Source organism: Pseudomonas citrullilanati (assembly GCF_030580855.1).
GTDB lineage: Bacteria > Pseudomonadota > Gammaproteobacteria > Pseudomonadales > Pseudomonadaceae > Aquipseudomonas > Aquipseudomonas citrulli.
The window spans coordinates 55,945-141,609 of record NZ_JAUQOP010000009.1; the positions used below are offsets into that span (position 1 = coordinate 55,945).

General features: G+C 62.8%; 84 protein-coding genes and 9 tRNA genes (1 of these 93 only partly in view). 44 read left to right on the forward strand and 49 right to left on the reverse strand.

The features are described from left to right. Nucleotides 1-874 carry the 5' portion of a sulfatase-like hydrolase/transferase gene (locus Q6A48_RS09035; RefSeq protein ID WP_304553805.1) on the reverse strand. Its footprint begins 824 nt before the window's first position, so only the first 874 of its 1,698 coding nucleotides appear in the window; it begins with the start codon at nucleotides 872-874; its stop codon lies beyond the left edge, outside the window. 427 nt (nucleotides 875-1,301) lie between these two features. On the opposite strand from Q6A48_RS09035, the gene Q6A48_RS09040 reads away from it, so the two are divergent. The 16 genes from Q6A48_RS09040 (at nucleotide 1,302) to Q6A48_RS09115 (ending at nucleotide 19,349) form a co-directional block, all read left to right on the forward strand. Further along, a complete protein-coding gene (locus Q6A48_RS09040; RefSeq protein ID WP_304553687.1) occupies nucleotides 1,302-2,666 on the forward strand; it encodes a UDP-glucose dehydrogenase family protein in 1,365 nt (454 codons plus the stop codon). Continuing rightward, nucleotides 2,663-3,733, forward strand: a complete 1,071-nt coding sequence (locus Q6A48_RS09045) for an NAD-dependent epimerase (protein ID WP_304553688.1) — start codon at nucleotides 2,663-2,665, stop codon at nucleotides 3,731-3,733. Before Q6A48_RS09040 ends, Q6A48_RS09045 begins: the two co-directional genes overlap by 4 nt. Beyond that, nucleotides 3,730-4,476: a sugar transferase gene (locus Q6A48_RS09050; RefSeq protein ID WP_304553689.1), complete on the forward strand. Its 747-nt coding sequence runs from the start codon at nucleotides 3,730-3,732 to the stop codon at nucleotides 4,474-4,476. The genes Q6A48_RS09045 and Q6A48_RS09050 overlap by 4 nt, the downstream gene beginning before the upstream one ends. Next, complete coding sequence (locus tag Q6A48_RS09055; protein WP_304553690.1) at nucleotides 4,477-5,121, forward strand: CpsD/CapB family tyrosine-protein kinase; 645 nt, start codon at nucleotides 4,477-4,479, stop codon at nucleotides 5,119-5,121. A 20-nt stretch (nucleotides 5,122-5,141) separates the two neighbouring features. Next, nucleotides 5,142-6,194 carry a polysaccharide biosynthesis/export family protein gene (locus Q6A48_RS09060; protein ID WP_304553691.1) on the forward strand — a complete coding sequence of 351 codons (1,053 nt, stop codon included), beginning with the start codon at nucleotides 5,142-5,144 and terminating at the stop codon, nucleotides 6,192-6,194. Between the two features lie 2 nt (nucleotides 6,195-6,196). Beyond that, complete coding sequence (locus Q6A48_RS09065) at nucleotides 6,197-7,789, forward strand: GumC family protein (protein WP_304553692.1); 1,593 nt, start codon at nucleotides 6,197-6,199, stop codon at nucleotides 7,787-7,789. After that, a complete protein-coding gene (locus Q6A48_RS09070) occupies nucleotides 7,786-8,889 on the forward strand; it encodes a glycosyltransferase family 4 protein (RefSeq protein WP_304553693.1) in 1,104 nt (367 codons plus the stop codon). The genes Q6A48_RS09065 and Q6A48_RS09070 overlap by 4 nt, the downstream gene beginning before the upstream one ends. After that, nucleotides 8,886-10,256 (forward strand): O-antigen ligase family protein, encoded by a 1,371-nt coding sequence (locus Q6A48_RS09075; RefSeq protein WP_304553694.1) that lies wholly within the window; start codon nucleotides 8,886-8,888, stop codon nucleotides 10,254-10,256. The genes Q6A48_RS09070 and Q6A48_RS09075 overlap by 4 nt, the downstream gene beginning before the upstream one ends. Continuing rightward, a complete protein-coding gene (locus Q6A48_RS09080) occupies nucleotides 10,253-11,212 on the forward strand; it encodes a glycosyltransferase (protein ID WP_304553695.1) in 960 nt (319 codons plus the stop codon). Before Q6A48_RS09075 ends, Q6A48_RS09080 begins: the two co-directional genes overlap by 4 nt. Continuing rightward, nucleotides 11,205-12,341 carry a glycosyltransferase family 2 protein gene (locus Q6A48_RS09085; RefSeq protein WP_304553696.1) on the forward strand — a complete coding sequence of 379 codons (1,137 nt, stop codon included), beginning with the start codon at nucleotides 11,205-11,207 and terminating at the stop codon, nucleotides 12,339-12,341. Before Q6A48_RS09080 ends, Q6A48_RS09085 begins: the two co-directional genes overlap by 8 nt. 15 nt (nucleotides 12,342-12,356) lie before the next feature. Then, nucleotides 12,357-13,361 carry a polysaccharide deacetylase family protein gene (locus Q6A48_RS09090; RefSeq protein WP_304553697.1) on the forward strand — a complete coding sequence of 335 codons (1,005 nt, stop codon included), beginning with the start codon at nucleotides 12,357-12,359 and terminating at the stop codon, nucleotides 13,359-13,361. Further along, a complete protein-coding gene (locus Q6A48_RS09095; protein ID WP_304553698.1) occupies nucleotides 13,358-14,662 on the forward strand; it encodes a lipopolysaccharide biosynthesis protein in 1,305 nt (434 codons plus the stop codon). Before Q6A48_RS09090 ends, Q6A48_RS09095 begins: the two co-directional genes overlap by 4 nt. A gap of 161 nt (nucleotides 14,663-14,823) precedes the next feature. Next, nucleotides 14,824-16,719 (forward strand): hypothetical protein, encoded by a 1,896-nt coding sequence (locus tag Q6A48_RS09100; protein WP_304553807.1) that lies wholly within the window; start codon nucleotides 14,824-14,826, stop codon nucleotides 16,717-16,719. Then, the gene (locus Q6A48_RS09105) at nucleotides 16,716-17,405 is read left to right on the forward strand and encodes a GNAT family N-acetyltransferase (protein ID WP_304553700.1); all 690 of its coding nucleotides are present in this window, start codon (nucleotides 16,716-16,718) and stop codon (nucleotides 17,403-17,405) included. Before Q6A48_RS09100 ends, Q6A48_RS09105 begins: the two co-directional genes overlap by 4 nt. Next, the gene (locus Q6A48_RS09110; RefSeq protein WP_304553702.1) at nucleotides 17,405-18,583 is read left to right on the forward strand and encodes a GNAT family N-acetyltransferase; all 1,179 of its coding nucleotides are present in this window, start codon (nucleotides 17,405-17,407) and stop codon (nucleotides 18,581-18,583) included. The genes Q6A48_RS09105 and Q6A48_RS09110 overlap by 1 nt, the downstream gene beginning before the upstream one ends. Beyond that, entirely contained in the window at nucleotides 18,555-19,349 is a 795-nt protein-coding gene (locus Q6A48_RS09115; protein WP_304553705.1) for a ChbG/HpnK family deacetylase, read from the forward strand. Before Q6A48_RS09110 ends, Q6A48_RS09115 begins: the two co-directional genes overlap by 29 nt. A 17-nt stretch (nucleotides 19,350-19,366) precedes the next feature. Here the strand turns inward: Q6A48_RS09115 and Q6A48_RS09120 are convergent, their stop codons facing one another. Beyond that, nucleotides 19,367-19,603: a hypothetical protein gene (locus tag Q6A48_RS09120; protein WP_304553706.1), complete on the reverse strand. Its 237-nt coding sequence runs from the start codon at nucleotides 19,601-19,603 to the stop codon at nucleotides 19,367-19,369. A 147-nt stretch (nucleotides 19,604-19,750) separates the two neighbouring features. On the opposite strand from Q6A48_RS09120, the gene Q6A48_RS09125 reads away from it, so the two are divergent. From Q6A48_RS09125 to Q6A48_RS09135, 3 genes are all read left to right on the forward strand, one after another. Continuing rightward, nucleotides 19,751-20,050 carry a type II toxin-antitoxin system RelE/ParE family toxin gene (locus tag Q6A48_RS09125; protein WP_304553708.1) on the forward strand — a complete coding sequence of 100 codons (300 nt, stop codon included), beginning with the start codon at nucleotides 19,751-19,753 and terminating at the stop codon, nucleotides 20,048-20,050. Next, nucleotides 20,047-20,355: an addiction module antidote protein gene (locus tag Q6A48_RS09130; protein ID WP_304553710.1), complete on the forward strand. Its 309-nt coding sequence runs from the start codon at nucleotides 20,047-20,049 to the stop codon at nucleotides 20,353-20,355. The genes Q6A48_RS09125 and Q6A48_RS09130 overlap by 4 nt, the downstream gene beginning before the upstream one ends. Before the next feature lie 89 nt (nucleotides 20,356-20,444). Beyond that, entirely contained in the window at nucleotides 20,445-21,386 is a 942-nt protein-coding gene (locus Q6A48_RS09135; RefSeq protein WP_304553712.1) for an alpha/beta hydrolase, read from the forward strand. A gap of 612 nt (nucleotides 21,387-21,998) precedes the next feature. On the opposite strand, the gene Q6A48_RS09140 is transcribed toward Q6A48_RS09135, so the two are convergent. Genes Q6A48_RS09140 through Q6A48_RS09165 form a run of 6 tightly spaced genes read right to left on the reverse strand, consistent with a single transcriptional unit; the run spans nucleotide 21,999 to nucleotide 27,943 of the window. Beyond that, nucleotides 21,999-23,741: an ABC transporter substrate-binding protein gene (locus Q6A48_RS09140; protein WP_304553714.1), complete on the reverse strand. Its 1,743-nt coding sequence runs from the start codon at nucleotides 23,739-23,741 to the stop codon at nucleotides 21,999-22,001. Nucleotides 23,742-23,782: 41 nt separating this feature from the next. After that, nucleotides 23,783-24,055 (reverse strand): DUF2160 domain-containing protein, encoded by a 273-nt coding sequence (locus Q6A48_RS09145; RefSeq protein WP_304553716.1) that lies wholly within the window; start codon nucleotides 24,053-24,055, stop codon nucleotides 23,783-23,785. Between the two features lie 10 nt (nucleotides 24,056-24,065). After that, nucleotides 24,066-24,866, reverse strand: a complete 801-nt coding sequence (locus Q6A48_RS09150) for a carbohydrate ABC transporter permease (RefSeq protein WP_304553717.1) — start codon at nucleotides 24,864-24,866, stop codon at nucleotides 24,066-24,068. Nucleotides 24,867-24,876: 10 nt separating this feature from the next. Beyond that, complete coding sequence (locus Q6A48_RS09155) at nucleotides 24,877-25,743, reverse strand: carbohydrate ABC transporter permease (protein WP_042728292.1); 867 nt, start codon at nucleotides 25,741-25,743, stop codon at nucleotides 24,877-24,879. Further along, the gene (locus Q6A48_RS09160) at nucleotides 25,740-26,849 is read right to left on the reverse strand and encodes an ABC transporter ATP-binding protein (RefSeq protein ID WP_304553719.1); all 1,110 of its coding nucleotides are present in this window, start codon (nucleotides 26,847-26,849) and stop codon (nucleotides 25,740-25,742) included. Before Q6A48_RS09160 ends, Q6A48_RS09155 begins: the two co-directional genes overlap by 4 nt. Beyond that, complete coding sequence (locus Q6A48_RS09165; protein ID WP_304553720.1) at nucleotides 26,849-27,943, reverse strand: ABC transporter ATP-binding protein; 1,095 nt, start codon at nucleotides 27,941-27,943, stop codon at nucleotides 26,849-26,851. The genes Q6A48_RS09160 and Q6A48_RS09165 overlap by 1 nt, the downstream gene beginning before the upstream one ends. 423 nt (nucleotides 27,944-28,366) lie before the next feature. Between Q6A48_RS09165 and Q6A48_RS09170 the strand changes: the two genes are divergently transcribed. Next, nucleotides 28,367-30,217 (forward strand): sigma-54-dependent Fis family transcriptional regulator, encoded by a 1,851-nt coding sequence (locus Q6A48_RS09170; protein WP_304553722.1) that lies wholly within the window; start codon nucleotides 28,367-28,369, stop codon nucleotides 30,215-30,217. A 145-nt stretch (nucleotides 30,218-30,362) separates the two neighbouring features. On the opposite strand, the gene Q6A48_RS09175 is transcribed toward Q6A48_RS09170, so the two are convergent. Then, entirely contained in the window at nucleotides 30,363-30,869 is a 507-nt protein-coding gene (locus Q6A48_RS09175; protein WP_304553724.1) for an anti-virulence regulator CigR family protein, read from the reverse strand. A gap of 392 nt (nucleotides 30,870-31,261) precedes the next feature. Here Q6A48_RS09175 and Q6A48_RS09180 point away from each other — a divergent pair, with 392 nt between their 5' ends. Beyond that, complete coding sequence (locus Q6A48_RS09180; RefSeq protein WP_304553726.1) at nucleotides 31,262-31,468, forward strand: hypothetical protein; 207 nt, start codon at nucleotides 31,262-31,264, stop codon at nucleotides 31,466-31,468. A 208-nt stretch (nucleotides 31,469-31,676) separates the two neighbouring features. Next, nucleotides 31,677-32,105 (forward strand): DUF2628 domain-containing protein, encoded by a 429-nt coding sequence (locus tag Q6A48_RS09185; protein ID WP_304553727.1) that lies wholly within the window; start codon nucleotides 31,677-31,679, stop codon nucleotides 32,103-32,105. A gap of 59 nt (nucleotides 32,106-32,164) precedes the next feature. On the opposite strand, the gene Q6A48_RS09190 is transcribed toward Q6A48_RS09185, so the two are convergent. Together Q6A48_RS09190 and Q6A48_RS09195 are read right to left on the reverse strand one after the other, a co-directional pair. Continuing rightward, nucleotides 32,165-32,818, reverse strand: a complete 654-nt coding sequence (locus Q6A48_RS09190; RefSeq protein WP_304553729.1) for a hypothetical protein — start codon at nucleotides 32,816-32,818, stop codon at nucleotides 32,165-32,167. Nucleotides 32,819-33,086: 268 nt separating this feature from the next. Further along, nucleotides 33,087-33,287, reverse strand: a complete 201-nt coding sequence (locus Q6A48_RS09195) for a hypothetical protein (protein WP_304553731.1) — start codon at nucleotides 33,285-33,287, stop codon at nucleotides 33,087-33,089. Between the two features lie 180 nt (nucleotides 33,288-33,467). Here Q6A48_RS09195 and Q6A48_RS09200 point away from each other — a divergent pair, with 180 nt between their 5' ends. After that, a complete protein-coding gene (locus Q6A48_RS09200) occupies nucleotides 33,468-33,647 on the forward strand; it encodes a DUF3606 domain-containing protein (RefSeq protein ID WP_369811676.1) in 180 nt (59 codons plus the stop codon). Between the two features lie 55 nt (nucleotides 33,648-33,702). Here the strand turns inward: Q6A48_RS09200 and Q6A48_RS09205 are convergent, their stop codons facing one another. After that, nucleotides 33,703-33,966, reverse strand: a complete 264-nt coding sequence (locus Q6A48_RS09205; protein WP_304553732.1) for a hypothetical protein — start codon at nucleotides 33,964-33,966, stop codon at nucleotides 33,703-33,705. A gap of 116 nt (nucleotides 33,967-34,082) precedes the next feature. On the opposite strand from Q6A48_RS09205, the gene Q6A48_RS09210 reads away from it, so the two are divergent. Then, a complete protein-coding gene (locus tag Q6A48_RS09210) occupies nucleotides 34,083-34,886 on the forward strand; it encodes an APH(3')-II family aminoglycoside O-phosphotransferase (RefSeq protein ID WP_304553734.1) in 804 nt (267 codons plus the stop codon). Nucleotides 34,887-35,092: 206 nt separating this feature from the next. On the opposite strand, the gene Q6A48_RS09215 is transcribed toward Q6A48_RS09210, so the two are convergent. Beyond that, nucleotides 35,093-35,536 (reverse strand): PACE efflux transporter, encoded by a 444-nt coding sequence (locus tag Q6A48_RS09215; RefSeq protein ID WP_304553735.1) that lies wholly within the window; start codon nucleotides 35,534-35,536, stop codon nucleotides 35,093-35,095. 105 nt (nucleotides 35,537-35,641) lie between these two features. On the opposite strand from Q6A48_RS09215, the gene Q6A48_RS09220 reads away from it, so the two are divergent. After that, the gene (locus Q6A48_RS09220) at nucleotides 35,642-36,553 is read left to right on the forward strand and encodes a LysR substrate-binding domain-containing protein (RefSeq protein WP_304553737.1); all 912 of its coding nucleotides are present in this window, start codon (nucleotides 35,642-35,644) and stop codon (nucleotides 36,551-36,553) included. A gap of 117 nt (nucleotides 36,554-36,670) precedes the next feature. Here Q6A48_RS09220 and Q6A48_RS09225 read toward each other — a convergent pair whose 3' ends face one another. Continuing rightward, nucleotides 36,671-36,871, reverse strand: coding sequence for a hypothetical protein (locus tag Q6A48_RS09225; RefSeq protein WP_304553738.1), 201 nt, complete (start codon nucleotides 36,869-36,871; stop codon nucleotides 36,671-36,673). 161 nt (nucleotides 36,872-37,032) lie between these two features. Between Q6A48_RS09225 and Q6A48_RS09230 the strand changes: the two genes are divergently transcribed. The 5 genes from Q6A48_RS09230 (at nucleotide 37,033) to Q6A48_RS09250 (ending at nucleotide 39,723) form a co-directional block, all read left to right on the forward strand. Beyond that, the gene (locus tag Q6A48_RS09230) at nucleotides 37,033-37,461 is read left to right on the forward strand and encodes a GTP pyrophosphokinase (protein WP_304553740.1); all 429 of its coding nucleotides are present in this window, start codon (nucleotides 37,033-37,035) and stop codon (nucleotides 37,459-37,461) included. 90 nt (nucleotides 37,462-37,551) lie between these two features. Next, nucleotides 37,552-37,890 (forward strand): YceK/YidQ family lipoprotein, encoded by a 339-nt coding sequence (locus Q6A48_RS09235; protein ID WP_304553741.1) that lies wholly within the window; start codon nucleotides 37,552-37,554, stop codon nucleotides 37,888-37,890. Nucleotides 37,891-38,251: 361 nt separating this feature from the next. Further along, nucleotides 38,252-39,043, forward strand: a complete 792-nt coding sequence (locus tag Q6A48_RS09240) for a hypothetical protein (RefSeq protein WP_304553742.1) — start codon at nucleotides 38,252-38,254, stop codon at nucleotides 39,041-39,043. 115 nt (nucleotides 39,044-39,158) lie between these two features. Further along, a complete protein-coding gene (locus tag Q6A48_RS09245) occupies nucleotides 39,159-39,446 on the forward strand; it encodes a type II toxin-antitoxin system Phd/YefM family antitoxin (RefSeq protein ID WP_304553743.1) in 288 nt (95 codons plus the stop codon). Further along, the gene (locus tag Q6A48_RS09250; RefSeq protein WP_304553745.1) at nucleotides 39,436-39,723 is read left to right on the forward strand and encodes a type II toxin-antitoxin system RelE family toxin; all 288 of its coding nucleotides are present in this window, start codon (nucleotides 39,436-39,438) and stop codon (nucleotides 39,721-39,723) included. The genes Q6A48_RS09245 and Q6A48_RS09250 overlap by 11 nt, the downstream gene beginning before the upstream one ends. Nucleotides 39,724-40,052: 329 nt before the next feature. On the opposite strand, the gene Q6A48_RS26015 is transcribed toward Q6A48_RS09250, so the two are convergent. Next, nucleotides 40,053-40,349 (reverse strand): DUF6388 family protein, encoded by a 297-nt coding sequence (locus Q6A48_RS26015; RefSeq protein ID WP_369811677.1) that lies wholly within the window; start codon nucleotides 40,347-40,349, stop codon nucleotides 40,053-40,055. Between the two features lie 292 nt (nucleotides 40,350-40,641). On the opposite strand from Q6A48_RS26015, the gene Q6A48_RS09255 reads away from it, so the two are divergent. The 6 genes from Q6A48_RS09255 (at nucleotide 40,642) to Q6A48_RS09280 (ending at nucleotide 43,153) form a co-directional block, all read left to right on the forward strand. Beyond that, nucleotides 40,642-40,857 (forward strand): hypothetical protein, encoded by a 216-nt coding sequence (locus tag Q6A48_RS09255; RefSeq protein WP_304553747.1) that lies wholly within the window; start codon nucleotides 40,642-40,644, stop codon nucleotides 40,855-40,857. Between the two features lie 123 nt (nucleotides 40,858-40,980). Then, nucleotides 40,981-41,202: a hypothetical protein gene (locus Q6A48_RS09260; RefSeq protein WP_304553748.1), complete on the forward strand. Its 222-nt coding sequence runs from the start codon at nucleotides 40,981-40,983 to the stop codon at nucleotides 41,200-41,202. Nucleotides 41,203-41,371: 169 nt separating this feature from the next. After that, entirely contained in the window at nucleotides 41,372-41,701 is a 330-nt protein-coding gene (locus tag Q6A48_RS09265; protein ID WP_304553750.1) for a hypothetical protein, read from the forward strand. An 80-nt stretch (nucleotides 41,702-41,781) separates the two neighbouring features. Further along, nucleotides 41,782-41,928 (forward strand): hypothetical protein, encoded by a 147-nt coding sequence (locus Q6A48_RS09270; protein WP_304553751.1) that lies wholly within the window; start codon nucleotides 41,782-41,784, stop codon nucleotides 41,926-41,928. Nucleotides 41,929-42,013: 85 nt separating this feature from the next. Further along, nucleotides 42,014-42,502 carry a phage integrase Arm DNA-binding domain-containing protein gene (locus tag Q6A48_RS09275; protein WP_304553753.1) on the forward strand — a complete coding sequence of 163 codons (489 nt, stop codon included), beginning with the start codon at nucleotides 42,014-42,016 and terminating at the stop codon, nucleotides 42,500-42,502. Between the two features lie 258 nt (nucleotides 42,503-42,760). Further along, nucleotides 42,761-43,153, forward strand: coding sequence for a tyrosine-type recombinase/integrase (locus tag Q6A48_RS09280; protein ID WP_304553755.1), 393 nt, complete (start codon nucleotides 42,761-42,763; stop codon nucleotides 43,151-43,153). A 114-nt stretch (nucleotides 43,154-43,267) separates the two neighbouring features. Here the strand turns inward: Q6A48_RS09280 and Q6A48_RS09285 are convergent. After that, nucleotides 43,268-43,344, reverse strand: a tRNA-Val gene (locus Q6A48_RS09285). A 184-nt stretch (nucleotides 43,345-43,528) separates the two neighbouring features. Here Q6A48_RS09285 and Q6A48_RS09290 point away from each other — a divergent pair. Then, nucleotides 43,529-44,812 (forward strand): NAD(P)/FAD-dependent oxidoreductase, encoded by a 1,284-nt coding sequence (locus Q6A48_RS09290; RefSeq protein ID WP_304553756.1) that lies wholly within the window; start codon nucleotides 43,529-43,531, stop codon nucleotides 44,810-44,812. 177 nt (nucleotides 44,813-44,989) lie between these two features. On the opposite strand, the gene Q6A48_RS09295 is transcribed toward Q6A48_RS09290, so the two are convergent. From Q6A48_RS09295 to leuC, 19 genes are all read right to left on the reverse strand, one after another. Further along, nucleotides 44,990-45,066, reverse strand: a tRNA-Asp gene (locus Q6A48_RS09295). An 89-nt stretch (nucleotides 45,067-45,155) separates the two neighbouring features. Continuing rightward, nucleotides 45,156-45,232, reverse strand: a tRNA-Asp gene (locus tag Q6A48_RS09300). 58 nt (nucleotides 45,233-45,290) lie between these two features. After that, a tRNA-Val gene (locus tag Q6A48_RS09305) sits at nucleotides 45,291-45,366 on the reverse strand. 160 nt (nucleotides 45,367-45,526) lie between these two features. Beyond that, nucleotides 45,527-46,300, reverse strand: coding sequence for an SDR family oxidoreductase (locus Q6A48_RS09310; protein WP_063320321.1), 774 nt, complete (start codon nucleotides 46,298-46,300; stop codon nucleotides 45,527-45,529). Continuing rightward, on the reverse strand, nucleotides 46,297-47,508 hold the full coding sequence (locus Q6A48_RS09315; RefSeq protein WP_304553759.1) for an O-succinylhomoserine sulfhydrylase: 1,212 nt from the start codon (nucleotides 47,506-47,508) through the stop codon (nucleotides 46,297-46,299). Before Q6A48_RS09315 ends, Q6A48_RS09310 begins: the two co-directional genes overlap by 4 nt. A 49-nt stretch (nucleotides 47,509-47,557) precedes the next feature. Then, nucleotides 47,558-49,063, reverse strand: coding sequence for an amidophosphoribosyltransferase (gene purF, locus Q6A48_RS09320; RefSeq protein ID WP_304553760.1), 1,506 nt, complete (start codon nucleotides 49,061-49,063; stop codon nucleotides 47,558-47,560). A 41-nt stretch (nucleotides 49,064-49,104) separates the two neighbouring features. Then, entirely contained in the window at nucleotides 49,105-49,665 is a 561-nt protein-coding gene (locus Q6A48_RS09325) for a CvpA family protein (protein WP_304553762.1), read from the reverse strand. A 90-nt stretch (nucleotides 49,666-49,755) separates the two neighbouring features. Beyond that, the gene (locus Q6A48_RS09330; RefSeq protein ID WP_304553765.1) at nucleotides 49,756-50,418 is read right to left on the reverse strand and encodes an SPOR domain-containing protein; all 663 of its coding nucleotides are present in this window, start codon (nucleotides 50,416-50,418) and stop codon (nucleotides 49,756-49,758) included. Next, nucleotides 50,402-51,709, reverse strand: a complete 1,308-nt coding sequence (folC, locus tag Q6A48_RS09335; protein ID WP_304553767.1) for a bifunctional tetrahydrofolate synthase/dihydrofolate synthase — start codon at nucleotides 51,707-51,709, stop codon at nucleotides 50,402-50,404. Before folC ends, Q6A48_RS09330 begins: the two co-directional genes overlap by 17 nt. Next, on the reverse strand, nucleotides 51,706-52,626 hold the full coding sequence (gene accD, locus Q6A48_RS09340) for an acetyl-CoA carboxylase, carboxyltransferase subunit beta (RefSeq protein ID WP_304553768.1): 921 nt from the start codon (nucleotides 52,624-52,626) through the stop codon (nucleotides 51,706-51,708). The genes folC and accD overlap by 4 nt, the downstream gene beginning before the upstream one ends. 257 nt (nucleotides 52,627-52,883) lie before the next feature. Further along, the gene (locus tag Q6A48_RS09345; RefSeq protein ID WP_304553769.1) at nucleotides 52,884-53,516 is read right to left on the reverse strand and encodes a phosphoribosylanthranilate isomerase; all 633 of its coding nucleotides are present in this window, start codon (nucleotides 53,514-53,516) and stop codon (nucleotides 52,884-52,886) included. A 63-nt stretch (nucleotides 53,517-53,579) separates the two neighbouring features. Beyond that, nucleotides 53,580-54,404 (reverse strand): tRNA pseudouridine(38-40) synthase TruA, encoded by an 825-nt coding sequence (gene truA / locus Q6A48_RS09350; RefSeq protein ID WP_304553810.1) that lies wholly within the window; start codon nucleotides 54,402-54,404, stop codon nucleotides 53,580-53,582. Nucleotides 54,405-54,719: 315 nt separating this feature from the next. Beyond that, nucleotides 54,720-57,335 carry a FimV/HubP family polar landmark protein gene (locus Q6A48_RS09355; protein WP_304553770.1) on the reverse strand — a complete coding sequence of 872 codons (2,616 nt, stop codon included), beginning with the start codon at nucleotides 57,333-57,335 and terminating at the stop codon, nucleotides 54,720-54,722. 208 nt (nucleotides 57,336-57,543) lie between these two features. Continuing rightward, nucleotides 57,544-58,554: an aspartate-semialdehyde dehydrogenase gene (locus Q6A48_RS09360; protein ID WP_304553771.1), complete on the reverse strand. Its 1,011-nt coding sequence runs from the start codon at nucleotides 58,552-58,554 to the stop codon at nucleotides 57,544-57,546. 242 nt (nucleotides 58,555-58,796) lie between these two features. Further along, the gene (gene asd / locus Q6A48_RS09365; protein ID WP_042728366.1) at nucleotides 58,797-59,909 is read right to left on the reverse strand and encodes an aspartate-semialdehyde dehydrogenase; all 1,113 of its coding nucleotides are present in this window, start codon (nucleotides 59,907-59,909) and stop codon (nucleotides 58,797-58,799) included. Nucleotides 59,910-59,963: 54 nt separating this feature from the next. Then, nucleotides 59,964-61,046: a 3-isopropylmalate dehydrogenase gene (leuB, locus tag Q6A48_RS09370; RefSeq protein WP_304553774.1), complete on the reverse strand. Its 1,083-nt coding sequence runs from the start codon at nucleotides 61,044-61,046 to the stop codon at nucleotides 59,964-59,966. Between the two features lie 62 nt (nucleotides 61,047-61,108). Further along, nucleotides 61,109-61,873 (reverse strand): class I SAM-dependent methyltransferase, encoded by a 765-nt coding sequence (locus tag Q6A48_RS09375; protein ID WP_304553775.1) that lies wholly within the window; start codon nucleotides 61,871-61,873, stop codon nucleotides 61,109-61,111. Nucleotides 61,874-62,011: 138 nt separating this feature from the next. Then, nucleotides 62,012-62,656, reverse strand: coding sequence for a 3-isopropylmalate dehydratase small subunit (leuD, locus tag Q6A48_RS09380; protein WP_304553778.1), 645 nt, complete (start codon nucleotides 62,654-62,656; stop codon nucleotides 62,012-62,014). A gap of 11 nt (nucleotides 62,657-62,667) precedes the next feature. After that, nucleotides 62,668-64,086, reverse strand: coding sequence for a 3-isopropylmalate dehydratase large subunit (gene leuC, locus Q6A48_RS09385; protein WP_304553779.1), 1,419 nt, complete (start codon nucleotides 64,084-64,086; stop codon nucleotides 62,668-62,670). A gap of 156 nt (nucleotides 64,087-64,242) precedes the next feature. Here leuC and Q6A48_RS09390 point away from each other — a divergent pair, with 156 nt between their 5' ends. Next, complete coding sequence (locus Q6A48_RS09390; protein ID WP_304553781.1) at nucleotides 64,243-65,127, forward strand: LysR family transcriptional regulator; 885 nt, start codon at nucleotides 64,243-64,245, stop codon at nucleotides 65,125-65,127. A 76-nt stretch (nucleotides 65,128-65,203) separates the two neighbouring features. Continuing rightward, a complete protein-coding gene (locus Q6A48_RS09395; protein WP_304553782.1) occupies nucleotides 65,204-68,482 on the forward strand; it encodes a PAS domain S-box protein in 3,279 nt (1,092 codons plus the stop codon). A 226-nt stretch (nucleotides 68,483-68,708) separates the two neighbouring features. On the opposite strand, the gene Q6A48_RS09400 is transcribed toward Q6A48_RS09395, so the two are convergent. From Q6A48_RS09400 to uvrB, 11 genes are all read right to left on the reverse strand, one after another. Then, a complete protein-coding gene (locus Q6A48_RS09400) occupies nucleotides 68,709-69,161 on the reverse strand; it encodes an Hsp20 family protein (protein ID WP_304553784.1) in 453 nt (150 codons plus the stop codon). Between the two features lie 119 nt (nucleotides 69,162-69,280). Continuing rightward, nucleotides 69,281-70,240: a tRNA dihydrouridine synthase gene (locus Q6A48_RS09405; RefSeq protein ID WP_304553786.1), complete on the reverse strand. Its 960-nt coding sequence runs from the start codon at nucleotides 70,238-70,240 to the stop codon at nucleotides 69,281-69,283. Between the two features lie 231 nt (nucleotides 70,241-70,471). Next, nucleotides 70,472-70,921: an acyl-CoA thioesterase gene (locus Q6A48_RS09410; protein ID WP_304553787.1), complete on the reverse strand. Its 450-nt coding sequence runs from the start codon at nucleotides 70,919-70,921 to the stop codon at nucleotides 70,472-70,474. Nucleotides 70,922-70,966: 45 nt separating this feature from the next. Beyond that, nucleotides 70,967-71,800, reverse strand: coding sequence for an alpha/beta fold hydrolase (locus Q6A48_RS09415; protein ID WP_304553788.1), 834 nt, complete (start codon nucleotides 71,798-71,800; stop codon nucleotides 70,967-70,969). A gap of 29 nt (nucleotides 71,801-71,829) precedes the next feature. Continuing rightward, nucleotides 71,830-72,369 (reverse strand): TetR/AcrR family transcriptional regulator, encoded by a 540-nt coding sequence (locus tag Q6A48_RS09420; protein ID WP_304553789.1) that lies wholly within the window; start codon nucleotides 72,367-72,369, stop codon nucleotides 71,830-71,832. Nucleotides 72,370-72,551: 182 nt separating this feature from the next. Beyond that, nucleotides 72,552-72,627, reverse strand: a tRNA-Glu gene (locus tag Q6A48_RS09425). Nucleotides 72,628-72,703: 76 nt separating this feature from the next. Further along, nucleotides 72,704-72,779, reverse strand: a tRNA-Ala gene (locus Q6A48_RS09430). A gap of 53 nt (nucleotides 72,780-72,832) precedes the next feature. Next, nucleotides 72,833-72,908, reverse strand: a tRNA-Glu gene (locus Q6A48_RS09435). A 79-nt stretch (nucleotides 72,909-72,987) separates the two neighbouring features. Then, a tRNA-Ala gene (locus Q6A48_RS09440) sits at nucleotides 72,988-73,063 on the reverse strand. Between the two features lie 146 nt (nucleotides 73,064-73,209). Then, nucleotides 73,210-74,691: a glutamate--tRNA ligase gene (gltX, locus tag Q6A48_RS09445; protein ID WP_304553791.1), complete on the reverse strand. Its 1,482-nt coding sequence runs from the start codon at nucleotides 74,689-74,691 to the stop codon at nucleotides 73,210-73,212. A gap of 228 nt (nucleotides 74,692-74,919) precedes the next feature. Next, on the reverse strand, nucleotides 74,920-76,935 hold the full coding sequence (uvrB, locus tag Q6A48_RS09450; protein ID WP_304553793.1) for an excinuclease ABC subunit UvrB: 2,016 nt from the start codon (nucleotides 76,933-76,935) through the stop codon (nucleotides 74,920-74,922). A gap of 331 nt (nucleotides 76,936-77,266) precedes the next feature. Here uvrB and Q6A48_RS09455 point away from each other — a divergent pair, with 331 nt between their 5' ends. The 4 genes from Q6A48_RS09455 to Q6A48_RS09470 all read left to right on the forward strand — a co-directional run bounded on the left by Q6A48_RS09455 (nucleotide 77,267) and on the right by Q6A48_RS09470 (nucleotide 79,345). Continuing rightward, entirely contained in the window at nucleotides 77,267-78,463 is a 1,197-nt protein-coding gene (locus Q6A48_RS09455) for an amino acid aminotransferase (protein WP_304553795.1), read from the forward strand. Nucleotides 78,464-78,553: 90 nt separating this feature from the next. Beyond that, nucleotides 78,554-78,629 (forward strand) — tRNA-Asn (locus Q6A48_RS09460). 249 nt (nucleotides 78,630-78,878) lie between these two features. Continuing rightward, nucleotides 78,879-79,073, forward strand: coding sequence for a hypothetical protein (locus Q6A48_RS09465; protein WP_304553796.1), 195 nt, complete (start codon nucleotides 78,879-78,881; stop codon nucleotides 79,071-79,073). An 89-nt stretch (nucleotides 79,074-79,162) separates the two neighbouring features. Beyond that, complete coding sequence (locus tag Q6A48_RS09470; protein ID WP_304553798.1) at nucleotides 79,163-79,345, forward strand: hypothetical protein; 183 nt, start codon at nucleotides 79,163-79,165, stop codon at nucleotides 79,343-79,345. Nucleotides 79,346-79,360: 15 nt separating this feature from the next. Here the strand turns inward: Q6A48_RS09470 and Q6A48_RS09475 are convergent, their stop codons facing one another. After that, nucleotides 79,361-80,422 carry an AI-2E family transporter gene (locus Q6A48_RS09475; protein ID WP_304553800.1) on the reverse strand — a complete coding sequence of 354 codons (1,062 nt, stop codon included), beginning with the start codon at nucleotides 80,420-80,422 and terminating at the stop codon, nucleotides 79,361-79,363. A 148-nt stretch (nucleotides 80,423-80,570) separates the two neighbouring features. On the opposite strand from Q6A48_RS09475, the gene trhP reads away from it, so the two are divergent. Beyond that, complete coding sequence (trhP, locus tag Q6A48_RS09480; protein WP_304553802.1) at nucleotides 80,571-81,902, forward strand: prephenate-dependent tRNA uridine(34) hydroxylase TrhP; 1,332 nt, start codon at nucleotides 80,571-80,573, stop codon at nucleotides 81,900-81,902. A gap of 281 nt (nucleotides 81,903-82,183) precedes the next feature. Here trhP and ctpM read toward each other — a convergent pair whose 3' ends face one another. Then, nucleotides 82,184-83,863 (reverse strand): methyl-accepting chemotaxis protein CtpM, encoded by a 1,680-nt coding sequence (ctpM, locus tag Q6A48_RS26230; protein WP_304553803.1) that lies wholly within the window; start codon nucleotides 83,861-83,863, stop codon nucleotides 82,184-82,186. A gap of 199 nt (nucleotides 83,864-84,062) precedes the next feature. Continuing rightward, on the reverse strand, nucleotides 84,063-85,379 hold the full coding sequence (locus Q6A48_RS09490) for a Na+/H+ antiporter family protein (RefSeq protein WP_304553812.1): 1,317 nt from the start codon (nucleotides 85,377-85,379) through the stop codon (nucleotides 84,063-84,065). Nucleotides 85,380-85,665: the final 286 nt, after the last annotated feature.

Below are 85,665 nucleotides of genomic sequence, written 5' to 3' on the forward strand. Positions count from 1 at the left end.
CCGTGCGCAGGCCGGCCTTCCTGGCGTACTGCCAGATCGATGGGAGGGTGCTGTTGATGCGGATGTAGTCGGCGCGGGTGCCACCGTAGCGCAGGGTGACGTTGGTGTCGGCGCTGCAATTGGCGATGGAGGCGGCATAGCCGAAGTTGAAGATGTCCACGCCGTCCGGCGCCGCCTGCAAGCCGCTGTGCACGCCGGAAGGGGTGTTGATGTCGAGGTAATTGCCGGCAATGCTTTCATCGATGATCAGCACGATATCGTGGTTGATTGCCGCGGTTGACCGCGCGATGCGCACCGGTTCCCGAGGGCCGACCGTGTTGTGCCAGGCCTCGTAGAGAAACAGGTTCAGGTAGGCCAGCGGCGTGTACATCACTGGCAGCCCACGGGCGCCCTCCCCGGCCCGCGCGAACAGCACGCCACTGAGCAACAGCACGCCCAGCACCGGCGCCGCGACCGGCAGATAACCGGGGATGGCCAGCCGCCGACGCGGCTTGAGCCCGATCCCCAGCAACAGCAGCAGCCCCGCGGCCATCGCACTGATGATCACCGCGCGGTACTGATAGGCCGCCTCCTGGATGAACCCGCCCGAATACACCAGCGACACGAACTGGCTGTAGGTCAGGTAGCTGTCGGTGACCCGGGTGTAGACCTCGAAGAACACCGCCGAGACGAACATCAGCAGCGCGAAAAGATGCCGCACCAGGGCCTGGCGAATGTGTGCGGCCAGCCACAGCGCGACCACCAGCACCGCGAACATCGCGCCGAACAGCAACGTGGCGAACCCCAGGCCCAGCGCGCCCAGGCGGTCGAGGTAGTACTCGTGCCCCCGGACCAGGTACAGCACCAGCAACAGTTCCTTGAGGTATCGACCCATGACGTTCTCGGCGATGTCGCGACGTTGAGAAGCTGCGTTCCAGCACAGGGAAAACACTGTTTTTCCTGCACCCGCGCGCGCTTGGTTTCTGCACATTAGCAGCGACCTTTCAAAGTGCAAGAAATGCCCCGACCAACGAGCGCGTCAAAAAAAAGTTAGCCCAAAAATGACACGATTCTGCCTTATAAAATCGGAAAATCTATGGACTATGACCGTTCATCGCTTTCTTAAAACCCAGTAAAACCCTTTAAAACCTAGACTTTTCCATGACAGTCAATAACTTGATATCAAAAGGCCCTGTTCTTTCGAGTTTTGCCAACACTGACAACTGTCATTTTGCTGACACGCTTTTCTGAAGCTGCGCTATACCCCCTCTTAACAGTTTCATCCGAGTTACATAAACGGGTTTTTGCGAGGCGCGCCGAAGATGGACGTGAGCGTATTTGGAACGGGGTATGTGGGGCTGATCCAGGCCGCCGCGCTGGCCGATGTCGGCCACCGCGTGCTGTGCATCGACATCGACCCGAACAAGATCCGGCAACTGCAACAAGCGGTCCCGCCCATCAGCGAACCGGGCTTGTCCGGCCTGCTCGAAGAGAACATCAAGGCCGGACGCCTGGCGTTCAGTTCCCAGGCCAGCGATGCGGTCAATCACGGCGAGTTGATCTTCATCGCCGTCGGCACGCCCGCCGACGAAGACGGCTCGGCCGACCTGAGCCATGTGCTGGGCGTCACCCGCCAGATCGCCGACTTCATGGACAGCGACCGCACCCTGATCATCAAGTCCACGGTGCCGGTGGGCACGGCCGACAAGGTCACCGAATGCGCCCGCCAGGCGTTGGCGCGCCGGGGCCTGAAACAGTTGAACGTGCGCGTGGTGTCCAACCCCGAATTCCTCAAGGAAGGCAGCGCCCTCGCCGATTGCATGCGCCCGGACCGGATCATCGTCGGCACTGCCGACCCGCTGGCCCGCGACCAGATGAGCGAGCTCTACGCGCCCTTCTGCCGCAACCACGAAAAACTGATGTTCATGGACAATCGCAGCGCCGAGCTGACCAAGTACGCGGCCAATGCGATGCTTGCCACGCGCATCAGCTTCATGAACGAACTGGCCAACCTCACCGAACGCCTGGGTGCCGACATCGAGGCGGTGCGCAAGGGGATCGGCTCGGACCCGCGCATCGGCTACCACTTCATCTACCCCGGTTGCGGCTTCGGCGGCTCGTGCTTCCCCAAGGACCTGCGGGCCCTGCTGCACACCGCCGAACAAAGCGGCATGCCCCTGCGCCTGCTGCGCAGCGTCACCGACGTCAATGACAGCCAGCGGCACATCCTCTTCGAGAAACTCGCCAAGCAGTTCCCCGACGGCCTGGCCGGCAAGTCGATTGCCATCTGGGGCCTGGCGTTCAAGCCCAACACCGATGACATGCGCGAAGCCCCCAGCCGCTACCTGATGGAAGCGCTGTGGCGCGAAGGCGCCCGGGTCCAGGCCTACGACCCGGAAGCGATGTCCGAATGCCGTCGTCTCTATGGCTATCGCAAGGACCTGAACCTGTGCGCCACCCGCGATGACACCCTGGAGGACGCCGACGCCCTGGTGATCTGCACCGAGTGGAAGAACTTCCGCGTGGTGGACTTCGACCTGCTGGCCAGCAAGCTGCGCGCCCGGGTGATCATCGATGGGCGCAACCTGTACAACCCCGAACACCTGGCCGCCGCGGGGTTGCTGTACCGCGGCATCGGCCTGCGGCATACCTTGCCAGACACCCTTGCACCGGGGGCGCCAGCGTGAAGGTCCTGGTGACCGGCGCGGCCGGTTTCATCGGTGCCCATTGCGTACTGCGCCTGCTGCGCGACGGCCATCGGGTATGCGGGCTGGACAACTTCAACGACTACTACGACCCGCAACTCAAGCACGACCGCGTGGCCTGGGTGAACGAGCAGGTCGGCGAGTTCCCGCTGGCGCGGATCGACCTGAATGACGCGCCGGCCATCGACGCGCTGTTCCAGCACCAGCGCCCGGACGTGGTGATCCACCTCGCCGCCCAGGCCGGCGTGCGCTATTCCCTGGAAAACCCGCGGGCCTATGTCGACAGCAACCTCGGCGGTTTCCTGAACATCCTGGAAAGCTGCCGCCGCCATCCGGTCAGGCACCTGATCTACGCCTCCTCCAGCTCGGTGTACGGCGCCAACGCGCGCACCCCGTATTCGGAGCAAGACAACGTCGACCATCCGCTGTCGTTGTACGCAGCCAGCAAGAAAGCCAACGAACTGATGGCCCACAGCTACAGCCACCTGTTCGGCCTGCCCTGCACCGGCCTGCGCTTTTTTACCGTCTACGGTCCCTGGGGCCGGCCCGACATGTCGCCGATCCAGTTCGCCCGCGCCATCACCGAAGGTCGGGTGCTGTCGCTGTTCAACCATGGCGAGCACCAACGGGATTTCACCTACATCGACGACATCATCGAAAGCATCGCCCGGCTGATCGACCTTCCTCCCCAGGCCACGCCACAAGACGCTTGCGCACAACCGGGCCCGGCCACCAGCCGGGCGCCCTGGCGGATCTTCAACATCGGCGGGCAGCACCCGGTGGCGCTGCGCACCTACGTGGCCTTGCTGGAAAAACACCTGGGCCGCCGCGCCCGCATCGAACTGCTGCCCCTGCAAGCCGGGGACGTACTCAACACCTGCGCCGACGCCAGTGGCCTGGCGCGGGCCACCGGGTTCCAGCCGCGTATCGAACTGGACGAAGGCCTGGGCCGCTTCATCGCCTGGTTCCTGGATTACTACGCATTGCCTGGTGCCCACCCGCCGCTCGCGGCTGAACTTGCGGATGAACCTCAGCGGAGGCGTCTATGACCCGACATGAGCATGACCTACCGACCCACACCCTCGGACGCGACAAGCGTGTCGACCCCGAGCACCGCAGGCGCCTCGACGCCGCCATCCACCGGCAAGGCCGGGGCTGGCTGACCGGTCGCGACGGCGGCCGGCCCTGGACAGTCTCGCGCACCAACCGGGTGGTGGCCTGCCTCGGCGCCCTGACGATCCTGGTGATGCTCTGCCCGCTGCTGCTGGGCCTGGCGCTGCTGGTCAAGTTCTCGAGCCCCGGCCCGGTGCTGTTCGTGCAGAAGCGCACCGGCTATCGCGGCCGGGTCTTTGGCATGTACAAGTTTCGCACCATGGTCGCCGACGCGGAGGCCCTCAAGGAGTCCCTGCGCCACCTCAACAAACACGGCGTCGACGCCATCGACTTCAAGATCGACAACGACCCGCGCATTACCCCCATCGGCCGGTTCCTGCGACGCAGCAGCCTCGACGAACTGCCGAACCTGATCAACGTAGTGACCGGCGACATGCGCCTGGTGGGCCCGCGGCCCACCTCGTTCAACGCCTATCGCTACAAGGACAACCACCTTGTGCGCCTGAGCATCTACCCCGGCATGACCGGCCTTTGGCAGATCTCCGGGCGCAGCAATATCGACTTCGACCAGCGCGTGGAATTGGACCTCAGCTACATCGCCGAGCAAAGCCTGATGCTGGATTTGAAGATCCTGATGATGACCCCCTTCAAAGTGTTCAGCGGCCACGGAGCGAGTTAAATGGACGGTTCGACGAATATTCTCACCATAGCAAGCCCGAGCGAGACCAACCTGACCTCGACCGTGCTCGACCCTTCCTTGCGGATACTGCTGCTCACGGCCGCCAATACCGGCACCGGAACCAGCACCAGCGCCATGGCGCTGGCCGCCCAACTGGCGCAGATGAGCAGTGGCCGCGTGTTGCTGGTGGATGCCAGCCACTCGCCGCGCAACCTCAGCCAGCAACTGTCGCTGTACAAGGAGCGCGGCTTCAGCGACCTGCTGTTCAACAGCCTCGCCCCGCCCTTGCTGCAGGACTGCGTGGTACAGGTCTCCAGCCTGCCTTTCGACTTCCTGCCGATCGGTCGCCTGGGGCGCAATGCCGAACGCCTGAACCCCGAGCAACTGCGCCCGCTGTTCCGGCAACTGGCGGCGCAGTACCGCTTCGTGGTGATCGACGCCGACGCGGTGTATTCGGCCAGCGACACCCTGGTGCTCAGTACCCAGGTGGACGGCGTGGTGCTGGTGGTGCGCGGTGAAGACACCCGCTGGGAAGTGGCCCAGGCCGCCCGTCAGCGCCTGTCCCAGGCCGGCGCGAAAGTGGTGGGCAGCGTGTTCAACCGGCGCAAGTACTACATGCCCAAATGGCTCTACAACAACCTGTAAGCGTGCAGAAGGATGACGAGATGAACGCCAGAATGCTTGTCCTGCTGTTGCTGCCGCTCGCCGGTTGCTCCAGCACCACCGATACCCGCTCGATGCCGGTGCAGATACTCACCGCCGCGCCGGCCAACGCCCAGGCCACCGACATGCCCAAGGTCGAACAGACCCTGCGGCCCCAGGACGTGCTCGACGTGATCTTTCACATCAGCACCACCGGTCCCCAGTCCTACCGTGTGCAATCGGGCGACCAGGTGGCGCTGAACTTCACCGCCGCCAGCCAGCTCAATGGCACGCAGCAGGTCATGCCCGATGGCAGCATCGAACTGCCGGGCGCCAACACCTCGGTCAAGGTCGCCGGCTTGACCACCGACGAAGCCCGCCTCGCGGTGCAACGGGCCTACGACCAGAAAATGCTCTTCCAGCCCAATCGCAACCAGTTGACCGTGCAGGTGACCAGCCCGCTGGCCGGCGAGAACAACCTGCGCAACACCCTGAGCCACCCCGGCACCGGCATGAGCCGGGAAATCATCGTCGGCCGGGACGGCTACGCGAGCTTTCCGGAAATCGGTTCCGTGCCGCTGCAAGGCATGACGGTCACCCAGCTGGAAGCCTTCCTCAATGAGCGCTACGCCCAACTGCCCGGGCACATGACCGTCGATGTGCTGCTCAAGTCCACCGCCGGCAACGAGATCTACGTCCTCGGCGAAGTGGCCCAGCCCGGTTCCTATCCGATCCGCCGGCCGATCTCGGTGCTCGAGGCGCTGACCCTGGCCCGCGGCACCAACATCAAGGCCCGGCTCGATTCGGTGGTGATCATGCGCCGCAACGGCAACCAGGTCGAAGCCCGTCACTACGACGTGGAAAAAGCCCTGAGCGGCGACGCCTCGCAAATCGCCTACCTGCAACCCGAAGACATGCTCTTCGTGCCCAAGACCAAGCTGGCCAGCGCCGGCGAGCTGGCCCGGCAACTGGCCGACGTGGTGCTGTTCCAGGGCATGGGCGTCAGCTTCGGCTACCGCCTCGACAGCAAAGGCGACAACAGCAACAGATCCAACACTCCTGCAACAGGTAACTGATCATGAATCCCAAGGAAAATTATCTGCATGAGTTCTTCCGGATCTTCTTCGCCAACAAGCAGTGGGTGAAGCGTGTCTTCCTGGTTTTCGCCGTGATTGCCCTGGTGCTGCCGCTGATGCTCAAGCAGAGCTTCGATATCACCGCCCAGGTGATCGTGCAGTCGAAGAAAATCTCCCAGGGCGACGCGACCACGTCGCTGAACCAGGAAAACGCCACGTTCATTCCACCGTCCCTGGCGGACATGGAAACCGAAAGCAATATCCTGCGTTCGCCGGCCTTGATCCGGCAGACCATCAGCACCTTGCGCGACCAGGGCGAATACACCCCCAGCCCCGGCATCTTCAACAAATGGGTGAGCGATCCGTTCAAGCGCTACGTCACCACGCCACTGCGCGCGTACGTGATCAATCCGCTGCGTGACGCGCTGGGGCTGGAGGTGGATCCGGTGCGCGACACCGTGCTCGATACCCTCACCGACGAGGCCGTCGCCAACCTCAAGATCGAGACCCTGCCGGGCTCCAACGTCATCTCCATCATCTACAGCTTCGGCGATCCGGCCCAGGGCACGCGATTCGTCGCACAGCTGCTGCAGAACTACCTCTCGAGCCGCCAGGACCTGCAATCGATCGAGCTGCCGCAAACCTTCTACGAGCAAAAGAAAAGCCAGTACCAGCATCGCCTCGATGGGCTGGAAGGCACGCGCCTGGCCTTGCTCGAAGGGGTTGGCTCGGCGGATCCGAAGGAGGAAATCACTTTCCGCCTGAACGCCATCAACACCGAGGAACAAGCCCTGAACCTGTTCCAGGATCGCCTGCTGCAAAGCCAACGCTGGCTCGACTACCTCAAGACCAGCCTGGCATCGGCGAACAGCTCGCGGTTCAACGACTACACCTTCCCGTTCACCTTCACCACCACCGTGGACAACATCGCCTTCGAAGACCGGGAAATCAAACAGCTGGGCGAGCAACTGACCGGGCAAGTCAGCCGCTACATGAACGACCTGGCGATCTTCCAACCTGGCAGCGAACCGATGCTGCTGGCCCGGGACCAGATCGTGCGCACCCGCCAGCAATTCCTGAAGGTGGTGAACAACCGGATCCAGGAACGCACCACCGACCTGGCCGTGGTCACCTCGGTGATCAACCAGAAGCTCGAGCGCATCGCCGCGTTCAAGGAGCGGATCCACCAATTGCAGGAAACCCAGAGCAAACTGCGGCAGATGGACACCGAGATCGACGCGCTGCATGCGGCGTTCTCCACCTATGCCCAACGCTTCGCCGAAGCCAGCACTGCCCGCTCGCTGGACAGCGACCTGTCCAACGCCCGGGTCCTGAGCCCGCCCTTCGAACCGACCGCCCCGGCGTTCCCCAAGCCGATGCTGATCGTTGCGTTCGGCCTGTTCAGCGGCCTGTTGCTGGCGATTGCCCTGGTCTACGTGCGTGAGTTCTTCGACCATCGCTTCAAGCATCCGGCACAGATCAGCCAGCAACTGGACGTACCGGTGCTGCTGGTGATCAACGAGCAGTCCCCCGACCAGGTCAACCCGCACCGCAACTGGAGCCTGCCCAGCCTGGTCCATTGGGTGCGCAATTGAACGCGCCGTTTGGCCCGGCCCGCCACGAAAGCCCCCTGTCGATCATTCACCTGCTCGACAGCGGCGGCTTCTACGGCGCCGAGCGGATGTTGCTCGATCATTGCCTGGCCACGCCCGGACAGCACCAGGTGCTGTTCCTGGCGGCGCCGCCAACCTTGATCACGCGCTTTCGCCAGGCCGGCGTCGACTGCCGTCACTGCGCCACTTGGGCCGAGCTGGTGCAGCACCTGCGCCAGCGCCGCGACGAACGTCCGCTGATCAACACCCACAACTTCAAGGGCCTGTTGTTCGGTTGGTCCGCCGCCACGTTGCTGCGCCTGCCACTGGTGATCACCCAGCACGGCTTCACCCCGCGCAGCCCCAAGCAGCGTTTCTATACCTGGTTGAGCTTGCAGCTGTGCCGCACCGGCTCGGTCAAGCGGGTGGTCTGCGTGGCCGAGAGCATCGCCGCCCTGCACCGCCAGGCCAGCGTGCGTGCGGAAAAACTCGACGTGATCCCCAACGGCCTGCCGGCGGTTGCCGCGCCGCCAGCCCATCGGGCCGATGAGCAGCGCTGGCGGGTTGGCTACGTCGGTCGCTTGAGCAGCGAGAAAGGCCCGGACCTGTTCCTCGACGCGATGATCCCCCTATGCCAGCGACACACGTCGCTGCATGCGGTGATGCTCGGCGACGGCCCGGAACGCCAGGCCCTGCTCAAGCGCATCAACGACGCAGGGCTACAGACGCGCATCGAGCTGCCGGGCTACCAGACCGACATGAACGCCTGGTGGAGTCGCCTCGACGCCCTGGTGATCAGCTCGCGCACCGAGGGCACGCCGATGATCCTGCTCGAAGCCATGCAGGCCGGTGTACCAGTGGTGGCGTTCGGCGTCGGCGGCATCCCCGATGTCCTGCAAGACCGGCACAACGGCCTGCTTGCGACACCGGCCGACAGCCAGGCACTGGCCCAGCAGATCGAAACCCTGTTCAGCGAACCGCCCCTGGCGCGGATCCTCGCCGACAACGCCCGGCGCACCCAACAGGACCGCTACGACCTGCGCACGCTGGCCGAGCGCTGGTCACAGCTGTACATCCGCACGGCACAGGAGGCCCGCCCATGATCGTCCCGCTCTCGATCATCAGCCTGCTGGGCCTGGTCTGCCTGGCATTGCTGGCCAGCACTTATCCGTTCCTGGCCCCCGGCGCGGTGCTGGGCCTGGTCGGTGTCGCCGTGCTGTACCGCAAGCCCGGGTGGGGGCTGCTGGGCATCGCCGCCCTGGTGCCGTTCGAAGGCCTATTCAAGGACAACGCGTTCTCCGGCACCAAGTTCTTCGGCCTGGCCCTGGCACTGATCCTGATGTTGCAACTGGCCGTGCACCAACTGCCCGCCACGCGCCTGCGCAGCAACATCTGGCGGCCGCTGCTCGGCTTCCTGGCGTTGTATGGGCTGAGCATGCTGCTGTCGGAAAACATGGACCTGTCCATGACCCATTTTCGCGAACTGAGCGTCGGCTTGATCCTGTTCGGCATCACGCTGCTGATCGGCCGCGAACTGGACCTGGAGATGTTCAGCCGCCTGGTGACGTTGAGCGTGACCACCACCTGCGTGCTCGCGATGTTCTCGGCCAAATACCAGGACCAGGGACGCGCGTCCGGCCTGTTGGAAGACCCGAACGCCTTCGCCCTGCTGATCGCCTTCACCATGCCGCTGACCTTGTTGCTGATCGTACGGGGCCCGTACCTGTTGTACCGGTTGTTCTGGGCTGGCTGTTTCGTCCTGCTGCTGGGCGGCATGACCAAGACCGAGTCACGCTCGGGGCTGGTGGTGCTGCTGCTCAGCCTGATCATCGGCCTGTACCACTACCGTGCGCAGCTGCCGCGGATCCGTCCGCGACACCTGGGGTTCGCGATGCTCGGCCTGGCGCTGATGATCCCGCTGGCGATCGCGGTGATGCCGGCCGGCTATGTGGAACGCATCCAGTCGTTGAGCATCCTCAGCGCCGGCGCCAGTGCCCACAAGGACGAGTCCCTCGGGCGACGCGCTTCGTACATCGTGGTCGGCAGCCAGATGATCCGCGAGAACCCGGTGCTGGGCTCGGGCCCGGGGACCTTCCCCCTGCACTACGCGCCCACCGGTTATGCCAAGGCGTTCTCGGCCAATCGCAAGTTGGGGGACCTGTATCGCCGGGCCCACAACACCTACCTGGAAATCTTCAGCGAGATCGGCATCCCGGGCGGCCTGATGTTCGTCGGCATGCTCGGCCTTGGCCTGTACAACCTGCTGCGCGCCCGTCAACTCTGGCTGCAGCGGCGGGACTGGGCCCAGGCCGACCTGCTGACGCACCTGGGCATGAGCTTCCTGTCACTGACGCTGTTCCTGATGTTCCTCAGCGCACCGAACCACAAGCTGCTGTGGATCATGCTCGCCCTCACCAGCGTGTTGCGCCACGAAGCCGAACAGGCCGGGCCACGGGAGGCTCACCCATGAACCGGATCAGCATTGTCATCCCGATGTACAACGAGGCCCGGCACATTGGTCGCACCCTGCTGGCGGCCCGGGAAGCCGCGCGCCAAGCGCAACTGGAATGCGAGCTGATCGTGGTGGACAACGGCTCCGACGACCACGGCCCGCGCATCGCCAGCGAGCTGGGCGCACGGGTGCTGATCGTGCCCGGCGTGCACATCGGCGCGCTGCGCAATCGCGGCGCGGCGGTGGCCCACGGCAACTGGCTGGCCTTCATCGACGCCGACATCGAGATGCCGGCCAACTGGCTCAAGCTGCTGCTGGAACTCGAAGGCCACCAGGGCGATGTGCTTGGCCTGGATCTGGACACACCGCGCCACGCCCCCTGGTTCGCCGAGGCCTGGCAGCGCCGCAGCCAGCGGCCGGGGACCCATCGCCTGCACCGGGTGCAGTGGCTACCCAGCGCCAACCTGTTGATGCGGCGCAACTGGTTCGCCCAGGTCGGTGGCTTCGACGAAACCCTGCGCACCGGCGAAGACAAGGATTTTTCCTTGCGCCTGCGCCAGGCCGGCGCCCAGTTGTTGCTGGTCAACGAAAGCGTGGCCCTGCACTGGGGCTACGAGGGCAGTTGGCGCGAATGGATGAGCAAGGAGTTGTGGCGCCAGGGCAGCCACCTGCAACTGCTGCGCAGCCACGGCCCGAGCCTGCGGTTATTGCGCTTTCCGGCGTTGTCCGTGGGCGCCTGGGCGCTGGATGCCCTGGCCCTGCTCGCCGCGCTCCAGGGCCAATGGCGCCTGGCCTTGCTGCTGTTGCTGGTCACCGCACTGCCACCGCTGCTGCTCAGCCTGCGCCAGAGCCGGCGTGACCCGCGCCTGACCCTGCAACTGTGGGCCTTGCATGGGGTGCGCCTGCGCCTGACCGGTGCCGCGCTGTTGCTCAACCTTTGTCATTGGAACGTCAGGAGACCCGCCCGTGGCTGAATTCATCTACTGGTTGTGCCTGTTACTGCCGGTGTACGCTTACCTCGGCTACCCCGTGATATTGAGCCTGCTGGCGCCGCTGTTTCCGGTCCGCTACTACGGCAAGGCGTTGCCGATGGACGTCAGCATCGTGATCGCCGCGCACAACGAGGCGCGGCATATCGAAGAAAAGTTGCGCACCCTGCTGGCCCAGGACTACCGGGCCCATTCGCTGCAGATCATCCTGGCCAGCGACGGCTCCACCGACGACACCGTGGCCTGCGCCCGCCAGGTGGCGGACCCGCGCATCACCGTGCTCGACCTGCCCCGCCAGGGCAAGGCCGCCGCCCTCAATACCGGGGTCGCCCATAGCCGCGGTGCGATCCTGGTGTTCACCGATGCCGACAACCAATGGGCCACCGACACCCTCGGCCACTTGCTGGCGCCACTGGGCGATCCGGAAGTCGGCGCTTGTGCCGGGCACATGGAAATCCCCGTGCCCGGCAAGGGCCTGAGCCTGGGCGACAGCCTGTATCGCCACTACGAAGGCTGGCTGCGCCGGGTGGAAAGTCGCACCGGCTGCATGGTCTCGGCCGACGGTGCGCTGTTGGCCCTGCGGCGCGAACTGTTCGAACCGATACCGGCGCAGGTCAACGATGACTTCTTCCTCAGTACCTGCGCACCGGCCGCCGGCAAGAGCATCGTCTACGCGCCGCGGGCCCGGGTGCTCGACCAGGGCGTGGACGAGGCCGACAAGCAATTGCGTCGCCGCCAGCGGGTCACTGTCGGCGGCCTGCAGAGCCTGGCCCAGCGGCGGGCACTGCTCAACCCGCTGCGCCATGGGCTCTACGCCATCGGCTTGATCAGCCACAAGCTGATCCGCCGCCTGGCGCCGGTGTTGCTGCTGCCGTTGTTGCTGAGCAACGCCTGGCTGTGGGACGCACACCCGTTCTATCGCCTGACCCTGCTGGCGCAGGTGCTGGGCTACGGCATGGCGCTGCTCGGGCTGGTGGACTCCCAGCACCGCCTGCCCCGGCCCTTTCGCCTGGCCGCGTTCGTGCTGGTGACGCTGGTGGGCATGAGCATCGGGCTGTGGAAGTTTCTGCGGGGCCAGCGCTACAGCCAATGGAACCCCGAGCAGAACCGCTGAAAAGGAGAATGGCCGATGTCGATCAAACACATTCTCAAGCGCACCGGCGGCTGGCTGTACCTGAACACCGCCCTGGGTCGCGGTCCGTTGCGCGGCGCCGGGGTGATCCTGATGCTGCACCGGGTCCTGAGCAACGACCGCGCCGCCGAACTGCCCCACCGCAACGAACTGTGTGTCGGCCCGGAAGCCTTCGAGCACTTGCTGGTCTGGTTGCAAGAGCATTTCGAATGCGTGCCCTTGATGACCCTGCTGCTGGCCGACCCGGAACACGTGCCCAACCGTCCACGGGTGGCCCTGACCTTCGACGACGGCTGGCGCGACAACGCCATGAACGCCTTTCCCCTGCTGCGCCAATACCAGGTGCCGGCGAGCATTTTCCTGTCCACCGACTTCATCGGCAGCCGTCAACACTTCTGGTGGGAAACCCTCGGCGAAACCCTCTGGGGCAGCCACGGCCAAGTGGCCCGGCACACGTTGATCGAACACTTGCACCAGGCCGGCCGGCCGCTGCCGGTGATGCTCGATGACGTGGACGACGACCGCCGCAGCCTGGCGCTCGCGCACTTTCTGCAAAGCCTCAAGAGCCTCGACCCGCACGTGCTGAGCGACCTCACCGAAGCCTGCCCCCAGGGTACCCAGCCCCAGGCCCTGGACTGGTCCCAGGTGCGCATGCTGGAAGACTCCGGGCTGATCCGTTTCGGCCCCCATGGCGCCAGCCACGCGATCCTCACCGGGCTGGACGACCAGCGCCTGCATGAAGAGCTGTCCCGCAGCCGCATCGCCCTGGAAAACGGCTGCGCCCAACCGCTGCCGGTGTATTGCTACCCCAACGGCAACCACGACGCGCGCGTGCGCCAGCAGGTGGCCGCCCACGGTTATCCGTTTGCCCTGGGCACCGAGACCGGCCTGTACCGCCCCGACGGCGATCCCTTGAACCTGCCGCGCTTCGGCGTCAGCCAGCGCAACGCCCGTCACCCCGAACTGCTCGCCTGGCGAATTCGCCGAGGGACACGCTCATGAGCCGTGGTCATTACATCAAGCATCTGTTTCTGAGCATGGGCACGCGCCTGGCGATGATTGGCCTGCGTTTGCTGCGCAACGTGCTGCTGGCACGGATTCTCGGCCCCAGCGAGCGGGGCCTGTTCGCCTTGCTCAGCACCCTGCCGGACCTCATCAGCGCCGCCACCAGTGGCGGCTTGAACACCGCTGTCGGCTACCAGGCGGCGCAGCAACGGTCGATGGGGCTGTTGCTCAGCCAGGTGTTGGTGTTCGGCTGCCTGCTGGCCGGCTTGTTGACCTTGCTGGTGGTGGCGCTGGTGCGCGAATTCGGCGCCGACCTCGACGTCACCACCCAGTTGGGCCTGCTGGCCTGGCTGCTGTTGCTCGCCGTGCCATTGACCGTGCTCAAGAGTGGCCTGCTGACCCTGCACAACGCGTCCGGTGGCGTCGGCGCCTTCAATGCCTTGCGCCTGATGGAATCCCTGGTGCCGCTGGTGTTGTTCGTGGCGTTGTTCTGGCTGTGGAAAGAGGCGGCCCTGGAAGCGGCGCTCATCAGTTGGCTGGCCGGCCTGAGCCTGGTGGTGCTGGCCGGCTGGGTCTGGCTGCGCCGGGACCAGGACGTCACCCTGCAATGGGATCGCAACGGCCAGAACGAGCTGCTGCGCTACGGTGCCCGCAGTCACCCGGACCTGCTGTTCCAGCAAGTGATATTGCGTTCCGACTACCTGTTCATCGGCGCCCTGCTGGGCAGCACCGCCCTGGGACACTACGCCATGGCCAGCGCCGCCGCCGAACTGCTGCTGATCGTGCCGGAAGCGGTCACTACCCCGCTGATGAAACGCCTGTTGCAACAGGACCGCGACATGCAGCGCCTGACGCCCCTGGCCTTGCGCCTGACCGCCACGGTGATGCTGGGGGCCTGCCTGAGCATGGCCCTGATCGGCGAATGGCTGATCGTCACCTTGTTCGGCGCCGCCTACCGGCCGGCGTATCCGGCCCTGCTGGCGCTGCTGCCGGGGCTGTTCGGGCTGTGCTACGCGAGCATCCTGCGCCTGGACCTGCTGGGAAAGGACCGGCCCGGCGCCGTCTCGCTGTGGATGGGCCTGGGTGCCCTGTTGAACCTGGCGCTGAATGTGCTGCTGATCCCAGGCTACGGCATCGTCGGTGCCGCGGCCGCCTCATCCATCGCCTACCTGGGCGTGACCCTGGCGCTGCTGGCGATGTATTGCCGCCTCAGCGGCGTGGGGTTGTGGCAGACGCTGATCATCCTGCCCAGCGACTTGCTGCCGATGCGCCAGATGCTGACAGGGAAATCGGCATGAGGTTTTCAATGGCCTGGCCGTTCGCTTTCGCGAGCAGGCTCGCTCCCACGAGGACATCATTGCCCCCTGTGGGAGCGAGCCTGCTCGGGAAGGGACCAACCCGGTGCCGGGCATTGGCCGCCTGCCTATGGGCCCTGGCCTTCTCAGCCCAGGGCGGCTCCATGGCCTGGACCGGCATCCGCGATGGCAGCCTGTACTTACAGACCGATCGGCCGGACACGGTGACCGTGCGCTGGGTGCCGGCCTGGCAGGCCAACGCCAACGCCGAGCACATCTACCTGCTGGACGGCCAGGGTCGCCTGGCGGGGCAGCGCCTGATCAAGCCCGACCAGGAACGCGGCGAGCAGCCATGGCCGTTGCTGCCCGGCCCGGCCAGCTACCGGCTGGAAATCCCCGGCTACAGTTTCCGGCGCTACACCCTTGAACACGATGCGCGCACCCAGGCGCTGTTCGCCCCGGCCAAGGTGCATTTCAGCCTGGAGGCCCATGACGGCGACGAGCTGTATTTCAAGGTCGCCGCTGGCGAGCGTGCGGTGCTGGCGGGCAAGTTCCACGGCGGCGTGCACGGCCTGCAAGCCCGGCGCGTGGCCGACGGCAAGCAACTGCAACTGAACCTCAAGCCGTACCGCGCCTATTGGCAGTTCGACCAAGTGGCCCTGCCCGTCGCCGACGTCGAGCAGACCTGGCGCCTGCACCTGCTGGGCAACGGCAAGGCGGCATTCTGGCTGGACGGCACCGCCAACCTGTTCGCCCAGGCGCCGGCGCAACTGCAACCGCTTCGCCAAGACCCGGGGCACGTGCAGCTGACGGTGCATGCCGAAGCGCTGGGCAACACGCCGAGGCTGGGAGTATCCCTGCCCTACGTCATGCCGCCGCCCTCCGCCTACGCGGTCATCGACGCGCTCAAGCCCCAGGCGGCCAGCTACTACAGCATCGTCGACATCACCGCCGCCAACCCCGCCTATGAAGATCGGTTCCGGCGCCTGTACCAGGACCGCTTCGGCATCGACCTGGACATCACCCTGCTCGCCGGCAGCGGACGCAAGGCCGACCTGCAGGCCGACCGGACCAGCAACAACGGCTTGCAGGCGTGGCTCGACGCGACCCGCGCCCTGGGCGGCAAAGGCGTGCACTACCTCGGCTTCGCCGATGAGCCCAACCTCAACTACCCCGACTTCGCCAGCTACCAGGCCTTGTTCGAGAGCATGGCCAGGGAGGCTCGCGCCCTGCCCGCCAACGTCCGTGCCGGCGTGCGCCTCGCGATCCCCGCCAGCTCCCGCTTCACCAACGGTCCGCTGGCCGAGAACGCCGCCGAGAAACGCGGCATCGACTGGGCACGGCGCCTGCTGGCCCGGTACGGCGACCAGGTCGATGCCCTGGCCTGGCACGAATGGATGATCCGCGACCTGCTGGCCACAAGGGTGTACCGCCACAGCGTGCGGCAGGCCGCCGAGCTGGTGGGGCTGGACAACGCCGGCCGGCCACGCAAGGCGCTGCTGCTGGACCAGACCAACATGTCCAGCGGTTCGAGCCTGAGCCCCTACGACCAGGAAACCCACTACGCGGCCCTGTGGTGGACATCCGTGGTGATCAACGCTTCCGCCGATGGCCTGCTCGACATGCTCAACTGGTTCCAGGCCGCCGACGAACCGGAGTACCCCAAGGGCATGGTGCGGGTGCTGGGCGACGGTCGCTTCGAACTCAAGCCGGTGGGCCTGGCCCAGCAATTCATCCAGCAGCACTGGCTCGGCCAGGTGCTGCGCCTGGACAACGACGCCTTTGAGGTGGACGCCCTGGCGATGGCCACCGGCAGACAGCGCAGCCTGCTGGGCGTGAACAAGACCACACGCATGCAGCAGGTCGGCATCGCGGGCGTGCCCTGCCCTGAGGCACAGGCGGCCCTGGTGTACTTCGGCCCGGACAACCGCAGCCGCAACGCGGCGTTCACCTGCGAAGCCGGGCGGATCCACTTCCCCCTGCCCAGCGAAACCCTGTTTGCCCTGGCCTGGACCAGCGCGTCCCTTCCCCCACCCGCCCCCCGTCAGGAGGCACCATGAACGTACTGCAGAAACTTCGCGACCGTATCCAGAAGAAAGGCCTGCGTGCCGTGTTCAAGCAGGTGATACGCCACTTCGTGTTTTCCCATGCGCAGTTGGTGTGGCTGGAGCACGATTTGCGAGTCCCCATTCCGCCGAACAACCTCAAGCCCTACCGGCCGGTGCGCCTGGAATTCATCACCGTCAGCAATGCCGACGCGTTCGCCAAGTATTTCGGCGACCGCATCGAAACCGTGCGCGAACTGGCGGTCGAGGGCTACACCGGCCTGATGTACCTGGACGACCAGGGCGACGCGGTGGGGTTCGCCTGGGGCAGCACCCGCGACTATTACGATCGCCACTTCTATCGCTGCCTGTTCCCGATCGGGCCCGGCGAGTACTTCCAGTTCAACGGGGAGATCGCCCGTGCGTATTGGGGAACCCAGATGTCGGCGGACGTCCAGCAGCAAATGTGGAAGGTCATGGAGGGAAAAGGCTGCACCAAGATGGTCGATGTCTGCGACTTGCAGAACATCCCGGCGATCAAGATGCACATCCGCATGGACTTCAAGGAGCGCGGCCAGATCACCCACGTGTACTGCCTGTTCGGGCGCTGGCGCTTCTCCCGCGATACGTTCTACACCGGTTCGGTGCTGGATCCTTTCCGCAAACCGGGCCGCCCCGCCACCACGGCGGCGGCCGCCTGATGGCAATCCGCTTCGAATGGCAGCGCTCGCTGCTCGCCACGGACTTCCCCGCTACGGCTTACGACCAGCTGCGAACCCGGGTGCCCGACTACACACCGTTCAACAACCTGGCCTGGTTGCAAGCGGCGGAACTGGCGCTGCAACCCGACCAGGAGCTGCACGTACTGTTGGGGTGGCAAGACCAGGTGTTGAGCCTGTGCCTGCCGCTGGTCAGCGCGCGCGAGCGCATCGGCGGGCTGCGGTTTCGGGTGTTGCGTCACCTGGGTTTTCCGTTGGCGGACCGGATCGCGCTGCTGGTCGACGTCGACGCTGACAGCATGGGCCAGGCGCTGATGCAAATCCGCCAGCAACTGCCCCACGCCTTGCTGCAATTGAACGAAGTGGTCGAGGCGGTGGGCGAGCAAAGCGTGCTGAGTGCCTGGATGGCATTGAGCTCCACTGGCGAGCGGCGCTTGAGCTGCCGGGTGCCGGTGCACCTGATCAGCGACAGCGACCGTCAGGAAATCTCCGGCGATCCCCGCTATAAATTACGCAGGGCCCGCAAGCGCATCGCCGCGTGTGGCGCGCAGATCCGCCGGCTCACCCCCAATGCCATCGACATGGGCCTGCTGTTGCAGGAACTCGCCGAGGTCGAGGCGGCCAGTTGGAAGGGTGACGAAGGTGTCGGCATCTTTTCCGACCCGATGCGCCGGCAATGGATGAAACATGCCTTCACGGCCCTCGCCGACCAAGGCCTGGTACGCGTGGTGGTACTGGAGCTGGACGGGCGCTGCATCAGTTACCGCCTGGGCCTGCTGGAACAGGGCCGGCTGTACGACTACAACCTGGCATTCCTGCCGGAGCATGCCGATCTGGGCAGCGGCCGGGTACTGCTGGAGGAGTGGATTCGTTGGGGGCTGGATGACAACTGGCGCTGGATCGATGCGTCCCGGGTCAGCCTGGAAAATTCCAGCCATCAACTGCATGAACGCATGACCGGACAATTGGAACACTTGCGTTGGAGTTTTTATTCATGGCAACCCGGCGGGCTGGTCCTGGGGTTCGCCTTGCGACTATGGAAAAGTCTCAAGCCATGGCTCCGCAAGCGCCCCGCCGGATCATCCCCGACAACCCCTTGCCCCCCTCTTATCAAGCACCAGGAGAATGTGAATGCCTCAACAAGTGATCGTCAACGCTGACGACTTCGGGCTCAGCCTCAGTGAAAACGCGATCATCCTGCGAGCCTTCGAAGCCGGCGTCATCAGCTCCGCCACGGCCATGGCCAACATGCCGGCGTTCGAACAGGCCTGTGCACTGGCACGGCAGCCGCTGCTCAAGGGTCGAATCGGCCTGCACTTCAACCTCAGCCATGGTGCGCCGTTAAGCCAGGCGATCGCCTCACGGCCCGTGTTTTGCGGCGTCAATGGCGAATTCGACCTCAACCTGTCGCGCTACTGCCTGCGCCTGGGCGCAAAAGACCTCGCGGCGGTGCAAGACGAACTCGAGGCGCAATGGCAACGCTGCCTGGATCATGGCCTGCACCCCAGCCACCTCGATTCCCACCAACACGTGCACAACATCTGGCCCATCGGCGAACTGGTGGCCCGTTTCGCCAAACGCCATGGCGTGCCCATCCGCCTGGCCCGCAACCTGGGAGCGAACCTGAACCTGCCCAAGCGCCTCTTCAAGCACCTGCTCAACCGACGCATGCGCACCCTCAGTGGCGCGACGGCCGACTACGTCTGCACCCCGGCCGACCTGCACCACGCGGCCCCGCCCGCCCATGGCATCCTCGAAGTGATCGTCCATCCCCTGGACCTCGACGGGGATTTCGGCGACGCCTACCTGGCGCCCGGCGAATCACTGACCCAAGTGCTGCACAAGCGCCTGGCAGGCGTGCCGAAAGTGCCCTATCGCGGGAAGCGACGACCGCCGATGCGGGTCGAGTATGGGGATGCGCGTTGAGGGGCCGTATTGCCTGGTCACCGATCGAGCTTCTTCTCCACCTGCCCGACCTTTTCCTGGAGCTTCTCGGCGTCCTGCTCCCGGCTCTTGATCGAGGTGGGCGTGATCGCCTTGTCCACCTTGTCGGTGGCCGGGTCCGGCTGGTGGATGTCACGCTCCACCACCGGGACCGGCTCGCCACTGGCGTCCTTCGCCGGCATGCTCCCGGCCTTTTCACTCGCCCGGGCCTGGCCTCTGGAATCCTGAGTCGTCATGGCATCGTCCTCGTTGTTTTTCATGGCTGTCGAGTGTTCGAGTAGGGCGGGACGGGGGAGTTCGATCGGGTTGGGTGGTTACATCATGACAAGCAAACGTTGAAGGACTGATTGCCGGCCAAGTATCCACTTGGATACATTCGCTGAATGAACTATCTTATCCAGCAGACTTCGACCTTCGTCAAATGGCACGCGTCGCTACGTGACTTACGGGCAAGGATCGCAATCGCACGACGTATCGATCGAGTTTCGGCGGGCAACCTGGGTGATTACAAGTCACTGGGCGATGGTGTTTCGGAACTGCGCGTAGACACGGGTGCTGGCTATCGTATTTATTTCACCCAACGCCAGGGGGTGATTATCGTTTTGCTGGCCGGCGGCGATAAATCGTCCCAAAGCGCAGACATCAGGCAGGCAAAGAAAATCGCAAAGGAGGTACAGGTATGAGCCAGGCTCTGATTGCATTCGATCTGGCCACGCTGCTTGACAGTGACGAAGCCATCAGCGAGTACCTTTCCCAAGTACTGGCCGACGGAGATAACGAAGAGTTTCTGCGCGCCATTGGCTACATCGCAAAGGCCAGGGGCATGTCACAGATAGCCAGGGACTCCGGCATGGGCCGTGAAAGCCTTTACAAGGCTTTTGCACCCGGGTCGAAGCCACGCTTCGATACGGTACTCAAGGTGGTCCACGCACTGGGCATCGATTTATGCGCGCGCCCCAACCCATTGCAGGGCCCCACAGGCGCATGAGCGTCGGTCAGCAGCCGTCTGAAATTGCGCCATCCTTGCGGCGAATCTGTTAAAAACGCACCTTGGGTCCTGAGTAGCGAAACCTTTCGATGCGTTCTTTTTTTCTTCCCCGTACCGGGCGACGCTGGCTGGCGATGCTCTGCATGGCAGCGATGGTGGTCGGGCTGCCAGTGGGCTGCGCCGTGTTGCAGCACAAGGAGCGCGAGCTGGTATTCCGGATCGAGCCCGGGACGGCCAGTTGGTTCAGTGGTTTGCCGAGTGGCGTGCAAGAGTTCGATCTCAAGCCGAAACAGTTCAAGGCCGGGGAGAATATCCATGGCTGGTGGTGGCCGGCCGAGCGCAAGAATGCCCCGGCGATCCTGTATCTGCATGGTGTGCGCTGGAACCTGACCGGGCAGCTGTTTCGCATCCAGCAATTGCGGGACCTGGGCTTTTCGGTGCTGGCGATCGATTATCGCGGCTTTGGTAAAAGCCAGGGCGAGCTGCCGTCGGAAGCCAGCGTCTACGAAGACGCCCGGATCGCCTGGGCACGTCTGGAAGCCCTGCAACCCGACCCGGCGCAAAGGCTGATCTATGGGCACTCCCTGGGCGGAGCCGTCGCGGTGGACCTCGCGGCGGAACTGGGCCAGAAAGCGGCACGGAACGGCAGCGTCGCGCCGGCCCGGGGGTTGGTCATCGAATCCACGTTCACCTCCCTGGGCGATGTCGCCACGGCCATGGCGAACACCTCGCTGCCGGTGCGCTGGTTGCTGTCGCAGAAATTCGACTCCATCGACAAGATCCACGAGATCAACATGCCCCTGCTGGTGGTGCATGGCGCCGCCGATCGCTACGTACCGCCGCGTTTCAGCGAGCAACTGTTCAACGCCGCCCAGGAACCCAAGCGCCTGCTCCTGGTGCCTGGCGCCACCCACAACAACAGCATGAGCCTGGCTGGCCGGCAGTATCGCCAGGCCCTGGACGACTTGATGAAACCCCGCCCCACCCCCGTGGCCGGAGCGTCGCAGGTCAATAGCGCCAAGGCCGGCTGACCGAACCCACCGTAGAAGATTCCCCTGTGGGAGCGAGCCTGCTCGCGAAGGCGGTGGGTCAGCTTGAATGGATTCTGGATGTACTGCCGTCATCGCGAGCAAGCTCGCTCCCACAGGGGTTTCGGGTGATTTCAGGATTTGTGTGCGCCACCGACCTTTTGTGGGAGCGAGCCTGCTCGCGAAGGCGGTGGGTCAGCTTGAATGGATTTTGGATGTGCTGCCGTCATCGCGAGCAAGCTCGCTCCCACAGGGGTTTCGGGTGATTTCAGGATTTGTGTGCGCCGCCGACCTTTTGTGGGAGCGAGCCTGCTCGCGAAGGCGGTGGGTCAGCTTGAATAGATTTTGGATGTGCTGCCGTCATCGCGAGCAAGCTCGCTCCCACAGGGGTTTCGGGTGATTTCAGGATTAGTATGCGCCACCAACCTTTTGTGGGAGCGAGCCTGCTCGCGAAGGCGGTGTATCCGTTGATGAGATGTCGGCTGGCCTGACGCTATCGCGAGCAGGCTCGCTCCCACAGGGGATCTTCAGCGCACTGGAGAAACTCGGCTTTATTCTCGCGCCTACAAATAGAAACGGCACCTTCCGGTGCCGTTTCTTTCCATCAGGAACCGCTTATTTACGAGCCGCTTCCCACGATTTCAACAGTTCGCTATAGCTCACCGTCTCACCTTTAGGCTTCTCGTTCGCCAGCTTCGGCTTCGGTGCGCCCGGTTGGTCGAACCAGTATTGCGCGTCGCGCTCGGGGTTCATTTTCGGGGCGCAGGTGGCCTGGGCCTTGGAACGTTCCAGGCGCGTCATGATCGCGTCCTGGTCCTTGGCCAAACCGTCGAGGGCCTGTTGCGGGGTCTTCTCGCCACTGGCCGCTTCGGCGATGTGGCTCCACCACAGTTGCGCCAGGCGTGGATAGTCCGGCACGTTGGTCCCGGTCGGGGTCCATTGCACGCGGGCCGGGCTGCGGTAGAACTCCACCAGGCCACCGAGTTTCGGCGCCAGGTCGGTCATCGCCTGGGAGTTGATGTCCGACTCACGAATCGGCGTCAGGCCGACGATGGTCTTCTTCAACGACACGGTTTTCGACGTCACGAACTGCGCGTAGAGCCAGGCAGCGAGGCGCTGTTTCTCAGGCGTGGACTTCATGAAGGTCCAGGAACCCACGTCCTGATAACCCAGCTTCATGCCCTCTTCCCAGTACGGACCGCGCGGCGAAGGTGCCATGCGCCACTTCGGCGTGCCGTCCGCATTGACCACCGGCAAGCCCGGCTTGGTCATGTCGGCGGTGAACGCGGTGTACCAGAAGATCTGCTGGGCGATGTTGCCCTGGGATGGCACCGGGCCGGACTCGGAGAAGGTCATGCCCGCCGCTTCCGGCGGCGCGTATTTCTTCAGCCAGTCCACGTACTTGGTGGTCGCGAACACAGCGGCCGGGCCGTTGGTGTCGCCCCCACGGGTCACGCTGGAACCCACCGGATGGCAGTCCTCGACACGGATGCCCCACTCGTCCACCGGTAAACCGTTGGGCAAGCCCTTGTCGCCGCCCCCGGCCATGGAGAACCAGGCATCGGTGAAGCGCCAGCCCAGGGACGGGTCTTTCTTGCCGTAGTCCATGTGGCCGTAGACGCGCTTGCCGTCGATTTCCTTGACGTCCTCGCTGAAGAACTTGGCGATGTCTTCATAGGCCGACCAGTTCACCGGTACGCCCAGCTCGTAGCCGTACTTCTCCTTGAACTTGGCCTTCAGGTCCGCACGCTCGAACCAGTCGGCGCGGAACCAGTACAGGTTGGCGAATTGCTGGTCGGGCAACTGGTAGAGCTTGCCGTCCGGCGCGGTGGTGAAGGACGTCCCGATGAAGTCCTTGAGGTCCAGGGTCGGCGAGGTGAAGTCCTTGCCTTCGTTGGCCATCAGGTCGGTGATCGATTCGGTCTTGCCATAGCGAAAGTGCGTGCCGATCAGGTCCGAGTCGTTGACCCAGCCGTCGTAGATGTTCTTGTCCGACTGCATCTGGGTCTGCAGTTTTTCCACCACGTCGCCTTCCTGCAGCAAATCGTGGGTGATCTGGATCCCGGTGATCTCGGTGAAAGCCTTGGCCAGCACCTTGGATTCGTACTGGTGGGTGGTCAGGGTTTCCGACACCACGTTGATCTTCATGCCGCGAAACGGCTCGGCGGCCTTGGTGAACCACTTGAGCTCTTCGAGCTGCTGCTCCGTCGTCAGGGTGGACGGCTTGAATTCACTGCCGACCCATTTTTTCGCGGCGTCTTCATAGGCGTCGGCCCAGGCCACAGCGCTCAACCCGCTGAGCGCCAGTGCGGCTGCCAATGAAACGCTATGTCGCAGCTTATTGTTTTTATCGAACATAGAGACCTCCTGTTTGGGTTTAAGAGCCTTCGAACTTTCGACTAGCCCCACCGCATCACTGCCAACAGCCACACCAGAGACAGCGCGAACGCTATCCAGATGCTCCAGTCGGTCACGCCAATCACCAGCAGATGCAGGTAGGCGCTCCCGAGAAGACCGATAAACAACCGATCGCCACGGGTCGTGGCAATCGGCAGGAAACCACGCCGGGGAATACTCGGCGAACGCAGTTCCCAAGTGGTCATGCCTGCCAGCAGCAAGGCGATGACCCCAAAAAAAGCCGCCGTCGGGACGGTCCAATTCATCCATTCCATCATCGACTCCTCAGACCCGGCCCAGGGCAAAGCCCTTGGCCACGTGGTTGCGAACGAACCAGATCACCAGCATGCCCGGCAGGATGGTCAACACCCCCGCCGCCGCCAGCACGCCCCAATCGATGCCGGAGGCCGACACGGTACGGGTCATGACCGCCGCGATCGGCTTGGCATTGACCGAGGTGAGCGTGCGCGCCAGCAACAATTCGACCCAGGAAAACATGAAGCAGAAGAACGCCGTCACGCCGATGCCGGAGCCGATCAGCGGGATGAAGATCTTGGCGAAGAACTTGGGGAAACTGTAGCCGTCAATGTAGGCGGTCTCGTCGATTTCTTTCGGCACCCCGGACATGAAGCCTTCGAGGATCCACACCGCCAGGGGCACGTTGAACAGGCAATGGGCCAGGGCCACGGCGATGTGGGTGTCGAACAGCCCGATGGACGAATACAACTGGAAGAACGGCAGCAGGAACACCGCCGGTGGCGCCATGCGGTTGGTGAGCAGCCAGAAGAACAGGTGCTTGTCGCCGAGGAAGCGGTAGCGCGAGAACGCATAGGCCGCCGGCAGCGCCACGCTCAGGGAAATCACCGTGTTCAGGCTCACGTAGTACAGCGAGTTGAGGTAGCCGGTGTACCAGCTCGGGTCGGTGAAGATCACCTTGTAGTTGTTGAAGGTGAAGTCCTGGGGCCACAGGGTCAGGCTGCCGAGGATCTCGGTGTTGCTCTTGAACGACATGTTCAGCAGCCAGTAGATGGGCACCAGCAGGAACAGGATGTAGATCAGCAACGGAACCAGCTTTTTCTTGCTCATCGTGCGGGCCTCAACGGTTGGCGTCGGAGTGCGTCATGGCGGTATAGAACAGCCACGACACCAACAGAATGATCAGGAAGTACACCAGGGAAAACGCCGCCGCCGGGCCCAGGTCGAATTGACCGATGGCCATCTGCGTCAGGGTCTGGCTGAGGAACGTGGTGGCGTTGCCCGGCCCGCCGCCGGTGAGCACGAACGGCTCGGTGTAGATCATGAAGCTGTCCATGAAACGCAGCATCACCGCGATCAGCAGCACGCTCTTCATCTTCGGCAACTGGATGTGCCGGAACACCGCCCAGTTGGAGGCCCGGTCGATCCGCGCCGCCTGGTAGTACACGTCGGGAATCGCCCGCAGCCCCGAGTAGCAGAGCAACGCCACCAGGGACGTCCAGTGCCAGACGTCCATCACCAACACGGTGACCCAGGCGTCCATGGTATTGGCCGCATAGTTGTAGTTGATGCCCAGGGCGTTGAGGCTCGACCCCAGCAGGCCAATGTCGGCGCGGCCGAAAATCTGCCAGATGGTGCCCACCACGTTCCACGGAATCAGCAGCGGAATCGCCAGGATGATCAGCACCAGGGACGACCATTTGCCCTTGGTCGGCATGGTCAGGGCGATGGCGATGCCCAGGGGGATCTCGATCAGCAGCACGCACGCCGAGTAGATGAACTGGCGCAACAGCGAATCGTGCAGGCGAGGATCCAGCAGCACCTGCTTGTACCAGTCGGCACCGACGAAGTAGCGACTGGACTGGTCGAAGATGTCCTGCACCGAATAGTTGACCACGGTCATCATCGGGATCACGGCGCTGAACGCCACCAGCAGGAACACCGGCAGCACCAGCCACCAGGCCTTGTTGTTCTGCACCTTGTTCATGGCTGCACCTCGCTCAACGGTTCCAGCAGGTATTCATCGGCATAGACCATCAGCCACTGGGCCGGAAAACTGATGTACGCGGTGCCTTCCGGCACTGGCTTGTCTTCGGCCAGGCGCACCTTCAGCGGCGCGCCATCGAGGTTGAGGGTCAGGATCTTGTAGGTGCCCAGGTCCTCGACGTGGACCACGTCGGCTCGCATCGCGTCGTCGTAGGGGCCGTCCCAGACATGCACGAACTCAGGACGAATACCGACCTTCAGGGTCTTGCCCTGGGCCTGGGCAACGCGCTGCTGCAGGGTTTCGGACAGGGGCAAGTGGGTCGAGCCGAAGCCGACGCCACCGGGCTGCGCCGTGACGTCGATGAGGTTCATCCCCGGGCTGCCGATGAAATAGCCAACGAAGGTGTGGCTCGGGCGCTCGAACAGGTCGCGGGGCGTGCCGAACTGTACGATCTGGCCGCCGTACATCACGGCGATCTTGTCGGCGAAGGTGGACGCTTCCAACTGGTCGTGGGTGACGTAGACCATGGTGATGTTGAACTGCTCGTGGATCTGCTTGAGCTTGCGCCGCAGCTTCCATTTCAGGTGCGGGTCGATCACCGTCAGCGGTTCGTCGAAGAGGATCGCCGAGACGTCGTCGCGCACCAGGCCGCGGCCCATGGAGACTTTCTGCTTCTCGTCGGCGGTGAGGTTGCGGGCCTTCTTGTCCAGCAGGTTCTGCAGGTCGAGGACCTCGGCGATCTCCTGCACCTTGGTGTGGATCCTCGCCTCGGCCAGGCCTTGGTTGCGCAGCGGGAACGCCAGGTTGTCGAACACCGTCATGGTGTCGTAGACCACCGGGAACTGGAACACCTGGGCAATGTTGCGTTTCTCCGGGCTCAGCTCGTTGACGACCTGGCTGTCGAACAGCACCTGCCCCTCGGAAGGGCTGAGCAGGCCGGAAATGATGTTGAGCAAGGTGGACTTGCCACAGCCCGAAGGCCCGAGCAAGGCGTAGGCGCCGCCCTGTTCCCAGATGTGGTTCATCTCGCGGATCGCGTAGTCTTCGGGGCTCGCCGGGGTGCTGGTGTAACTGTGGGCGAGGTTCTGCAAACGTATTTCGGCCATCAGGCAACCCTCGCAATACGCAGGCCCGGGGCCTGGACCAGTTTGCCCTGGGCATCGAAGACAAACAGTTTATGGGTCGGGATGTAGATGCGGATCGGCGCATCCACGTCGTATTCGTGGACGCCGGGCAAGTGCAGCACCAGCAGGAAATGTTCGTTGCGCACATGCAGGAACGTTTCCGAACCGCTGATCTCGGCCACCTCGACGGTCACCGCCAGTTCCAGGTCGTCGTCGTTGCTCGGCACCAGGGAAATATGGCTGGGGCGCACGCCAAAACGGAACTCGCCCTCGCCCACCGGCCGCAGGTCGACGTTCAGCGGGAAATGCACGAAATTGGCGAAGCTCACCTCGTTGCCGGCGATACGACCGGGCATGAGGTTGATCGGTGGTTCGGAAAACAGCTCGGCGGCCAGCACGGTCTGCGGCTGGTGATACACCGAGGACGACTTGCCGCTCTGGATCACCCGCCCTTCATGGAGGATGGTGGTGGTCCCGCCCAGGGCCAAGGCCTCGTTGGGCTCCGTGGTGGCGTAGACGGCGATGGTGTGCCGGGCCTGGAACAATTCGCGCATTTCCTGGCGCAGTTCCTCACGCAGCTTGTAGTCCAGGTTCACCAGCGGCTCGTCGAACAGAATCAGTTCGGCGTCCTTGACCAGCGCCCGGGCCATGGCCGTGCGTTGCTGCTGGCCACCGGACAACTCCAGCGGATGACGCTTCAGGAACTTCTCGATGCGCAACATCCTGGCGGTGGCCAGCACCTTGTCCTGGACGACGTCGTTGGACACACCGGCCTGGCGCAGTGGCGAGGCGATGTTTTCGAAAACGGTCATGGTCGGGTAGTTGATGAACTGCTGGTAGACCATCGACACGTTGCGCAGCCGCACCGGCTTGTTCGTGACGTCGACGCCGTTCATCAGGACGCGGCCGCTGTCGGGTTTGTCCAGCCCGGCCATCAGGCGCATGAGGCTGGTCTTGCCGGACAAGGTGCGGCCCAGCAACACGTTGAAGGATCCGGGTTCGAAACTCAGGTTGGCATCGTCGATCCAGGTCTGGCCTTCGACGGTGCGACAGATGTGCTCAAGCTGTAGTGACATGGCTCGGCCTTTTTATTATTTGGAGTCAAGCGACCGAAGCGTCAAAGCGAAAGCCGTGCCAGAAATTGCAAGCCCTTGAAGCAGCGCGCTTTTTGAATAATCCGGCAGGAAAATGCGTTCGTTGATGAACACAAGTGAACAGTCAGGACTGAACAATTGAACAATCGGCCGGTTGACAATGAACAATTCTGAACAACACTGAATGAACGTTTCCGGCTGGCCTGGCCATCCCCCCTGTGGGAGCGAGCTTGCTCGCGATAGCGGTGGATCGGTTGCATTGATGTGACTGACACACCGCTATCGCGAGCAGGCTCGCTCCCACAAGGGGCTGGTGTATTAAGTGCCATTCAGGCCTGCCCCAGCACAAGGAGTCTGTGCGAAACTCACCACCACAATAAAAAACAGCTCCTGCGAGAGTGCCCCATGGCCGCACCTGCCCCCGCCTTGTCCCACGAGGCCATCATCCAGGCCTCCTGGTCCCGTTGCCGCGCCTTTGGCCTGAATCATCAGAGCGCACCGGCCTTCGACCCATTGCCCGCCGAGGGTATCGCCCAGTTGCTGGAAAGCCAGCATTCACTGGTGCAGACCACCCACCAGGAAGTGCTGCCGTACTACGAGAACATCCTGAGCAACTCCAATTGCCTGATCATGCTGGCCGACAACCAGGGACAGGTGTTGACGTCCTGGGGCACCCAGCGCTTCATCGAGCCCAAGCTGGCCCACGGCTTCAGCGCCGGGGCGAGCTGGATGGAACGCTGCACCGGCACCAATGCCATCGGCACCGCGCTGGCCTGCGAGCAGGCCGTGCACATCGAACACGATGAACACTTTCTCAAGGCCAACCGCTTCATGACCGGCTCCGCCGCGCCGATCTTCGACGCCGAGCGCAAGGTCATCGCCGTGCTGGACGTCTCCAGCGACAGCTACCTGCCGCCCTCCCACACCCTGGGCATGGTCAAGATGATGAGCCAGACCGTGGAGAACCGGCTGATCCTCAACCTGTTTCGCGGCGAACACTTCCAACTGACCTTCAACACCGGGCTGAACAACCTCGACAGCCAATGGGCCGGGCTGCTGATTTTCGATGAGAACGGCCAGGTACTTTCCGCCAACCGCCGGGCCGACAACCTGTTGGGCCTGAGCCTGTCGCGGGTCAGCATCGAAAGCCTGTTCCAGGTCTCGCTGCTGGAACTGTTGAACCAACCCGATGGCCTGCCGTTCGCCCTGCAGGCGTCCGGACGCAACCGCTTCCAGTGCCTGCTCCGGCGGCCGAGCCAGGTCTCGATCAAGGCGCGGGTGTTCACCGAGGCAACGCCCTCGCCGACGCCGTCCCCCGCTGCCAACGCCATCAGCCTCAACACCTTGCACTTCGGTGACAGCCGTGTGGAAAAAGCCGTGCGCCAGGCCGAGCGCCTGCTGGAAAAAGACATTCCGCTGCTGATCCATGGCGAGACCGGCGTCGGCAAGGAAGTGTTCGTCAAGGCCCTGCACCAGGCCAGCTCGCGCTGCAAACAACCGTTCATTGCCGTCAACTGCGCGGCGATTCCCGCCGAGTTGGTGGAATCGGAGCTGTTCGGCTACGAAAAAGGCGCCTTCACCGGCGCCAATCAGAAAGGCAGCATCGGCCTGATCCGCAAGGCCGACCGCGGCACCCTGTTCCTCGACGAGATCGGCGACATGCCCCTGCCAACCCAGGCCCGGTTGCTGCGGGTGTTGCAGGAGCGCTGCGTGCAACCGGTGGGCAGCGCCGAGCTGTTCCCCGTGGACATCCGCATCATTTCCGCCACCAACCGGTCGCTGCGCGAGCAAGTGCAGTTGGGGCGCTTTCGCGAGGACCTCTATTACCGTATCGGCGGCCTGACCCTGGAGCTGCCGCCCCTGCGCGAACGCAGCGACAAGCAGGCGCTGTTCAAACGCCTCTGGGAACACCACCGTGAACCGACCCAATGGGCCGGCCTGAGTCGGGAAGTGCTGGAGCTGTTCGACCGCCATCCCTGGCCGGGCAACCTGCGGCAGGTCAGCAGCGTGCTGCAGGTCGCCCTGGCGATGGCCGAGGAACAGCCGATCCGCCCGGAGCACCTGCCCGACGACTTCTTTGTCGACCTGGACATGGAGCCGCTGGAAACCCCCGAGCCGCTGACGGTGGACTTGAACGACGCCGAAGACCTGAACCGCCAGTTACAGGCGGCCGGCGGCAACATCTCGCACCTGGCGCGACGGCTGGGGGTCAGCCGCAATACGTTGTACAAACGCCTGCGCCAGCTGGAAAGCTGATGCGACAGGACGGTCAAGGACAAAACGGTAGGAGCGAGCCTGCTCGCGAAAACGCTGGATCAGCCAACATCGATGTTGAATGACGCACCGCTTTCGCGAGCAGGCTCGCTCCCACGAGGATTCGCTTGACCAGACGGCCATCGGCTCAGTCGAACGCGCCGTTGAGCACCTCATAAATGATGCCGCTGGCGATCGCCACCAGGATCAGATCAGTGCCGACCTGCTGCCACTCATAACCGTCATAGTGCGGCAGCCGTCCCAGCAACCGACCGTCCAGCTTCTTGGCGATGCCGGGTGGCAACGGCTTGCCCCGGGCCAGGTTTTTCTGGATGCCCGGCGGCAAGGCCGGGCCAGGGCTCCAGTAATCGCGATACCCGCCAATCACCCCCAGGACACCGCCACGGTCGATGCTTGGGCCGTTATGCCAATCGCTACCGCCCGGATTGCCCTTGCCGCCCTGGTTGCCCTTGTTTCCGGGGTTGCCTTGCCCCCCCTTGTTGCCCTGCCCGCCCTTGCCGCCTTGGCCGTGACCCGGGCCTTGATCGAATGAAGCGTTACCCTTGCCGTTGCCCGGGTCCGCGACAACGATGACGGGGCTCGCCGCCAAAGCGAAACAGGTCATCACAGCAATCAACGAGGGCGATTTGAACATGGCAGTTCTCTCAAGAAGGGGGAATGAACCCTGTAAAGTATAGAGACCTGCGGTGATATTAGTTCCACATCACACTGCACGCCGCGGGCGCTTCCCACCGAGCTGCCCTGGGCTTCATACGCCAGGGTTTCCATGCAGGCAGCGCGAATGACTCGGTTTGTATTATCAATGACTTATTGTTCGGGCATGGTGGGCACGTCGCGGTGTCGGTACGCGTCTGCCAGGAGACTTCCTCACGCAAGCCCACCACTCGTCGCCAGTCCAATGGCAAGATCAACCGGCGACAATGTCTGGCTCACGGTTTGCTTCGGTTTGTTCCAGCAGCCAAGAACGACGTAACTCTGACGCGGCGGCAAACTCATCAAGGCTTGGTCAGCAAACGGAGATGTACCGTGTCAACTCTCAATGAAATCGCAGCGAACCACGCGAGAATGGCAAAGGCAAAGGAAGAGGAGTCGATACGGCTGAATGCGCTTCACGGGCAGGTAGTCGGTGGCTTTGAGATTGCGCCGATCGAGACGAAACAACCGCTGCCGCTGCACTTCATGGCTGGCGTACCGGAACATGCGTTTGCAGAGGCCGCTGCACTGGGTTTCTGACAGCCGAGACGATTGTTATTTCTCGTGGCGAGCCCTGCTCCTCGCCACGGATTCATTCCCGCCCCCTCCTGCGACAGTGACGCCCGTCACAGATTGAGTGGCTGCTTCAGCGACCACGGGCATTTTCCAATCCGAACGATTATAAAGCCGAGCACAGGACTTCTCGGAAGAACAACGTCGTTTCATGGAACATCAGGAGCAGCAAACAATGAGCACAAGCGAACACGTGCAAAGCAGCGGGAAATACAGCGCCAAGTGGCAGGAACGCTTCAACTTCTTTGAAACCCATGGCGCGCCGTCCGACCCGCGCTACAAGGAAGCCCTCAAGCAGCTGCCTGGCTTCAAGAAAAAGATCCTCATCAACGCCAACGTCATCGCGTTCTTCTTCGGCCCCATCTACCTGTTCGTGTTGGGCCTATGGAAAAAGAACCTGGCCTTGCTCGGCATCATCTTCCTGGTCAACATCGTACTGAGTGTGATCTTCGCAGCCCTGGGCATGGACTTTCCCAAGCCGCTGAATGCCGGCCTCAACGGTGCCGCGTCGGTGATGTACGCGATCACGACCAACTACGCCTATTACTTGAAAGAAGTCAAAGGCGAGCAAGGCTGGAACCCGTTCCAGGGCATGCGCTTCTGATTGCGAGCCAGTAAAGGGCCCGCAGCGCTCGGGGAGCGCGCGGGCGCTTGCTTGGAAAGCTACTGCGGCCCGCGGAACTGGTGATTCGTCCTACCGTTTACGACAGATTCGAAGTAATTCTTGAAGGCCTCTTCGAATAAGATTGAAGCGGGAAACACGCTGACAGACCGCTCGACAAAACTGAACTGATAGATCCTGTTCAATACATCACAGATTTTTATCATGTATTTTGCCGGGTGGTCTTCATCCAGACCGCTAGGCGTGTAGCCATCCAGATAAATCTGATGGCAGCTGTTTCGCAAAGTACGCATCTGCATGCTGCCCGCCAAGTGCATGGCGGTAATGACCCAGCGCTGGATGCCGATCGATTCCTTATACCCGCCATGGGAAAAATTGCCCAAGGCGTTATAGGTACTCTCCCAAGCACGCAGACATTCACCGGTGCCGACGATGGAAAACGGCTTGGTCAAGTCCCTGTTGTGCGGAAAAATATCATCGTAGAGCTTTGCGCCATTGTAGAAAACCACTTCGAGATCCCGTTCCACTTGCTGGAGGAGCTCATCGAAATGTTTTTTGTGAGAGGTCAGCTCATTGAACCGGGTGGCGTTGCGGCTTTGAATGGCCGCTTCTTTCGAAATTTTCGCACTCTGCCAAGCAGCCACTGCCGCTGCAAATGTTCCGACGGCGGACACCATCGCGACAAAGTCCGTCATGCTCAGGCTACCGGGGACAACCTTAAAGAAAACTCCCCCGCTTACGAACAGCCCCAAACTCACGCACCACACTACCCAATCAGGTCCCCTGCGCATCAACTTACATCCTTCCAAAAATCATTCAAGACCCGCGATATTGAGCCAGCGGAACGATCCGCACTCTACCCTATGCCCTATGTAAGCGGCTAAGGTCGGCAACTGCCTCAACAAAATCTCGGCAAATGAAAAGCCCGGCTCAAATGGCCGGGCTTCATGGGCAGGAGGTTAATTACCGAGGATCGGGATGCTCAGTCGTCACCGAGTCGGCGGCACTCACATCGGACATGTCCTCTTCGAGAGGCGCCTCATCGTCCGGTGGCAGGGGGACTTCAGGCCCGTCCTTCTTGGGATCGTGGCCTGTTTCGTTATCCGTACCGCGTGTGACTTCCTGCTGCGACCGGTTTCCTGGCGCGTTTTCGTCGATTTCCATGCTGGCTCTCCGTTCTGGCGCGCGGATCAGCCGCGCTTAAGCATAAGAGGCAATGCAACGGCGCAAGTGCGGGGCAATGGATGAACGGCGCGAGACAGCGCAATCATATTGCGCAAACACACTGCGCCGATGGTCTATGGGAGGTCGCCTGGCGATTTCAGGCCCTACACAGGAAATTCGATGATGGCAGATGACCTGAGCAACCGCGGACCACAAGACCGGAACCGCATCAGCACGACCGAAGCCTGGGAATTGAAGTACTGGGCCAACGAATTCGGGGTATCGGAAGAAACGCTGAAAGCTGCGGTAAAAGCGGTCGGTCCGATGGCCGCCGATGTGCGCAAGCACCTTGGGAAATGATGCACCGGCCCTACGGCGTACCGTAGGGCTCGCGTCTTGCCGCTCAAATGCGTCACTAGCGCGATTGTTGTTTTTTTACTACTTTTCCAGTCTTTCGCTCGTAGTAGGAATGAAGGAACCAGACCACCAGCAGTAACCCAGCCGACCCGAAAATGAACAGCAACACCTCTAACGCGACACCTTCATGGGAAAACATATTCTCCACCTCATCCATAAGCGGAGCGACTTGTGATCGTCGCCCCTGAAAATATTTGTAACATTCCAAACATTTCCAGGGTAATCCCCATGATGCCTGCTGACAACCCTTGGAACGGCTCAAACCCGCGCTCCAGACGTTTCGCCGACCAATGACCGCGGTGCCGGCGACTCCCTCCTGCGCTGGAACATAGGTAGTATCCTGGCTTCCTAGACATCGACCACGCCCAAGGAGTGAATGTGAACAGCAAGGACGAGCAACCAGCCCTTCTCCCCAACCTTCCAGACGCCTGGCGAGCGCGTTTCAAGCATTACCGCATTCACCAGATCACCACCGGCTGTTCGGACGCGGCAGTCTTTCGCCTTGAGGCTACCGGCGCCCCCACCCTGTTTATCAAGACCGAACCCGCTGGGCCACTCGGCGAGCTACGGGACGAAGCGACAAAACTGCGCTGGCTGGCAACGACCGGCATCCCGTGCGCCAGGGTCATGGAGGAAATCCGGGGGCTTCACAGGGACTGGCTGCTATTGAGCGCGGTACCAGGGACGGACTTGCTGTCGGCCCCGGTTGATGCGGCAGCCAAGGTGAGCCTCATGGCCGACGCCCTGCGCCAGCTCCATCGACTCGATCCCGCCGGTTGCCCCTTCGACCACAGCCCCTCCCGCCGCCTGGCCACGGCCCGCGCCCGCATGGAAGCAGGCCTGGTCGACCCGGAAGATTTCGACGACGAGCACCAAGGGTTGACGCCTGCGGCGCTGCTTGAGCGATTGGCCAGCGGCTTGCCTGCCGGGCACGACCGGGTGGTGACCCACGGCGACGCCTGCCTGCCGAATTTCATCGTCGAGCAGGGCCGCTTTTGCGGCTTCATCGACTGCGGCCGATTGGGCGTCGCCGATCGATACCAGGACCTGGCCTTGGCCACCCGGGACATTGCCGAGGAATTGGGGGCGGACTGGGTCGTACCTTTCCTGCGGCAGTATGGGATCAGCGAGGTCGACCAGGACCGGATTTATTTCTATCGCCTGCTGGATGAATTTTTCTAGGAAGCGGATTCAAACAGCGATTCAACAGCCGCCCTTCAAGAAGATCCGGGCGGAATGCCGTCCTTGTTGAAATCCTTCAAACGCTCGCGCTCTTGCTCCGTGGCGTGAGCAGGTGGGTCGTTCTTGGGTGGTTGCTTGTCTTTTTCGTCAGCCATGGCACTGCCCTCCGAGTGATATCCCATTCGGCTACCCATGTGCCCCGCAGTTCAATCCGTTTCGAAAGGCTGAGCGGGCTGCGCTGAAAGTGGAACATCGAAGACCCGATCAAACAGCCACTGGAACATCAGGGCATAAAAAAAGAAAAACACGAACAACCCCAGATTGGTCACCAGCGCCAGCCACAGGCTGATGCCAAGCCACGCCCCGATCACCGGCGTCAGGATCAGGGTCAAGCCGCCTTCGAATCCCAGGGAGTGGAGCAGGCGGCGCCGCCAGTTGCGACGACGGTCATGCTGGCGGCGCTCCCACCACTCGAACAGGCCGTTGAACAGCATGTTCCAGGCCAGCGCGACAGCGCAAATCACCAGCGACAGCAGGGTCGAGTAGCCCATGCCCTGGCCGTAGACCAGCGCCAGCGCCGGCGCCACGAACAGCACGCCGCCCGCTTCATAGAGTACGGCCTGGAGGATTTTACGGGCGGCGCCTTGCATGGGGGATCTCCTGTGGACAGTGCGAGGCCACAGCCTGGCAAGTTGAGCCCGTGCGTACAAATGAGCTAAATTGAGCCACGCTCAACCCGAGTCACCCACCCGCCCATGTTCGCCAAACTGCCCCTCACCGCCTTGCGCGGCTTCGAGTCCGCCGCACGGTTGGGCAGCTTCAAGGCGGCAGCCCAGGAGCTGCATGTCAGTCCGGCGGCGATATCCCACCAAGTCAAGAGCCTTGAGGCGTTCCTGGGCGTACGACTGTTCGAACGCTCCAGCCAGAACGTGCGCCTGAGCGCCGCCGGCGAGCGTCTCCACCCGCAACTGCACCGTGCCCTGCTGGATATCCAGCACGGCTTGCAGGCATTGTCGCCGCCCTGCGCCGCGCAGTCCCTGGTGGTGAGCACCACCCCGGCGTTCGCCAGCCTGTGGTTGATTCCTCGGCTTGGGGATTTTCACCGGTTGCACCCGGACATCGAGGTGAGGCTGCACAGCAGCAACCACGTGGTCGACCTGCACCGTGACGCCAGCATCGACCTGGCGATCCGCGCCCAATTCACCCCCGATCCGCAACTGTTCCAACAGCCCTTGCTGGACGAAGTCTTCGGCGTCTATTGCCGCCCCGATTGGCAACCACCCGCGACAGGCGCACCCGTGGAACTGATCGATGTGCCGTGGCTGAGCCATTCGAGCGTAGCGGTCGACTGGCCGACCTGGTGTGCCAAGGCCGGCACCCTGGGCTGGCTGGAGAACGCGCGCTTGCGGCGTTATGACGAGGAACAGCATGCGCTGCAGGCAGCCATCGCCGGACATGGATGGGTGCTGGCCAGCAATGTACTGGCAGCCGAAGCGGTCGCCCGCGGACAACTGGTCGGCTATCGACCCGAGGTGCGCCTGGCGGGCGCGCGCTATACCGTGGTGTGCGTGCCGGGGCGGGAGAGGCAATCGGCGGCAAGGGTGTTCAGCGAGTGGCTACGGGGGCAAGCAACAGTCCCTTCCATGGCTCTGCACGAAAAGCCTTGAGACTCGTTCATGCTGCGTTGAAAACAGCCTCGCCATGCCCATGTACTCCAGTACACTGCGCTGGCTGGGCTGTTGTCGCCTTGCCTGACCTTCGTCTCAAAATTTTTCATACAGGGCCTAATGAAGCACCCTGCGGCTCTCGCCAATCCTGATTCGATCGAGGGCCCTGTTCAAGGCATCCAGGGCACCCAGCAGCGCTTTCGCCTCAGCCTCCCGCCCGTCGCCCCAAAGACGCTCAGCCATCTTGTTCAGTGCCTGGATCGAGCGTTCAATGTCGGCGGCCGTTGCTGTCTTGCTGTCCTGATGTTTGTCGGGCATTGGCTCACTCTCTTTGGATCACGGTTTTAACCGCTTCAAATAGAAAACGCATTGTTACATCCCTCCAATATACTTGCGCGGTACTTCTTCGGCGCCTACCCGTGCAGTGTTGACCACAAGAAGCGATGGCGCCTGGGACAGACCAAAACGGAGAATGGGCAATGAGTACGCTTGAAAAGGCCATATCGATTTCCGCGCTGGCCCATGAAGGACAAGCCGACAAGGGTGGCGCGCCGTATATCCTGCACCCCTTGAAGGTCATGTTGCGGCTGTCCCATGACGAAGAACGCATTGTCGCGGTGCTGCACGACGTGGTCGAAGACACCACCGTTACCCTTGCGGACCTGCGCCGTGCAGGCTTCAGCAACGCGGTCCTGGACGCGATCGACTCCCTCACCAAACGCGAAGGCGAAACCTACCAGGCCTTCATCGAGCGAGCAGCGCTCAACCCCTTGGCGCGCCGGGTGAAACTGGCGGACCTCGCGGAGAACAGCGACTTGTCCCGGCTAGGCACGCCCAACGCAAAAGACCTGGAGCGCATTGAAAAATACCGCATGGCGATCGATTACCTGACGACGCTGGAGCGATAGGCACCAGCCAGCCATTCAACCGGACGGGGCGATGACGAATGCGCATCCTGCCTCGACTACACTTCACATCTTTCGAAAGGAGTCGACTCAATGAATGCCAGATGGATGCTGTTGATGCTCGCGACCGCTTCAGCTTCGGGATGCGGCACGATCAATACAACCTTTCGAGACGATGTCGTGGCCAGCAACAAACTGGCTCGCTGGCACTCCCACTGCGACGCGGTGCCGCGAATCTACAGCGGCGCGGTCTTCGACTACTGCACCCTGGACGCGGAACCACGCCAGAGCAGCGGTTTTGATGGACACCCTACCCCCACCCTGATCGTTCTGGACATGGGCGTCTCGGCGGCAACGGATACGCTTTTATTGCCCTACACCCTCTATTTGCAGAACAAACATGGCGATATCAAGAAAGCCAGGTTCGAATAATCGGGCGCCTACGGACAGGCAACCGCCTGTCGAGACTGCTTCTTGGTCCACAGAACGCGACCATTGATCCTTCCGTCAGACCATGACTCGGTCACCAGCGCGCAATGGCCGCCCAGGTTCTCGACAAACGTCCTCGGGTAGCCTTCAGGTGCCTCTCCACCCAGACGCATCCAGTTTGGGTCTGGCGAGGTGCATCGACAGCGGGCACACCCGGGCAGACGCTGTACAAATGTTGTCGCTCAACGTTACAGCGCGCGAATGAATGCGACACGGTCACCGGCGGGCTTGAGCACGCCGGAAGGCAGCACTTGCGTCGTTTAAACCAGATCCCAATGCAGGCAGAGCGGCGCGTGAGACGGATTTGATCCCGCTCAGGGACGAACAGCTGCGCACCTACAACGATGAGTATCACACAGCCGTTGACATGCAACGCGATGGTCTCTGGGAGTGGGAGTTCATAGAAATCGGGAAAGAAATGCTCGCCCCTCTCCCGATTGAAGACAGCGCCGAGGATGTGGGGTATTTCAATCGATGCAAACCGATGATGGGGCGTAAATCTCGGGAGCTGGTCCCGGCGATGATCAAGCTGATGAGAGAACAGGAGCCGTTCGGTTCGTGGTCCTCTGCGGACAGCCATCGAGCAAAATTCAAATGCGGCAGCTCCGAAGTACACCTGGGCCGTCCCGCGATCCCGATAAGGTTCTTTGACGATAAGCCCTGGGTACGCCAACTGCTCCTGATACCTCACATCAGCGCCAGGGGACCTAATGGCGCCTGGGTTATCCGTCGCGGACCAGAGCACCCGGACCGCAAAGCCCTTGAAGGCAAACACGCTTACTACCTAATGACTTCGGGACAGCCCGATACCATCACCTACTTTGGTCGCTCTATCTATTGGCCTCTAACCGGCATTGAGCTGCTTGGGTCCCGCGATGAGGCTCAAGAGCTAGCAGCTGAGTTTACCGATGAGGATGACTTCGAAGCCCCAGAGACAGGTCGAGCCGAAGGAGTCGATTTATTCTCTCTGTTGGGGTTGGTGGACATCGTGGAGGTGAGGGGTTATCAGCTAGCTTTGACATACTCTGGATCTTCTTATCTGGAAACAGACATTACCTCCCTCGATGAACTGATCGCCCTCCTCCCATCATCCTGAACAAAAACGTCCGGCGCCGAGCTCCGTCCAACCTTTGGACGGGGATTGGAACGCTGAACACTTGCCTACACAGCAACAAAAGACCAGAATAACGACCTATATAGGAGTCTTATCTATGCAAAATATTCTGGCCGATGTGGCCGTCAGCGTTTCCGAACTCAAAAAGAACCCCTCTTCCGTCCTGAGCGGCGCCAACGGCTTGCCCGTGGCCGTGCTGAATCACAACCGCGTTATGGGCTACATGGTCCCTGCCAACGTGTACGAGGCGATGGTTGAGCGCCTGGACGAGCTGGAACTGGTTCACCTGGTCAAGGCACGGCTCGACGCCAACGAAACACCTGTTCGAGTATCTATCGACGAGCTCATTGACGAGGCCGAGGCAAATATCGCCAATGGCCGCTGAGTACGGAGTCGAGTGGGATCCGAAAGCTCTCAAAGAACTGCGGAAGCTGGACGGCACCATCCGTCTCCAGTTCTTGAGAAAGCTCCAAGAACGGCAGGCCGCGCCACGAGTGCCAGGAGATGCGCTTCACGGCATGAAAGATTGCTACAAGATCAAATTGCGCGGCGCCGGCTACCGACTCGTGTACCGCGTTGAGGATGAACGAATTGTCATCTTGGTGCTGGCCATAGGTAAGCGGGAACGAAGCAGCGTCTACGATTCGGCCAAGAGCAGATAGGCAGATACAGGAAGCCCGGCGCTGGGCCGGGCTTCGATTAAAATGCCGCGATGGCGGGAACTGGGGGACCACGATCGAGATGACTGCCGTTCATACACAATATTAGTCGTCGATCATCTTCTGAACGGTAATGAATACGGGTTCCATTTTCTTGGTTTTCGCTGACATCCGGAATTTGACGTTGACGTCTGCACGGACCTTGAATTTCCCCGCTAAGCTTTGCGGATCTACACCCTCCTCCAGAATCAATTTCACTCGTCGATCAACCAAACCTCTAATGATCGCCGCCCAACCCTTGCCGCCTTCATATCGTCCGCAAACCCCGTGCTTTACAGCAAAGAGTCGAGTTCGAGTGCTGCGGCCTCAGCGCGACGATCCTCCTCACGGACACTGGATACGTCTATGCCGGACCGCTCCGCAAGCCTTAATTGGTACTCCCAAGGGAGCATGAATTGCAGTCTAGCCTGGCGCTCCAACGCTTTCCGGACGCGCACATCAAGGTATTCAGCGCGGCTCATCCCACATAACTCGGCCTCAGAGGCCTTCTCGACCTCTGCCACCAAGGTAGGATTGGCGTCGATGATTATGGCGACGGCATTCTGATGAATCTGATTTCTAAGCTCCAAAGTTGAGGTCCTTGCGTGCCGCCCTAAGGGCCGTTACAAGCGCCCATGCCAGATGACGGGCGCGATTAATGAGCAGAATTTAGCACCATTAATTCGCCACTACGAGCCTGAAGGTAGCCCCTATCTTCTGAGCCAGAATTAGCAATCAGGCATTTAGCAAAATGTATTGATTTTGTTATTTAGCTTTTGCTAATTCATCTCCACTCCCTCACCGCCCAGATGAGCGAGACACCATTCCATTTTCTCAAACGCCTATTACGCGGCCGGGGAGTCGTTCGGCCCGGAGAAAGTAATGACTCAGAAACATCTACCAGCGAAGCGCTTGTTTGAGGTGCTGATGTTCATGTTCGTCTACGTCGCGCTCACGGTCGCCTGGTTTGGATTTGCTGCGCCGGAAATGGTAAGCAGCCCGTTCACCAGCGCCATCCTTGTAGGGCGCGCGGGCTCGGTCCTGTGGCTCATCTGCCCCCCCCGCATCGCCGTTCACATCATCAACAAATGGAACTAAGGCAAAACCACGGAGAGGCAACCATGAAGCGGTACGACTCCCGCACGGCCGATAATTCGTGGTGCGCCTACAAACGACATGCGAGCGGATGTCGAGGCCCTTGCTGTCTTCGAAGATCGCAGCATGAACAGCGTGATTGTCCAGGCGATCCGAAACCACATCGACTGCAACCGATGCCAAAGATTGATGCTAGACGCCCTGGCTGACGCACTTGAGCAGGCCGTTCCAGAACAGGAAAGGAACAACCCCGGCGCAGATCCGCGCGGCCTACTCATTAAGGCCAACCCTGTCGGCTCCTCGTCGAACAAACGGAGGCGCAACCATGACAACCACAACGCCCAGTGACGGCCGAATTGCTCTCCAGACAAGTTCAGCCAGCTCGGCACTCGCTTGGTTAGGTTCGGTCAGGCCATGCAGGATCCCAGCACCACGGTCAGCGGACTGATGCAGTTGACCCAGGCCTGCGGGATCAACCTCAAGCTGCGCATGGCGGCTGAATCGGAGGGGCGCTCAGATGGCTAAAACCGTCCTGCGTGTCCGATTGGACGCCATATCGTTTTACCTGAACACCGAATCCTCTTCCCCAGGTATCGGACACAGAAACCGGTACCGCTTGTTCAAGACTGATAACTACGGGCGGGACAAACTCGGGTGGATTCAGGTCGGCTCGATGGCGGGCCAGGAACTGGTCGCACTCGATACCGATCGGGCCAGATTCAAGGCATGCGAGAAACTGTTTTTGAGCAAGAAACCTCATCAGTACGGGCAGTACGGCGATATACGCGGTCAGCCGGGCAAATGTGAAGGTGAGGCGTTCCCGCTACGCGTGATGAGCAGGCCGTGACGCGACACAAATCGCGAATACCGAAAACGTGTCGCAAGACAAAATTCGAAGTGGAGCCGAGCACGGCCCGGAGCATCATCATGGCAAAAGTCATTGCCCAGATTACAGTAAAGCTCCCACGCCTCATGGAGGTGAGCGAGTATCGGAAGCTGCGATACGCCGGCGGCAAGCCCAGCGTGCAGCAGCTCAAAAAGTGGATTGAAGAAGGCGAAGTTGTGGGGAGGTAAAAGGCGGGATGTACTTTGTTGACCTGCAGGCAGCAGTGATGGGTTCAAGCGACCCGCTCCTGGCCAAGATGATGGAGATAAGCTGATGGCGCCGCCACGGGCTCGCACGACGAAGAATAAGGGACTGCCCGAAAATCTGTACCCTAACGGGAAGTACTTCATTTATCGCAACCCGATTACCGGAAAACGAACAAGCATCAACAAGTCGCTGACCGAAGCAATCCGCCTGGCTAAATCGGCCAACGCCAAGCTTGCCCCGCTGATGGTCGAGGATGGCGCTCTGCTCACAACGTTGACCGGCGAAAAGGCGCCCACCCTCTCATCATTGCTTGAGAGGTTCGAAGATGAGTGGCTGCCGACGAGGGGCTATGCGCAAAGCTCGCTGGATGAAATCGGGTTCAAAATCGCCAGGTACAAGAAAGAGCTCGGGCATCGGATGGTTGGTCAGCTCGACGTGTTGGCTATTGCAGAGTATCTCGACAAATTTGAGAACAACGCCTACACAAACACCGGGGACTCCTGGTCCATGTATTTGCGTTTGCTGTTGCAAAAGGCCTGGCCGAGCGAAACGTAGCCGAAATGACTCTACTCAAAAAGGAAGGGGAGAAAGTCCGGCAAAGACACACGCTGGAAGGACTCATGAAGGTGGTGAATAGCCCTAAGACACCGGAGTGGTTGTCGCGAGCGATCCGGCTAGCATTACTGAGCCTCCAGCGCCGGGAAGACATCTTGACCTGGCCGCGCTCTGCGGTCGATATCGAACGGAATACCATCAAGATATCCCCCGGGCAAAACCCAGGACTATGACACGCCTGTGCACCTCGAGATCGTGATGGGTGAAGCGCTACGGACTGTTGTGCAGGAATGCCTCCGCTCACCAATCGCATCACCGTTCCTCATTCACTACAAGCCACGGGCTCGGAGGCGCGAACAGATCGAGGCTAAGGCACACTGGACGGCCGTCACCCCTGACTATCTTTCCAAAGAGTTCACGAAGGCCAGAGACGCCGCGCACGCCTATGATCATATGCCGCCAAAGCAACGCCCGACGTTCCATGAAATCCGGGCACTTGGCTCATGGTTTTATGAACAGCAGAAATTCGAAGAGAGTTACGTTCAGGCATTGCTGGGCCACGCGGACCCAAAAATGACGCGTCATTATCAAGACGGTCATGGCGAGAAGGTCATCGAATACCAAGTGGTAAGCGCCGAGCTAAGAATTTGAAATTGGTGGGCATTTTTCCAAAATATTTCCAAAGTTTTTCCAAACGCCCACAGCAAAAAGGGGTAACCATTTCTGGTTACCCCTTCTAGACCGCCCAGCAGAGCGGATTTTGTTTGGTAGGCGCGATTGGACTCGAACCAACGACCCCCACCATGTCAAGGTGGTGCTCTAACCAACTGAGCTACGTGCCTGCTGTGAGGCGGCATTCTACGGAATTCCAAAGGGGTGTCAACACCTTTTTTTCACCTAACCCTATGAATATGCAAAATATTTAATTTCGCCAATGCGACGAAGATTTTGCGGTGGCTGGCGGCCGATTTTTATCTCGGGTAGGATCGGCGCATTCGTAAAAAATATAAAACAGAGGGTTGCAGAATGGCGAACACATCCTACCCAGCGTCCTATTATGCCGCGTCGGCCAACCCGGCTCCGTCGCGCCCGGCCCTGCAGGCCGAGGTCGAGACCGATGTGTGCGTGATCGGCGCGGGTTATACCGGCCTGTCCTCTGCGCTATTCCTGCTGGAAAACGGCTTCAAGGTCACCGTCCTTGAAGCGGCCAAAGTGGGCTTTGGCGCGTCGGGTCGCAACGGCGGTCAGATCGTCAACAGCTACAGCCGTGACATCGATGTGATCGAGCGCAGCGTCGGCCCCCAGCAGGCTCAGTTGCTCGGCAATATGGCGTTCGAGGGCGGTCGAATCATTCGGGAGCGGGTGGCGAAGTACCAGATTCAATGCGACTTGAAGGACGGCGGCGTGTTCGCCGCCCTGACGGCCAAGCAGATGGGCCACCTGGAGGCGCAGAAGCGCCTTTGGGAGCGTTTTGGGCATACCCAGCTGGAGTTGCTGGATCAGCGCCGCATTCGCGAGGTGGTGGCTTGTGACGGGTATGTCGGTGGCATGCTGGACATGAGCGGCGGGCATATCCATCCGCTCAATCTGGCACTGGGTGAAGCCGCGGCCGTCGAGTCGCTCGGCGGGACGATCTACGAGCAGTCCCCGGCAGTGCGCATCGAGCGCGGCGCCAGCCCTGTCGTGTATACCCCTCAAGGCAAGGTCAGGGCCAAGTTCATTATCGTGGCCGGCAATGCCTACCTGGGCAACCTGGTGCCGGAGCTGGCGGCCAAGTCCATGCCGTGTGGCACCCAGGTGATCGCCACGGAGCCCTTGGGAGACGAATTGGCTCATAGCCTGCTGCCTCAGGATTACTGCGTCGAAGACTGCAACTACCTGCTCGATTACTACCGGTTGACCGGCGACAAGCGCCTGATCTTCGGCGGTGGCGTGGTGTATGGCGCGAGGGATCCGGCGAATATCGAGGCGATCATCCGGCCGAAGATGCTCAAGGCGTTTGCGCAGCTCAAGAATGTGAAGATCGACTACGCCTGGACCGGAAACTTCCTGCTGACGTTGTCGCGTCTTCCGCAGGTTGGTCGCCTGGGGGACAACATCTACTACTCCCAGGGCTGTAGCGGCCATGGCGTGACGTACACCCACCTGGCGGGCAAGGTGCTGGCCGAGGCGCTGCGCGGCCAGGCCGAGCGTTTTGATGCGTTTGCCGACCTGCCCCACTATCCATTCCCGGGCGGCCAGCTACTGCGTACGCCGTTCGCGGCGATGGGGGCCTGGTATTACGGGTTGCGGGATAAATTGGGATTCTGAAGCACTCCCCATAAGGGCTGCTTTGCAGCCCAGCGGGAGCAAGCTCCCTCGCCAGGGGTTCAGTACGCCAAAAACAAAAAACCCCGGTCTTTCGACCAGGGTCTTTGCTATCGATCAGAAGAGGCTTTTCGGCTTTCTTCCTGGCTTCAAGGCGTTCAGTGGGCCTCGAAGCAGATATGGCGCAGCGGACGGGACTCGAACCCGCGACCCCCGGCGTGACAGGCCGGTATTCTAACCGACTGAACTACCGCTGCGTATCGCTGTGGACTTGCGTCCAGTTAACTCGTCTGACCCAACCCCTTGAGGCTCGATCTCGAACCAGGCAAGCCTGCCTCGGAAAATATGGCGCAGCGGACGGGACTCGAACCCGCGACCCCCGGCGTGACAGGCCGGTATTCTAACCGACTGAACTACCGCTGCGCGTCGGTGGAGGCTTTTGACAGCTTCCATCTTGCTTTCGCAAGACTCTCTTGGAACATGGTGGGTGATGACGGGATCGAACCGCCGACATTCTGCTTGTAAGGCAGACGCTCTCCCGGCTGAGCTAATCACCCTTTGCTTCGCTGAGGCCGCGAAATTTACGCAGGTACCGCAGCTAAGTCAATAGCGGGGTTGGAGTTTTTTTAGAAAGCGGCTTCAAGCGGCTAGCTTCAAGCTGAAAGTTAAAAGCACTGCCCTTCTTGTAGCTTGAAGCTTTCCGCTTGCAACTGCCCCTCACTCATAAATCATCTTCTTGGTCATGCCGCCGTCCACCACGAACTCCTGGCCCGTGACGAAACCGGCATTGCGCGACAACAGCCACGCCACCATCGCTGCCACATCCTCCACGGTCCCTACCCGGCCCGCTGGGTGCTGGGCATGGTCGGCATCGGTCAGCGGCTGTGCACGGCGCTGGGAGGGGTCGCGCGCATCGATCCAGCCAGGGCTGACGGCATTGACGCGGATTTCTGGCCCCAGGCTGATCGCCAGGGCGTGGGTCAGGGCCAGCAAGCCGCCCTTGCTCGCCGCATAGGCTTCGGTGTCCGGCTCCGATTGCGCGGCGCGGGTCGAGGCCAGGTTGACGATGGCGCCGTTGTGGGCACGCAGGTAAGGCGCGCAATGCTTGGCCAGCAGCATCGGCCCGCCCAGGTTCACCGCCAGGACTCGATTCCAATAGGCCAGGTCGAGGCTTTCCAGCGTGATGTTGTGCGGATCGGCAATGGCCGCGTTGCACACCAGCGCATCGAGACGCCCGAACTGGCCGAGCACCTCGGCGATACCGGTGGCGACCTGCGCCTCGTCCGCCACATCCATGGCAATGAACCAGGCGTTGTCGCCCAGGGTCTTCGCCACCTTGGAACCGCGCTCGCGATCCAGGTCGGTCAGCACCACCTGCCAGCCTTCGCAGATCAGCCAGGCGGCAATGCCCAGGCCGATGCCCCGTGCGGCCCCCGTAACCAGTGCAACCCGGCCATGAGTGCCGCTCGGCGGCGTTGCCAACTCGATCACAAGGCCGCCAACCCGCGGGCCAGGTCGGCTTGCAGGTCGGCCACGTCTTCCAGGCCGACCGCAACGCGGATCAGGCTGTCACGAATGCCCGCCGCTTCACGTTCCTGGGGCGACAGGCGACCGTGAGACGTGGTGCTCGGGTGGGTGATGGTGGTCTTGCTGTCACCCAGGTTGGCGGTGATGGAGATCAACCGGGTCGCATCGATGAAGCGCCAGGCGCCCTCCTTGCCCCCCTTGACCTCGAAGCTCACCACCGCGCCAAAACCGCGCTGCTGACGCTGGGCCAGATCATGTTGCGGATGACTCTTGAGACCGGCGTAATGCACCTTCTCGATACCGTCCTGCTGCTCCAGCCACTCGGCCAGGGCCTGGGCGTTGGCGCAATGCGCCTTCATGCGCAGGCCCAGTGTTTCCAGGCCCTTGAGGAAGATCCAGGCGTTGAACGGGCTGAGGGTCGGCCCGGCCGTACGCAGGAAACCCACCACTTCCTTCATCTGCTCGCCGCGACCGGCCACCACGCCGCCCATGCAGCGGCCCTGGCCGTCGATGAACTTGGTCGCCGAATGCACCACCACGTCAGCCCCCAGTTTCAGCGGCTGTTGCAGCGCCGGGGTGCAGAAGCAGTTGTCGACCACCAGCATGGCTCCCTTGGCGTGGGCGACTTCCGCCAGCGCGGCGATGTCCACCAGTTCAGCCAGGGGGTTGGACGGCGACTCGACGAACAACAGCCTGGTATTGGCCTTGATCGCCGCATCCCAGCCGGACAGGTCCGCCAGGGGCACGTAATCGACTTTCACGCCAAAGCGCTTGAAGTATTTTTCGAACAGGCTGATGGTCGAGCCGAAGACACTGCGCGAAACCAGCACATGGTCGCCAGCGCTGCACAGGCTCATGACCACGGCCATGATCGCCGCCATGCCGGTGGCGGTGGCGACGGCCTGCTCGGCGCCTTCCAGGGCGGCGATGCGCTCCTCGAAAGCCCGTACGGTGGGGTTGGTGTAGCGCGAGTAGACGTTGCCCGGCACTTCGCCGGCGAACCGGGCCGCTGCGTCGGCAGCCGTGCGGAACACGTAGCTGGAGGTGAAGAACATCGGATCGCCGTGCTCGGCTTCCGGTGTGCGGTGCTGACCCGCGCGCACCGCCAGGGTGTCGAACGCTACGCCTTCAAGGTCGCTGTCCAGCCGACCGGCATCCCAATCCTGACTCATGCTGCCACTCCTTCAATCGCAAACCGGCCCCTCGGGGCCGGTTCGTTACTCAGTTGTTGTACAGGTCGATGATCGCACTGACCGCCTGGGTCTTGGCCTTGGACGCGTCGTTACGTGCGTTCTCGATCCGGTTCAGGTAGGCCTCGTCGATGTCGCCGGTGACGTACTTGCCGTCGAACACCGCGCAATCGAACTGCTCGATCTTGATCTTGCCGCCGCCCACCGCTTCGATCAGGTCCGGCAGGTCCTGGTAGATCAACCAGTCGGCGCCGATGAGGTCGGCCACGTCCTGGGTGCTGCGGTTATGGGCGATCAGCTCATGGGCACTCGGCATGTCGATGCCGTAGACGTTCGGGTAGCGCACCGCCGGGGCGGCCGAGCAGAAATACACGTTCTTGGCGCCGGCTTCGCGGGCCATCTGGATGATCTGCTTGCACGTGGTGCCGCGCACGATGGAGTCATCCACCAGCATCACGTTCTTGCCGCGGAACTCCAGCTCGATGGCGTTGAGCTTCTGGCGCACGGATTTTTTCCGTGCGGCCTGGCCCGGCATGATGAAGGTACGGCCGATGTAGCGGTTCTTCACGAAGCCTTCGCGGAACTTGACGCCCAGGTGGTTCGCCAGCTCCAGCGCCGCCGTGCGGCTGGTGTCCGGGATCGGGATGACCACGTCGATGTCATGGTCCGGACGTTCGCGCAGGATCTTCTCGGCCAGCTTCTCGCCCATGCGCAGGCGGGCCTTGTAGACCGAGATGCCGTCGATGATCGAGTCCGGGCGCGCCAGGTAGACGTGCTCGAAGATGCAGGGGGTCAGGCTCGGGTTGGTCGCGCACTGGCGGGTGTGCAGCTTGCCGTCTTCGGTGATGTAGACCGCCTCGCCCGGGGCCAGGTCGCGAATGAGGGTGAAACCGAGCACGTCCAGGGACACGCTTTCGGAGGCGATCATGTACTCGACGCCTTCGTCGGTGTGACGCTGGCCGAACACGATCGGGCGGATGCCGTGGGGGTCGCGGAAACCGACGATGCCGTAGCCAGTGATCATCGCCACCACCGAGTAGCCACCGACGCAACGGTTGTGCACGTCGGTCACTGCCGCGAACACGTCTTCCTCGGTCGGCTGCAGCTTGCCGCGCTGGGCCAGTTCATGGGCGAACACGTTGAGCATCACTTCCGAGTCGGAACTGGTGTTGACGTGGCGCAGGTCCGATTCGTAGATTTCCTTGGCCAGCTGCTCGACGTTGGTCAAGTTGCCGTTGTGCGCCAGGGTGATGCCGTACGGCGAGTTGACGTAGAACGGCTGGGCTTCAGCCGACGTCGAGCTGCCCGCCGTCGGGTAGCGCACGTGGCCGATCCCCATGTGGCCGACCAGGCGCTGCATGTGGCGCTGGTGGAACACGTCACGCACCAGGCCATTGTCCTTGCGCAGGAATAACCGGCCGTCATGGCTGGTCACGATACCGGCAGCGTCCTGGCCGCGGTGCTGGAGCACGGTTAGCGCGTCATACAGCGCCTGATTGACGTTCGACTTACCGACGATACCGACGATGCCACACATGCGACGCAACCCCTACTTAATGGATCTGTACTGAACGACACTCACTGCGGCGTTTTGGCCGACGGCAAGAGCTGTTCCTTGAACGGTATTTCAGCGGGTACGCTGATACCGCTGGCAAGCCACTGACTGCTCCAACCCAGGATCAGGTTCTTGGACCAATCTGCGACCAATAGAAATTGTGGCACGAGCCGGGACTCCTGCCACCACGTATCCTGTTGTACCGGCCCCAGGCTCAGCAGCCCGACGGCCACGACCACCAGCAACGCGCCACGCGCCGCGCCGAAGGCCATGCCCAGGAACCGGTCCGTCCCGGAGAGCCCGGTGACGCGAATCAGTTCGCCAATCAGATAATTGATCATGGCGCCGACCAGCAAGGTGGCGATAAACAAGATGGCACAGCCCGCGATGACGCGAGCCGATGGAGTTTCGATGTATCCGGCGAGGTACTGGGACAGCGAGCCACCAAACATCCAGGCCACGACCCCCGCGATGATCCAGGTCAGCAACGAGAGGGCTTCCTTGACGAAGCCTCGGCTCAGACTGATCAATGCGGAGATGGCGACGATCGCAACGATCGCCCAGTCAACCCAGGTAAATGGCACGGTGCAGCCTACAGACGGATAAGGCGGCGCATTTTAGCAGAGCCCAGGGCTGTCGGTAAGCTGCGTGATTCAAATCAGCTAAATCGCCGCTCAACCGCGCTCTGGCTGGAAACGCACCACGAAACCCTTGAGGTTCTGCTGGCGGCCGAGCAGGTCCCGCAGGCGGTCGGCCTCGGCACGCTCGATCAGCGGGCCGACGAAGACCCGGTTCTTGCCATCCGCCGAGCGGATATAGGCGTTGTAGCCCTGGCTACGCAGGTTTTTCTGCAGGCTTTCAGCGCTTTCGCGGCTGGTCAGGCTGGCCAGTTGCACCGACCAACTGACCGACAGGCCGTTGGCGTCCACGCGGCTTTGCGTGGTGTCCGGCTTGGCCGGCGCGGCGGTAATCGGCTGGGTCGGGGCCGGCTTGACGGCCGGTGCCGCCGGAGCAGGCGTGGGCGCGACGACCGGCTTGCCCGACACTGGAGCGGCGGGTGCGGGCGCGATCGGCGTCGACGGCGCGGCAGGCTGCTGAGCCAGTTCCTCGTCACTCGGGACCGGCTCCTGGGGCAGCGCCTGCGGCTCGGGGACCGCCACCGGCTCGACCTGCACGGGCGGCAGCGAAGGCGCCTGGGGCGCAGCCGGTGCGTCCACCGTGACCTGGCGTTGCTCGTCCTGGCGGGAAAACAGCATCGGCAGGAAGATCACCGCCAGGGCCACCAGCACCAGCGCCCCGACCATGCGCTGCTTGTACGCCTTATCCAGCATTGCCATGTGCCGCGTCCTCCGTGGAGCGCCGGGCCAACCATTGAAGGGCCTCGGCAACACAAAAAAATGATCCGAACAACAGGATCTCGTCATCGGCTGTCGCCACCGCGCACTGCCCTTCCAGCGCGGCAGCCACGCTGCCATAGCTTCGCACAGCGGCACCACGACGCTGCAAAGCGGCCTGCAGCTCGGTCGCCGGGCGCGAACGTGGCGAATCCAGCGGTGCCACCGCCCAGTGCTGGACACTAGCACCCAACGCCTCGACAACGCCATCCAGGTCCTTGTCCGACAGCAGCCCGAATACCGCCAGTCGCCGCCCCGCAACCGGCCGCCGGGCCAGGCGCTCGGCCAGGTACTGCGCGGCATGGGGATTGTGACCGACGTCCAGCAACAGGTTCAGGCGCTTGCCTTGCCATTGGAACTGACGACGATCCAGCCGCCCGACAACGCGCGTCGCCTGCAACGCCGCGGCGATCTGCCCCGCATCCCACGGCAAGCCGAGCAACAGGTAGGCCTGGAGCGCCAGCGCGGCGTTCTCCATCGGCAGGTCCAGCAGGGGCAGGTCTTGCAGCTCTATCGGCTGGCCCTGGGCGTCGCTGCCGCGCCATTGCCAGTGCCGCTCGGTCATTGCCAGGTCGAAATCCCGCCCGCGCAGGAAGAACGGGCAACCCAGCTCGCGAACCTTGTCCAGCAGCGGCTGGGGTGGATCGAGGTCGCCACAGAGCGCGGGCGCGCCACGACGGAAGATGCCGGCCTTCTCGAATGCCACGGATTCGCGGGTATCGCCCAGGTAATCGGCATGGTCCACGCCAATGCTGGTGACCAATGCGATGTCCGCATCCACCAGGTTGACCGCATCCAGGCGCCCGCCCAACCCGACTTCCAGCACCACGGCATCGAGGCCGGCCCGGGCGAACAGCCAGAACGCCGCCAGGGTGCCCATCTCGAAATAGGTCAGGGACGTCTCGCCCCGCCCGGCTTCCACCGCGGCGAAGGCTTCGCACAGCTCGTCGTCAGTGGCTTCGACGCCATTGACCTGCACCCGCTCGTTGTAGCGCAGCAGGTGCGGTGAACTGTAGACACCGACACTCAACCCCTGGGCACGCAACAGCGAGGCCAGGAAGGCGCAGGTCGAACCCTTGCCGTTGGTACCGGTCACGGTGATGACCCGGGGCGCCGGCTTGGCCAGTCCCATGCGGGACGCTACCGCTTGCGAGCGCTCCAGCCCCATGTCGATGGCCGACGGATGCAACTGCTCGAGGTAGGCAAGCCAGTCGCCCAGGGTACGTTGGCTCATAGGCCTGCAGGCACCGGCGGAACCACGATCGGCTCGACAGGGGCGGCGACGAATTTCGGCGTCGGCAGGCCCATCAGTTGTGCCAGCAGGTTGCCCAGGCGCGGACGCAGTTCCTGGCGATGGACGATCATGTCGATGGCACCGTGCTCCAGCAGGAACTCACTGCGCTGGAAACCTTCCGGCAGTTTTTCGCGCACGGTCTGCTCGATCACGCGCGGGCCGGCAAAGCCGATCAGCGCCTTGGGCTCGCCGACGATCACGTCGCCGAGCATCGCCAGGCTGGCGGAGACGCCGCCGTAGACCGGGTCGGTCAGTACCGAGATGAATGGAATGCCTTCCTCGCGCAGGCGCGCCAGCACCGCGGAGGTCTTGGCCATCTGCATCAGGGAAATCAGCGCTTCCTGCATCCGCGCACCACCGGAAGCGGCGAAGCAGATCATCGGGCAACGGTTTTCCAGGGCATGGTTGGCGGCACGCACGAAACGCTCGCCGACGATGGCACCCATGGAACCGCCCATGAAGGAGAATTCGAACGCCGAGACCACCACCGGCATGCCCAGCAGGGTGCCGCTCATGGACACCAGGGCGTCTTTTTCACCGGTCTGCTTCTGGGCAGCGGTCAGGCGATCCTTGTACTTCTTGCCGTCACGGAACTTCAGGCGGTCCACCGGCTCCAGGTCGGCGCCCAGCTCCTCGCGGCCTTCGGCGTCCAGGAAGATATCGATGCGGGCACGCGCGCCAATGCGCATGTGGTGGTTGCACTTGGGGCAAACGTCCAGGGTCTTTTCCAGCTCGGGACGGTACAGCACCGCTTCGCAGGAGGGACATTTGTGCCACAGACCTTCGGGCACCGAGCTTTTCTTCACCTCGGAACGCATGATCGAAGGGATCAGTTTGTCTACCAACCAGTTGCTCATGCTTTCTTTCTCCAGTACCGGCGGCCCGAACGCTCTGGTTCGCGGCCCCGCGTATGCCCTTGAGCTAAATTCATTGTGCGGCGGGGGCCGAAGGGCCGCCACGGTCAGCGCGAAACATGACCTGCGTGCGACCCCACCTTCCCCAGCCATCCCGGCAACCGCTACATCGTGGTTGCCACTACGCTATCGGCCCGCCCGGAGGCGGTGCCTGCCTGCTGTGTACAGTGCAGGTATGGACGGCGGCAGCCTGCCAGCCGTCACATTGGCGTCTGGCTGCTGCGTACAGCCGCCATGAACGCGCGAATCCTTGCCGGATCCTTGATCCCCTTGCCCTGCTCCACGCCGCCGCTCACATCGACCGCATAGGGACGCACCTGGCGAATGGCCTCGGCCACGTTCTGCGCCGTCAGGCCACCGGCCAGGATGATCGGCTTGCTCAGCCCCTGGGGCACCAGCGACCAATCGAACGCCTCGCCGGTACCGCCGGGGACGCCTTCGACATAGGTGTCCAGCAGAATGCCGCTGGCGCCGGCGAACGCCTTGCAGCCAGCAGCGATGTCATCACCCGCCTTGACCCGCAGCGCCTTGATGTACGGACGGTGCCAGCCCTCGCAATCGGCCGGGGTTTCGTCGCCATGGAACTGCAACAACGCCAGCGGCACCGCGTCGAGGATCTCCCCCAGCTCGCAACGACTGGCGTTGACGAACAGGCCGACCGGCGTCACGAACGGCGGCAAGGCCTGGATGATGGCCCGCGCCTGCTGCACCGTCACCGCCCGCGGGCTCCGGTTATAGAACACCAGCCCGATGGCATCGGCTCCGGCCTCGACCGCCGCCAACGCGTCCTCGACGCGGGTGATCCCGCAAATCTTGCTGCGAACGGCCGACATGTCGTGAAAACTCCAAGGCAAATCCGTGAAAGTCCCGGATGGTAGCAAATGCTGCGGGAAGCGTCAGCCGTCGAGTTCCGAGAAGCCCGTGAGGAAATGTGGCCCGATGTAACGCTCCGGCAGCTCGAATTCATCGCGATATTCCACCTGCACCAGGTACAAGCCGAACGGATGGGCCGTGACCCCGCCGGAGCGGCGGACGCGGCTGTCGAGCACTTCCTTGATCCATTCCACCGGGCGTTCGCCGGCACCGATGGTCATCAACACACCGGCAATGTTGCGCACCATGTGATGCAGGAAGGCGCTGGCGCGAATGTCGAGCACGATCATCTTGCCGTGTCGCGTCACGCGCAGGTGATGCAGCTCCTTGATCGGTGACTTGGCCTGGCACTGGCCGGCGCGAAACGCACTGAAATCATGCACGCCGACCAGGTACTGGGCCGCCTCGGCCATGCGCTCGACATCCAGCGGCCGGTGGTTCCAGGTGATTTCTTCGTTCAGGTGCGCCGGGCGGATCTGATCGTTGTAGATGACGTAGCGGTAACGCCGGGCGATGGCCTTGAAGCGCGCGTGAAAATGCGCGGGCATCACCTTGGCCCAACTGACGCTGACGTCGTGCGGCAGGTTGATGTTGGCACCCATCACCCAGGCTTTCATCGAACGCTCGACCTGGGTGTCGAAATGCACCACTTGACCACAGGCATGCACGCCGGCGTCGGTACGGCCAGCGCAATGCAGCGACACCGGCGAGTCGGCGACTTTGGACAGCGCATTCTCAAGGGTTTCCTGCACGGTCAGTACACCGGAGGCCTGGCGCTGCCAGCCGCGGTAGCGCGAGCCTTTGTATTCCACGCCCAGGGCGATCCGGAAAAAGCCTTCGGCGGCCATTTCAGCCGCCGGGTTGTCTATGTTTGCCAAGGAATTACAGCCTGCTGAGGTACGCAAAGGCGGGCATTATAAGGCCGGCGGGATGGGATGCCAGTGCCACCCGTTGATCCTGTGTCGGATCGGTTGTCGCCATCGCGAGCAGGCTCGCCCCCACCTCGCACTCCAGTGACCGCAAGGCCGGCGGGAGCAAGCATCCGCTCACCCCGAAAGCTGTGGGAGCGAGCCTGCTCGCGATAGGGCCAGCCCAGGCCCCATCGATCCCCCGCAAACAAAAACGGCAGCCCCATGGGCTGCCGCTCTTGTCCAATCACTGATTCACACCAGGCGCGACAACATCTCCTGCGCTTCGCTCTTCTGGGTCGCATCGCCTTCGTTGAGGACTTCGCCGAGGATGTCCCGGGCGCCGTCGTTGTCGCCCATGTCCATGTAGGCCTGCGCCAGGTCGAGTTTGGTCGCTACCTCGTCGGTGCCACCGAGGAAGTCGAAATCCGGTTCATCCTCGGCGCCGGCCAGCGCATCGTCAGCGGTGAAGGTCGGCTGGCCCAGGGTATCGGAGAGACGGTCCAGCTCGGCGTTGACGTCGTCCAGCTCGGACTCGAAAGCGTCCTTCGGTGCGTCCGGGGCGCCCATTTCGTCGGCCAGGGACAGGTCGAAATCCGCTGGCAGCTCGAGATCGTCGGCCGGCGTGTCGAGCAAGGCAGGCGCATCGGCCGGCGGCAGGTCGAAGCCCTTGAGGTCGTCGCCCAGGTCCAGCAGGAAGTCCTCGTCATCGAGGGCGGCGGTCGGGGCCGGCGCATCCGCGCCCAGGTCCAGGTCGAATTCGGACAGGTCATCCAGGCTCTGGTTGGCTTCGGTCTGCTGCTTGAGCACCGATTCGAAGCTCAGGTCGTCGTCCTGCGGGAATGCGTCCAGCTCGGCGACGGGCTCGGCCGCCGGTGCCGTTGGCGTCGCTTCCAGGTCATCCAGGCTCAGGTCGAAGGCGTTGTCCAGTTCCTCGTCGGTCAACGGCTTGTCTTCCAGCAGGTCCTTGACGTACTGGGCATCCAGCTCGGCAGCCACTGCCGCCGCAGCCAGGCCGGCGCCAGTCGCCACGACCATGGCGGGGAAACGACTCTTGAGCTGCTCGACCTGGGCGTAGTTGTCGCCGTTGGCCACGAGCTGGCGCTCCTGGGCGACGAAGGCATCGCGGTCACCCTGCTGGCCGTAGACTTCCATGAGCTTGAGGCGCAGGTCGCTGCGCTGGGGCTCGGCCTTGATGCCCTGTTCGAGCAGGTCGGCGGCCTGGTTCAGGCGACCGCGGTCGATGTGGGACTGGGCCAGGGGCAGCACGTCGTCGGAAGGCTCGGCGGCCGGCGCCACCAGTGGCGCGGCGATCGGCGGCGAGACAATCACCGGCGCCACCAGCGGGGCCGGCTTGGGCACAGGCGCAGGCGCCGGTTTTGGCTCGAGTTTTACGCTGGGAGGTGGAACTTCAATGCCCTCGAAGCTGCTCGGGGGCAGATCGAGCTCCGGGGAGAAGTCGGCCTCCTCCTCGAGGGCTCGGGCCATGCGCAAATGCTTCTCGGCTTCCTGCTGCGCCTTGCGGCGACGGGCAAGCAACAACAGCAGCAACAAGAGGATCAACACGCCGCCGCCCACCAGCCCCAGCAGGACCGGGTTGGTCAGCAGATCGTTGTATTTCTGCTCGTTGGAGGCCGCTGGCACGGGCTCGACCGGCGCGACGGGTGGCGTCGCTTGTGGAGTCGCCGCCGGCGCGGGAGCCGCAGGCTCGGGCGCGGTGGTCGGGGCTTGTGCCGACGGAGCCGGCGCCGTCGGTGCGGGAGTCAGCTGTGCGGACATCGCCGGGGCCGCTTCACCGGCAGGCGGGACCGCCGCACCTTCGGCCTGCATCTTGGCCAGCTGGTTGTTCTTCAATTCGATCAGGCGCTGCAGCTTGTCCAGCTGGCTCTGCAGGTCCGCCATGCGGCTCTTCAGCTCTTCGTTGTCCCGGCGAGCCGAATCGAGGCTCTCCTGGGTCACGGCCAGCTTGTTGCTCAGCGCCTGGGCATCACCGGCAGCCCCCTTGCCCTTGCCGGCCTTCGCCGCTTCGGCCGAGACCAGGCTCAGGTTATCGCGACCGGGCGCCTGGGCCGGAGCGCCTTCGCCACCGCCACGCCGGGTCGCATCCAGCTGTTGCTGGCCGGCCCCCGCCACGCCCCGACGCCCCGAACGCCACGCGGCGTTCTGCGCAGCGACTTCGGCGATGGCCTGGGGCTGCGGCAGCGCGGTGCTCTGCACGGCGTCCGGCAGGCGCAGCACCTGGCCGGTCTTGAGCAGGTTGATGTTGCCGTTGATGAAGGCATTCGGGTTCAACGCCTGGATCGCCAGCATGGTTTGCTGGACCGACCCGCCGTTGCGCACCTTGGCGGCGATTTCCCACAGGGTATCGCGCGGCGTGGTGGTGTACTGGGAAGGCTTGGTGGCGCCGGTGACCGGCGTGGACACCGCCTGCGACGGCTTCGCCCGGGCGGCATCCGCAGCCTGCGGCGAGAACTTGGACGGGTCGAGCAACACGCTGTAGTCACGCAACAAGCGACCGTTGGGCCACATCACCTGCACCAGGAACTTGACCATCGGCTCGGACAGCGGCCGGCTGGACGTTACCCGCAGGACGCTCTTGCCATTGGCGTTGATCACCGGGGTGAAGGTCAGGTCGTTGAGGAAGGCTTGGCGGTCGACCCCGGCCTTGGCGAAGTCTTCGGGCGAGGCCAGGCTCGGCACGACTTCGGCGGCGGTCAACTGCTGGACGTCGAGCAGCTCGATCTCGGCGACCAGGGGCTGGTTCGGCGTCGACTTCAGGGTCAATTCCCCGAGCCCGAGCGCCTGCGCCATACCGGAGGACAGCGCCGAGGCGGCCGCTATTGCTAACACCAGTTTGCGAACTTGAACCATAGCCTCTTCCTTTGTTTGAACATTCCTCGGCCAGCGAGAAGGTATTGATGCCGCTGCCGTAAGGCATTGCGCGCAGCCCCGAAGCGACGGTACGCGCGATCGTTTCACTCATGTCCCGGGAAGCCCCCGGAGGGAGGTTCGCCTTCAGCTCTCTGGCCAAGCATAGCGCCCAGCTAGAACCATTCGACAAATTGACGCCAAGTATCTTTTACAGCAAGTCTTTTATCAACAACTCAGCGACCTGCACCGCATTGAGCGCGGCGCCTTTGCGTACGTTATCTGACGTCAGCCACATATTTAGTTCCGCCGGATCGTCGATGCCCAGGCGCACACGCCCGACGTAGACCTCATCCTGCCCCACCGCATCGCCCACCGGCGTCGGGTAGTCGCCCGCCTCCACCAGCTCGATGCCCGGCGCGGCTTCCAGGGCCGCGTTGACCTTCGCCAGGTCGACGGCATGGGCGGACTGCACGGTCACGCTAAAGCTATCGCCGAAAAACACCGGGGCTTGAATGCAAGTGCCTGAAATTTTTAACAAAGGTTGATCCAGCACCTGGCGCAACTCGCGCACCAGGCGCTTTTCCAGCAGCGTGTGCCCCTGCTCGTCCGGTGCACCGACCTGGGCCAGCAGGTTGAACGCCATCTGCCGGTCGAAGAAGGTCGGCTCCAAGGGACGGGCGTTGAGCAGTTCGGCGGTCTGGCGCGCCAGTTCGCTCACGGCGACACGGCCCTGGGTGGAGACGGCGAGGCTGGCGGTCACGCTGATGCGCTGCATGGCCAGGCATTCGCGCAGCGGCGCCAGGGCCATGGCCAATACGGTGGCCGGGGCGCTCGGGCTGCTGACTTGAAAAGGTCTTGCCAGGCCGTCCAGCAACTGGGCGTTGGCTTCCGGCACGATCTGCGGCGCCTGTTCCGGCGGCAGCGCGCCGGACAGGTCGACCAGCGCGCACCCGGCCGCCGTCGCACGCGGGGCGAAGCTCAGGGTCACCGCGGGGCCTGCGGCGAAGAACGCCAGCTGGACTTTGCCGAAATCGAATTCGGCGACCTCCCGTACCCGCACGTTCTTGCCCCGGAACAACACCGAGCTGCCGGCCGACTCGCTGCTGGCCAGCAGGTGCAGGTTGCCGATCGGGAAATCCCGCTCTTCGAGAATCTGGACAAGGGTTTCGCCGACAGTACCGGTGGCGCCGATCACGGCTATATCAAAGGACTGGCTCATGGGTCTACCTCAGGTAAAACGGGGGGAGCGGCACTTTACCGGGTGGTGGGTAGGCAGGCAATTGGCCGGAGGGTTTATGGTGCCTGGGCGGGCCTCATCGCGAGCAAGCTCGCTCCCACATGGGATCTTCAGTGACCAAAAAAAAAACCTGTGGGAGCGAGCTTGCTCGCGATGAGGTCAGCTCCATCAACAAAAAACCCGCGCCTTTCAGAAGGCGCGGGTTCTTTCACCACCACGATCGATCAACGCTCGAGCAGGATCCGCAGCATGCGGCGCAGCGGTTCGGCCGCGCCCCACAGCAACTGGTCGCCGACGGTGAAGGCGCCGACGAATTGCGAGCCCATGTTCAGCTTGCGCAAACGCCCCACCGGCACGTTCAGGGTGCCGGTGACCTTGGTCGGGCTCAGCTCCTGCATGCTGATGTCGCGGTTGTTCGGCACCAGCTTGACCCAAGGGTTGTGCTGGCTGATCAGCCCCTCGATGTCGGCGATCGGCACGTCCTTGTTCAGCTTGATGGTCAGCGCCTGGCTGTGGCAGCGCATGGCGCCGATGCGCACGCAGATACCGTCCACCGGGATCGGGCTCTTGAAGCGACCCAGGATCTTGTTGGTTTCGGCCTGGGCCTTCCACTCTTCGCGGCTCTGGCCGTTAGGCAGTTCCTTGTCGATCCACGGGATCAGGCTGCCGGCCAGCGGCACGCCGAAGTTCTCGGTCGGGTAGGCATCGCTGCGCATCGCCTCGGCGACCTTGCGGTCGATGTCCAGGATGGCGCTGGCCGGGTTGGCCAGGTCATCGGCGACGGCGGCGTGGGTCGCGCCCATCTGCTTGATCAGCTCGCGCATGTTCTGCGCACCGGCACCGGACGCTGCCTGGTAGGTCATGGCGCTCATCCACTCCACCAGGCCGGCTTCGAACAGGCCGCCCAGGCCCATCAGCATCAGGCTGACGGTGCAATTGCCACCGATGTAGTTCTTGGTGCCGGCGTCCAGTTGCTGGTCGATGACCTTGCGGTTCACCGGATCGAGAATGATCACCGCGTCGTCCTGCATGCGCAGGCTGGAAGCGGCGTCGATCCAGTAGCCCTGCCAGCCGGCTTCACGCAGCTTGGGGAAGACTTCGCTGGTGTAGTCGCCGCCCTGGCAGGTCAGGATCACGTCGAGGGTCTTGAGCTCTTCGATGCTGTAGGCATCCTTGAGCGCACCGGTATCCTTGCCCACGGACGGGCCCTGGCCACCCACGTTGGAGGTGGTGAAAAACACCGGTTCAATGAGATCGAAATCCTGCTCTTCCAGCATTCGCTGCATGAGCACGGAACCGACCATGCCGCGCCAACCGATCAGACCTACACGTTTCATCGCAACTACACCTATACAAAAGTGGGCCACCGTCGAAGCAGTGGGCCCGAAAGATTACAGATTCCGCAGCGCGGCGACTACTGCATCGCCCATTTGCTGGGTACCGACTTTGGTACAACCGGCCGACCAGATGTCGCCTGTGCGCAAGCCCTGGTCCAACACCACGCTGACCGCTTTCTCGATGGCATCGGCGGCTTCATTGAGGTTGAAGCTGTAGCGCAGCATCATCGACACCGACAGGATGGTCGCCAGCGGGTTGGCGATGCCCTGCCCGGCGATGTCCGGCGCCGAACCGTGGCACGGCTCGTACATGCCCTTGTTGTTGGCGTCCAGGGACGCCGACGGCAGCATGCCGATGGAACCGGTGAGCATCGACGCTTCGTCGGACAGGATGTCGCCGAACATGTTGTCGGTGACGATCACGTCGAACTGCTTCGGCGCGCGCACCAGTTGCATGGCGGCGTTGTCGACGTACATGTGGCTCAGCTCGACGTCCGGGTAATCCTTGGCGACCTGCTCGACCACTTCGCGCCACAATTGGCTGGACGCCAGCACGTTGGCCTTGTCCACCGAGCACAGCTTCTTGCCCCGCACGCGGGCCATGTCGAAGCCGACCCGGGCGATGCGGCGGATTTCGCTTTCGCTGTACGGCAAGGTGTCATAGGCCTGGCGCTCGCCATTATCCAGCTCGCGGGTGCCACGGGGGGCGCCGAAGTAGATACCGCCGGTCAGCTCGCGGACGATGAGGATGTCCAGGCCCGAGACGATTTCCGGCTTCAGGCTCGAGGCGTCGGCCAGTTGCGGGTAGAGGATCGCCGGACGCAGGTTGCCGAACAGGCCCAGTTGCGCACGGATCTTCAGCAGGCCGCGCTCGGGGCGGATGTCGCGTTCGATCTTGTCCCATTTCGGGCCGCCCACGGCCCCCAGCAGCACGGCATCGGCGGCACGGGCACGGTCCAGGGTTTCATCGGCCAGGGGTACGCCGTGCTTGTCGATGGCCGCGCCACCGATGACGTCGTGGCTGAGTTCGAAGCCCAGGCCGTACTTGTCGTTTGCCAGCTCCAGGATCTTGACCGCTTCGGCCATGATTTCCGGGCCAATGCCGTCGCCTGGGAGAATCAGAATCTGCTTGCTCATGCTTTCCTCGTTTGCTTTGTCGGCGTGCCGGGTTTTCTACCGTGGGCACGCCAGGAAAAATGCTATCGCTCGGCCCACAGCACCAGTACATCCGTACTGAACGAACCATCGGCCTCAATCTCGAAATATTCACGCACTTCATCGCCCATCGCACGCTGCAGCTCAAGGATCGCACCGCGCATCACCTCGGGCGTGCGCATGCGCTCGACCCAGGACTGGTATTCCAGCCGCAGGCGCTGGCGCGCAAGGCTACGGGTGTACAACCCCGCCTCGCTGACCTGGCGCAACCACTCGTCGGCCGAATAATCGCGCACATGGCTGGTGTCGCGCAGCACTTCGATGCTTTGCAGGTAGGTGTCCAGCAACGGCGTGCCCGGCGACAGGATATCGATGAACGCCATCACCCCACCCGGCTTGAGCACCCGGCGCACTTCGCGCAACGCCTGGCCCAGGTCGCTCCAATGATGCGCCGAATAGCGACTGAACACGAAATCGAACTCGCCATCGGCGAACGGCAGGCGCTCGGCGGCACCGCGCACCGTGGTGATGTTGCCCAGGCCACGCTCAGCCGCTGCGGCGCCCACCACATCCAACATCTGTTGGGACAGATCGTAAGCCACCACTTCGCCGGCCAGCGGGGCCACGTGGAAACTCACGTGGCCGGCGCCGCACCCCAGGTCCAGCACGCGGGCCTGGTCATGGCCAGCCAGCGCAGCCTGTAGCAATGCAAACTCGGCGCCCTGGGCGTGCACGGCACTGCTCAGGTAGGCCGAGGCCTGTTCACCAAATTGTTTTTGTACAACCTGACTGTGGGCGGTGCTGGTCATGGGATGTCCTTGTGGTTTTGTATTGCCTGGGCGGTCCCCATCGCGAGCAAGCTCGCTCCTACAGGGGGTTTGTGAACTGCCCAAATCCAATGTGGGAGCGAGCTTGCTCGCGATGGCGTCTTTACGCCTTACGCAAGATCAAGCATCGCGAAACAACCAAGGCTGGCTGGCCCGGTGCCTGGCCTCGAACGCGGCGATCGCATCGCTGTCCTGCAAGGTCAGGCCGATGTCGTCCAGGCCGTTGAGCAGGCAATGCTTGCGGAACGCATCGATCTCGAAGCCCAGCACCTTGCCGTCGGGACGGGTCACGGTCTGGGCCGCCAGGTCGATCTGCAACTGGTAGCCCGGGTTGGCCTCGACCTGCTGGAACAGTTCATCCACTTCAGCATCGCTGAGGATGATCGGCAGCAAGCCGTTCTTGAAGCTGTTGTTGAAGAAGATGTCGGCGTAGCTCGGCGCGATGATGCTGCGGAAACCGTACTCTTCCAGCGCCCACGGCGCGTGCTCGCGGCTCGAACCGCAGCCGAAGTTCTCCCGGGCCAGCAACACGCTGGCGCCTTGGTAGCGCTCGGCGTTGAGCACGAAATCCTGGTTCAACGGCCGCTTGGAGTTGTCCTGGTACGGCTGGCCAACATCCAGGTAGCGCCACTCGTCGAACAGGTTCGGGCCGAAGCCGGTACGCTTGATGGATTTCAAGAACTGCTTGGGGATGATCTGGTCGGTGTCGACGTTGGCACGATCCAAAGGCGCGACAAGACCGGTGTGCTGGGTAAAAGCTTTCATGCTGCGCTCCTTCAGATCAATTCGCGGACGTCGACGAAACGGCCGTTGACAGCCGCCGCCGCGGCCATGGCCGGGCTCACCAGGTGGGTACGGCCACCGGCGCCCTGGCGACCTTCGAAGTTACGGTTGGAGGTGGAGGCGCAATGCTCGCCCGACTCCAGCCGATCCGGGTTCATCGCCAGGCACATCGAGCAGCCCGGCTCGCGCCATTCGAAACCGGCTTCGAGGAACACCTTGTCCAGCCCTTCCGCTTCGGCCTGTGCCTTCACCAGGCCCGAGCCCGGCACCACGATGGCCTGCTTGATGGTCGAGGCGACCTTGCGCCCCTTGGCAATCACCGCGGCAGCGCGCAGGTCTTCTATCCGCGAGTTGGTGCAGGAACCGATGAACACGCGGTCGAGCTGAATGTCGGTGATCGCCTGGTTGGCCTTCAGGCCCATGTACTTCAAGGCGCGGACGATGGAGTCGCGCTTGACCAGGTCCATTTCCCGGGCCGGATCCGGGACGTTCTGGTCCACGGCCAGGACCATCTCGGGCGAAGTGCCCCAGCTGACCTGCGGCTTGATCTGGGCGGCGTCGAGCTCGACCACGGTGTCGAACCTGGCATCGGCATCCGAGACCAGGTCCTTCCAGGCTTCGACCGCCATGTCCCATTGCGCGCCTTTTGGGGCGAACGGACGGCCCTTGACGTACTCAACGGTCTTTTCATCGGCGGCCACCAGACCCACCCGGGCACCGGCCTCGATGGACATGTTGCAGATGGTCATGCGGCCTTCGACCGACAAGTCGCGAATCGCGCTGCCGGCGAACTCGATGGCATGGCCGTTACCGCCGGCGGTGCCGATCTTGCCGATCACGGCGAGGACGATGTCCTTGGCGGTCACGCCGAACGGCAGGGTGCCTTCGACACGCACCAGCATGTTCTTCATTTTCTTGGCGACCAGGCACTGGGTGGCGAGCACATGCTCGACCTCGGACGTACCGATGCCATGGGCCAGGGCCCCGAATGCGCCGTGGGTCGAGGTGTGCGAGTCGCCGCAGACCACGGTCATGCCGGGCAAGGTCGCGCCCTGCTCCGGGCCGATGACGTGGACGATGCCCTGGCGCACGTCGTTCATCTTGAATTCGACGATGCCGTACTCGTCACAGTTATCGTCGAGGGTCTGGACCTGCAGGCGCGAGACCTGGTCGGCAATGGCCGCGATGCCGCCCTTGCGCTCCGGGGTGGTCGGTACGTTGTGGTCCGGGGTGGCGATGTTGGCATCGATGCGCCACGGCTTGCGCCCGGCCAGGCGCAGGCCTTCGAAAGCTTGCGGCGAGGTCACTTCGTGGATGATGTGACGATCGATGTAGATCAGCGCCGAGCCATCGTCGCGCTGCTTGACCAAATGCGAATCCCAGAGCTTGTCGTAGAGCGTTTTGCCGGCCATCAGACGGTTCCTCATCAGCTTGTTTCTATGCCCCGGGCCTTGAACGATTCAATAACCCCTTGGCTTGTGAGGCTGATGCTATGGGGTTACATTGAATAACTCAAATTCATATTTTTTATACTTTGCATAACCAACTGGAATTCGAACTCGACCACCATGGATCTCGCCAACCTCAACGCCTTCATTGCCATCGCCGAGACGGGCAGTTTCTCCGGCGCCGGTGAACGCCTGCACCTGACTCAACCGGCCATCAGCAAGCGGATCGCCGGCCTGGAACAGCAGCTCAACGTGCGCCTGTTCGACCGCCTGGGTCGCGAGGTGGGCCTGACCGAGGCCGGCCGCGCGCTGCTGCCACGGGCCTATCAGATCCTCAATGTGCTGGATGACACCCGTCGCGCCCTGACCAACCTGACCGGCGAAGTGACCGGGCGGCTGACGCTCGCCACCAGCCACCACATCGGGCTGCACCGCTTGCCGCCGCTGTTGCGGGCCTTCACCCGACGCTACCCGCAAGTGGCGCTGGATATTCAGTTCCTGGATTCGGAAGTGGCCTACGAAGAAATCCTCCACGGCCGGGCGGAGCTGGCAGTGATCACCCTCGCCCCCGAGCCCCACACACTGGTACGTGCCACGCCGGTCTGGGACGACCCGCTGGATTTCGTGGTGGCGCCGGAACATGCGCTGCTGGAAAACGGCGCGGTCAGCCTCGCCGACATCGCCCGGCACCCAGCCGTGTTTCCCGGCGGCAATACGTTCACCCATCACATCGTGCACAAGCTGTTCGAGGCCCAGGGCCTGACGCCGAACATCGCCATGAGCACGAATTATCTGGAAACCATAAAAATGATGGTCTCCATCGGCCTGGCCTGGAGCGTCCTGCCGCGCACCATGCTCGACGAACAGGTCGCGCGCATTCCTCTGCCGGGCATACAGCTCAGTCGCCAGCTAGGCTATATCTTGCATACCGAACGGACGCTGTCGAACGCGGCACGGGCCTTCATGGCGCTATTGGACGCACAAATCGATCTGCCAGGGACTTGAGGCATGGGTTGTGCGACGCCTGTAGCGCCACGACGCCTGCGCTCAAGTCCCAAACCTGCCCAAGGCTCGCCAGAGAATGCCCAAACCCGTAGACCCGCTACCGCCCTTGCCGCGCATCCAGGCGCTTGACCCGAAGCGGTCCGAGCAAAGCTGGGACAGCGCCCCCCAGTTGCTGGCCGCCCTCAACGGTGCGCGGCTGGGCGCCTGGTCGTGGGACATCGAGACGGGCCAGATCAGCTGGTCCCGTGGCACGCAGGCGCTGTTCGGCTTCGACCCGCGCCAGCCGCTGCCGGCGGACATGGACTACCTGGACCTGCTGCTGCCCGAAGACCGCGCCCGCGCCATCCGGGCCTTTCGCGCCGCCGTGGCCGGCGCGCCAGTGGAACAGGCGATGCACCACCGCATCGTCTGGCCCGACGGCAGCGTGCACTGGCTGGAAATCAACGGCAGCGTCCTGCCCGACAAACACGGCCGCCCGCGCATGATCGGGGTGATCCGTGAGATCACCCACCAGCGCCAGCGCGAGCAGGCCTTGCGCAGCTCGGAGAAACGCTTCGCCACGCTGTTCCACCTGTGCCCGAACATGGTGCTGCTGACCCGCCAGGAAGACGGCTTGATCAGCGAGGTCAACCAGTATTTCGAAAGCCTGTTCGGCTGGCCGGTGCATGCCGTGATCGGCCGCACGACCCTGGAACTGGGCTTGTGGGTCGACCCCAGCCAGCGGGCGAAACTGGTGGAGGCGACCAAGGCCAAGGGCGAACTGGTCAGCATGGAAGTGGAGTTCCGCGCCAGTAACGGCCAGATCCACAACGGCATCCTCAGCGCGCAAAAGGTCGAGCTCGAAGGCCAGCCCTACCTGCTGAGCACGTTTCTCGACACCACCGAGCGCAAACTGGCCGAACAAGCCCTCAAGGACAGCCAGGAACGCCTCGACCTGGCGCTCGACTCGGCGCAACTGGGCACCTGGGACTGGCACATTCCCAGCGGCATGCTCTACGGCTCCGCCCGTGCCGCGCAATTGCACGGCCTGGAGCCCAAGGCCTTCCACGAATCGTTCGACGCGTTTTTCGAAGGGGTGCCCGATGAAGAACGCAACAATATGCGCAACGCCTATCGCAGCCTGCGCGAAGGCCCGGCGGGCAATTACCAGCTGACCTACCGGGTGCAGTTGCCGGACGGCAGCTCCCGCTACCTGGAAAGTCGTGCACGCCTGTACCGCAACGAAGACGGCAGCCCCTTGCGCATGGCCGGCACCCTGCTGGACATCACCGACCAGGTCGAACGCGAACAGAGCCTGGCGGCGTCGGAAGAGAAATTCGCCACGTTGTTCCAGGTCAGCCCCGACCCGATCTGCGTGACCCACCAGGACAGCGGCCGGTTCCTCGAAATCAACTCCAGCTTCACCCAGACCTTCGGCTGGAGTGCCAAGGACGTGATCGGCCTCAGCGCCGACGAAATCGGCCTCTGGGAAGCTTCGGGTGGCAGCCTGCAGCGCATCGAACGGGTCATCCGCGAGCAATCGCTGAGCAACGTCGCCATCGTCGTCCACCACAAGGACGGCCAACCGCTGACCTGCGTGATCTCCAGCCGCCAGATCAACGTCGGCAACCAGCCCTGCATCGTCACCACCCTGCGGGACATCACCCATCAACAGCGTTCGGAAGCGGCCCTGAAGGCCAGCGAGGAGAAATTCGCCAAGGCGTTCCATTCCAGCCCCGACGCCATCACCATCACCGAGCGCGAAAGCGGTCGCTACCTGGAAATCAATGACGGGTTCTGCCGCCTGACCGGCTACCGCGCCGATGAGGTGCTCGGCCGCACGGTCTATGAAGTGGGCATCTGGGCCGAGGAAAAACAGCGCACGGCGCTGCTGGCCGAACTGCAACTCAAGGGCCGCGTGCACCACCAGGAAATGCTCGGGCGCAACAAACGCGGGGAAATCCTCACGGTGGAGGTGTCCGTCGAGCCGATCACCCTGAACGAAACCGCTTGCCTGCTGCTCACCGCCCGGGACGTCAGCCTGTTGCGCAATGCCGAGGCCCAGATCCGCCACCTGGCCTACCACGACCCGCTGACCAACCTGCCCAACCGCGCCCTGTTGATGGACCGGCTCAGCCAGCAGATCGCCCTGCTCAAGCGCCATAACCTGCGCGGCGCCCTGCTGTTTCTCGACCTGGACCACTTCAAGCACATCAACGACTCCCTCGGCCACCCGGTGGGCGACACCGTGTTGAAGATCATCACCGCGCGGCTGGAGGCAAGCGTGCGCCTGGAAGACACCGTGGCGCGGCTCGGCGGCGACGAGTTCGTGGTGCTCCTCAGCGGCCTGGAAGGCAGCCGCGCCGCGGTCAGCGAGCAAGTACAGAAACTCGCCGACACCCTGCGCGAACTGCTCTCGGAGCCGATGTTCCTCGACGGCCAGCGACTGCAGGTCACGCCGAGCATCGGCATGGCGCTGATTCCCGACCACGGTTCCACCCCCGCCGACCTGCTCAAGCGCGCCGACATCGCGCTGTACCGCGCCAAGGATTCGGGGCGCAACACCTCGCAGATGTTCCAAGCCACCATGCAGAAAGCCGCGAGCGAACGCCTGCGCATGGAGACCGACCTGCGCCAGGCCCTGGCCCGGGGCGAGTTCAGCCTGCACTTCCAGCCCCAGGTCGACGCCCGGGACAACCGCATCGTCGGTGCCGAAGCCCTGGTGCGCTGGCATCACCCGGAACTGGGTGCACAGTCGCCCAACGAATTCATCAAGGTGCTGGAGGACAGCGGCCTGATCCTTGAAGTCGGGACCTGGATCCTCGATGAAGCCTGCGTCGGCTTCAAGGCGTTGATCGCCAAGGGCAAGGTCGACCCGCGGCGGTTCAGCCTGTGCGTGAACATCAGCCCCCGGCAGTTCCGCCAGAGCGACTTCGTCGAACGCATCGAAAGCAGCCTGGTCACCCATGGCCTACCCTTCTCCATGCTGAAACTGGAGATCACCGAGGGCATCGTGATCCACAACCTGGATGACACCATCGGCAAGATGCGCCGCCTGAAAAAACTCGGCGTGAGCTTCGCCATGGACGACTTCGGCACCGGCTATTCGTCGCTGACCTACCTCAAGCGCTTGCCGGTGGACACGCTGAAAATCGACCAGTCATTCGTGCGTGACGCCACCAGCGACCCGAACGACGCTGAAATCATCCGCGCCATCGTCGCCATGGCTCGCAGCCTGAACCTGGAAATGATCGCCGAAGGCGTGGAAACCCTGGAGCAACTGCAATTCCTGCAAGGGCTTGATTGCCATTTGTACCAAGGCTACCTGCACAGCCGGCCGCTGCCGCTGGAGGCGTTCGAGCGGTTGCTGCCGTGATGCAAGCTCACAATTCGCAGCAAAGCCCGTGGCGAGGGGATTTATCCCCGTTGGGCGGTGAAACAGCCCCAAGCAGACCGGGCAACACCGTTCAGCCTGACACACCCTTTTAGGACTGCCGCGCAGCCCAGCGGGGATAAATCCCCTCGCCACAATGGGGTTCCACAACTGCATCACCTGCAATGAAAAAGGGCGCCTTTCGGCGCCCTTTTTCAGTGGCGATGCATCAGTTCTGCAACGCAGGTTGTTGCTGCGCCCCGTTGATCGGAATGCGCTTGGCTTTCGCCTCTTCCGGGATGACCCGCAACAGGTCGATACTCAACAGACCGTTGCTCAGGCCAGCGGACTTGATCTCGATATGGTCCGCCAACCGGAAGGACAGCTTGAATGCACGCTGGGCGATGCCCTGGTGCAGGTAGGTCACGCTGTCGTTGCTGGCCTCGCGCTTACCGCCGCTGATGGTCAGCACACCTTTTTCCACCTGCAGGTCCAGGTCTTCTTCCCGGAAACCCGCGGCGGCGACAACAATACGGTATTGATCATCACCGTATTTTTCCACGTTGTAGGGTGGATAGCTGCTGCCCGGTTCGTTGCGCAGGGCGGTTTCGAACAAGTCATTGAAACGGTCGAAACCTACCGAGGAACGGAACAGTGGGGCCAGCGAAAATGCAGTACTCATGATTCAAATCTCCTGAAAAATTCAGCAAGGTTTTTTGTCTCCACGACCCGAATTCGGCATCGCGTAACCCCTATCTAGGGGCCGCCAACTACTTTTCAAGAGGTTTTTCGAAATTTTTTTCAGGCCGCTTCAGTGCGCTTCACGCCCAGCAGATGCCCCACCGCGTCGAGCTCGGTTTCGCGCCGCAACGCGCTGAACAACGTCGCCGCCTCGGGGTAATTGCGGGTCAGCATCGCCAGCCACTGCTTCAGGCGACCGGGGGCCTGGCGGGGCGTCAGTTGTTCGACCACTTGCCGCCAGAAGTCCTGCAGCATCGGTTGCAGGTCGGCCCAGGACATCGGCAGCACGTCCTCTCCGGCCCGGGCCGCGGCGATCTGCCGGGCCAGGTCCGGGCGGGAAACCAGGCCGCGACCGAGCATGATGTCCTCGACACCGCTGATTTCGCGGCAACGGCGCCAATCCTCGACGCTCCAGATATCGCCGTTGGCGAACACCGGGACCTTGACCACGTCCTGGACCCGGGGGATCCACTCCCAGTGGGCCGGCGGCTTGTAGCCATCGGTCTTGGTCCGCGCATGCACCACGATGTGCTCCGCGCCCCCCTCGGCCAACGCCGTGGCGCACACCAGCGCGCCGTCCGGGCTGTCGAACCCCAGGCGCATCTTGGCGGTCACCGGGATGTGCCGGGGCACTGCGCGACGCACATGCTCGACGATCTGGTTGAGCAGCTCCGGCTCCTTGAGCAACACCGCCCCGCCCCGGGACTTGTTCACGGTCTTGGCTGGGCAACCGAAGTTCAGGTCGATCACCTCCGAGCCCAGCTCGCAGGCCAACGCGGCGTTTTCCGCCAGGCATACCGGGTCGGAACCCAGCAATTGCACGCGCAACGGCACGCCGGCAGCGGTCCGGGCCTGGGTCAGCAACTCGGGGGCGAGCTTATGGAAATACGCCGGCGTGAGCAGGCGGTCGTTGACGCGGATGAACTCGGTGACACACCAGTCGATACCGCCAACGCGGGTCAGGACATCGCGCAGGATGTTGTCGACCAACCCCTCCATGGGCGCCAGGGCAATTTGCATGGGAAGAACACACTCAACGGAAAAACGTGCGGCAGTTTACCGGATTTTGCCCAGGGCATCGGCATTCACAGCCAAACCCTGCTCGCGATGGCGGTGTATAAGCTTGCGCAAATGTTGAATGTAGCGCCGCTATCGCGAGCAAGCTCGCTCCCACAGGGGTTCTCGATCGTTCAAAAATCCTGCTCACCCCAAATCCCTTGTGGGAGCGAGCCTGCTCGCGATAGCGGTGGGTCAGTCGATGAGAATGCCGGATGGTTCCAACGCCGGACCATAACCCTCGATGAACTCCGCCGGCATGCGCTTGGGCCTGCCGGTCGACAATTCAATGCAGACGAAAGTGGTCTGGGCCCGCAGCAACGTGGCGTTATCCCGGGGCCGGACCAATTGGAAGTGCCGGGTCATCTTCAGGCGCTGGTCCCAGTCGACGATCCAGGTCGCCAACTGCAATTCGTCGCCTTCGTAGGCGGCCGCCAGGTAATCGATTTCATGCCGGACCACCGCCATGGCCCGGTCCAGGCGGCGATACTCCGCCAGGTCCAGCCCCAGGCGCTGGGAATGGCGCCAGGCGCAGCGTTCGAGCCAGGTGACGTACACCGCGTTATTGGCGTGCCCCAGTCCGTCGATGTCTTCGGCGTTCACTTGCAGATCAATGACGAACGGCGTTGCCCGATCCCAGCCCATGCCCTGCTCCCGGTCGAATGTGGATCGGGGCAGTGTACCGGATGCTCAGGCCGATTGCCGCGCCTGCAAGCTGCGCCCGGCCAGCAGGGATAATACCCCGTCGATCACCCGGGGATCCGCCAGCACCCGCTGGTGCCCGCCCTGGGGCAAACGCAGCAAGCGGCTGTCGAACCAGGCCTCGTGAATCAGTTGCGACTCCTTGACCGAGACGAACGTGTCGTCCTCGGCATGGACAATCAACCCCGGAACGTCCAATTGATAATGCGCCACGTCCATGGCCGAGGCACGCATGCCCACGTCGTTTTCCACCTGGCGAATGAAAGCCGAACGCGCCCGGGGCGGCAGGCCCATACGTCGGGCGAAACCGCGCAATACGCCGAGAATGCGCGAAGGCGCGGCGATGCTGACCAGCGTTTCGGTACGTAAACCCAGCTGAACCGCAAGCATGGCGCTGGCACCGCCCATGGAATGCCCGATCACAGCTTGCAGCGGCGGCAGTTCAGCCGCGGCTTCGAGCATCGCCCGGGCGAACAGCAGGACATTCGCCTCACGGCCAGGGGAGCGACCATGAGCCGGGCCATCCAGTGCGACCACCGTGTAACCTGCATTCACCAGCGCCGTGATCAGCGCAGCGAACTGCGTGGGCCGCCCTTCCCAGCCATGCATCAGCAAAACGGTCGGGCCCTTGCCCCAACGCAGGGCAGAAAGGCCGAAGCGCAAGGTGATGCGCTCGGCGCTTGCCAGCAGCGGCAACTCCCAGTCTCGCGGTGGCAGATTCCGGGGGTGCATGAACAGCGCGCGCATTTTCTTCGCCACCAGGCGCGGCGCCACGCGCCCCAGGGTGCCATTGACGCCACGAATCCAGCTTAATCTGTCCATCGCTCTTCTCCCACGGCTTGCGTCTCAGCTCACCGCACCGCAGATTTGGCGGCACGCAACACACGATCCGATAACTCTCCCGGACCCAGTGCCCGTGCCAGGGCCAGGCCACCGACCATCAGGGCGATGTCGGCAAGGGCCTTGTCGGCATCTTCCGGACTGGCCGCCAATTGCGCGGCCATTAATTCAATGTGCTCGTTGAGCACTTCACGAAACGGATCCGGCAGCCGTCCCAATTCGCCGATCGACGCGGGAATCGGGCAGGCATTTTCAGTGGAGTCCCGATGCTTGCGCGACAGGTAGAACGCGGCGACCAGGGCGCGCCGCTCTTCACCGGTAAGTTCGGTGTCCATATCGGCGATCAAGCCACGGCGCCGGCTGAGCAGTTGCTTGAAAGCCTCCAGCATCAGCGCGTCCTTGCTTTCGAAATGAGCGTAGAAGCCGCCAACCGTCAGCCCGGCTGCGCCCATCACCTCGCCCACGCTGGGCTCCGCCGGGCCACGCTGGATCAGCGCATCGCTGGCAGCCTTGAGAATGCGTTCACGGGTCTGTGCCTTTTTATCGCTCATCGCCACCTCCAAATATTACGAACACAATATTATCCATATAATAATTCTCTGCAAGCAGAATCTTGGCCGCTGGTCAGCGGTGTCTTTTTTCGAGGATAAGGGAATTGGCCGAACGCCAGACAAACAAAAGGGCCATTCAAGAATTGAATGACCCTTATAAAATCCCGCAGAGCGGGTAATCGTGGCGTCCCCTAGGGGACTCGAACCCCTGTTACCGCCGTGAAAGGGCGGTGTCCTAGGCCACTAGACGAAGGGGACACAAACCTTCTGAACATGATCAGCGCTGAGGACTGATCGCTTCAAGGCCGGTGTGGCCAGACCTTGAAGTGTAAATTGGTGGAGCTAGACGGGATCGAACCGTCGACCTCTTGCATGCCATGCAAGCGCTCTCCCAGCTGAGCTATAGCCCCGGATTTTTCGCCTCGCGGCGGAGCGACATCTTGCAACATCGCTTCTGTGAAACTGGCGTCCCCTAGGGGACTCGAACCCCTGTTACCGCCGTGAAAGGGCGGTGTCCTAGGCCACTAGACGAAGGGGACGCAAACCCTTCTGTACAACTGATCAACGCTGAGTGTTGATCCCTTCAAGGCCGGTGTGGCCAGGCCTTGAAGTGTAGATTGGTGGAGCTAGACGGGATCGAACCGTCGACCTCTTGCATGCCATGCAAGCGCTCTCCCAGCTGAGCTATAGCCCCTCATCGCTGAGGACGGGGCGAATCTTAAGGGCGTATCGGAGGGCTGTCAAATTTATTTTCAACAAATTTGAAAATTTTTTGCCGGGATAACAATCACTTACCGACAAACCCCGGAAAACCGGGGTGTGCCCTGCCTCATCGACCGCTTAAGCGATCGCGCCCAACAGTTTTTCCCACTCCTTGTTTTCCTTCTTCGACACCCCACCGAGCAGATCGATGGCCTGGCGCAGGCGGAAACGGGTCAGGTCCGGCCCGAGGATTTCCATCGCATCGAGCACCGATACGGAACTGGCCTGGCCGGTGATGGCGGCGAACATCAGCGGCATGGCATCGCGCAGCTTCAGCTCCAGGGACTCGACCACCGCCTGGATGGTCGCAGTGATGCTGTCCTTCTCCCACTGGCGCAAGCTTTCAAGCTTCCACAGGATCAATTGCATCAATTGGCGCACCTGGTCGCCAGAGAGTTTCTTGGACTCGAACAGCTTCGCGTCCGGCGTCACGCCGCCGGCGAAGAAGAAGCCGGCCAACGGCGCGATCTGGCTGAACGTCTCCACCCTGCCCTGCACATGGGGAGCGATCTTCATCAGGTAGTCGGGATTCAGCGCCCACTTCTGCACGCGTGCGGCGAACTCTTCCACCGGTAGATCCCGCAGCCACTGGCCGTTGAGCCAGGACAGCTTCTCGATGTCGAAGATCGGCCCGCCCAGGGAGACCCGCGACAGGTCGAAGTGCTCGACCATTTCCTGCAGGGAGAACTTCTCGCGCTCGTCCGGCATGGACCAGCCCATGCGACCCAGGTAATTGAGCATCGCCTCGGGCATGAAGCCCATGCGCTCGTAGAAGGTCACCGAGGTCGGGTTCTTGCGCTTGGACAGCTTGCTCTTGTCCGGGTTACGCAGCAGCGGCATGTAGCACAGCTGCGGTTGTTCCCAGCCGAAATACTCGTAGAGCAGGATCAGTTTCGGCGCCGACGGCAGCCATTCTTCACCGCGCAATACGTGGGTGATGCCCATCAGGTGATCGTCGACCACGTTCGCGAGGAAGTACGTCGGCAGGCCGTCGGTTTTCATCAGCACTTGCATGTCCATGCGATCCCACGGGATCTCGACATCGCCACGCAGCATGTCCGGGACCACGCAGACGCCTTCGGACGGTACCTTCATGCGGATCACATGGGGCTCGCCAGCGGCCAGGCGGCGGGCGACTTCTTCCTTCGACAACAGCAACGCACGGCCGTCGTAGCGCGGGGTTTCGCCACGGGCCATCTGCTCGGCGCGCATCTGGTCCAGCTCTTCAGCGGTACAGAAGCAAGGGAACGCGTGCCCCATGTCCACCAGCTGCTGACAGTACTGCTGGTAGATGGCACCGCGCTCGCTCTGGCGATAAGGACCGTGGGGGCCGCCGACATCCGGGCCTTCGCTCCAATCGATCCCCAGCCAGCGCAGGGCGTCGAAAATCTGCTGTTCGGACTCGCGGGTCGAACGCAACTGGTCGGTGTCCTCGATGCGCAGGATGAACTCACCGCCGTGCTGCTTGGCAAAGCAATAGTTGAACAAAGCGATGTAGGCGGTGCCGACATGGGGATCGCCAGTGGGCGAAGGCGCGATGCGGGTGCGGACGGTGGTCATGGCATGTCTCGGAAAAGAATAGAAAAGCGGAGTTCAAACAGGGGGCGAATGGTAACAGGCGATGGCGGGCGGGCTCCAGTGAGAGACAGATTGAGTGGCATCTGTCAGACCGGGTCGCTCCATTCGCGAGCAAGCCCGCTCCCACAGTAGATCGCGAAAGCCTGATCAACTCGGTCAACTGTGGGAGCGGGCTTGCTCGCGAAGAGGCCTTCCAAGCCACCCTAAACCTCAGACCGCCAACAACCGCTCCCGCAACTTGCCAATCTCGTCACGCAGCTGCGCTGCCGCTTCGAATTCCAGGTCCCGGGCCAGTTGGTACATCTTCTCTTCCAACTGCCGGATACGCTTGGTGATCTCGCTCGGCGAACGCAGTTCGGCTTCGTAGCGGGCGCTCTCCTCGGCGGCCTTGGCCATGCCCTTGCGCTTCTTGCTGCGCGAACCGGGCACGGTGGCGCCTTCCATGATATCGGCGACGTCCTTGAACACCCCTTTTGGCGTGATCCCGTTGGCCAGGTTGAAGGCAATCTGCTTGTCGCGCCGGCGCTCCGTCTCGCCGATGGCCCGCTCCATGGAACCGGTGATGCGGTCGGCATACAGGATCGCCCGGCCATTGAGATTACGCGCGGCCCGACCGATGGTCTGGATCAGCGAGCGCTCGGAGCGCAGGAAACCCTCCTTGTCGGCATCGAGAATGGCCACCAGCGACACTTCCGGCATATCCAGGCCTTCACGCAGCAGGTTGATGCCCACCAGCACATCGAAGGTGCCCAGGCGCAGGTCGCGGATGATCTCGACCCGTTCCACCGTGTCGATGTCCGAATGCAGGTAACGCACCCGCACGCCGTGGTCGGCCAGGTAGTCGGTGAGGTCCTCGGCCATGCGCTTGGTCAGCGTGGTGACCAGCACCCGCTCTTCCAGCGCAACGCGCTTGGTGATTTCCGACAGCAGGTCGTCCACCTGGGTCAACGCCGGCCGGACCTCGACCTGCGGGTCCACCAGGCCGGTCGGCCGCACCACTTGCTCGACTACCCGCCCGGCGTGCTCGGCCTCGTAGTTGCCGGGGGTCGCCGAGACGAAGATCGTCTGCGGGCTGACGCTCTCCCACTCGTCGAAGCGCATCGGCCGGTTGTCCAGCGCCGACGGCAGGCGGAACCCGTATTCCACCAGGGTTTCCTTGCGCGAGCGGTCGCCTTTGTACATCGCGCCAACCTGGGGCACGCTGACGTGGGACTCGTCGATCACCAGCAAGGCATCGGCCGGAAGGTAGTCGTACAGGGTCGGCGGTGGCGCGCCTGCCGGGCGGCCCGACAGGTAGCGGGAATAGTTCTCGATACCGTTGCAGTAGCCCAGCTCCAGGATCATCTCCAGGTCGAACCGGGTCCGCTGCTCCAGGCGCTGGGCTTCCACCAGCTTGTTGTGGGTGCGCAGGTAATCCAGGCGTTCCTGCAGCTCGGCCTTGATTCCTTCGATGGCGTCCAGCAGGGTTTCCCGTGGCGTCACGTAGTGGCTCTTGGGGTAGAAGGTGAAACGGGGCAGCTTGCGAATCACCTCGCCGGTCAGCGGGTCGAATGCTGAAATGCTCTCCACTTCATCGTCGAACAGCTCGATGCGGATCGCTTCCAGGTCGGATTCCGCCGGGAAGATGTCGATCACGTCGCCGCGCACCCGGAAGGTCGCCCGGGCGAAATCCATGTCGTTGCGGGTGTACTGCAGATCCGCCAGGCGACGCAGCAAGGCGCGCTGGTCGAGTTTGTCGCCACGGTCCACGTGCAACACCATCTTCAGGTAGGTTTCCGGGCTGCCCAGGCCGTAGATGCACGACACGGTGGTGACGATGATCGCGTCCCTGCGCTCCAGCAGCGCCTTGGTCGCCGACAGCCGCATCTGCTCGATGTGATCGTTGATCGAGGCGTCCTTCTCGATGAAGGTGTCCGACGATGGCACGTAGGCCTCGGGCTGGTAGTAGTCGTAGTAAGAAACGAAGTACTCCACCGCGTTGTTCGGGAAGAACGCCTTGAACTCGCCGTACAACTGGGCCGCCAGGGTCTTGTTCGGCGCCAGCACCAGGGTCGGGCGCTGCACCTGGGCGATCACGTTGGCGATGCTGAAGGTCTTGCCCGACCCGGTCACACCGAGCAACGTCTGGTGCGCCAGCCCGGCCTCGATGCCTTCGACCATCAGGCGGATGGCTTCCGGCTGGTCGCCAGCAGGTTGGAATCGGGTGACTAGCTGGAATTCAGACATGACATAACCCCTGGGTTCACTCCTGCCGGCCAGCCAACAGGAACGAGAAATACCGAAACGACTGATGTCGCCCGAGGAAAAAACTGGAATGCACACAATGTGGAGGTGAATGCCTTCGCTTTCAAGACGAACGTCCTACACGCCTTGCAGACTTTGACGCCACGAAGGGACTAACGGTCGAAAAAAATCGAAAATACTTACCGTAAAAACCGAATCGGCTGTCGCCCTGCCGGGTGATGGCCTCTATACTAGCTCCCCGTTTGTGCACCGCTCTAGTGCATCCGGCTGGAGCGTCACACGTCCCCCTCACTCCATTCAGAGCCGCGCAATAATGAGCCTGTTTTCCGCTGTCGAATTGGCACCCCGCGATCCCATCCTGGGCCTCAACGAAGCATTCAACGCCGATACCCGTACCAATAAGGTCAACCTGGGCGTAGGTGTTTACTGCAACGAGGAGGGGCGCATTCCACTCTTGCGCGCCGTGGTCGAAGCCGAGACGATTCGCGTGGCCCAGCACGTCTCCCGCGGTTACCTGCCCATCGATGGCATCGCCGCCTACGACCAGGCGGTCCAGACCCTGCTGTTCGGCAAGGACTCCCCGCTGATCGCCGCCGGCCGCGTCATCACCACCCAGGCGGTCGGTGGCACCGGCGCCCTGAAGATCGGTGCGGACTTCCTCAAGCAACTGCTGCCCGACGCCGTCGTGGCCATCAGCGACCCGAGCTGGGAAAACCACCGTGCGCTGTTCGAGACTGCCGGCTTCCCGGTGCAGAACTACCGCTATTACGACGCCGCCACCCATGATGTGAACCGCGCCGGCCTGCTGGAAGACCTCAACGCCCTGCCCGACCGCTCGATCATCGTGCTGCACGCTTGCTGCCACAACCCGACCGGCGTGGACCTGAGCCCGGAAGACTGGAAAAACGTGCTGGCCGTGGTCAAGGCGAAAAACCACGTTCCGTTCCTGGACATGGCCTACCAGGGCTTCGGCGCAGGCATCAATGAAGACGCCGCAGCCGTGCGCCTGTTCGCCGAATCGGGCCTGACCTTCTTTGCCTCCAGCTCGTTCTCCAAGTCGTTCTCCCTGTACGGCGAGCGTGTGGGCGCGCTGTCGATCGTCAGCGAGTCGAAGGAGGAAAGCACCCGCGTGCTGTCCCAGGTCAAGCGCGTGATCCGCACCAACTACTCCAACCCGCCGACCCACGGCGCCAGCATCGTCGCCGCCGTGCTCAACAGCCCCGAGCTGCGTGCACAGTGGGAAGCGGAACTGGGCGAAATGCGCCTGCGGATCCGCGGCATGCGCAACCAGATGGTGGACATGCTGGCCAAGGCTGCACCGCAGCATGATTTCAGCTTCGTCGCACGCCAGAGCGGGATGTTCTCCTACTCCGGCCTGACCGTTGAACAAGTGACGCGCCTGCGCAACGAGTTCGGCATCTATGCCCTGGACACCGGCCGCATCTGCGTGGCGGCGCTGAACCAGAACAACATCGAGGCGGTGACCAAGGCCATCGTCCAGGTGATCTGACGGAAAAGCACCTGAAAAAACCCTGGCAATGAGCCGCAAGTCATCATCAAGGGTTGACTTCTCTTTTCCAATCAGTAACATACGCGTCATTCCGCGATAGCTCAGTTGGTAGAGCAAGTGACTGTTAATCACTGGGTCCCTGGTTCGAGTCCAGGTCGTGGAGCCAGACAGCCAGACAAGAAGCCCCTGAATCGAAAGATCCAGGGGCTTTTTCGTGGGCGATGGAAAAGCGGCGACGGGTTGAAAAAGCCTGTCGAGGTCGCTACCGGAACAATCACCCGGCACCCAGAAGGCATTATGGTCTGAATCCTGCTTTCTTTTTTCCTACAACCCAAGCTGTCACGTGAGCGTCATGGCGGTGCCGCAAACTGGTGCCGTCCGTCAACAACAGCTTCATAACAACAAGGACGAAGGTATGCCCACGCAAAACCCCCACCGCATCGTTGGCTTGTGCACTTCCAGCAAGGTGTACAACGCGCTCACCGAACTCAAGCACCTGGAAGGCCACCGCACCGCCAAGTTCCTTTCGCTGCTGGCGGAAAACCTGGTGCGCAAAGGGGTGCTCCATGAGCACGAAGTGGTGCACATGCTCGATCTGGTGGTGGATTGACCGGCATCGATTCCCACTATCGAGCCAGTTGATTTTTCGTTACCACGGCTGAGTCGTAAGGTAACCCCCATCGATTGATGGAGGTTCCCATGCCCAAGATCCAAATCATGTCTGTCATTGGCAGCGCCGTCCCCGCCTCGCTCAGGGAACGTGGCCTGCTCGCCTGCTGGTACCTGGTACAGGATGGCGTGACCATCAGCGGCCCGCTGACTTCACTGCCCGCCGCCCAGGCCATGTCGCAACGCATCGGCCCGTATCTGCTGAGCGCCTAGTGGCCCGTGTGGGCATTACGGCAAGTGCACCCGGGGCGCGCTTTCGACGAACAGCGCCCAGCACGACAGGAACAGCGCGGCGATCAGCGGCCCGATCACGAACCCGTTCAGCCCGAACACGGCCAGCCCGCCCAGCGTCGAAACCAGCACCATGTAGTCCGGCATCTTGGTGTCCTTGCCCACCAGGATCGGTCGCAGGAAGTTGTCCACCAGGCCGATCACGAACACCCCGAACAGGCTCAGCACCACGCCCTGCCAGATAGCTCCCGAAAGCAGGAAGTACACCGCCACCGGTGCCCAGACCAGGCCCGCCCCCACCGCCGGCAGCAACGACAGGAACGCCATCAGCACTGCCCAGGGCAGTACCGTCGGGATGCCCAGGATCCAGAAGATCAACCCGCCCAGCGCGCCCTGGGTGATCGCCACCAGCAGGTTGCCCTTGACCGTCGCCCGCACCACCCGGTTGAATTTCAATTGCAGGCGCCGCTTCTGGTGTTCGGCCAGCGGCACCGCGGCGCGTACCTTGCGCACCAACTCGGGACCGTCGCGCAAAAAGAAGAACAACAGGTAAAGCATCACGGAAAAGCTGACCAGGAACTGGAAGGTGCCCTGGCCGAAGCTGAACGCCTGGGTGGCGAAGAACTCGCTGCCCTGCATGGCGCTCTTGACGATCTTGTCGCGCAGGCCGTTGAGGTTGCCCAGGCCGAAGCGATCCAGCAGGTGCTGGAAGTACGGCGGCAGCGCATCCTTGAAGCGCGCCAGGTAATCGGCAATGTCCAGCTCGCCGCTTTCGAGGCTCTTGTACAGCGCCGCGCCCTCCTGGACCAGCAGCATGCTGATGATGATCACCGGCAGGATCGCGATCACCACGCAGGTGCTCAGGGTGACCAACGACGTAATGTTGCGCTGCCAACCAAACTTCAGTTGCAGCCGTCGTTGCATCGGCGCAAAGACGATGCCCAGGATCACCGCCCAGAACACCGCGCCATAGAACGGCAACAGAATCCAGAAGAAGGCGATGGTGACCAGGACCAGCAAGAGCATCTGGGATTTATTTTGCAGCATCTTTCGATTCATCAGCTTTCCATGTCCTGAGGCGGGTTACACGTTAGTCAGCCAGGAATCGCCGGAGTGCCGTCGGTTCCGCGTCCCGGCATTGATCCACATCAATGAGCCCTGTCCGTTCGTGACGTACCCTCGCCGCTTTTTGCGACCCGACGCCACCATGACCCTCGCCGCCCCCGAACTGCTCGCCCCCGCCGGCACCCTGAAAAACATGCGCTATGCCTTCGCCTACGGGGCGGACGCGGTGTACGCCGGCCAGCCGCGCTACAGCCTGCGGGTGCGCAACAATGAATTCGACCACGCCAACCTGGCCCTGGGGATCCGCGAGGCCCAGGCCATGGGCAAGCGCTTCTACGTGGTGGTGAACATCGCCCCGCACAACGCCAAGCTGCGGACTTTCCTCAAGGACCTGGAGCCGGTGATCGCCATGGCGCCGGACGCGCTGATCATGTCCGACCCGGGGTTGATCATGCTGGTGCGGCGGCATTTCCCGCAGATGCCCATCCACCTGTCGGTGCAAGCCAACACCGTGAACTGGGCGAGCGTCGAGTTCTGGCAGCAGCAGGGCTTGAGCCGGATCATCCTGTCCCGGGAGTTGTCCCTGGAGGAGATCGCCGAGATCCGCGAACAGGTGCCAGCCATGGAACTGGAGGTCTTCGTCCACGGCGCGTTGTGCATGGCGTATTCCGGACGCTGCCTGCTGTCGGGCTACCTGAACCGGCGCGACGCCAACCAGGGCAGTTGCACCAATGCCTGTCGCTGGAAATATTCGGCGCAACCGGCGACCGAGAACCTGGTGGGCGACATCGTGCAAACCTTTGAGCCGGAGCCGACCCTGGGCATCGGCGCGCCCACCGACCAGGTGTTCCTGCTCCAGGAGGCAAACCGCCCGGAGGCATCCATGCCGGCCTTCGAGGACGAGCACGGCACCTACATCATGAACGCCAAGGACCTGCGCGCCGTGCAGCACGTCGACCGGCTGGCCCGCATGGGCGTGCATTCGCTGAAGATCGAAGGCCGGACCAAGTCGCACTTTTATTGCGCGCGCACCACCCAGGTGTACCGCCGGGCCATCGACGACGCCGTGTCAGGCCGCGAATTCGACCGTTCCCTGATGACCGACCTGGAGTCACTCGCCCAGCGCGGCTACACCGAAGGGTTCCTGCGGCGCCATGTGCATGATGAATACCAGAACTACCAGAACGGCAGCTCGGTGTCGGCGCGCCAGCAATTCGTCGGCGAACTGACCGGCGAACGCCGCGAGCGCCTGGCCGAAGTGCGGGTGAAGAACCGCTTCGGCCTGGGGGACCACCTGGAACTGATGACGCCCAAGGGCAACTTCCATTTCGACCTGCATCAGTTGCAAGACGTGAAAGGCCGCGGCATCGACGTCGCGCCGGGGGACGGGCACGTGGTGTACCTGCCGATTCCGGATGCGGTGGACCTGCGGTTCGGGTTGTTGATGCGGGATGTGCGGGAAGTGCCTGCCTGACTACTGTGGCGAGGGGATTTATCCCCGCTGGGCAACGAAGCAGCCCCAAATCAACGATGGTTTACCTGGTGCATCGCGCCATCTACCCAGGGGCTGCTGCTCCGCAGCCCGACGGGGATAAATCCCCTCGCCACAAGAGTGCATGACTTAAGTGGGCAGCACGACTTGCTCGGCAGGAACTGCCGAAGGCTGCGATCCTCCCCACCCGATAAGGCCCGGTTGCCCGGGCATGACATCTGGATCGGGTGCGAAAGATCGCAGCCTTCGGCAGCTCCGGCCGATCAGATCCGGAACTGGCCCACCAACTTGCCCAGGCGCTGGCCCAACTCGTTGAGGCTGCGAGAGGTCTGGGCGCCGAGTTGGGTTTCGTCGGCGACGCTGTCCACCGCCACGGCGATCTGATGCACGCTGCGGTTGATTTCCTCGGCCACGGCGGTCTGCTCTTCGGCGGCGCTGGCGATCTGGGCGTTCATCGAGTTGATGGTGCCGATCAACTGCGCCATGGTGTCCAGGGAGGCGCCCGCCTCGTTGGCCCGCACCGAGGTGCCGTCACCGGCCTCGCTGGAACGGCGCATCGCCTCCACGGCGGCGTGGGTGCCTGATTGCAAGCGGTCGATCATGCCCTGGATTTCCTGGGTGCTCTGCTGGGTCCGGCTGGCCAGGGCCCGCACTTCATCGGCCACCACCGCGAAGCCGCGCCCCGCCTCCCCGGCACGCGCGGCCTCGATGGCAGCGTTGAGCGCCAGCAGGTTGGTCTGCTCGGCAATCGAACGAATCACCCCGAGCACGCTGACAATCGACGACACGTCCTGCTGCAAGCTGTCCAGGGACACGCCGCTGCTGCGGATATCGTTCACCAACGCATGGATCTGCTGGATGCTGCCGGCCACCACGCGCTTGGCCGACTGGCCTTCTTCGTCGGTCTGCTGGGCCGCGACGGCGGCGCCCTGGGCACTGCGGGCCACTTCCTGGGCGGCCGAAGACATTTCGTTGATCGCCGTGGCGACCTGGTCGGTTTCGTGGCGCTGGCGCTCCATGGCCTGCTCCGAGCGCTGGGCCTGCTCGGACACTTGCGTCACCAGCCCGGTCAGTTGCGAGGTCATGTCGGTGATCTGCCGCACCAGGCCGTGGATCTTGTCGACGAAGCGGTTGAACGACCCGGCCAACTGGCCCAGTTCGTCCTGGCTGGTGATCGCCAGGCGCCGGGTCAGGTCGCCCTCGCCCGCCGCGATGTCGTCGAGGTTGTCCTTCATCAGGTGCAGCGGCCGCAGGATGGTGTTGGCCAGCAACAGGCCCACCACCGCAATCACCAGCAACACCACCGCGGCGATGCCGACAATACTCAGGATCACCCCCTGCACGCGCTCGTGGACCTTGGCCTCCACCAGGGCGACCTGGGCTTCGATGCCGTCCAGGTTGACCGAGCTGCCGACCGCCATGTCCCACTTGGGCAGGTATTCGGTGTAGCCCAGCTTGGGCACCAGTTCGTTGCTGTTGGGCAGTGGCGAGCTGTATTCGAGGTAGTGCGTACCGTCCTTGGCGACTTTCACCAGGTCACGGTTGACGTAGACCCCATTGGGGTCGCGGTTGTCCTTGAAACTCTTGCCCACGCCGTCGGGGCTGTTGGCCTTGAACAGGCGCACGGTTTCGGAATCGTAGCCGAAGAAGTAGCCGTCCTTGCCGTAGCTGACGCTCGACAGCAGCTTGATCGCCTGGGCCCGCGCCTCGTTGTCACCGGCCGCGGCGGCATCGTAGAGCGGCTTGATGGCCGTCAAGCCCACCGCGACATAGCTCTGCAGGGTCGCCTTGGCGTCGGCGAGCAAGCGTTCGCGCGTCTGCTGGACCTCTTTGCCGGCCTGCTCCTTCAGGATGAAGGCCGTGGTCAGGCTGATGATCACCGCGGACAACAGGACCGGCAGTATTGCCAGGGACAGGACTTTAGCCTTCAAGCTCAGGCGCATGCTGTTCACTCTTGTTGGTGTTATTGGCGTGGTTAGCTGGGTTAGCGGCAGCGCGCGTCAAAACTGTAGGACAAGGTGTACCGGCGTTGAGAGAAGGGTTGAATTTGAGGGCCCCTTCGCGAGCAAGCTCGCTCCCACAGGGGAATACATTTCAATGTGGGAGCGAGCTTGCTCGCGAAGGGGCCGACGCGGTCCCGGACTACAGCACCATCGCCGCCACCCAACCGAACGCCAGCAATGGCAGGTTGTAGTGGATGAAGGTCGGGACCACGGTGTCCCAGATATGGTGGTGCTGGCCGTCGATGTTCAGGCCGGAGGTCGGGCCCAGGGTCGAGTCCGAGGCGGGCGAGCCGGCATCGCCGAGGGCGCCGGCGGTGCCGACGATGCAGACGATCGCCAGCGGGCTGAAGCCCAGTTGCAGGCACAGCGGCACGAAGATCGTCGCCAGGATCGGCACCGTGGAAAACGACGAACCGATGCCCATGGTCACCAGCAACCCGACCAGCAGCATCATCAACGCGCCAATGCCCTTGTCGTGGCCGATCCAGGCCGCCGAGGCTTCCACCAGGCCCTGGACTTCACCGGTGGCCTTCATCACTTCGGCGAACCCCGAGGCGGCGATCATGATGAAGCCGATCATCGCCATCATCTTCATGCCTTCGGTGAACAGGTCGTCGGTCTCGCGCCAGCGCACCACACCCGACAGGGAGAAAATCAGGAAGCCGACCAGGGCGCCGATGATCATCGAGTCCACCAGCAACTGGATGGCGAACGCCGCCGCCACGGCCAACCCGGCCACGATCAGGCTCATGGGGTTGTAGCGCACCGCCACTTGTTCGACCCGGGCGATTTTCTTCAAGTCGTAGACGCGCTTCTTGCGGTAGCTGAACAGCGACAGCAGCAAGCCGAACAGCATGCCCAAGGCCGGGATGCCCATGGCGTGGGTGACGTTGATGCCGCTGACGTCCACGCCGCTGCGGGCGATGTTGGCCAGCAGGATTTCATTGAGGAAAATGTTGCCGAAGCCGACCGGCAGGAACATGTACGGGGTGATCAGGCCGAAGGTCATGACGCAGGCGATCAACCGGCGATCGAGTTGCAGCTTGGTGAGCACATAGAGCAGCGGCGGCACCAACAGCGGGATGAAGGCGATGTGGATCGGCAGGATATTCTGCGAGGCGACCGCGACGGTCCCCAGCAGCCCGATCAGGACCCATTTGACGCCCGAACCGCCGGCGGCGTCCTGGCGGTCCACCATGGCCAGGGCCTTGTCAGCCAGGGCGTGGGCCATGCCGGACTTGGCAATCGCCACCGCGAACGCCCCGAGCAATGCGTAGGACAGCGCCACCGTCGCACCGCCCCCGAGGCCGGCATTGAATGCCTTGAGCGTCGCCTCGATCCCCAGGCCACCGGTCAAGCCGCCCACCAACGCCCCAACGATCAGCGCGATCACCACATGCACGCGGGACAGGCTGAGAACCAGCATGATGCCAACCGCGGCAATTACTGCATTTATCATCGTTACCTCAAAGCACAGCGATGGAAAGCCACCGAACAAAAAGGCCGCGACTTTGCAGGAAGCGGCGCCAAGCTGCAAGGGCCGTGGGGCGGGTTTTCAGGCGTTCCGCAACGCAATACCCCCTGGCAGTCGGGACTGAGCGGAGATTTTTGAAATCGACCCAGGTCCGTGTGGGAGGGGGGGGGGGGGGGGGGGGGGGGGGGGGGGGGGGGGGGGGGGGGGGGGGGGGGGGGGGGGGGGGGGGGGGGGGGGGGGGGGGCGGGGGGGGGGGGGGGGGGGGGGG

Bases quoted from the DNA above. Each gene is read 5' to 3' on its own strand.
- Q6A48_RS09400 (WP_304553784.1), bottom strand. From the start codon at position 69,161: ATGAGTACTGCATTTTCGCTGGCCCCACTGTTCCGTTCCTCGGTAGGT.
- Q6A48_RS09470 (WP_304553798.1), top strand. From the start codon at position 79,163: ATGCCCAAGATCCAAATCATGTCTGTCATTGGCAGCGCCGTCCCCGCC.
- Q6A48_RS09245 (WP_304553743.1), top strand. From the start codon at position 39,159: ATGCAAAATATTCTGGCCGATGTGGCCGTCAGCGTTTCCGAACTCAAA.
- Q6A48_RS09145 (WP_304553716.1), bottom strand. From the start codon at position 24,055: ATGGAATGGATGAATTGGACCGTCCCGACGGCGGCTTTTTTTGGGGTC.
- Q6A48_RS09375 (WP_304553775.1), bottom strand. From the start codon at position 61,873: ATGACCAGCACCGCCCACAGTCAGGTTGTACAAAAACAATTTGGTGAA.
- Q6A48_RS09270 (WP_304553751.1), top strand. From the start codon at position 41,782: ATGGCAAAAGTCATTGCCCAGATTACAGTAAAGCTCCCACGCCTCATG.
- uvrB (WP_304553793.1), bottom strand. From the start codon at position 76,935: ATGTCTGAATTCCAGCTAGTCACCCGATTCCAACCTGCTGGCGACCAG.
- Q6A48_RS09185 (WP_304553727.1), top strand. From the start codon at position 31,677: ATGAGCACAAGCGAACACGTGCAAAGCAGCGGGAAATACAGCGCCAAG.
- Q6A48_RS09355 (WP_304553770.1), bottom strand. From the start codon at position 57,335: ATGGTTCAAGTTCGCAAACTGGTGTTAGCAATAGCGGCCGCCTCGGCG.
- Q6A48_RS09475 (WP_304553800.1), bottom strand. From the start codon at position 80,422: ATGAATCGAAAGATGCTGCAAAATAAATCCCAGATGCTCTTGCTGGTC.
- Q6A48_RS09135 (WP_304553712.1), top strand. From the start codon at position 20,445: ATGCGTTCTTTTTTTCTTCCCCGTACCGGGCGACGCTGGCTGGCGATG.
- Q6A48_RS09140 (WP_304553714.1), bottom strand. From the start codon at position 23,741: ATGTTCGATAAAAACAATAAGCTGCGACATAGCGTTTCATTGGCAGCC.
- Q6A48_RS09235 (WP_304553741.1), top strand. From the start codon at position 37,552: ATGAATGCCAGATGGATGCTGTTGATGCTCGCGACCGCTTCAGCTTCG.
- Q6A48_RS09060 (WP_304553691.1), top strand. From the start codon at position 5,142: ATGAACGCCAGAATGCTTGTCCTGCTGTTGCTGCCGCTCGCCGGTTGC.
- Q6A48_RS09290 (WP_304553756.1), top strand. From the start codon at position 43,529: ATGGCGAACACATCCTACCCAGCGTCCTATTATGCCGCGTCGGCCAAC.
- Q6A48_RS09095 (WP_304553698.1), top strand. From the start codon at position 13,358: ATGAGCCGTGGTCATTACATCAAGCATCTGTTTCTGAGCATGGGCACG.
- Q6A48_RS09090 (WP_304553697.1), top strand. From the start codon at position 12,357: ATGTCGATCAAACACATTCTCAAGCGCACCGGCGGCTGGCTGTACCTG.
- Q6A48_RS09220 (WP_304553737.1), top strand. From the start codon at position 35,642: ATGTTCGCCAAACTGCCCCTCACCGCCTTGCGCGGCTTCGAGTCCGCC.
- accD (WP_304553768.1), bottom strand. From the start codon at position 52,626: ATGAGCAACTGGTTGGTAGACAAACTGATCCCTTCGATCATGCGTTCC.
- Q6A48_RS09455 (WP_304553795.1), top strand. From the start codon at position 77,267: ATGAGCCTGTTTTCCGCTGTCGAATTGGCACCCCGCGATCCCATCCTG.
- Q6A48_RS09130 (WP_304553710.1), top strand. From the start codon at position 20,047: ATGAGCCAGGCTCTGATTGCATTCGATCTGGCCACGCTGCTTGACAGT.
- purF (WP_304553760.1), bottom strand. From the start codon at position 49,063: ATGTGTGGCATCGTCGGTATCGTCGGTAAGTCGAACGTCAATCAGGCG.
- Q6A48_RS09050 (WP_304553689.1), top strand. From the start codon at position 3,730: ATGACCCGACATGAGCATGACCTACCGACCCACACCCTCGGACGCGAC.
- Q6A48_RS09330 (WP_304553765.1), bottom strand. From the start codon at position 50,418: ATGGCAATGCTGGATAAGGCGTACAAGCAGCGCATGGTCGGGGCGCTG.
- Q6A48_RS09190 (WP_304553729.1), bottom strand. From the start codon at position 32,818: ATGACGGACTTTGTCGCGATGGTGTCCGCCGTCGGAACATTTGCAGCG.
- Q6A48_RS09255 (WP_304553747.1), top strand. From the start codon at position 40,642: ATGACTCAGAAACATCTACCAGCGAAGCGCTTGTTTGAGGTGCTGATG.
- Q6A48_RS09265 (WP_304553750.1), top strand. From the start codon at position 41,372: ATGGCTAAAACCGTCCTGCGTGTCCGATTGGACGCCATATCGTTTTAC.
- Q6A48_RS09040 (WP_304553687.1), top strand. From the start codon at position 1,302: ATGGACGTGAGCGTATTTGGAACGGGGTATGTGGGGCTGATCCAGGCC.
- Q6A48_RS09390 (WP_304553781.1), top strand. From the start codon at position 64,243: ATGGATCTCGCCAACCTCAACGCCTTCATTGCCATCGCCGAGACGGGC.
- Q6A48_RS09410 (WP_304553787.1), bottom strand. From the start codon at position 70,921: ATGGGCTGGGATCGGGCAACGCCGTTCGTCATTGATCTGCAAGTGAAC.
- Q6A48_RS09415 (WP_304553788.1), bottom strand. From the start codon at position 71,800: ATGGACAGATTAAGCTGGATTCGTGGCGTCAATGGCACCCTGGGGCGC.
- Q6A48_RS09360 (WP_304553771.1), bottom strand. From the start codon at position 58,554: ATGAGCCAGTCCTTTGATATAGCCGTGATCGGCGCCACCGGTACTGTC.
- Q6A48_RS09160 (WP_304553719.1), bottom strand. From the start codon at position 26,849: ATGGCCGAAATACGTTTGCAGAACCTCGCCCACAGTTACACCAGCACC.
- Q6A48_RS09230 (WP_304553740.1), top strand. From the start codon at position 37,033: ATGAGTACGCTTGAAAAGGCCATATCGATTTCCGCGCTGGCCCATGAA.
- Q6A48_RS09165 (WP_304553720.1), bottom strand. From the start codon at position 27,943: ATGTCACTACAGCTTGAGCACATCTGTCGCACCGTCGAAGGCCAGACC.
- folC (WP_304553767.1), bottom strand. From the start codon at position 51,709: ATGAGCCAACGTACCCTGGGCGACTGGCTTGCCTACCTCGAGCAGTTG.
- trhP (WP_304553802.1), top strand. From the start codon at position 80,571: ATGACCCTCGCCGCCCCCGAACTGCTCGCCCCCGCCGGCACCCTGAAA.
- Q6A48_RS09150 (WP_304553717.1), bottom strand. From the start codon at position 24,866: ATGAGCAAGAAAAAGCTGGTTCCGTTGCTGATCTACATCCTGTTCCTG.
- Q6A48_RS09275 (WP_304553753.1), top strand. From the start codon at position 42,014: ATGGCGCCGCCACGGGCTCGCACGACGAAGAATAAGGGACTGCCCGAA.
- Q6A48_RS09100 (WP_304553807.1), top strand. From the start codon at position 14,824: ATGGCCTGGACCGGCATCCGCGATGGCAGCCTGTACTTACAGACCGAT.
- leuB (WP_304553774.1), bottom strand. From the start codon at position 61,046: ATGAGCAAGCAGATTCTGATTCTCCCAGGCGACGGCATTGGCCCGGAA.
- Q6A48_RS09080 (WP_304553695.1), top strand. From the start codon at position 10,253: ATGAACCGGATCAGCATTGTCATCCCGATGTACAACGAGGCCCGGCAC.
- Q6A48_RS09215 (WP_304553735.1), bottom strand. From the start codon at position 35,536: ATGCAAGGCGCCGCCCGTAAAATCCTCCAGGCCGTACTCTATGAAGCG.
- Q6A48_RS09225 (WP_304553738.1), bottom strand. From the start codon at position 36,871: ATGCCCGACAAACATCAGGACAGCAAGACAGCAACGGCCGCCGACATT.
- Q6A48_RS09465 (WP_304553796.1), top strand. From the start codon at position 78,879: ATGCCCACGCAAAACCCCCACCGCATCGTTGGCTTGTGCACTTCCAGC.
- Q6A48_RS09105 (WP_304553700.1), top strand. From the start codon at position 16,716: ATGAACGTACTGCAGAAACTTCGCGACCGTATCCAGAAGAAAGGCCTG.
- leuD (WP_304553778.1), bottom strand. From the start codon at position 62,656: ATGAAAGCTTTTACCCAGCACACCGGTCTTGTCGCGCCTTTGGATCGT.
- Q6A48_RS09280 (WP_304553755.1), top strand. From the start codon at position 42,761: ATGGGTGAAGCGCTACGGACTGTTGTGCAGGAATGCCTCCGCTCACCA.
- Q6A48_RS09315 (WP_304553759.1), bottom strand. From the start codon at position 47,508: ATGAGTCAGGATTGGGATGCCGGTCGGCTGGACAGCGACCTTGAAGGC.
- Q6A48_RS09170 (WP_304553722.1), top strand. From the start codon at position 28,367: ATGGCCGCACCTGCCCCCGCCTTGTCCCACGAGGCCATCATCCAGGCC.
- Q6A48_RS09250 (WP_304553745.1), top strand. From the start codon at position 39,436: ATGGCCGCTGAGTACGGAGTCGAGTGGGATCCGAAAGCTCTCAAAGAA.
- Q6A48_RS09120 (WP_304553706.1), bottom strand. From the start codon at position 19,603: ATGACGACTCAGGATTCCAGAGGCCAGGCCCGGGCGAGTGAAAAGGCC.
- truA (WP_304553810.1), bottom strand. From the start codon at position 54,404: ATGGCCGCCGAAGGCTTTTTCCGGATCGCCCTGGGCGTGGAATACAAA.
- Q6A48_RS09125 (WP_304553708.1), top strand. From the start codon at position 19,751: ATGAACTATCTTATCCAGCAGACTTCGACCTTCGTCAAATGGCACGCG.
- Q6A48_RS09110 (WP_304553702.1), top strand. From the start codon at position 17,405: ATGGCAATCCGCTTCGAATGGCAGCGCTCGCTGCTCGCCACGGACTTC.
- Q6A48_RS09200 (WP_369811676.1), top strand. From the start codon at position 33,468: ATGATGGCAGATGACCTGAGCAACCGCGGACCACAAGACCGGAACCGC.
- Q6A48_RS09405 (WP_304553786.1), bottom strand. From the start codon at position 70,240: ATGCAAATTGCCCTGGCGCCCATGGAGGGGTTGGTCGACAACATCCTG.
- ctpM (WP_304553803.1), bottom strand. From the start codon at position 83,863: ATGCGCCTGAGCTTGAAGGCTAAAGTCCTGTCCCTGGCAATACTGCCG.
- Q6A48_RS09115 (WP_304553705.1), top strand. From the start codon at position 18,555: ATGCCTCAACAAGTGATCGTCAACGCTGACGACTTCGGGCTCAGCCTC.
- Q6A48_RS09155 (WP_042728292.1), bottom strand. From the start codon at position 25,743: ATGAACAAGGTGCAGAACAACAAGGCCTGGTGGCTGGTGCTGCCGGTG.
- Q6A48_RS09055 (WP_304553690.1), top strand. From the start codon at position 4,477: ATGGACGGTTCGACGAATATTCTCACCATAGCAAGCCCGAGCGAGACC.
- asd (WP_042728366.1), bottom strand. From the start codon at position 59,909: ATGAAACGTGTAGGTCTGATCGGTTGGCGCGGCATGGTCGGTTCCGTG.
- Q6A48_RS09345 (WP_304553769.1), bottom strand. From the start codon at position 53,516: ATGTCGGCCGTTCGCAGCAAGATTTGCGGGATCACCCGCGTCGAGGAC.
- Q6A48_RS09260 (WP_304553748.1), top strand. From the start codon at position 40,981: ATGAACAGCGTGATTGTCCAGGCGATCCGAAACCACATCGACTGCAAC.
- leuC (WP_304553779.1), bottom strand. From the start codon at position 64,086: ATGGCCGGCAAAACGCTCTACGACAAGCTCTGGGATTCGCATTTGGTC.
- Q6A48_RS09420 (WP_304553789.1), bottom strand. From the start codon at position 72,369: ATGAGCGATAAAAAGGCACAGACCCGTGAACGCATTCTCAAGGCTGCC.
- Q6A48_RS09175 (WP_304553724.1), bottom strand. From the start codon at position 30,869: ATGTTCAAATCGCCCTCGTTGATTGCTGTGATGACCTGTTTCGCTTTG.
- Q6A48_RS09065 (WP_304553692.1), top strand. From the start codon at position 6,197: ATGAATCCCAAGGAAAATTATCTGCATGAGTTCTTCCGGATCTTCTTC.
- Q6A48_RS09075 (WP_304553694.1), top strand. From the start codon at position 8,886: ATGATCGTCCCGCTCTCGATCATCAGCCTGCTGGGCCTGGTCTGCCTG.
- Q6A48_RS09395 (WP_304553782.1), top strand. From the start codon at position 65,204: ATGCCCAAACCCGTAGACCCGCTACCGCCCTTGCCGCGCATCCAGGCG.
- Q6A48_RS09195 (WP_304553731.1), bottom strand. From the start codon at position 33,287: ATGGAAATCGACGAAAACGCGCCAGGAAACCGGTCGCAGCAGGAAGTC.
- gltX (WP_304553791.1), bottom strand. From the start codon at position 74,691: ATGACCACCGTCCGCACCCGCATCGCGCCTTCGCCCACTGGCGATCCC.